At 68.1% G+C, this 112,884-nt stretch carries 104 protein-coding genes, 1 other RNA gene and 1 riboswitch (2 of these 106 only partly in view); of the genes, 60 read left to right on the top strand and 45 right to left on the bottom strand.

The features are described 5' to 3' along the window. The 4 genes in view from C507_RS0107015 to C507_RS0107000 are tightly spaced (at most 49 nt apart) and all read left to right on the top strand, a layout consistent with a single transcriptional unit that may run on beyond the window. A protein-coding gene (locus tag C507_RS0107015) for an ABC transporter ATP-binding protein (protein WP_018698964.1) crosses the window boundary here: on the top strand, nt 1–851 show its 3' portion. The gene continues 1,807 nt to the left of window position 1, outside the view; the window shows 851 of its 2,658 coding nt (coding positions 1,808–2,658); its start codon lies off the left edge, out of view; its stop codon occupies nt 849–851. Further along, nucleotides 848–1,312 (top strand): cyclic nucleotide-binding domain-containing protein, encoded by a 465-nt coding sequence (locus C507_RS0107010; RefSeq protein WP_018698963.1) that lies wholly within the window; start codon nt 848–850, stop codon nt 1,310–1,312. The genes C507_RS0107015 and C507_RS0107010 overlap by 4 nt, the downstream gene beginning before the upstream one ends. Further along, nucleotides 1,309–2,175: an MBL fold metallo-hydrolase gene (locus C507_RS0107005; protein WP_018698962.1), complete on the top strand. Its 867-nt coding sequence runs from the start codon at nt 1,309–1,311 to the stop codon at nt 2,173–2,175. Before C507_RS0107010 ends, C507_RS0107005 begins: the two co-directional genes overlap by 4 nt. 49 nt (nt 2,176–2,224) lie before the next feature. Beyond that, the gene (locus C507_RS0107000) at nt 2,225–2,992 is read left to right on the top strand and encodes an SDR family NAD(P)-dependent oxidoreductase (RefSeq protein ID WP_018698961.1); all 768 of its coding nucleotides are present in this window, start codon (nt 2,225–2,227) and stop codon (nt 2,990–2,992) included. A gap of 162 nt (nt 2,993–3,154) precedes the next feature. On the opposite strand, the gene C507_RS0106995 is transcribed toward C507_RS0107000, so the two are convergent. From C507_RS0106995 to C507_RS0106985, 3 genes are read right to left on the bottom strand one after another with little or no spacing between them, the layout of a single operon-like run. Next, nucleotides 3,155–3,856 carry a retropepsin-like aspartic protease family protein gene (locus C507_RS0106995; protein ID WP_018698960.1) on the bottom strand — a complete coding sequence of 234 codons (702 nt, stop codon included), beginning with the start codon at nt 3,854–3,856 and terminating at the stop codon, nt 3,155–3,157. Between the two features lie 4 nt (nt 3,857–3,860). Continuing rightward, nucleotides 3,861–4,031 carry a DUF1289 domain-containing protein gene (locus tag C507_RS0106990; RefSeq protein ID WP_210162100.1) on the bottom strand — a complete coding sequence of 57 codons (171 nt, stop codon included), beginning with the start codon at nt 4,029–4,031 and terminating at the stop codon, nt 3,861–3,863. Nucleotides 4,032–4,057: 26 nt separating this feature from the next. Further along, nucleotides 4,058–4,879, bottom strand: a complete 822-nt coding sequence (locus tag C507_RS0106985; RefSeq protein WP_018698958.1) for an adenosylcobinamide-GDP ribazoletransferase — start codon at nt 4,877–4,879, stop codon at nt 4,058–4,060. Nucleotides 4,880–5,070: 191 nt separating this feature from the next. Between C507_RS0106985 and cobT the strand changes: the two genes are divergently transcribed. The 3 genes from cobT to C507_RS0106965 all read left to right on the top strand — a co-directional run bounded on the left by cobT (nt 5,071) and on the right by C507_RS0106965 (nt 7,835). Further along, the gene (gene cobT / locus C507_RS0106980) at nt 5,071–6,096 is read left to right on the top strand and encodes a nicotinate-nucleotide--dimethylbenzimidazole phosphoribosyltransferase (protein ID WP_018698957.1); all 1,026 of its coding nucleotides are present in this window, start codon (nt 5,071–5,073) and stop codon (nt 6,094–6,096) included. A 465-nt stretch (nt 6,097–6,561) separates the two neighbouring features. Beyond that, on the top strand, nt 6,562–7,173 hold the full coding sequence (locus C507_RS0106970; RefSeq protein WP_018698955.1) for a glutathione S-transferase family protein: 612 nt from the start codon (nt 6,562–6,564) through the stop codon (nt 7,171–7,173). A gap of 110 nt (nt 7,174–7,283) precedes the next feature. Further along, entirely contained in the window at nt 7,284–7,835 is a 552-nt protein-coding gene (locus C507_RS0106965) for a uracil-DNA glycosylase family protein (RefSeq protein WP_342662892.1), read from the top strand. Between the two features lie 11 nt (nt 7,836–7,846). Here C507_RS0106965 and C507_RS0106960 read toward each other — a convergent pair whose 3' ends face one another. From C507_RS0106960 to C507_RS0106945, 5 genes are all read right to left on the bottom strand, one after another. Further along, the gene (locus C507_RS0106960) at nt 7,847–8,698 is read right to left on the bottom strand and encodes a TIGR00282 family metallophosphoesterase (RefSeq protein ID WP_018698953.1); all 852 of its coding nucleotides are present in this window, start codon (nt 8,696–8,698) and stop codon (nt 7,847–7,849) included. Beyond that, on the bottom strand, nt 8,676–9,257 hold the full coding sequence (locus C507_RS0106955) for a 5-formyltetrahydrofolate cyclo-ligase (RefSeq protein ID WP_018698952.1): 582 nt from the start codon (nt 9,255–9,257) through the stop codon (nt 8,676–8,678). Before C507_RS0106955 ends, C507_RS0106960 begins: the two co-directional genes overlap by 23 nt. Before the next feature lie 185 nt (nt 9,258–9,442). After that, nucleotides 9,443–9,602: non-coding RNA, 6S RNA (gene ssrS / locus C507_RS22740), on the bottom strand. Nucleotides 9,603–9,701: 99 nt separating this feature from the next. Continuing rightward, entirely contained in the window at nt 9,702–10,082 is a 381-nt protein-coding gene (locus C507_RS0106950) for a cell division protein ZapA (protein ID WP_018698951.1), read from the bottom strand. Nucleotides 10,083–10,294: 212 nt separating this feature from the next. Next, nucleotides 10,295–10,576 (bottom strand): DUF4164 domain-containing protein, encoded by a 282-nt coding sequence (locus C507_RS0106945; RefSeq protein WP_018698950.1) that lies wholly within the window; start codon nt 10,574–10,576, stop codon nt 10,295–10,297. 371 nt (nt 10,577–10,947) lie between these two features. Between C507_RS0106945 and tkt the strand changes: the two genes are divergently transcribed. The 10 genes from tkt to C507_RS0106895 all read left to right on the top strand — a co-directional run bounded on the left by tkt (nt 10,948) and on the right by C507_RS0106895 (nt 22,352). Then, entirely contained in the window at nt 10,948–12,939 is a 1,992-nt protein-coding gene (gene tkt, locus C507_RS0106940; RefSeq protein ID WP_040400792.1) for a transketolase, read from the top strand. Nucleotides 12,940–13,046: 107 nt separating this feature from the next. Next, nucleotides 13,047–14,054: a type I glyceraldehyde-3-phosphate dehydrogenase gene (gene gap, locus C507_RS0106935; protein WP_018698948.1), complete on the top strand. Its 1,008-nt coding sequence runs from the start codon at nt 13,047–13,049 to the stop codon at nt 14,052–14,054. Between the two features lie 93 nt (nt 14,055–14,147). After that, nucleotides 14,148–15,341: a phosphoglycerate kinase gene (locus tag C507_RS0106930; protein ID WP_018698947.1), complete on the top strand. Its 1,194-nt coding sequence runs from the start codon at nt 14,148–14,150 to the stop codon at nt 15,339–15,341. Between the two features lie 113 nt (nt 15,342–15,454). Beyond that, nucleotides 15,455–16,483 carry a class I fructose-bisphosphate aldolase gene (locus tag C507_RS0106925; RefSeq protein ID WP_018698946.1) on the top strand — a complete coding sequence of 343 codons (1,029 nt, stop codon included), beginning with the start codon at nt 15,455–15,457 and terminating at the stop codon, nt 16,481–16,483. 76 nt (nt 16,484–16,559) lie between these two features. Beyond that, on the top strand, nt 16,560–17,195 hold the full coding sequence (locus C507_RS0106920) for a thiamine phosphate synthase (protein WP_018698945.1): 636 nt from the start codon (nt 16,560–16,562) through the stop codon (nt 17,193–17,195). Then, on the top strand, nt 17,192–18,628 hold the full coding sequence (locus C507_RS22300) for a tetratricopeptide repeat protein (RefSeq protein ID WP_051089705.1): 1,437 nt from the start codon (nt 17,192–17,194) through the stop codon (nt 18,626–18,628). The genes C507_RS0106920 and C507_RS22300 overlap by 4 nt, the downstream gene beginning before the upstream one ends. Nucleotides 18,629–18,772: 144 nt before the next feature. Beyond that, nucleotides 18,773–19,336 carry an elongation factor P gene (gene efp / locus C507_RS0106910; RefSeq protein WP_026318914.1) on the top strand — a complete coding sequence of 188 codons (564 nt, stop codon included), beginning with the start codon at nt 18,773–18,775 and terminating at the stop codon, nt 19,334–19,336. Between the two features lie 54 nt (nt 19,337–19,390). Then, nucleotides 19,391–20,200, top strand: coding sequence for an inositol monophosphatase family protein (locus tag C507_RS0106905; protein WP_018698943.1), 810 nt, complete (start codon nt 19,391–19,393; stop codon nt 20,198–20,200). A gap of 83 nt (nt 20,201–20,283) precedes the next feature. After that, nucleotides 20,284–21,285 (top strand): flagellar motor protein MotA, encoded by a 1,002-nt coding sequence (locus C507_RS0106900; RefSeq protein WP_026318913.1) that lies wholly within the window; start codon nt 20,284–20,286, stop codon nt 21,283–21,285. A 44-nt stretch (nt 21,286–21,329) separates the two neighbouring features. Then, nucleotides 21,330–22,352 carry a peptidoglycan -binding protein gene (locus C507_RS0106895; RefSeq protein ID WP_018698941.1) on the top strand — a complete coding sequence of 341 codons (1,023 nt, stop codon included), beginning with the start codon at nt 21,330–21,332 and terminating at the stop codon, nt 22,350–22,352. Nucleotides 22,353–22,484: 132 nt separating this feature from the next. On the opposite strand, the gene C507_RS0106890 is transcribed toward C507_RS0106895, so the two are convergent. From C507_RS0106890 to C507_RS20625, 3 genes are all read right to left on the bottom strand, one after another. Then, nucleotides 22,485–23,015 (bottom strand): RES family NAD+ phosphorylase, encoded by a 531-nt coding sequence (locus tag C507_RS0106890; protein ID WP_018698940.1) that lies wholly within the window; start codon nt 23,013–23,015, stop codon nt 22,485–22,487. Next, entirely contained in the window at nt 22,987–23,337 is a 351-nt protein-coding gene (locus C507_RS0106885) for an MbcA/ParS/Xre antitoxin family protein (protein WP_018698939.1), read from the bottom strand. The genes C507_RS0106890 and C507_RS0106885 overlap by 29 nt, the downstream gene beginning before the upstream one ends. Nucleotides 23,338–23,398: 61 nt before the next feature. Next, a complete protein-coding gene (locus tag C507_RS20625) occupies nt 23,399–25,273 on the bottom strand; it encodes an ABC transporter transmembrane domain-containing protein (protein ID WP_018698938.1) in 1,875 nt (624 codons plus the stop codon). 301 nt (nt 25,274–25,574) lie between these two features. Between C507_RS20625 and rpmE the strand changes: the two genes are divergently transcribed. Continuing rightward, complete coding sequence (gene rpmE / locus C507_RS0106875) at nt 25,575–25,799, top strand: 50S ribosomal protein L31 (protein ID WP_018698937.1); 225 nt, start codon at nt 25,575–25,577, stop codon at nt 25,797–25,799. A gap of 296 nt (nt 25,800–26,095) precedes the next feature. Here the strand turns inward: rpmE and C507_RS0106870 are convergent, their stop codons facing one another. The 3 genes from C507_RS0106870 to C507_RS20620 all read right to left on the bottom strand — a co-directional run bounded on the left by C507_RS0106870 (nt 26,096) and on the right by C507_RS20620 (nt 30,708). Then, entirely contained in the window at nt 26,096–27,286 is a 1,191-nt protein-coding gene (locus C507_RS0106870) for an aminotransferase class V-fold PLP-dependent enzyme (RefSeq protein ID WP_018698936.1), read from the bottom strand. After that, the gene (locus tag C507_RS0106865; protein WP_026318911.1) at nt 27,283–28,374 is read right to left on the bottom strand and encodes a tryptophan 2,3-dioxygenase family protein; all 1,092 of its coding nucleotides are present in this window, start codon (nt 28,372–28,374) and stop codon (nt 27,283–27,285) included. Before C507_RS0106865 ends, C507_RS0106870 begins: the two co-directional genes overlap by 4 nt. A 135-nt stretch (nt 28,375–28,509) precedes the next feature. Then, nucleotides 28,510–30,708: an anthranilate synthase component I gene (locus C507_RS20620; protein WP_018698934.1), complete on the bottom strand. Its 2,199-nt coding sequence runs from the start codon at nt 30,706–30,708 to the stop codon at nt 28,510–28,512. 427 nt (nt 30,709–31,135) lie between these two features. Between C507_RS20620 and glpK the strand changes: the two genes are divergently transcribed. The 3 genes from glpK to C507_RS0106845 all read left to right on the top strand — a co-directional run bounded on the left by glpK (nt 31,136) and on the right by C507_RS0106845 (nt 34,917). Then, complete coding sequence (gene glpK, locus C507_RS0106855; RefSeq protein WP_018698933.1) at nt 31,136–32,626, top strand: glycerol kinase GlpK; 1,491 nt, start codon at nt 31,136–31,138, stop codon at nt 32,624–32,626. 244 nt (nt 32,627–32,870) lie between these two features. Further along, complete coding sequence (locus C507_RS0106850) at nt 32,871–34,076, top strand: ABC transporter substrate-binding protein (protein ID WP_210162099.1); 1,206 nt, start codon at nt 32,871–32,873, stop codon at nt 34,074–34,076. Between the two features lie 187 nt (nt 34,077–34,263). Next, nucleotides 34,264–34,917 carry a DUF4136 domain-containing protein gene (locus C507_RS0106845; RefSeq protein WP_018698931.1) on the top strand — a complete coding sequence of 218 codons (654 nt, stop codon included), beginning with the start codon at nt 34,264–34,266 and terminating at the stop codon, nt 34,915–34,917. A gap of 384 nt (nt 34,918–35,301) precedes the next feature. Here the strand turns inward: C507_RS0106845 and C507_RS0106840 are convergent, their stop codons facing one another. The 6 genes from C507_RS0106840 to C507_RS0106815 form a co-directional block, all read right to left on the bottom strand. Continuing rightward, on the bottom strand, nt 35,302–36,681 hold the full coding sequence (locus C507_RS0106840; protein ID WP_018698930.1) for an AmpG family muropeptide MFS transporter: 1,380 nt from the start codon (nt 36,679–36,681) through the stop codon (nt 35,302–35,304). A 132-nt stretch (nt 36,682–36,813) separates the two neighbouring features. Further along, a complete protein-coding gene (locus C507_RS0106835) occupies nt 36,814–37,758 on the bottom strand; it encodes a branched-chain amino acid ABC transporter permease (RefSeq protein WP_018698929.1) in 945 nt (314 codons plus the stop codon). Nucleotides 37,759–37,792: 34 nt separating this feature from the next. Then, a complete protein-coding gene (locus tag C507_RS0106830) occupies nt 37,793–38,653 on the bottom strand; it encodes a branched-chain amino acid ABC transporter permease (protein WP_018698928.1) in 861 nt (286 codons plus the stop codon). 39 nt (nt 38,654–38,692) lie between these two features. Continuing rightward, nucleotides 38,693–39,397 carry an ABC transporter ATP-binding protein gene (locus C507_RS0106825; protein ID WP_018698927.1) on the bottom strand — a complete coding sequence of 235 codons (705 nt, stop codon included), beginning with the start codon at nt 39,395–39,397 and terminating at the stop codon, nt 38,693–38,695. Nucleotides 39,398–39,408: 11 nt separating this feature from the next. Continuing rightward, on the bottom strand, nt 39,409–40,182 hold the full coding sequence (locus tag C507_RS0106820; RefSeq protein ID WP_018698926.1) for an ABC transporter ATP-binding protein: 774 nt from the start codon (nt 40,180–40,182) through the stop codon (nt 39,409–39,411). 253 nt (nt 40,183–40,435) lie between these two features. Beyond that, complete coding sequence (locus C507_RS0106815) at nt 40,436–41,341, bottom strand: hypothetical protein (RefSeq protein WP_018698925.1); 906 nt, start codon at nt 41,339–41,341, stop codon at nt 40,436–40,438. 179 nt (nt 41,342–41,520) lie between these two features. Between C507_RS0106815 and C507_RS0106810 the strand changes: the two genes are divergently transcribed. From C507_RS0106810 to C507_RS20610, 6 genes are all read left to right on the top strand, one after another. Further along, a complete protein-coding gene (locus C507_RS0106810; RefSeq protein WP_026318910.1) occupies nt 41,521–41,898 on the top strand; it encodes a rhodanese-like domain-containing protein in 378 nt (125 codons plus the stop codon). Between the two features lie 154 nt (nt 41,899–42,052). Further along, a complete protein-coding gene (locus tag C507_RS0106805; protein ID WP_018698923.1) occupies nt 42,053–43,597 on the top strand; it encodes an ATPase domain-containing protein in 1,545 nt (514 codons plus the stop codon). Beyond that, the gene (locus tag C507_RS20615) at nt 43,594–43,962 is read left to right on the top strand and encodes a circadian clock KaiB family protein (protein ID WP_018698922.1); all 369 of its coding nucleotides are present in this window, start codon (nt 43,594–43,596) and stop codon (nt 43,960–43,962) included. Before C507_RS0106805 ends, C507_RS20615 begins: the two co-directional genes overlap by 4 nt. After that, nucleotides 43,959–46,280 carry a bifunctional diguanylate cyclase/phosphodiesterase gene (locus tag C507_RS0106795; RefSeq protein ID WP_018698921.1) on the top strand — a complete coding sequence of 774 codons (2,322 nt, stop codon included), beginning with the start codon at nt 43,959–43,961 and terminating at the stop codon, nt 46,278–46,280. Before C507_RS20615 ends, C507_RS0106795 begins: the two co-directional genes overlap by 4 nt. A 275-nt stretch (nt 46,281–46,555) precedes the next feature. Further along, entirely contained in the window at nt 46,556–47,176 is a 621-nt protein-coding gene (locus C507_RS0106790) for an outer membrane protein (RefSeq protein WP_018698920.1), read from the top strand. Nucleotides 47,177–47,463: 287 nt separating this feature from the next. Then, nucleotides 47,464–48,147: an outer membrane protein gene (locus tag C507_RS20610; RefSeq protein ID WP_018698919.1), complete on the top strand. Its 684-nt coding sequence runs from the start codon at nt 47,464–47,466 to the stop codon at nt 48,145–48,147. A 109-nt stretch (nt 48,148–48,256) separates the two neighbouring features. Here the strand turns inward: C507_RS20610 and C507_RS0106780 are convergent, their stop codons facing one another. Then, the gene (locus C507_RS0106780; RefSeq protein ID WP_156829213.1) at nt 48,257–49,822 is read right to left on the bottom strand and encodes a trimethylamine methyltransferase family protein; all 1,566 of its coding nucleotides are present in this window, start codon (nt 49,820–49,822) and stop codon (nt 48,257–48,259) included. 300 nt (nt 49,823–50,122) lie between these two features. On the opposite strand from C507_RS0106780, the gene C507_RS0106775 reads away from it, so the two are divergent. The 7 genes from C507_RS0106775 (at nt 50,123) to C507_RS0106745 (ending at nt 56,476) form a co-directional block, all read left to right on the top strand. Next, on the top strand, nt 50,123–50,827 hold the full coding sequence (locus tag C507_RS0106775) for a corrinoid protein (RefSeq protein ID WP_018698917.1): 705 nt from the start codon (nt 50,123–50,125) through the stop codon (nt 50,825–50,827). A 27-nt stretch (nt 50,828–50,854) separates the two neighbouring features. Next, entirely contained in the window at nt 50,855–51,514 is a 660-nt protein-coding gene (locus C507_RS0106770) for a DUF1638 domain-containing protein (protein ID WP_018698916.1), read from the top strand. A gap of 230 nt (nt 51,515–51,744) precedes the next feature. Continuing rightward, on the top strand, nt 51,745–52,047 hold the full coding sequence (locus C507_RS0106765) for a virulence factor (RefSeq protein WP_018698915.1): 303 nt from the start codon (nt 51,745–51,747) through the stop codon (nt 52,045–52,047). Further along, nucleotides 52,040–52,954, top strand: coding sequence for a methylenetetrahydrofolate reductase (locus tag C507_RS0106760; protein WP_018698914.1), 915 nt, complete (start codon nt 52,040–52,042; stop codon nt 52,952–52,954). Before C507_RS0106765 ends, C507_RS0106760 begins: the two co-directional genes overlap by 8 nt. Then, complete coding sequence (locus C507_RS0106755) at nt 52,951–53,895, top strand: dihydropteroate synthase (protein ID WP_018698913.1); 945 nt, start codon at nt 52,951–52,953, stop codon at nt 53,893–53,895. The genes C507_RS0106760 and C507_RS0106755 overlap by 4 nt, the downstream gene beginning before the upstream one ends. Before the next feature lie 109 nt (nt 53,896–54,004). Then, nucleotides 54,005–54,349: a hypothetical protein gene (locus tag C507_RS0106750; protein ID WP_018698912.1), complete on the top strand. Its 345-nt coding sequence runs from the start codon at nt 54,005–54,007 to the stop codon at nt 54,347–54,349. An 18-nt stretch (nt 54,350–54,367) separates the two neighbouring features. Continuing rightward, nucleotides 54,368–56,476, top strand: coding sequence for an ASKHA domain-containing protein (locus C507_RS0106745; RefSeq protein WP_018698911.1), 2,109 nt, complete (start codon nt 54,368–54,370; stop codon nt 56,474–56,476). A 478-nt stretch (nt 56,477–56,954) separates the two neighbouring features. On the opposite strand, the gene C507_RS20605 is transcribed toward C507_RS0106745, so the two are convergent. From C507_RS20605 to C507_RS0106720, 5 genes are all read right to left on the bottom strand, one after another. Beyond that, a complete protein-coding gene (locus C507_RS20605; RefSeq protein ID WP_018698910.1) occupies nt 56,955–57,596 on the bottom strand; it encodes a sarcosine oxidase subunit gamma in 642 nt (213 codons plus the stop codon). Continuing rightward, a complete protein-coding gene (locus C507_RS0106735) occupies nt 57,589–60,705 on the bottom strand; it encodes a sarcosine oxidase subunit alpha family protein (protein ID WP_018698909.1) in 3,117 nt (1,038 codons plus the stop codon). The genes C507_RS20605 and C507_RS0106735 overlap by 8 nt, the downstream gene beginning before the upstream one ends. Next, nucleotides 60,702–61,073, bottom strand: a complete 372-nt coding sequence (locus C507_RS20600) for a sarcosine oxidase subunit delta (RefSeq protein ID WP_018698908.1) — start codon at nt 61,071–61,073, stop codon at nt 60,702–60,704. The genes C507_RS0106735 and C507_RS20600 overlap by 4 nt, the downstream gene beginning before the upstream one ends. A gap of 80 nt (nt 61,074–61,153) precedes the next feature. Then, complete coding sequence (locus tag C507_RS0106725) at nt 61,154–62,404, bottom strand: sarcosine oxidase subunit beta family protein (RefSeq protein ID WP_018698907.1); 1,251 nt, start codon at nt 62,402–62,404, stop codon at nt 61,154–61,156. A 192-nt stretch (nt 62,405–62,596) separates the two neighbouring features. Further along, nucleotides 62,597–63,079 carry an Lrp/AsnC family transcriptional regulator gene (locus tag C507_RS0106720; RefSeq protein ID WP_018698906.1) on the bottom strand — a complete coding sequence of 161 codons (483 nt, stop codon included), beginning with the start codon at nt 63,077–63,079 and terminating at the stop codon, nt 62,597–62,599. Nucleotides 63,080–63,168: 89 nt separating this feature from the next. On the opposite strand from C507_RS0106720, the gene C507_RS0106715 reads away from it, so the two are divergent. After that, the gene (locus tag C507_RS0106715; RefSeq protein WP_018698905.1) at nt 63,169–64,062 is read left to right on the top strand and encodes an EamA family transporter; all 894 of its coding nucleotides are present in this window, start codon (nt 63,169–63,171) and stop codon (nt 64,060–64,062) included. A gap of 24 nt (nt 64,063–64,086) precedes the next feature. Here the strand turns inward: C507_RS0106715 and C507_RS0106710 are convergent, their stop codons facing one another. Further along, nucleotides 64,087–64,524, bottom strand: coding sequence for a MarR family winged helix-turn-helix transcriptional regulator (locus C507_RS0106710; RefSeq protein ID WP_018698904.1), 438 nt, complete (start codon nt 64,522–64,524; stop codon nt 64,087–64,089). A gap of 82 nt (nt 64,525–64,606) precedes the next feature. On the opposite strand from C507_RS0106710, the gene C507_RS0106705 reads away from it, so the two are divergent. Then, on the top strand, nt 64,607–65,053 hold the full coding sequence (locus C507_RS0106705; RefSeq protein ID WP_018698903.1) for a hypothetical protein: 447 nt from the start codon (nt 64,607–64,609) through the stop codon (nt 65,051–65,053). Nucleotides 65,054–65,079: 26 nt separating this feature from the next. On the opposite strand, the gene C507_RS0106700 is transcribed toward C507_RS0106705, so the two are convergent. Next, complete coding sequence (locus tag C507_RS0106700; protein WP_018698902.1) at nt 65,080–66,753, bottom strand: formate--tetrahydrofolate ligase; 1,674 nt, start codon at nt 66,751–66,753, stop codon at nt 65,080–65,082. 279 nt (nt 66,754–67,032) lie between these two features. On the opposite strand from C507_RS0106700, the gene C507_RS0106695 reads away from it, so the two are divergent. From C507_RS0106695 to C507_RS0106685, 3 genes are all read left to right on the top strand, one after another. Continuing rightward, nucleotides 67,033–68,037 carry a GlxA family transcriptional regulator gene (locus C507_RS0106695; RefSeq protein WP_018698901.1) on the top strand — a complete coding sequence of 335 codons (1,005 nt, stop codon included), beginning with the start codon at nt 67,033–67,035 and terminating at the stop codon, nt 68,035–68,037. Between the two features lie 93 nt (nt 68,038–68,130). Further along, nucleotides 68,131–68,538: a hypothetical protein gene (locus tag C507_RS0106690; RefSeq protein ID WP_018698900.1), complete on the top strand. Its 408-nt coding sequence runs from the start codon at nt 68,131–68,133 to the stop codon at nt 68,536–68,538. A gap of 14 nt (nt 68,539–68,552) precedes the next feature. Further along, a complete protein-coding gene (locus tag C507_RS0106685) occupies nt 68,553–69,029 on the top strand; it encodes a GFA family protein (RefSeq protein WP_018698899.1) in 477 nt (158 codons plus the stop codon). Between the two features lie 37 nt (nt 69,030–69,066). Here C507_RS0106685 and C507_RS0106680 read toward each other — a convergent pair whose 3' ends face one another. Next, complete coding sequence (locus C507_RS0106680) at nt 69,067–69,978, bottom strand: LysR family transcriptional regulator (protein ID WP_018698898.1); 912 nt, start codon at nt 69,976–69,978, stop codon at nt 69,067–69,069. 69 nt (nt 69,979–70,047) lie between these two features. Between C507_RS0106680 and C507_RS0106675 the strand changes: the two genes are divergently transcribed. Further along, on the top strand, nt 70,048–70,974 hold the full coding sequence (locus C507_RS0106675; RefSeq protein ID WP_018698897.1) for a DMT family transporter: 927 nt from the start codon (nt 70,048–70,050) through the stop codon (nt 70,972–70,974). 88 nt (nt 70,975–71,062) lie between these two features. On the opposite strand, the gene C507_RS0106670 is transcribed toward C507_RS0106675, so the two are convergent. Next, nucleotides 71,063–71,866 (bottom strand): DUF1194 domain-containing protein, encoded by an 804-nt coding sequence (locus C507_RS0106670; protein ID WP_018698896.1) that lies wholly within the window; start codon nt 71,864–71,866, stop codon nt 71,063–71,065. A gap of 208 nt (nt 71,867–72,074) precedes the next feature. Then, nucleotides 72,075–74,585: a GcvT family protein gene (locus C507_RS0106665; protein WP_026318905.1), complete on the bottom strand. Its 2,511-nt coding sequence runs from the start codon at nt 74,583–74,585 to the stop codon at nt 72,075–72,077. A gap of 282 nt (nt 74,586–74,867) precedes the next feature. On the opposite strand from C507_RS0106665, the gene C507_RS0106660 reads away from it, so the two are divergent. Next, nucleotides 74,868–75,455, top strand: a complete 588-nt coding sequence (locus C507_RS0106660; protein ID WP_018698894.1) for an NAD(P)H-dependent oxidoreductase — start codon at nt 74,868–74,870, stop codon at nt 75,453–75,455. Nucleotides 75,456–75,506: 51 nt separating this feature from the next. Here C507_RS0106660 and C507_RS22735 read toward each other — a convergent pair whose 3' ends face one another. Both C507_RS22735 and C507_RS0106650 read right to left on the bottom strand, forming a co-directional pair. Next, nucleotides 75,507–75,626 (bottom strand): aa3-type cytochrome c oxidase subunit IV, encoded by a 120-nt coding sequence (locus C507_RS22735; RefSeq protein ID WP_156829212.1) that lies wholly within the window; start codon nt 75,624–75,626, stop codon nt 75,507–75,509. 186 nt (nt 75,627–75,812) lie between these two features. Next, nucleotides 75,813–76,757 carry a LysR family transcriptional regulator gene (locus C507_RS0106650; protein WP_018698892.1) on the bottom strand — a complete coding sequence of 315 codons (945 nt, stop codon included), beginning with the start codon at nt 76,755–76,757 and terminating at the stop codon, nt 75,813–75,815. A gap of 155 nt (nt 76,758–76,912) precedes the next feature. Here C507_RS0106650 and C507_RS0106645 point away from each other — a divergent pair, with 155 nt between their 5' ends. From C507_RS0106645 to C507_RS0106585, 12 genes are all read left to right on the top strand, one after another. Further along, a complete protein-coding gene (locus C507_RS0106645; protein WP_018698891.1) occupies nt 76,913–78,409 on the top strand; it encodes an FAD-linked oxidase C-terminal domain-containing protein in 1,497 nt (498 codons plus the stop codon). 7 nt (nt 78,410–78,416) lie between these two features. Then, nucleotides 78,417–79,628, top strand: coding sequence for a glycolate oxidase subunit GlcE (gene glcE / locus C507_RS0106640; RefSeq protein ID WP_040400649.1), 1,212 nt, complete (start codon nt 78,417–78,419; stop codon nt 79,626–79,628). A gap of 85 nt (nt 79,629–79,713) precedes the next feature. Continuing rightward, nucleotides 79,714–80,094 carry a DUF4870 family protein gene (locus C507_RS0106635; protein ID WP_018698889.1) on the top strand — a complete coding sequence of 127 codons (381 nt, stop codon included), beginning with the start codon at nt 79,714–79,716 and terminating at the stop codon, nt 80,092–80,094. An 82-nt stretch (nt 80,095–80,176) separates the two neighbouring features. After that, nucleotides 80,177–81,565 (top strand): glycolate oxidase subunit GlcF, encoded by a 1,389-nt coding sequence (gene glcF, locus C507_RS0106630; protein WP_018698888.1) that lies wholly within the window; start codon nt 80,177–80,179, stop codon nt 81,563–81,565. A 70-nt stretch (nt 81,566–81,635) separates the two neighbouring features. Continuing rightward, nucleotides 81,636–82,763, top strand: a complete 1,128-nt coding sequence (locus C507_RS20595; protein ID WP_018698887.1) for a lytic transglycosylase domain-containing protein — start codon at nt 81,636–81,638, stop codon at nt 82,761–82,763. A 231-nt stretch (nt 82,764–82,994) separates the two neighbouring features. Then, a complete protein-coding gene (locus tag C507_RS0106620) occupies nt 82,995–84,296 on the top strand; it encodes a M24 family metallopeptidase (RefSeq protein WP_018698886.1) in 1,302 nt (433 codons plus the stop codon). A gap of 33 nt (nt 84,297–84,329) precedes the next feature. Then, nucleotides 84,330–85,367: a thiamine pyrophosphate-dependent dehydrogenase E1 component subunit alpha gene (locus C507_RS0106615; protein ID WP_156829180.1), complete on the top strand. Its 1,038-nt coding sequence runs from the start codon at nt 84,330–84,332 to the stop codon at nt 85,365–85,367. Continuing rightward, a complete protein-coding gene (locus C507_RS0106610) occupies nt 85,355–86,332 on the top strand; it encodes an alpha-ketoacid dehydrogenase subunit beta (protein ID WP_018698884.1) in 978 nt (325 codons plus the stop codon). The genes C507_RS0106615 and C507_RS0106610 overlap by 13 nt, the downstream gene beginning before the upstream one ends. 102 nt (nt 86,333–86,434) lie before the next feature. Next, nucleotides 86,435–87,871, top strand: coding sequence for an NAD-dependent succinate-semialdehyde dehydrogenase (locus C507_RS0106605; protein ID WP_018698883.1), 1,437 nt, complete (start codon nt 86,435–86,437; stop codon nt 87,869–87,871). A gap of 31 nt (nt 87,872–87,902) precedes the next feature. Next, nucleotides 87,903–89,276, top strand: coding sequence for a dihydrolipoamide acetyltransferase family protein (locus tag C507_RS0106600; RefSeq protein WP_018698882.1), 1,374 nt, complete (start codon nt 87,903–87,905; stop codon nt 89,274–89,276). Between the two features lie 12 nt (nt 89,277–89,288). After that, nucleotides 89,289–90,863, top strand: a complete 1,575-nt coding sequence (locus C507_RS0106595) for a phytoene desaturase family protein (protein ID WP_018698881.1) — start codon at nt 89,289–89,291, stop codon at nt 90,861–90,863. A gap of 152 nt (nt 90,864–91,015) precedes the next feature. Beyond that, the gene (locus C507_RS0106585) at nt 91,016–91,453 is read left to right on the top strand and encodes a GFA family protein (RefSeq protein ID WP_018698880.1); all 438 of its coding nucleotides are present in this window, start codon (nt 91,016–91,018) and stop codon (nt 91,451–91,453) included. 6 nt (nt 91,454–91,459) lie between these two features. Here C507_RS0106585 and C507_RS20590 read toward each other — a convergent pair whose 3' ends face one another. Next, on the bottom strand, nt 91,460–92,578 hold the full coding sequence (locus C507_RS20590; RefSeq protein ID WP_083923391.1) for a LacI family DNA-binding transcriptional regulator: 1,119 nt from the start codon (nt 92,576–92,578) through the stop codon (nt 91,460–91,462). A 429-nt stretch (nt 92,579–93,007) separates the two neighbouring features. Between C507_RS20590 and C507_RS0106575 the strand changes: the two genes are divergently transcribed. Further along, entirely contained in the window at nt 93,008–93,982 is a 975-nt protein-coding gene (locus tag C507_RS0106575; protein WP_018698878.1) for an NAD(P)-dependent oxidoreductase, read from the top strand. Between the two features lie 111 nt (nt 93,983–94,093). On the opposite strand, the gene C507_RS0106570 is transcribed toward C507_RS0106575, so the two are convergent. Next, nucleotides 94,094–94,915, bottom strand: a complete 822-nt coding sequence (locus tag C507_RS0106570) for an alpha/beta fold hydrolase (protein WP_018698877.1) — start codon at nt 94,913–94,915, stop codon at nt 94,094–94,096. Nucleotides 94,916–95,169: 254 nt separating this feature from the next. Here C507_RS0106570 and C507_RS0106565 point away from each other — a divergent pair, with 254 nt between their 5' ends. Then, the gene (locus C507_RS0106565) at nt 95,170–95,628 is read left to right on the top strand and encodes a MarR family winged helix-turn-helix transcriptional regulator (RefSeq protein ID WP_018698876.1); all 459 of its coding nucleotides are present in this window, start codon (nt 95,170–95,172) and stop codon (nt 95,626–95,628) included. 46 nt (nt 95,629–95,674) lie between these two features. Here C507_RS0106565 and C507_RS0106560 read toward each other — a convergent pair whose 3' ends face one another. The 6 genes from C507_RS0106560 to C507_RS0106535 all read right to left on the bottom strand — a co-directional run bounded on the left by C507_RS0106560 (nt 95,675) and on the right by C507_RS0106535 (nt 101,326). Continuing rightward, nucleotides 95,675–96,457: a glutathione S-transferase family protein gene (locus tag C507_RS0106560; RefSeq protein ID WP_018698875.1), complete on the bottom strand. Its 783-nt coding sequence runs from the start codon at nt 96,455–96,457 to the stop codon at nt 95,675–95,677. 87 nt (nt 96,458–96,544) lie between these two features. After that, nucleotides 96,545–97,594: a branched-chain amino acid ABC transporter permease gene (locus C507_RS0106555; RefSeq protein WP_018698874.1), complete on the bottom strand. Its 1,050-nt coding sequence runs from the start codon at nt 97,592–97,594 to the stop codon at nt 96,545–96,547. After that, nucleotides 97,587–98,465, bottom strand: a complete 879-nt coding sequence (locus tag C507_RS0106550; RefSeq protein WP_018698873.1) for a branched-chain amino acid ABC transporter permease — start codon at nt 98,463–98,465, stop codon at nt 97,587–97,589. The genes C507_RS0106555 and C507_RS0106550 overlap by 8 nt, the downstream gene beginning before the upstream one ends. A 10-nt stretch (nt 98,466–98,475) precedes the next feature. After that, nucleotides 98,476–99,210 carry an ABC transporter ATP-binding protein gene (locus C507_RS0106545; protein ID WP_018698872.1) on the bottom strand — a complete coding sequence of 245 codons (735 nt, stop codon included), beginning with the start codon at nt 99,208–99,210 and terminating at the stop codon, nt 98,476–98,478. Then, complete coding sequence (locus C507_RS0106540) at nt 99,203–99,925, bottom strand: ABC transporter ATP-binding protein (RefSeq protein ID WP_018698871.1); 723 nt, start codon at nt 99,923–99,925, stop codon at nt 99,203–99,205. Before C507_RS0106540 ends, C507_RS0106545 begins: the two co-directional genes overlap by 8 nt. Nucleotides 99,926–100,051: 126 nt before the next feature. Continuing rightward, entirely contained in the window at nt 100,052–101,326 is a 1,275-nt protein-coding gene (locus tag C507_RS0106535; RefSeq protein WP_018698870.1) for an amino acid ABC transporter substrate-binding protein, read from the bottom strand. Between the two features lie 355 nt (nt 101,327–101,681). On the opposite strand from C507_RS0106535, the gene C507_RS0106530 reads away from it, so the two are divergent. The 3 genes from C507_RS0106530 to C507_RS0106520 all read left to right on the top strand — a co-directional run bounded on the left by C507_RS0106530 (nt 101,682) and on the right by C507_RS0106520 (nt 104,940). After that, nucleotides 101,682–102,749 (top strand): alpha/beta hydrolase family protein, encoded by a 1,068-nt coding sequence (locus C507_RS0106530; protein WP_018698869.1) that lies wholly within the window; start codon nt 101,682–101,684, stop codon nt 102,747–102,749. Continuing rightward, the gene (locus C507_RS0106525; RefSeq protein WP_018698868.1) at nt 102,749–103,813 is read left to right on the top strand and encodes an alpha/beta hydrolase family protein; all 1,065 of its coding nucleotides are present in this window, start codon (nt 102,749–102,751) and stop codon (nt 103,811–103,813) included. The genes C507_RS0106530 and C507_RS0106525 overlap by 1 nt, the downstream gene beginning before the upstream one ends. 55 nt (nt 103,814–103,868) lie before the next feature. Beyond that, a riboswitch (SAM-I-IV-variant riboswitch) is annotated at nt 103,869–103,973 on the top strand. A gap of 37 nt (nt 103,974–104,010) precedes the next feature. Further along, the gene (locus tag C507_RS0106520) at nt 104,011–104,940 is read left to right on the top strand and encodes a homoserine O-succinyltransferase (protein WP_018698867.1); all 930 of its coding nucleotides are present in this window, start codon (nt 104,011–104,013) and stop codon (nt 104,938–104,940) included. A gap of 99 nt (nt 104,941–105,039) precedes the next feature. On the opposite strand, the gene hemA is transcribed toward C507_RS0106520, so the two are convergent. Both hemA and C507_RS0106510 read right to left on the bottom strand, forming a co-directional pair. Further along, a complete protein-coding gene (gene hemA, locus C507_RS0106515; RefSeq protein WP_018698866.1) occupies nt 105,040–106,254 on the bottom strand; it encodes a 5-aminolevulinate synthase in 1,215 nt (404 codons plus the stop codon). A gap of 303 nt (nt 106,255–106,557) precedes the next feature. Further along, nucleotides 106,558–107,340: an enoyl-CoA hydratase-related protein gene (locus C507_RS0106510; RefSeq protein WP_018698865.1), complete on the bottom strand. Its 783-nt coding sequence runs from the start codon at nt 107,338–107,340 to the stop codon at nt 106,558–106,560. Between the two features lie 170 nt (nt 107,341–107,510). On the opposite strand from C507_RS0106510, the gene C507_RS0106505 reads away from it, so the two are divergent. Further along, the gene (locus C507_RS0106505) at nt 107,511–109,031 is read left to right on the top strand and encodes a 3-hydroxyacyl-CoA dehydrogenase (protein WP_018698864.1); all 1,521 of its coding nucleotides are present in this window, start codon (nt 107,511–107,513) and stop codon (nt 109,029–109,031) included. A gap of 45 nt (nt 109,032–109,076) precedes the next feature. On the opposite strand, the gene C507_RS23035 is transcribed toward C507_RS0106505, so the two are convergent. Further along, nucleotides 109,077–110,147 carry a hypothetical protein gene (locus tag C507_RS23035; RefSeq protein ID WP_018698863.1) on the bottom strand — a complete coding sequence of 357 codons (1,071 nt, stop codon included), beginning with the start codon at nt 110,145–110,147 and terminating at the stop codon, nt 109,077–109,079. 104 nt (nt 110,148–110,251) lie between these two features. Here C507_RS23035 and C507_RS20585 point away from each other — a divergent pair, with 104 nt between their 5' ends. Then, on the top strand, nt 110,252–111,562 hold the full coding sequence (locus C507_RS20585) for an adenylate/guanylate cyclase domain-containing protein (protein ID WP_156829179.1): 1,311 nt from the start codon (nt 110,252–110,254) through the stop codon (nt 111,560–111,562). On the opposite strand, the gene C507_RS22295 is transcribed toward C507_RS20585, so the two are convergent. After that, nucleotides 111,478–112,884: the 3' portion of a PP2C family protein-serine/threonine phosphatase gene (locus C507_RS22295; protein WP_018698861.1), read on the bottom strand. It continues 723 nt past the right edge of the window; the window shows 1,407 of its 2,130 coding nt (coding positions 724–2,130); the start codon falls outside the window, past its right edge; it ends in the stop codon at nt 111,478–111,480. The genes C507_RS20585 and C507_RS22295 overlap by 85 nt on opposite strands.

Genomic DNA, 112,884 nt, shown 5'->3' with positions numbered 1-112,884 from the left:
TGCACGACGATCTGGTCGACATCGGCGCCCAGGTTGCCGAAACCATGATCGAGCTGTTCTCCGGGATGGCGGTCGACGACAGCCTGATGGGCGATTTCAGCCTCCTGACCAACGATCAGCTGCCGGCCTTCGAGCCCTATGTCAGGGCCTATCGCACCGGCGGTTACGCGGCACTCAAGCCGGAGCAGGCCAGCGAACTCGTGGGCCTGGCCTTCCGGGTGGTCCCGGCGCGCCACCGTCTCGCGGAGATCGACGACGACCGCGCGGCGCGCTTCGTTTCCGGGCGCGAGATCGTGCGCAAGCGGCTCGAGGCGCTGGGCGGCCGCTTTGCGCTGTTCGATCCGGAACACTACATCAAGCCCCTGAAGGTCGAGGAGAACATCCTGTTCGGCAAGCCCCGGCTGGATCGCCGCGGCGCGTCGGACCGGATCGAGGCCTTTATTCGCAACGCGCTCTCCGAGCTTGGCGTGCGCGACCCACTCGCCAAGGCCGGACTCGACTATCATGTCGGCGTGGCGGGTTCCCGGCTGTCACCGGTGCAGCGGCGGCGGGTCGGGCTGGTGCGGGCCTTGCTCAAGCGGCCGAAGATCACGCTGCTCGACGGCACGGTCGACGAAGAGCCGCGGGTCATCGACGAGATCCGGAAGGCCTGCGGCGACAACACCCTGGTGGTCGGTACGGCCTCGACCCAGGTTGCCCGGCGTTTCGGCCGCATCGTCGTGATGCAGGAGGGGCGCTTGGTGCAGGATGGTGATTACGATAGCGTGGCAAGCGCGATCTCGGAGGATCAGGACGAGGATCATCGCGCGCAGGCCGACGAGGCCGTGGAAGCCGAGGAGGAGACGGCGTGAGCCTGGACACCGAGGTCGACGCTCTGAAGAAGGTGCCGCTGTTTCGAGACGTGGATGACGCCAAGCTGCGTCTCCTCGCCTTCATCAGCGAGCGGATGAGCTTCCGCGCCGGCGAGCACCTGTGCGAGCAGGGCGAGAGCGGCGATGTGGCCTACATCATTCTGGAAGGCTCCGCCGACATTCAGATTTCCACCAACCATGGCCCGGCGACCGTGGCAACGGTGAAGCAGAATGACGTGGTCGGCGAAATCGCGATCCTCATCGACGTGCCCCGCACGGCATCGGTCGTGGCGACGACGGAAATGAAGGTGCTCGCCATCGCCAAGGACAATTTCTTGAAACTGCTCAAGAATTTCCCAGATATGGCGATTGAGGTCATGCGCGTCCTCGCGCAGCGCCTCGAGCGGACCACGCGCGAGGTCGGACGGCTTCGGGCGGGGTCGGCAGGAGCCGAGAAATGACCGTCATCGACCCGCGGGACGATTTGCGTCTGACGTTCTGGGGCGTGCGGGGATCGATCCCGACGCCGGGCGAGCACACCCTGCGCTACGGCGGCGAGACCACCTGTCTGGAAATCCAGGCCGGCCCGCACCTCCTGATCATCGACTGCGGCTCCGGTGCCCGCCGTCTCGGCTGGCACATGGACCAGCGTCGCCAGGTCCAGCCGGCGGACCTGCTGTTCACCCACTTTCACTTGGACCACATCTGCGGACTGCCCTTCTTCTGTCCGGCCTATAGCGAACGCTTCGACATTAAGGTCTGGGCCGGGCATGTGCCGCGCGACGGCTCGCTCGAGGAGATGCTGGCGCGTCTTATGTCGCCGCCGCTGTTCCCGGTGCCGACCACGGCCTTGCGCGGGTGCCAGTTCCGCCGGTTCACTGCCGGTGAAGCGGTGGGCCTGCGCCCCGGCCTGACGGTGAAGACCATTCAGCTCAATCATCCCGGCGGCGCCACCGGCTATCGGATCGAGTGGGGCGGTGGCTCCATCGTCACCGTGACGGACCACGAGCACGGCAATCCGGAAATCGACGCGGCAGTGGCCAGGTTCGTCGAGGGGGCCGATATCATGGTCTACGACGCGACCTACCGGGACGAGGAATATGGCCGCTATGTCGGGTGGGGGCACTCCACCTGGCAGAAGGCCGTCGCACTCGCCGACAAGGCCGGCGTCCGCCACCCGGTGATGTTCCATCACGACCCTTGCCGAACCGACGACGATCTCGACCGGATCGCCGAGCAGGCCCGGGCCCGCCATCCAGGGGCCATCGTCGCCCGCCAGGGGCTGGAGCTCGTGGCCGGTGCGGCGCCGGTCGAGGCCGGCTAGGTCACATTCTTCACACTACGCTCACACGCGATCCGGAGAAGCGTTCGCAATGAAACTCGACAATACCGTTGCCGCCGTCGTTACGGGCGGCGCCTCCGGGCTGGGTGCAGCCACCGCGCGCACGCTTGCCGCGCAGGGCGTTCGTGTGACCATTTTCGATCTGTCCGAAGAGGCGGGTCAGGCGATTGCCGACGAGATCGGTGGCCTGTTCGTCAAGGTGGATGTGACGGACGAGGCGAGCGTCATCGCCGGTTTCGAGGCGGCACGTGGCCGCAATGGCCAGGAGCGGGTTCTGGTCAACTGCGCGGGCATCGCGCCCGCCGCCAAGACGACCTCGCGTGGCGAGCCGCATTCGCTCGGCATGTTCGAGAGCGTCATTGCGGTCAATCTCGTCGGAACCTTCCGGTGTGTCGCTCACGCCGCCACAGGCATGGCGAACCTTGAACCGCTGGGGACGGATGGCGAGCGGGGTGTGATCGTCATGACGGCCTCGGTCGCGGCATTCGACGGCCAGATCGGCCAGGCGGCCTACGCTGCATCCAAGGGCGGCATTGCGTCGCTGACGCTGCCGGTGGCGCGTGACCTCTCCAAGCTGGGCGTTCGCGTCGCGACCATCGCTCCCGGCATCTTCGAGACCCCGATGCTTAGCGCGCTTCCCCAGGACGTGCAGGATTCGCTCGGCACGCAGGTGCCGTTCCCTTCCAGGCTGGGCAAGGGCGAGGAATACGCCGCACTCGCCATGCACATCTGTGAGAACGCGATGCTGAACGGCGAGACCATTCGCCTCGACGGCGCGATCCGGATGGCGCCGAAGTAAAGCAATCCCAGGAAAAGTGGGCACCGGTTTTCCGTCCGGGATTGCGATGAAAGGGTCAATCCCAGGAAAGGTGGGCACCGGTTCTCCGTCCGAGATTGCGGCTTAAAGACTTCCCTCGCACCGCGTTCGCTTCGCCCACCGGCTTTGGGGGCTCCCTGTCCCCTATTTCTGCATGGTTAGCCGGTCGCCGCTGACCTCGAACCGGTAGAGCCTGGAGAGAAAGCTCATTCCGAGCAGGCTTGTGGCGACGGAGCCCGGCGCGGCCACGGCGCCGTCCACATGGGTTTCCTCGACCGATCCGACCGTCACCAGATCCAGCGATACCGGAGCAACCCGTGTCAGGCCGTTGGCGGTCGACACGGGCAGCGTGAAGTCTGCCCGGGTGGGCGCGATGCCGGCCCGCGAGGCGTCTTCCGAGGTCAGCAGCACGGTGCTGGCGCCGGTGTCGAGCAGGAAGGTCACAGGCGCTCCGTTGACTGCGCCCTGAACGCGGAAGTGGCCGTCGGCACTGCGGGTGACCGTGACGCCCTGGTCGGTGGTGACGGCCATCCCCGGCACGACTGCGGACAGCGAGGTCCGACCCACGCGTTCGATCTGGTGGCGGTAGCTGTAGCCGGCGACAAGGATGGCCGCGAGGCCGCCCCAGAGCAGGAGGGCACGGCCGATCTCGCCGACCCTCGGTCCGGAGGCCGCCACGCCGGCACCGATCACCGCCAGGAGCAAGACCAGCGCCAAGGCGCGCGGCCAGGTCGCGTCCAGCCCGGCAACCAGGTCTTCCGTCGTGGTCGGGGTGCCGCCGACCAGCCACAGAACGACCGATCCGCCCACAACGAGTGCGACGACGACGATGGCGAGGCGGCGCATGGCCCTAGCTCTCCCGCTCAGAGGCGAGACGGGCTGGGAGCGTCTCCATGATGGCCAGGCGCTCAGCCTCGGAGAGGCCGCCCCAGCCGGCGATCTCATTCAACGTCCGGCCGCAGCCCATGCACAATCCGCTCGCGCCGTCGATCTGGCAGGTCTTCACGCACGGACTTGTCACGGGGCGCTGCTTTCCTGTCTCGCTGCTCACGTCACAGAGATAGCGATGGTGGCAAGAACCGCAATCTCGGCGACCTGCTGCGTCGCGCCCAACACATCGCCCGTGTGCCCGCCGACAAGCCGGGTGGCCGACGACGTGAGGAGCCAGGCTGCGCCGACCACCGCAAGGGTGGCGGGCAGTACGGCCAGCGGTGCGAAGCCGATGGTCAGAAGCACGAAGATCGCTGCGGCTGTCGCCGCGGCCAGCAGGACGGCCTTCCGGTCCGGGTGGCCCACGAGCCGAGCGAGACCATCGTTGCGGGCGGGCGGGGTCGCCATCCATGGCCACAGCATCGCGGTCCGGCTCGCCGCAGCGGCGGCCATCAGGCCCGCGGCCGCGGCAAGCGGGCCGTCATCCGCCAGTGCCGCCAGCAGACTGGCGCGGACCAGAACCGTCAGGGCGAGGCCCAGCGCGCCGAAGGCGCCGGTGCGGCTGTCGCGCATGATGGTCAGGCGTTGTTCCGGCTCACGGCCGCCGAAGAAGCCATCGCAGACGTCCGCCAACCCGTCCTCATGCAGCGCACCCGTGGTGATCGCCAAAACCGCAAGCGCCACGCCGGCGGAGGCAAGGGGTGGCAAGCCGATCATCGTCAGGACGGCCAGAACGACCGCAGCGGGAAGGGCGATGACGAGACTGGCGACGGGCAGCGCGCGCACCGCACCGACCAGCCGCCGCCGTCCCGCCAGGTCGGACAGGCCACGGGGAAGCGCCAGTGCAAGCCGCGAGAAAAAGCGCAGACAGACGACCACGTCCGCGGCGTAGGCGCCAAGCGGGTCAAGGCTTCGGGATGGGGCGTCCTGGGCGGACATGGGTGTGCTCCTTGCAAGCGGTGCGTCGGCGCGACAGGTGAGGGGGCCGGCGTCGCCGCGCAGGGTAGGAGCGCGGCGGGTTCGTGCCAACAGGCCATCGGGGTCGTGCCGGCGCCGTTGCGTCGGAGCGCGGCGAGACGCTAAGACGCCCCAAACGCCCCTTCCTCCCGGGCGCTCAGGAGAGATCAGCCATGTCCGTTTCAGCCGGTGTCCAGCCGTTCGACGATATTCGCGGCCTCGTCACCACGATGCCCGGGCCCGATGCCGAGGCCATCGCCGCCGTGGCCGAACGCGACGCGGTTCTCACCAAACCGGCGGGTTCGCTCGGCCGGCTCGAGGAGATCGCGGCTTGGGTGGCGGCGTGGCAGCGTCGGGCGGAACCGGAAATCCAGGCCCCGATGGTGGCCGTCTTCGCAGCGAACCACGGCATAACCGAACAGGGCGTCTCGGCCTATCCGGCCAGCGTGACCAGGCAGATGGTGGAGAATTTCCGTCGCAACGGCGCCGCCATCAACCAGATCTGCCTGGCCAACGATATGTCGCTTCGGGTCTTCGAACTGGCGCTTGAGCGGCCGACGAACGACATCCTGCTCGCCGATGCCTTCGACAGCGAACGCGAGTGCGCCGCCACCATCGCCTACGGCATGGAAGCCATCGCCGGCTCGGTGGATCTGTTGTGCCTTGGCGAGATGGGGATCGGCAACACGGCGGTGGCAGCGGCGGTGTTTCATGCGCTCTATGGCGGCTCGGCAGATGCCTGGGTGGGGCGCGGGACCGGCGTGACCGGCGATGCGCTGACCAACAAGGCCGACGTCGTCGGCCGGGCCGTGAAGCGGCTTGATGGCGAGACCGACCCGCTGGTGATCCTGCAGCGCGTCGGTGGCCGCGAGATCGCCGCGATGGTCGGTGCGATCATCGCTGCCCGCCACCAGCAGATCCCGGTGATCGTCGATGGCTTCGTCACCACCGCGGCCGCGGCCGTGCTGCACGCCATGGACCCGAACGCCATCGCGCACTGCCTGTTCGGTCACGTCTCGGCGGAGAAGGCCCATCGCGACGTTCTGGATCGGCTGGGCGTGGAGCCGCTTCTGGACCTGCACATGCGGCTGGGCGAGGGCACCGGCGCGGCGCTGGCCGCCGGCATCGTGCGCTCCGCGATCCAGGTTCACCGCGGCATGGCCACCTTCGCCGACGCGGGGGTGTCGGGCCCGGCCTGACTTGGGCGTTGCGCCCGGGCGCCGGTCAAAAGAAAAGCGCGGCTCCGTGCGGGCCGCGCTTTCCGATACGTCTTGGGTCAGCAATCCCTGGTCGGGCCCGCTTGAGGCGTCTTAGCCCATCCGCGCCCTGATCCAGTCCTGTGTCACGCGCGAGATCCGCGCCCAGCGATTCTCCGAGGCCTCGTCCTGCCGGTATTTCCGCCGACAGTAGACCGAACGACCGAGTAGCAGCTCATTCAGCATCAGTGACCTCCCAACTCACAAGACTGAACGTCATGTACACCGTATATGCACTCTGTACGTCCGCTTGGCAATGAGAAAAGCGCAGTCAGTGCGCTGCATTGCGGTATGGGTCCAAGCCGTGCTTTGTGAACGAACGGTGCCCGGATGGCCGGCCCGGGGCGCGGCATCGGGAATGCCGGCGCGAGGGGAGGGCTTTCGGGCCTCGGGTGGGGAGATAAGCCAGTGAAACTCTACGATACGCCGCGTGCGGCCAACCCGAGGCGGGTGCGCATCTTCCTGGCCGAAAAGGACGTGGTCATCGAAACGGTGCCCGTCGACATCATGGCGGGCGAGCACCTCCAGGAGCCTTTCGCGCGCCTCAATCCACTGAAGCGGCTGCCGGTTCTGGTGCTGGATGATGGCACGGTGATCGCCGAATCAGTCGCCATCTGCCGCTATTTCGAGGAGACGCATCCGGATCCGCCGCTGTTCGGCCGCGACCCGAAGGAAAAGGCGCTGGTGGAGATGTGGCAGCGCCACGTCGAGTTCGGCCTGCTGGTGCCGGCCATGCACGCGTTCCGGCACATCCATCCGGCAATGCGCGAGCTGGAGGTGCCCCAGATCCCCGAATGGGGCGAGGCCAACAAGGAAAAGATCCTGTCCTTCCTGGCCTACCTTGATCAGCAACTCGGCCACGGCGACTACGTGGTCGGCGACAGCTACACGATCGCCGACATCACCGCGCTTGTCGGGATCGACAATCTCAAGCTTGCCAAGGTGCGGGTGCCGGACGAACTGGTGCGGTTGAAGAAATGGTACGATCGCGTGTGCAGCCGTCCGAGCGCGGTGCTCTAAACGAAGCGCGCCGAGAAGGCGGCTGGGTTGGCCTGCCCGATCCGCCGGACAGCGAGCTGGGTGGCCTGGTCGGCCGGATCCGCCGCTGCCGCATCTGCGTGGAACGCCCGTTGGGCCGACCCCTGCCGCACGAGCCGCGACCGGTCATCCGTGCGGCGTCCGGCACCCGCATCGCGGTGTGCGGACAGGCACCCGGCACCCGCGTGCATGCCAGCGGCCAGCCCTTCACCGATCCCTCCGGCGTACGGCTGCGCGACTGGATGGGCGTCGACGAGGCGACCTTCTACGATACCAGCCGCATCTCCGTCGTGCCGATGGGGTTCTGCTTTCCCGGTCAGGATGCCAAGGGCGGCGACCTGCCGCCGCGCCGCGAGTGCGCCCCCGCCTGGCATGACGACGTCTTCCGCGCGCTGCCCGATCTGAAGCTCGTTCTCGCCGTCGGGCTATACGCCCACGCCTATCATCTGCCGCAATGGCGGCGTCGGTCGCTGACGGAGCGGGTGGCGGCCTTCCGCGAAATTATGGCGCAGACGAACCCGGTGGTGGTGCCGCTGCCGCATCCGTCCTGGCGCAACAACGCCTGGATCAGGAAGTATCCATGGTTCTCCGCGGACCTGCTGCCGGTCCTGCGGGCGCGCGTTGCGGCAGCGCTGGAGGGGTAAATCGGAAGGGTTCAGTCGCCTGCGTCGAGGCCGGACGGCATCTCGCCCAGGAACGATGGCCACGCCGGTGCGAGATCGCCGCCGATGCGTAGCGGTTCGATCGCGGTCGCCAGTCCCGTCGCCTCGTCCAGCTCCACCGCAACGCCGGACAGTGTCGCCGGGCCGGCGGCGGCGGAGAAGCGCGTCTGCGGGATCTTGCGCAGAAACCGGCTGATCGGTTCCTCCTTGTCCATGCCGATGACGGAATCGTAGGCGCCGCACATGCCGATGTCGGTCATGAAGCCGGTGCCGCCGGGCAGCACCCGGTGGTCGGCGGTCGGGACGTGGGTATGGGTTCCGACGACGAGGCTGGCACGGCCATCGACATAGTGGGCCAGGCCCTGCTTCTCCGACGTCGCTTCGGCGTGCACGTCGATGATGATCGCGTCCACGTCGCGTCCCAGCGTCAGCCCGTCGAGAATGCGGTCGATGGACGCGAACGGGTCGTCCAGCGGATCCATGAAGATCCGCCCCATCAGGTTGCAGACCAGCACGCGCGCGCCGTTCGCCGCCGTAAAGATGTCGGCCCCGCGCCCGGGTGTTCCCGCCGGGTAGTTTGCCGGCCGGATCAGCCGAGGCTGGCGCTCGATGAAGACGAGAGCCTCGCGCTGATCCCATGAATGGTTGCCCAGGGTGACAGCATCGGCGCCGGCGTCCAGCAGGTCCTGGCAGATGGCTTCGGTGATGCCGAAGCCGCCGGCGGCGTTCTCGCCGTTGATGGCGACGAAGTCGAGCCGTCCTTCGGCGACGATCGCGGGCAGCATGTCCTCGACCGCCGTGCGGCCGGCACGCCCGACCACGTCACCCAGGAACAGAACGCGCATCGACATCTCCGGAAAGGGGGGTGAACCGCAGAAGGCCGGCTTCGGTCAGCACGGCGTCGAGGCGGCGGTCGTGCGCCTCGACGGGAACCTCGTCCACCTCCTGGGTGGCGAAGGCAACGCCCACCGTCTGGACCGGGCCGAGAGCGGAAAGCCGTTCAATGGCGCCGTCATAGTGACCCTTGCCATAGCCCAGACGTCGGCCCTCCCGGTCGAAGGCGAGAAGCGGAACAAGCAGGATGGGGGGATCGCACACGGCGGCATCCGGACCCGGTTCCGACGTGCCGAACGGCGCGGGAACGAGTGTCTCACCGTCTTCCCATTCGCGAAAGGTCAGGCCGTCCTTTCCGACGACCGGCAGCGCGATACGGTGCCCGCCGGCTCTCAGCGCGGCCATTAGCGGACGGATGTCGATCTCGTCGCGGATGGGCCAGAAGCCGGCGACCAGGCTCGGGGGGCGGGGAAAGTCGAGGTCCGGGATCTGGTCGATCAGCGTGTTGGCGGCGGCTTCCCGTTCGGCGGGGGAGAGGGCCGCGCGCCGCGCGGCGACTTCGGCGCGCATCGCGGACTTCCGACGGACGGTCTCGTTCGGCGAAGAGAGGGAGGGCACGGGGGAGGTGTCTCGCGGGTCTGCGGTGGGGCGGCGCCCTCGCGGCCGCCGGTGCGGCGGGGCAAACCTGCGAGCGGCGTCGCGCGAAGAACCGAAGGCGGCGCGCATCGGCCGCCCAGGCGGGACGAAAATCGGTGGGCGAACCGCATCGGCCGTCGGAGGAATCGATCCCGGGAAACCTACAGCGGTAGGTGGGCGCCGTTTTGTCCCAGCCCACGGGCCGGGACAGGGACAGCTCCCGTTAGGATCGATAAGGCCCCGGGGATACGTGTCTCCGGTCGAACCGCGCAGTGTCGCCTGAAGGCCAATATAGGATGCTGCCCGCGCCGCGCGAAGGGGGCATGCGATCTATTTCGCAGGGCTGCCCGCCGACGATGCGCCGACGCGTCGAACGGGTCAGGATTCGCGGTCGGTGCGAACGCTGTCGTTGAGGCTCCGGGCAAAGCCGTCGATGGAATCGGCCGCTTCTCCGACCCGGGCCGCAATCTCGACTTCCCGGTCGTACTGATGCTGGACCACGGCGTCGCGCGCTTCCTTCAGGCTCTGATTCTCGGCGGTCAGCGCGACAATGCGGCGCTCGGCCTCCATGAGCGAATCGGTGATGCGAATTCCGGCCATCACGGTGAGCCGCTGATCCCCGATCTCGCCGAAGGCACCGCGCAGCTCCTCGATGGCGCCGTCGAAGCGCTCGGCCAGGGCGGACAGCCGCTCTTCCTCGCCGTCGTCGCATGCCATGCGGTAATTGCGGCCGTTGATGGTCACGGTGATGTGGGACATGGGCAGTCCTTCTTGCGGCCCGCGATGCGGGCGGTCTCGGGCCGCGGAGTGTCCCCGGCGGCCCGGCAAAGCGCCAAGCGATTGGCGTGACGCAGCTTTTCCTCGCCGTTAGGTAAGGCGTGCGGGCGCAGAGATAAAGGGGAGTCCCGGAAAACGGGCATTTCTTCGGAAATCGGATGCCGCGCAGGATCCGCGTCGATCGCCGTGAGCGATCAGCCGTCGTGCTTGTCGAGGACCGTCCGCACGGTTTCCATCACCGTCACGAGCCGCCGGGAGACCTCGCGGTTGGTGTCTTCGAGCCGGGTGGCGCGGGCTTCCGCCCGGTCCAGCGACCCGGCGAGATCGGAGCGGTCCTCCGTCAGACGCTGGACCTCGTCCTCCAGCGTGCCAAGATCGCGATCGGCATCAACGCGCCGGTTCACGGCCGCTTCCAGCCGGTCCAGCGCGGTCAGCAACCTGTCGAAAGCCTCATCAACGGCCGGCCGTTCCGCCATGGCGGGTGAAGGTCCTGAACGATCCCGATTCGATAGCCATATCAGCCGCTTTCGCTTCGCGCATCCAGTTCTGCACGAAGCCGCTGGCGGACGGCGTGCTGTCCTCGCATCGCTTCGACAGAAGATCAAGCCGCGCGCCGCTTGTGTCCACCGGCGGTGCCGGACCATGGTGCGCTGCGAAGCCGCGGCGAGGGGCGGTGCGTTGACTCGTGTCCGCGACTTGGTATTGAACGGCGCCGTTCCGAAGACTGCGACCGGTGCGCTCGGGCGGCCTGGTGTCCAGCCGAGCGGCAGTTTCACGTTCCCACAGACCAAAGCGTAGGTGCCCGGCCACTCGTGATTGAGGGTTCAGGGACGCGGCGGAGTTCATGATGATCGACCTCGACAAACACACTGCGATGGCCAATGCGATCCGCGTCCTTGCGATCGACGCCGTCGAGGCGGCGAAGTCCGGCCACCCCGGCATGCCGATGGGCGCGGCTGACGTCGCGACCGTGCTGTTCTCGTCCGTCATCAAGGTCGATCCCAGCCAGCCCGACTGGCCCGATCGCGACCGCTTCGTGCTGTCCGCCGGTCACGGCTCGATGCTGCTCTACTCGGTCCTGCATCTTCTCGGCTACGAGGATTTCCCCACCGAGGAGCTGAAGCGCTTCCGTCAGCTCGGATCGCGCGCCGCGGGCCATCCGGAGTTCGGCCACGGTGCCGGTATCGAAACCACCACCGGCCCGCTCGGTCAGGGGCTCTCCACCGCCGTCGGCATGGCGCTGGCCGAGCGCCTGATGAATGCCCGGTTCGGCGACGAGCTTGTCGATCACTTCACCTACGTTCTGGCGTCCGACGGCGACCTCATGGAGGGCATCAGCCACGAGGCCATCTCCATCGCCGGTCACCTGAAGCTCAACAAGCTGATCGTCCTGTACGACGACAACGGCATCTCCATCGACGGCAAGCTGGACCTCTCGGAGTCTGGCGACGCGCTGAAGCGGTTCGAGGCCGCCGGCTGGGCTGCGGTCCGGATCGATGGCCACAGCCCGGAGGACGTCCAGGCCGCTCTCGTCGCCGCCCAGGCGAGCGATCGGCCGACCCTGATCGCGTGCCGGACGGTCATCGGCTTCGGATCGCCCAACAAGGCCGGAACCTCAGCCTCCCACGGGTCGCCGCTGGGCGCAGCCGAAGCTGCCGCGACGCGCGACGGATTCGACTGGAAGGCCGAGCCCTTCGATATTCCGGCGGACGTGCGCGACGCGTGGCGGATTGCCGGCCTGCGCTCCGGCAGCGCCCGCAAGGAGTGGGAAAAGCACTACCAGGCCCTCGACCCGGAACTGCGCGCCGACTTCGACCGTCGCATTCGCGGCGATCTTCCGGCCGGCTTCTCCGAGGCCATGAGCGCCCTGCGCGCCACCATCGCCAGCGACCGGCCGACCATGGCCACGCGCAAGGCGTCCGAGATGGTGCTGGAGACGGTCAACGCCGAGGTGCCGGAGACGGTCGGCGGCTCGGCCGACCTCACCGGTTCCAACAACACCAAGACCAAGTCCATGGGCGTGATCTCGGCCGGTCATTTTGGCGGTCGGTACGTTCACTGGGGTGTGCGTGAACACGGCATGGCCGCGGCCATGAATGGCATGGCGCTGCACGGCGGCGTCATTCCCTACGGTGGCACCTTCCTGGTCTTCTCCGACTACTGCCGCCCGGCGATCCGGCTCGCCGCCCTCATGGGTGTGCGCTCCATCTACGTGATGACGCACGATTCCATCGGTCTCGGCGAAGACGGCCCGACCCACCAGCCGGTGGAGCACCTGGCCGCACTGCGCGCGATCCCGAACCTGGTCGTGCTTCGCCCGGCCGACGCCATGGAGACCGCGGAAGCCTGGGAAATCGCCCTGGAGCGGTCATCCGGTCCGACGCTTCTGGCCCTCACCCGCCAGAACTGCGAGCCGCTGCGGCTGGAAGACACCCACGGCAACCTGTCGAAGCGCGGGGCCTACGAGATGGCCGAGGCCAACGGCGAGGCCGCCGTCTCGCTGTTCGCGACCGGCTCGGAAGTGGGCATTGCCGTGCGCGCCAAGAGCCTGCTCGACATGGAAGGCATCGCGACCCGCGTGGTGTCCGTGCCATCGTTCGAGCTGTTCGAGCGCCAGTCGGCCGACTACCGGCAGGAAACGATCGGAACGGCTCCGGTCAAGGTCGGCATCGAGGCTGCCGTGCGCATGGGCTGGGACCGGCTGATCGGGTCGGACGGCGCCTTCATCGGCATGTCCGGCTTCGGTGCCAGCGCTCCGTACGAGGAACTCTATCAGCACTTCGGCATCACCGCGGAAGCGGTCGTGGCGGAGGTCAAGGCCCGTCTGGGCGCCGAGTAGGGACCTTTTGAGCAAGTTTTGACTTTCCCTCTCGCGAAATCGGATGCATCACAGCCCCACGAAAGCATCCGGTGTTATTTGACAAGAAGACGAGGTGAGAAGACGTCATGACCGTACGCGTCGCCATCAACGGGTTCGGCCGCATCGGCCGCAACGTGCTGCGCGCCATCATTGAGTCGGGGCGCACCGACATCGAGGTCGTCGCCGTGAACGATCTCGGGCCGGTGGAAACCAATGCCCACCTTCTGCGCCACGATTCCGTGCACGGTAAGTTCCCGGCGACCGTTAAGGTCGACGGCGACACGATCGACGTCGGCAAGGGCCCGATCAAGGTGACGGCCGAGCGCGATCCGAAGGCGCTGCCGTGGGGCGATCTCGGCGTCGACGTGGCGCTCGAGTGCACCGGCATCTTCACCGCCCGCGACAAGGCCGCGATCCACCTGGAGAACGGCTCCAAGCGCGTGCTGGTCTCCGCACCGTCCTCCGGCGCCGACAAGACCATCGTCTACGGCGTCAATCACGAGACGCTGACCAAGGACGATCTCGTCGTCTCCAACGCGTCCTGCACCACCAACTGCCTGGCGCCCGTCGCCGCCGTCATGCACGAGACCATCGGCATCGACAAAGGCTTCATGACGACGATCCACTCCTACACCGGCGACCAGCCGACGCTGGACACCATGCACAAGGACCTCTACCGGGCCCGTGCCGCCGCGATGTCGATGATCCCGACCTCCACCGGTGCCGCGAAGGCCGTCGGTCTCGTGCTGCCGGACCTGAACGGCAAGCTCGACGGCGTGTCGATCCGCGTGCCGACGCCGAACGTCTCGGTGATCGATTTCAAGTTCGTCGCCAAGCGCGCCACGACCGTCGAGGAGGTCAACGAGGCCTTCCGTGCGGCCGCCGGCGGCAAGCTTGCCAACATCCTCTGCGTTACCGACGAGCCGCTGGTCTCCATCGACTTCAACCACGACCCGGCGTCGTCGACGGTGCATCTGTCCGACACCAAGGTCATGGACGGTACCCTGGTGCGCGTGATGAGCTGGTACGACAACGAGTGGGGCTTCTCCAACCGGATGAGCGACACCGCTGTCGCCATGGCGAAGCTGATCTAGGGCTTCGCCTGGCCTGACGACCCGAGCCCGCTTCGGCGGCGCCTCAAGGGGCGCCGCCGGGCCCATCAAGAAGACCGATCACATCGAGCCAGAATGACCGACATCAGGACCCTCGACGACGCCGAAATTTCCGAGAAGCGGGTTCTGACCCGCGTCGATTTCAACGTTCCCGTCCGGGACGGCAGCGTCACCGACACAAGCCGCATCGAGGGCGCCGCGCCGACGATCGCCGAGCTGTCGGAGAAGGGCGCCAAGGTCATTGTGCTGGCGCACTTCGGCCGGCCCAAGGGCAAGCGCGTCGAGACGGAGTCCCTCAAGCCCATCGTCGAGACGGCGGCGCGGGTGCTCGGCAAGCCGGTCGGCTTCGTCGACGACTGCATCGGAGCCGACGTGAAGGCGGCCATCGACAACATGGTCCCCGGCGAGATCCTGCTCCTGGAAAACACCCGCTTCCACGCCGGCGAGGAGACGAACGACCCCGCCTTCGTGGACGCGCTCGCCGAGAACGGCGACGTGTTCGTCAACGACGCCTTCTCCGCCGCTCACCGCGCCCATGCCTCCACCGAGGGCCTCGCCCGCAAGTTGCCGAGCTATGCCGGCCGCGCCATGGAGGCGGAGATCGCCGCGCTGACCAAGGCGCTGGAGAAGCCGCAGCGTCCGGTGGTCGCCATTGTGGGCGGCGCCAAGGTGTCGACCAAGATCGCGCTCCTGGAAAATCTCTGCGAGAAGATGGACGCGATCGTCATCGGCGGCGCCATGGCCAACACCTTCGTGGCGGCTCACGGTGGCGATGTCGGCCGCTCGCTCTACGAGCCGGAACAGGCCGATCTCGCCCGGCGCATCGTGCTGCGCGGCGAGGAGACGGGCTGCGCCATCGTGCTGCCGAAGGACGCGACCGTGGCGCGCGAGTTCAAGGACGGTGCCGAGAGCTGGGCCGTCGGCCTCGACGCCATGGACGAGGACGCCATGATCCTCGATCTCGGCCCGCACTCCGTCGATACCGTTAAGGCCGAGATCGGAACCGCCAAGACGCTCCTGTGGAACGGCCCGCTTGGCGCCTTCGAGGTGTCGCCGTTCGACCGCGCCACCGTCGAGGTCGCGCAGCATGCCGCCGAACTGACCCAGGCGGGCAAGCTCACCTCGATCGCCGGCGGCGGCGACACCCTGTCGGCCTTGCACCATGCCGGCGTCGCCGAGAAAATGACCTACGTGTCGATGGCCGGCGGCGCCTTCCTGGAGTGGCTGGAAGGCAAGGCGCTTCCCGGTGTCGAAGCGTTGAAGAAGTAAGCCCCGCGCAGCGGACCGAGGCACACTGGATTTTGGCCCGGCGCGGAACCGTCGCCGGGCTCCCGAGGCGCGAGGCGCGCCCGACCCGTGAACAGACGATGGAGGATGGACCGATGAGCGAACGTCTCGAGGATATTGCGGCTGCGATGATGCGTGACGGGCAGGGGATCCTGGCCGCCGACGAGAGCTCCGGCACGATCAAGAAGCGCTTCGACACCATCGGCCTGACCTCGACTGAAGATGCCCGCCGCGATTATCGCGAGCTCCTCTTCCGGTCGACCGAGGCAATGGAGAACTATATCTCCGGCGTCATCCTTTATGATGAGACCATTCGCCAGAAGGCTGCCGACGGCACGCCGCTCGTCGATCTCCTCAAGGCCGCCGGCTCGGTCCCCGGCATCAAGGTCGACATGGGCGCCAAGCCGATGGCGCTCTCGAGCGAAAAGGTGACCGAGGGCCTCGACGGCCTCCGCGAGCGTCTCAACGAGTATTATGAGCTCGGCGCGCGCTTCGCCAAGTGGCGCGCCGTCATCGAGATCTCCGACACGACGCCGACCTGGAACGCGATCCACGCCAACGCTCACGCGCTGGCCCGCTACGCCGCCCTCTGTCAGGAAGCAGGCATCGTTCCGATCGTCGAGCCGGAAGTCATCATGGATGGCCCGGAGGCCAATCACACGATCGACCGCTGCTACGACGTCACCCAGTGGGCGCTCAATACGCTCTTCGACGAGCTCTACACGGCGAACGTCTCGCTCGAGGGCACGATTTTGAAGCCGAACATGGTGATCGCCGGCCAGCAGTGCCCGACCCAGGCGTCGGCCGAAGAGGTGGCCGAGAAGACCGTGAAGGTGCTGAAGGCCTGCGTGCCGTCGGCAGTCGCGGGCATCGCCTTCCTGTCGGGTGGCCAGTCGGACGAGGACGCCACGAAGCACCTGTCGCTGATGAACGCCATGGGCGGTCTGCCGTGGAAGCTGACCTTCTCCTACGGTCGAGCCCTCCAGGCTGCGGCGATCAAGGCGTGGGGCGGCAAGCCGGAAAACGTTGCGGCCGCGCAGCGCGCCTTCACGCACCGCGCCAAGATGAACTCCCTCGCCGCTCGTGGCACCTGGTCCGCCGACCAGGAAAAGTCCGCCGCGTAAGCAAAATTAGGCCTGCGGCGATCCGATCCGGGGCGCCGCCACCACCTCGCCATGAATGTCGAGGAAGGAACGGTCCATGGATCGCACCCGCCTCGTCCTCTTCGTGCCCGCGCTCGGCCCTGATGCGGTCGACGCCGCACGCCTCGACGCCGCCCTGACCGGCGGCGACGTTGCCGCGGTGGTCATCGATGCCGATGGCGTCGAGCCCGGCGACGTTCAGGCCTCCGTTTCGGCTCTCGTTGCAAGTGCCCAGAAGGCCGGCGCGGCCGCTCTGGTGCGTGGCGACAGCCGTCTGGTGGGCCGCGCTCATGCCGATGGCGTCCACGTGGACGGTGGTCTCGACGATGTCGAGGCGGCCATGGAGCGCTTTTCGCCCAACGGCATCGTCGGTGCCGGCGGGGCGGCGACGCGCCACGATGCAATGGTAATTGGCGAAACCGGCCCCGACTACATCTTCTTCGGGCGCCTCGACCGGCCGGACGATGGTCCCACCGAACCTGCCGCCTTCGACATGGCCACTTGGTGGGCGCAGGTCTTCGAGATCCCGGCCGTGGTGCTGGTCGGCACCGAGATGGCCGACATATCCGACCTTGCTGCCTCCGGCGTGGAGTTCGTTGCCCTGCGCGATGCCGTCTGGCGCGATCCGGACGGGCCCGCCGCGGTGGTGGCGCGCGCCAATGCCCTCATCGACCAGGGTCTTGCGACGGCATGAGGCCGATCCTTCCTTCTCTCCTCCTTGTCGCACTGGCGTGGGCCGTCCCTGCCTCCGCCCAGACGGCGGCGCCCGGTTCCATTGGGCCCGGCAAACAGGTCCCGCTCACCGACCTGCTCGGCGGCCCCGCCATTCCGTTCGCCGCACCGTCGGAGGCGGTGGAAGGGCGCGACCTGACCCTGGACGTGGGTCCCCAGAGCAACCGCCGGACCCTGCCGAGTGCCATTGCCTTCCCGCCGCGCATGCCGCCGCGCGACCGCCCCGGCCTGGTGACCGTCGGTCCCTATATGAAGGCGCTGGAGGAGGCGGTCGTTCCCGCCGCCGATGAGGAGCAGACGGACGTCGGAGACGAAGCGGCGGATACCGACGAAACGGCTGGTCTGTCCGACCGGGACGATCAGTCCGGCGCCGAAGCCGAGGCATCGTCCGAGCCCGGGACGGCCCCCGACGAAGCCGCGGCGGACGCCGAGCCGGAGACCGAAGCCGCGGAAGGCGAGGGTCTTTCGGAGAACGGTGACGACCCAGCACAGAATGGTGGCGCGGAAGAACTGGCGCCCCTCGAGGGCGAGCCGGTCTCGGCCGTGAGGCTCGCGGCGGAGCCCGGCGTCGACCGCGCCTTCGGGGCCTACCAGCGCGGCTTCTTTCTGACGTCCCTGTCCTACGCCCTGTACCGGGCCGAAGCCGGAGAACCCACGGCACAGACGCTGATGGGCGTCCTCATGGAGGATGGCCGGGCGATCGGGCGGGACTACGCAGCGGCGGCTGACTGGTTTCGTCTGGCCTCCGATCAGGGCGACACGGCGGCCAGCTACCGGCTTGCCCTTCTCTACCTGGCTGGCGACGGCGTGGAACAGGACAAGGCGGAGGCGGCGAAGCTGTTCCGGATGGCCGCCGACGCCGGCAATCCCGATGCGGCCTACAATCTGGCGATCCTGACACTGGAAGGCAGCGGCGGGCTCGAACGCGACGCGCAGGCCGCTGCTAAGCTGCTGCAGACCTCCTCGGACGCGCGCAACGCCGATGCCACCTATGCGCTGGCGCTCCTCTACGACGCGGGCGAGGGTGTCGTCCCGGACGACCGGCGGGCGACGGCCCTGCTGCTGGAGGCGGCCGAGGGCGGGAATGTGCCGGCCCAGGTCGAGTACGCCATTCGCCTCTTCAAGGGTGTCGGGACGCTCGCCAACGAGCGGGTCGCGGCCGCGTGGTTCGAGCGCGCCGCCCATTCGGGCAACCCCGTCGCCATGAACCGGCTGGCGCGCCTCTACGCCAACGGGCGGGGTGTCGAACTCGACAAGATCGAGGCCATCAAGTGGCACCTGATCGCTCGCTCGCGCGGCCTCTCCGATATCTGGCTGGACAGCTACATGGAAGCCCAGCCGGACGAGGACCGGGCCGAGGCCCGCCGGCGCGCGCGCACCTGGTGGAACGGCTGAAACCGGCGGGCTGCGCCGCCGTTTACCCTTGAATTGGCGAGAGCTTTGTGGTCCAGAGGCCACGGCTTCTGCTTTCTTCGCGCGTCCGACGCCGCCTCATCGACGGGCGATGGCGCGCATTTCATCTTCGACAAGGCTCACTGCATGAAGATCAACGGCAACGAAATCCGCCCCGGTAACGTGATCGAGCACCAGAGTTCTCTCTGGGCGGCGGTCAAGGTGCAGCACGTGAAGCCCGGCAAGGGCGGCGCCTTCGCCCAGGTGGAACTCAAGAACCTTCTCGATGGCCGCAAGCTCAACGAGCGGTTCCGCTCTGCCGACACGATCGAGCGGGTGCGCCTGGAGCAGAAGGATTTCCAGTATCTCTATGCCGAGGGCGACAACCTCGTCTTCATGGACACCGATACCTACGAGCAGATCGAGCTTTCCACCGACTTCGTCGGAGAGCGCACCGCCTTCCTGCAGGACGGCATGACGGTGACGGTGGAGATGTACGAGGAGAAGCCGATCGGCATCACGCTGCCGCAGCACGTGACGCTGGAGATCGCCGAGGCTGATGCCGTGGTGAAGGGACAGACGGCCTCGTCGTCCTACAAGCCGGCGGTGATGGAAAACGGCATCAAGGTCATGGTGCCGCCGTTCATCGAAGCTGGCGAGCGGATCATCGTCGACACCGGCGAGATCACCTACGTTCGTCGCGCCGACTGACCGGCCGCGCAAATCACCCCGCAGTTTAGCCAAAGAGACAACAGGTAGACCGCGATGGCCCGCTCGGCGATCCTCAACGTCATGGTGTCGGCCGCAATGAAGGCTGGCCGCGCGCTCGCGCGCGATTTCGGCGAGGTCGAAAACCTTCAGGTGTCGCGCAAGGGGCCCGGCGATTTCGTCTCCGCCGCCGATCGCCGAGCCGAGGACATCATCCGGACCGAGCTGGAAAAGGCTCGGCCGGGCTACGGCTTCCTGATGGAGGAATCCGGTGCCCATCCCGGCTCCGACGACCAGCACCGCTGGATCGTCGATCCGCTCGATGGCACCACCAATTTCCTGCACTCCATACCGCTGTTCGCGATCTCCATCGCGCTGGAGCGCCAGGGGCAGATCATGGCCGGCGTGATCCTCAATCCGGTGACCGACGAGCTTTTCGTCGCCGAGAAGGGGCGGGGCGCGTTCGTCAACGACCGGCGACTGCGGGTCTCCGCGCGCCGCGACATTCACGACGCGGTCATCGCCACCGGCGTGCCGCATCTGGGCCGCGGCGATCACGCGGGCTTCCTCGCCGAGCTCAAGTCGGTGATGGGGGAGGTCTCCGGTATCCGCCGTGCCGGCGCCGCCTCCCTGGATCTCGCCTGGACCGCTGCCGGCCGCTACGACGCCTACTGGGAGAGCGATCTTTCGCCGTGGGACATGGCGGCGGGCATCTTGATGGTGAAGGAAGCCGGCGGCTTCGTCTCCGATCTCGACGGGCGGGATCGCATTTTCGACACCGGCACGATCGTCGCCGGCAACGAGATGATCCAGCGCGATCTACTCGCGCTGGTGCGCAAGGCGCGACCGAACTCAGTCGGAAGATGAAGCCGGGGACGGTCGAAATCACAGGTTCGTTTTCGGCGGCAAACCGTCTATTCCTGACGGTTGCAGTGCAAGGCAGCTGATTGATGGCGCGAAACCGAGACCCGTATCGACTGTCGAGCCCGCACGTCTATCTCGTGCGGATGGTCATCTTCCTCCTGATTGCGGCATTCGTCGGCCTGATCCTGTATCGGCCGATTGCAACCGCCTTCATGAGCAATCCCGGCCTCAACGGTCTGATCATCGGCGTGGGCGTGATCGGCATCGCGCTGACCTTCCGCCAGGTGATCCGGCTTTACCCGGAAGCAAACTGGGTCAACCACTACCGCGTCGGCCGGGCCGACGAGCGCCGTGCGCCGGCGCTGCTTGCCCCGATGGCGGCGCTTCTGACGGGGCGGGAGGAAGACGAGTATCTCAGCCCCACCGCCACGCGCTCCATCCTCGATACGATCGGAACGCGTCTGGACGAGGCCCGCGAAATCAGCCGCTACCTGACCGGTCTTCTCGTTTTTCTCGGTCTGCTCGGCACCTTTTGGGGCCTTCTGCAGACGGTGAGCTCCGTCGGCGGCACGATCCAGAATCTCGACGTCGGTTCGGGTGATGCCGCCGTCGTCTTCCAGGATCTCAAGGCCGGGCTCGAAGCGCCTCTCTCCGGCATGGGCACGGCCTTTTCCTCGTCGCTCTTCGGTCTGACCGGGTCGCTGATTCTCGGCTTTCTCGACCTGCAGGCGGGCCAGGCACAGAATCGCTTCTACACGGGTCTTGAGGACTGGCTGTCCTCCGTCACGGAGATCGACGTCGCTCGGACCAGTGACGGCAGCCCTGCGCCTGCAGCCGTACAGACCCAGGCTCTGCAGCAGGCCATCGAGCGCCTTAACAGGACGGTGAAGGAGAGCGGTGCCTCCGCTTCGCCGCCGGCCAGTCAGGCGATGACCAACCTTGCCGATGGCATTCAGGGGCTGGTGAACCATCTGCGAAGCGAACAGAAGCTGATGCGCGAGTGGGCGGAAGCCCAGTCGGAGCAGAATGCCCGCATCGAGAAGCTCCTGCAGCGCCTCAACACGGCGCTTGAACAGGAAGAGCGCTGAGTCTGGGCGCCCCCGTCGACCGCCAACAGCGAGGATCGTGACCGATGCCGCTCAGTGCCGCCCGCCGCCGCCCGCAGAGGCCGGACTACTGGCCGGGCTTCGTCGACGCGATGGCGACGCTCCTGCTCGTCATCATCTTTCTCTTGTCCATCTTCATGCTGGCCCAGTTCTTTCTCAGCCAGCAGATTTCCGGCAAGGACACCGCGCTCACCCGTCTGAATGCCCAGATCGCCGAGCTCACCAACCTGCTCGCGCTCGAGCGCGCCAACACCGGCGGGCTCGAGGACCAGCTTGCCGTTCTGCAGGCCTCCCTGGAGGACGTGGAGCAGGAGCGCGACACGCTTTCCGGTCGCATCGCGTCGCTCAGGGCAGATGGCGAGGGGCTCGGCGTCAGCGACCTCCAGTCCCAGCTCGCCGACGAGCAACAGCTCAGCCAGCAGGCACTTGCCCGGGTGGAGCTTCTCAACCAGCAGCTCACGGCACTGCGCCGCCAGATCGCGGCGCTGGAAAACGCGCTCGCGGCGTCTGAAAGCCGCGATCAGGAAAGCCAAACGAAGATCGCCGACCTCGGTCGACGCCTCAACGTCGCGCTTGCCCAGCGTGTGCAGGAACTGTCGCGCTACCGGTCCGATTTCTTCGGCCGGCTGCGGCAGCTTCTGTCCGACCGCTCCAACATCAAGGTTGTCGGGGACCGTTTCGTCTTCCAGTCCGAGGTGCTCTTCCCCACCGCCTCCGACGAGCTTGCGCCGGAAGGTCAGGCGGAGCTCGATACGCTGGCCGCACAGTTGATCGAGCTCGGCAGCGAGATTCCCGACGATATCGACTGGGTGCTCCGGGTCGACGGCCACACCGACGCGCGACCCGTGACCGGTGGCCGCTTCGCCTCCAACTGGGAGCTGTCGGCCGCACGCGCCATCTCCGTGGTGAAGTATCTGATCTCGCAGGGCGTTTCTCCCGACCGGCTGGTGGCGGCCGGCTTCGGTGAGTTCCAGCCACTGGTGGACGGCAACACGCCGGAAGCCTACGACCAGAACCGCCGCATCGAGCTCAAGCTGACCGAGCGTTAGAGCAATCGCAGGAAAAGTGCTCTTGCGGTTTTCCGTCCGCGATTGCGGTTTAAGAAGCCAATCGCAGGAAAAGTGCTCTTGCGGTTTTCCGTCCGGGATTTGCGAGGAGTCGTCTTCGCGGGGGCGGTGTGTCTACCGCGACAGGCGGCCCTCGTCGTCGACCGCCTCAAGCCGATCATCGTCTCCGGTATTCCAACGCAGAAGCACGAGATTAACGGCCTCAGGTGCGGCTCCGCGCGCGTAGCTTGGGACGACGAGCCCCGCAAATCCGGCCGTGGCGAGCGCTGCCGCGAACTCCTGTGTCGGCACGGGCTGTTGGGTCGCCATGCGCTCGCGCCAGCCGGGATCGGCGAGGTCCGATGGAGTGAGCGACCAAGCGGCCAGCGACCGGACCGACGTGGCATCGAAGACCGCACCGATCTCGGCACGGTAGGCGACGAGCGTCGTGGGCTGCAGGGTTCCGACCTGATTGGCCTCGCGAATGGCGCCTTCCGGCGACAGCGATGTGTAAAGAGCAGCGGTCCCGCGCCGATTGAACCGGCCGCCATGGAGAGCCGCGCCCCGGCCGGAAAGCGGGTCCCGCGCATAGATCGGGTTCAGATTGCGATAGAGAAGGCCCCGGAAGGATACGCGCTCAGGCGAAGACACCGGCGTCCACGGCATCGATGACCGCCATTACCTCGTCGGCCCGGCCATCGCGAACGAGCTGCATCGGGGTCTGGCCGCCGAATCCGGGCAGGGGCTCCGAACGGTACCAGGCATAGGCGACAAGGGCTGACCCGAAGCGCGGCTCGACCCTGTTCAGGATTTCCAGCATTTCCCGCAGGCGGCGCTGGGTTCGCGGTGCCTCGACCCGGCTGGAGCGCTGCAGGGCATCCCTGCTGAGACCCAAGGTCCGCGCCACCTCGTCGGCGGAGGTGCGCAATTGCACTGCCACCTTGCGCGGCGCGAAAATTCCGTTCTCCGAATAGTCGGCCAGGTTCATTCCGGGCCTCCCTGCCAGTTTCTTTGACGGAATATGGCGTCAGAATCTCTGGCGCGCAACTCTACCCCGCCGCCGGATCGGCGGTGGCGGTCGGGCCCTCGGTAATGTCCATCGCCGCCCGCGACGTGTCGAACTGGAGCCGCGCGAGGCGGGCGTAGAGGCCGTTCTCGGCCACCAGGCTCGCATGGTCGCCTTCCTCGACGATGCGGCCACCATCCAGCACGAGGATCCGGTCGGCAGCCAGCACGGTGGCGAGCCTGTGTGCGATCACCAGCGTCGTGCGGCCCTCCATCAGCCGCTCCAGCGCGGCCTGCACGAAGGTCTCGCTCTCGGCGTCGAGCGCGCTGGTGGCCTCGTCGAGGAGCAGGATCGGCGCATCCTTCAGGATGGCCCGGGCGATGGCGATGCGCTGGCGCTGCCCGCCCGAAAGCGTCACGCCGCGCTCGCCGACCTGGGTGGCATAGCCCTCCGGCAGCTCGCGCACGAAGACGTCCACCCGAGCGGCCTCGGCGGCGGCGACGATCTCGGTTTCGCTGGCATCGGGACGGCCGAAGCGGATGTTCTCCAGGATCGACGTTGCGAACACGGTCGGGTCCTGCGGGACGATGGCGATGCGGTCGCGCACGGCCGCCGGGTCGACGGTGCGGACGTCGGTGCCGTCCACCAGGATGCGGCCGGACAGCGGATCGTAGAAGCGCAGCAGAAGGTGGAAGAGGGTGGACTTGCCGGCGCCCGAGGGACCGACGATGGCGACGGTGGAGCCCGGCTCGATGGTGGTGGAAAAGCCGTCGAGGACCGAAAGAGCCGTGCCGGAAGGATAGGTGAAGCCGACCTCCTCGAAGCGGACTGCGCCCAGCGGCAGACGGGGCAGCGCGGCAGGTGCCGCCGGTGCGGCGATCTCGGCGCGCTCGGCGAGAAGGGCGGCCAGGCGCTCCGCCGCGCCTGAAGCCTGCGCGACCTCGCCCCACACCTGGCTGAGCTGGCCCAGCGCGCTGGAGGCGAGCACGGCATACAGCACGAACTGGCCCAGGGTACCGCCGGACATGGTGCCATCCAGCACCTCCTGCGCGCCCACCCAGAGAACCGCCACCACGCTGGCAGAGATCAGGAAGATCGCCACGCCGGTCAGGAGCGCGCGCGAGGCGGTGGCGGCGCGGGCGTTGCGGAAGGCGCTCTCCACCTCGGCCTCGTAGCGCCGGGAGGCAGCTGCTTCTGCGACATAGGCCTGCAGCGTGCGCACCGCGCCAATGGCCTCCGTCGCAAAGGCGGAGGCCGCGGCAAGCGTGTCCTGGGCGAGCCTGGAGCGCCGGCGCACCGAGCGGCCGAAGGCCACCAGCGGCAGGACGATGAACGGGATCGCCACCAGCACCAGCGCCGAGAGCCCCGGGCTGGTGAACACCATCATCGCGGCCGCGCCGACGAACAGGAAGAAATTGCGCAGCGCGATGGAGGCGCTGGCGCCGACGGCGGCCTTGATCTGGGTGGTGTCGGCGGTCAGCCGCGAGACGATTTCGCCGGAAAGGGTTCGGTCGAAGAAAGCGGGTGACAGCCGCGTCACGTGGGCAAAAACGTCGGCTCGCACGTCCGCAACGACGCGCTCGCCGATCCACGTGACGAAGTAGTAGCGCAGCGCGCTGGCAACGGCGAGCACGGCCACGATCACCAGCAGCATCATGAAATATTTGTCGATGAAGGCGGAATCGGCGCGGTCGAAGCCGTGATCGATCATCCGGCGTACCGCGAGCGGCAGGGCCAGTGTGGCGGCGGAGGCAGCGACGAGCGCGACAAGCGCCGCGGCGACGTGTCCGCGATGGCGCATGGCATAGGGAAGAAGTATCCGCAGCGGTTTCAAGCGCGGCCGCGCGCGCGTGGTCGCCCGATCCGTGTCGGCCGTGTCCCCGGCCGCCCGTTTGTCGTTGTGTCCCACGTCGTTCAACTTTTCCGTCCGCACCGCGTTCAGGCCTGTCGCGAAGGTGTTGCGCCGGGCCTTTGGTGCTTGTCAACGCAGATGCCGGGTCCGATCGTCCGCTGGCCCTTGCGCGGGCAGGCCTGGCGGGCTATATCGGCCCCCTTGTGGCGCAGCGTCGCGGGCGTGGATCATCCCCGCTGAGGCTGAGGCCATTCCGAAATCCCAAGCGACGTTGGAGCTGAGGGCCGCAAGGTCTGCTCTCGTCGGCGTCCGGGCGGCAGCGGCCGGTTCGGATGAAGGCCCTTTGCGCGATCAGGCGAAGCGAACGATGAAGAAAGACATCCATCCCGACTATCATCGGGTCAAGGTCGTGATGACCGACGGCACCGAGTTCTGGACCCGCTCCACGTTCGGTGCGGAAGGCGACGAGATCCGCCTCGATATCGACCCGACCACGCACCCGGCGTGGACCGGCGGCGAGACCCGCCTGCTCGACCGCGGTGGCCGCGTGTCGCGCTTCAAGAACAAGTACAAGGGCATCCTCGGCAACTGATCGGGCCGGCCGGGCTCCGGCCGGGACGACTGCACGAGAGCCGGCTGATGGGCGCGATCGGATCCTCCGACCGCGCCTTTTCGCGTTGGCGATGCTGAACGGGTATGCCGACGCCCCTTGTCCGACCGGTCCGCGCGCGCTGCGGACAAAAAAAGAGCCGCCTACTGTGGGCGGCTCTGAAGTCGGTATAGGAGGCGTCAAACGGAGTGGAAATCCACTCGGATCCAGCGGGCTGGATGATCCGTTCAATAGTTTGGAAACCTTAACACAGGGTTAACGGGCGCCTCGGCGCCCGCTCACGTCGCGTCGGCCGGAGCGAGCAAGGTGGCGATGGCGGCCACCGCCCCGTCGATCCCGGCCTGGGTATGGTAACAGCCGAAGCCGAAGCGCAGCCGCTCGCCACGCACGTCGGTCACGATGCCCGCCTCCAGCAGCCGCTCGAAGAGGGCCGGTGCCTCGGGCGTCTCGAAGGTCAGGAAATGGCCGCGTTCCACGCCCGCGCCGACGGGTGTGACCAGCCGGGCGTCGGTCAGCGACGTCACGCCGGCTTCTGCGATCCCCGCCAGGAAGCGCTCCTGCAGCGCCATGACGTGGGCGTGGATCGTCGGCACCGAGAGGCCGATCCCGTCCATCCAGTCGAACACGGCGGCCATCCGGTAGAGCCCGCTCGGATCGAAGGTGGAGCCGAGGAAGCGGTCGCTGTCGAGAGAGTAGGGGACGCCTCCGTCCGAGCGCTCCAGGGCTGAAAAAGCGGCGTACCAGCCTGTGTCGCGCGGCCGTTCGCCGTAGCCGGGCGGGCAGTGCATGAAGCAGCAGCCCTCGCCGCTCATGGCGTACTTGTAGCCACCCGCAACGTAGAAGATCCGGTCAGCCACCGCCGAAAGGTCCGTCGGGACCGCCATGAAGCCGTGATAGCCATCGACCACGATGAAGGTTTTCTGATCGGGAACGGCCGCGACAAGGCCCTCGATGTCCGGCCCGATGGCACCGGACGAAAAGAAGACCTGGCTCACGAACACCATGTCGTGGCCACCGGCCGCTGCGGCGGCCGCCAGGCGTTCGCCGAAGTCGTCGAAGGGTTCCGCCGCGATTCGCTCCACCTCGACCAGCCCGTCCTCTTCCAGCCTGGCCATTTGCCGGGTGAAGGAGTGGAACTCCGCGTCGGAGGCGAGGATGCGCACCGGCCGGTCGGCCGGGAAGCAGGAGAGAAGCCGCTTGCCGAACTCGTGGGTGTTGGGCGCAAACGCGATTGATCCCGGATCGGGCAGGCCGAGGCGGTTGGCGATGCCGCGGCGCACCGCCGGCACGATGTCTCCGTACACCCGGTCCCATTTGCGATCGGCGTAGAGGGCGGCGTCGCTCCAGGCCCGCTGCTGTCCGTCCTCGCTGGCGTCCGGCCAGAAATGATGGCTGTGGGCGGCCAGGTGGATCCGCTCCGGAGCGGCATCCAGAAAGCGGCTGAAGTGGGCGGTCAGGTCGAGGCTCACTCCGTCGGCTCCTCGGAATAGACGAACTGCATCATCCGCTCGACCTCGCGCGGCAGCGTCGGCAGGGCGGACCGCGGAATGAGATAGGTGGAGAGCTGGAACAGGTCGGAGAAGATCCGGTGCTTCTCCGCCGTCTGCCTCAGATAGTCGTGGCCGGAGGATCCGCCGGTGCCGATCTTCACGCCGATCATCCGCTGTACCATCAGCGCGTGCCGGTAGCGCCAGAGGGTCATGGTTTCATCGATGTCCATGAGCGTCTGGAAGATGCGGCTCGGCACGTGCAGCACCGGCCGGTCGTTGTAGACGGTGATGAAGAGGGCCGCCTGCACTGCCTCCGGCGACATCCGCCAGGCGCCCTGGTGCGCGTCGGGTTCAAACAGCGCCTTGAAAGATTCCTGCGCCTTCTCCAGCGCCTTGGCCTCCGCTTCGCGCTGTTCCTCGTCGAGGCCGCGGTGGGCGCGCAGGGTCCGGATGTCCTTGGTGAGGAAGTCCAGCACCGCCTTGCGGTAGGCCTCGGAGAAGGCGAAGCTGCCGGCCTTCACGAACGGGGTGCGCGACAGCCAGGCATCCAGCTGATGGATCAGCGATGCACGGCCCTCCGCCTCCGAAAGGGCCGCGCTTTCCGCCGACTTCAGCCGGCTGTGCACGCCGGTGCCGTCGTAGAGAAGCCGGTGCTCCGGGCCGAGGCCGAGCCGGGTTTCCACCAGCCGGAACTGCAGCGACTGGAAGCCCGAGCCTGACGTCAGGAGATCGCGGAACTCCAGGAAGTCCTGGGGCGTCATGGTCTCCAGGACGTCGATCTGGTGGACCAGCAGCTTCATGATCTCGTTCACCCGCAGGAGCGAGTGCAGGATCTGGCCCATCCGCCAGTCGTCGACGGTCTCGTGGGAGAAGTTGTCCTGGACCCGGTCGAGCTCGTGCAGGATCTGCTTGAACCAGAGCTCGTAGGCCTGGTGGATGATGATGAAGAGCATCTCGTCGTGGGCTTCGCGCCCGACCTTGGTGCTCTGCAGGTCCTGAGCGTTCAGGATCTTGTCGAGGCTCAGATAGTCGGCATAGCCGATCTCGGTTCCGGTTGAGGACGCCATGATGCTCACCTGGGTTCGGACTGTCTTCGCAGCCTATCCGACCTGAGGAAAAGCTTTAAGCTTAAAATGTTTGCGGGTCCGGCTGCCCGGCTGGGCATGGGGGCAGCGAGCGGGCGCCCCATGTGCGCTCCCGCGTCAGCGTCCTTCGGCCGCTTCCAGCACGGATCCGGACTGTCCGCTCGCCTCGGCCAGGCGCAGCGCATTGCGGACGATCCGGATGCCCGTGTCCTGGGCCAGTGTCATGATCGATTCCGGATGGAACTGGACGGCGGCGACCGGTGCGTGGACGTGCTCGATCGCCATGATCGTTCCGTCTTCGCTGACAGCGGTGATGGCCAGCTCCGGCGGCAGGCTTGCGGTGTCGGCTGCGAGCGAATGGTAGCGGCCGACGGCGAAGCTCTCCGGCAGGCCGGCAAAAAGCGGTGAGGCCCCGGTTTGCGTCACCTGGGAGCTCTTGCCGTGGACCGGCACGGACAGCTGATTGAGGGATCCTCCAAAGGCCTCGACGAGCGCCTGCAGGCCGAGACAGACGCCGAAGAGCGGCAGGCCGCAGGACCGCGCGGCCCGGATCGTTGCGGCGCAGTCGAAGTCGGCGGGCCGGCCGGGCCCGGGCGACAGCACCACCAATTCCGGGTCGAGCCGACGCAGGGTCGCCTCGTCGATGGGCCCGCGCAGGGTCGTGACCTTGGCGCCCGCCTGGCGGAAATAGTTCGCCAGCGTGTGCACGAAGGAATCCTCGTGGTCCACCAGCAGGACCCGGCGCGAGGGAACGGCTTCGGTCTCGGCCGGCTCGGTCTCCGGCCCGGCGTTGGTACCGGCGGTTCGGATCGCGGCAATCATCGCGGAGGCCTTGAGCTCGGTCTCCTTCTCCTCCGCATCTGCCTCGGAATCGGCGAGAACCGTTGCGCCGGCGCGCACCTCCGCGATGCCGTCCTTGATGCGCACGGTCCTGAGCGTCAGTCCGGTGTTCATGTCGCCGTTGAAGTTGAGGAGGCCGACGGCGCCGCCATACCAGAAGCGCGGCGAACGCTCGTGTTCCTCGATGAAGCGCATGGCCCAGCGCTTCGGCGCGCCGGTCACCGTCACCGCCCAGGCATGCGACAGGAAGGCATCCAGCGCATCGCGCTCCTCCAGCAGCGCGCCTTCGATATGGTCGACGGTGTGGATCAGCCTTGAATACATCTCGATCTGGCGGCGCCCGAGAACGCGCACGCTGCCGGGGACGCAGACGCGGCTCTTGTCGTTCCGGTCCACGTCGGAGCACATGGTGAGCTCCGTCTCGTCCTTCTCCGAATTGAGCAGCCGGCGGATCTGGGCCTCGTCCTCGATGGCGTCGCGGCCGCGCGGAATGGTGCCGGAGATCGGGCAGGTTTCCACGCGTTTGCCGGTCACCCGGACGAACATTTCCGGCGACGCGCCGACGAGGTACTCGCCTTCGCCAAGATTGATGAGAAAGCCGTAGGGGCTGGGGTTGATCTCGGTCAGTCGGCGGCTGACGGCCGCCGGTGACGCGGTGCAAGCTTCCCGGAACACCTGGCTCGGAACCACCTCGAAGAGTTCGCCGCGGGCGAAGCGGTCGAACGCCTTCTCCACGGTTCGGGCATATTCGCCGGGCCGGTGATCGCCCTCCGCGCTGGCATCGAGATCCGGCACGTAGGGCCGCACCTCGCCGTCGCGCGGCAGGTCGTGGGTGGCATGGCCGTCCACAGTGAAGTCGTAGGAATAGGTTGTGGCGGAGCGGCCGTAGTGGTCGACCACGAGGATCTCGTCGGGAAAGTAGAGAACCAGGTCGCGCTGGCCGGGCTCACGTGTCACCCGTTTTTCGATCGGCTCGAACTGGTAGACGAGGTCGTAGCCGAAGGCGCCGGCGAGGCCGAGCTTGTCGTCCTCGTGGCTCTCGAAATGGGCGATGATCGCGCGCACGACCGAGAAGACCGACGGCTGACGGCTGCGCTCCTCCTCCGGAAAGACCTCGTCGGAGGGCATCACGCGCAGCGCGATCCGGTCGCCGTCGGCAACCATGTCGCCGATGAAGGGCAGGTCGGCCACCGCAGCGGAGAACGCGGGCAGCAGCACCCGACCGCGCTCGTTGAGCGCCGAGATCGTCACGTCATAGCCGCTGGCCTCGATGGACACGGGCGGGTTGACGAGCGCGAAGTCCCAGCGCGTGTAACGGCCGGGATACTCGTAGGTGGACGAGAAAACGCAGCCGCGTTCGGCATCGAGCCTTGCGATGTAGGAGCCCGTCGCGTCGCCGTAGGCGAGCTCGTGGCTGATCCGCCTGACGGCAATGCCGCCGGCCGTCTCGTAGAGGGTTTCTGCAGTCGTCCGCATCGTCAAAGCTCCCGGTCAGGGGACGATCGGAGACAGTTTGACTTCTGTGCCGCCGGTCGGTCCCGGGCGGCACGGTCAATCGGGCAAGTCTTCCCTACCGCACCGCCAATGAAGCGGTGCGCCACCAGCGCGCGGTGAGGAAGGTCCCGTTCGTCATCATGGGCAATAGCGTTACGCAACCTTGGCAAAGGTTGCAACTGAGGATGTGAGGGGGGGCGTTCCGGCCTGGAGAGCAGCCCGACCGCGCACGCAGGCGACCGCGCAAAAACGCGCAACCAGAACGCTGCGCAGACGTGCGCAATCCTGCGCGATTCTGCGCAGAGGGTCGGCACGCGTCGGCGCCTTGCGCGGTGGCTCTGGCGCGCCGGCGTCTGCCTGATAGGTTCTGCCTCGAACACGAGCGCACACGAGCGACGGGAGGCGCGCCATGGCGGACCTGATCCTGGCCATCGACCAGGGGACCACTTCCAGCCGGACGATGATCTTTGCGAGCCCGACCCGGGTCGCGGCCGTCGCCCAGGAGGAGTTCGACCAGTCCTATCCCCGTTCGGGCTGGGTGGAGCACGATCCCGAGGCGATCTGGGACACCACGCTCCGCACCGCCCGCGACGCCCTCACCAAGGCCCGGGCCGAGGCGGAGGACATCGCGGCCATCGGCATCACCAACCAGCGTGAGACCACCATCGTCTGGGACCGGGAGACCGGACGGGCCATCGCGCCGGCCATCGTCTGGCAGGACCGGCGCACCCACGAAATCTGCGAAAAACTGCGGGCCGAGGGCGCCGAACCGCTGGTGACCGAGCGCACCGGCCTGCTGCTCGACCCGTATTTCTCCGCCACCAAGATCGCCTGGATCCTGGAGAACGTGGACGGCGCCCGGGAGGCGGCGGAGGCCGGAAAGCTCGCCTTCGGCACCGTGGACTGCTGGATCATCTGGCGGCTGACCGGCGGAAAGGTGCACGCCACCGACGCCACAAACGCCTCGCGCACGCTGCTCTACGACATCCACAAGAACCAGTGGGACGACGAGCTCTGTGCGCTGTTCGGCGTGCCGCGCTCCATGCTGCCGGAGGTGCTGGACTGCGACGGCGACTTCGGCACCAGCGAGCCAAATCTCCTGGGTGCGGCGATCCCGATCCGCGGCGTCGCCGGCGACCAGCAGGCGGCGACCATCGGCCAGGCCTGCTTCAAGCCGGGCATGATGAAGGCGACCTACGGCACCGGCGCCTTCGTGCTTTTGGTCACGGGCGACGAGCCGGTGACCTCCACCAGCCGGCTGCTGACCACCATCGCCGCGCGCCAGGGCGGCCGCACCCGCTATGCGCTCGAAGGCGCGATCTTCGTGGCCGGGGCGGCGGTCCAGTGGCTGCGGGACGGGCTCGGCATTGTGGGCTCCGCCTCCGAGACGGGGCCGCTCGCGGCCCGCGCCGACGAGCATCAGGAGGTCTACCTGGTGCCGGCTTTCACCGGGCTCGGGGCGCCGTGGTGGGATGCGGAGGCGCGCGGTGCGATCTACGGCCTGACCCGGGGCACCGGACCGGCCGAGCTTGCCCGCGCGGCGCTGGAATCGGTCTGCTACCAGACCGGCGACCTCTACGCCGCGATGCTGGAGGACTACACCGGCGGCAAGGCGACGGTGCTGCGGGTCGACGGCGGCATGGCGGTGAGCGACTGGACCATGCAACGCCTCGCCGATCTGCTCGCCGCGCCCGTCGACCGGCCGAAGATCCCGGAAACGACGGCGCTGGGGGCCGCCTGGCTTGCCGGCCATGCGGCCGGTGTCTGGCCCGACGAGGAAGGGTTTTCGCGCATGTGGGCGCGCGACCGCCGCTTCGAACCGAAGATGAAGGCGGCGGAGCGCGACCGCCGTGTCGCGGGCTGGCGGGAGGCCGTGCAGCGAACGCTGAGCGGACGGTAGAACGCAAGGTTGCGTGGGCCGCGCGCGCAAACGGACCGGCGGCGCGAGGCGGCCGCGAAAGCGACGGCCGCAAGGCGCGTTAACGCCAACCCGGGAACCGGGTCGGGCGCCGCCGGATACCCTTTCGGAGTGTCCCGCGATCCGCTAGAAATGGCTCACACCCGGTCGGGACCCCTGCAACCGCATAAGGGGCTGCTCAAGGCTTGCGGTCACGCAACCCGGCCACATCAGGAGGGAGTGTTAGATGGCAATCAATCGTTGGATGACGGCCGTGTCCGTTGCCGCCGTGACGGCGGTCGCGTTCGCCGGGCCGGCGCTGGCCCAGGACCTGAAGATCGGCGCGCTGATGCCGATGACGGGCGACCTGTCGGCCTATGGTGAGGCCGACCTCAGCGGCATCCAGCTCGCCGCCGAAGAGATCAACGCCGCCGGCGGCAACGTCGAGGTGATCGTCGCCGATACCCAGACCAACCCGCAGGCCGGCGTCGACGCCGCCCAGAAGCTCGTGAACGTCGAGGGCGTGCACGGCATCGTGGGTGCGCTCTCCTCCGGCGTGACGATCCCGGTGGCCACCTCGGTGACCAGCCGCGAGGGCGTGGTCCAGATCTCCGGCGCGTCCACCTCGCCGACGATCACCACGCTGAAGGACAACGACTTCCTGTTCCGCACGGTGCCGTCCGACGCCTTCCAGGGCATCGCGCTGGCCAAGCTCGTGAAGGACAACGGCGTCAACGCCGTCTCCACGATCTACGTGAACAACGCCTACGGCCAGGGCCTGGCCGACGCCTTCGCCAGCGCCTTCGAGGAAGCCGGCGGCACGGTGGCGGAGTCGATCCCGTTCGAGCAGGGTCAGGCGTCCTATCGCGGTGAGCTGCAGCGCGCCAAGTCGGGCGACGCCGAGGCGCTGCTCCTCGTTGCCTACCCGGAAAACGGCACGGTCATCCTGAAGCAGTCGCTCGAGGGCGGTTACTTCGACAAGTTCATCTTCACCGACGGCATGAAGGCGCCCGAGGTGATCGAGCAGATCGGCGCCGACTACATGAACGGCTCCTACGGCACGGTCCCGGCTTCGCCGGAGAGCGCCGGCCTGAAGGCGTTCCAGGAGGCTTACAAGGCGAAGCACGGCGATCTGCCGCCGCTGCCCTACATCGACACCGCCTATGACGCGACCATGCTGATCGCGCTCGCCGCGGTGAAGGCGGGCTCCAACGACCGCACCGCGATCCGCGATGCGCTTCGCGACGTGGCCAGCGCTCCGGGCGAGGTCGTCGGCCCGGGCGAGTACGCCAAGGCGGTCGAGCTCCTGAAGGCCGGCACCGACATCAACTACGAAGGGGCCGCCGGATCCCAGGACTTCGACGAGAACGGCGACGTGCCGGGCACGATCGGCCAGTGGTCGTTCCAGGACGGCAAGATCGTCGACGGCGACATGATCGACACCAGCAAGTAAGCGCCATCCGGCGGGCCACAAACCCGCCGGGTTCGCATGGTCTTGGGGAAGGCGCGGCCGGCGACGGTTCGCGCCTTTTCCTTGTGCGCCCTTGCGATGGACAGCGCGGCCACGGCGCGGCGGGACGCGGGCCGGCAGACGGCCGGGCAGGGCAAACGCGGTGCGGCAATCTCGGGACGAAGCGACGATGAGCGTTTTCAGGGTTCTGGTTCTGGTGGCGGCGCTTGCCGCCCTGGCGGGTTGCCAGCAGGTACAGACCCAGGTCGATGCCTATTCCGCGATCTCGGCGACGATCGTGCCGAAGACGGTCTATATCGCCCCCTACAAGGGGATGGGCGGCGACACGCTGCCCTGGCAGACCAACGCGGCGACGCTCGCCGGCGTGCTGGCGGAAAAGGGCTTTACCCGGGTCTCAAGCCGCAAGCAGGCGCGGCTTGTCGCCTTCTTCGGCTTCGCCGTCGATGAGGGTGAGCGCGTCACCACACAATATCTCGTTCCGCAATGGGGCTACGTCTACGGCCCCGGCTTCGGCACCGGTTACTACGGCGGCGGCTGGTACGGGCCCGGCCCCTACGGCGGCTATGGCTGGGGCTTCGGGCCGCGCTTCGGCGTGGTCGGCTACTCCGCCGGCATTCGCACCGAGACGATCTTCACCCGCTCCGCCTCCATCGACATGATCGACACCAGGACCGGCAAGAAGGTCTTTGAAGGCAAGGCCGTCAGCCAGGGCACCTGCGGCGTGTTCGCGCCGGTGGCCATGCCGATGATCCGGGCGCTGCTGTCCAACTTCCCGCAGGGGCGCACCGGCACCGTGACGCTGCCGCAGACGGATCAGTGCTGAGGGGGGCCTCACCAATATCTCCGCTCATTCCAGCGAAGGCTGGAATCTCGTTGCCGAGTCGGCTGGTTTTGGCCGGGTGAGATGAGGCCCGTTGCCGATGGCTGCGCCCATACACTCACCCTTCCAGGCTGCTCTGATGCCCGAACTGGATTCCGGCCTTCTCCGGAATGAGCGGAGTGTGGGGTAAGGCCTGAGCCAGCCAAATCCTCCGCTCATCCCGACGAAAGTCGGGAGGTGGGTTCACATTCGGAGCGCAACAGGCGTTTGAGGAAGACCTCGGCGGGGGTAGCCGATCCGTACAACCCATCACTCCGCCCGAGCCTGCCGAGAGGCCCTATGGACTCCCGCTTTCGCGGGAGTGAGCGGAAGTCGACTGCGCGTGCCTCATTCCCCGGCAGGTCTGGGCGCGCTCCGGAAATGCCCCCTGCCGCCGAGCCACCACAGGAGCGCCAGGCCGGGAAGGGCGGCGAGTGCGGTGAGCCCGAAGAAGAACACCCAGCCGATGGCTTCCGCGGCGTAGCCGGCTGTGGCGGCGAGCACGGTACGGCCGACGGCGGCGAGGGCGGCCAGCAGCGCGTACTGGGTGGCGGTGTGGCGCGCGTCGGTGCACAGGCTGGAGATGTAGGCGACAAAGACCACGGTCCCCAGGCCGCCGGTGAAGTTCTCCACGGCGATGGTGACGGACAGCGCCCAGAGTTCCGGCCCGACCATCGCCTGCCAGGAGAAGACGATGTTGGACGCCATCTGCAGCAGGCCGGCGATCCACAGCGCCCGGTACATGGGCATGGCCTTGGCCATGGCGCCGCCGGCAAAACCGCCGACCAGAACGGCGGCGAAACCGACCCCTTTCACGATGCCGGCATAGGCGGCCTTGGAGAAGCCGATGTCGAGCACGAACGGCGCGGTCATCACGCCGGCGAAGGCGTCGCAGAACTTGTAGAGCACCACGAACAGGAGGATGACGACGGCATCCTTGCGGGTCAGGAATTCGTGGAAGGCCTCGTAGGCGGTGACGGCAACGCGCATCACCGGGTTGGCGCGGCGGTCGTGGATCTCGCCGAGGTGCTCCTCGCCCGGCGTGTGGGCGTGGTCCGGTTCGGTGGCCAGCAGCGTCGTGACCATGCCGACGAGCACCAGCGCGGCCATGCCGGCATAGGCCCAGCCCCAGGCATCGGCGAGCTCGAACCCGCGCACCTGCAGGGCGGTGACCAGCAGGGCCGCGCCGGCGGTGGAGGCCAGCATGCCAACCCGGTAGGCGGAGACGAACCAGGCCATGCCGGCGGCCTGTTCCTCGTCCGGCAGGCTTTCCACCCGGAAGGCGTCGATGACGATGTCCTGGGTGGCGGACGCGATGGCAACCAGCACCGCCCCGAGTGCAACGGCCCAGGGCGTGAGCGTCGGATCCAGCCAGCCGAGATAGAGGATCGCGGCGATCAGCAGGAGCTGGGAGAGGATCAGCCAGCCGCGCCGGCGCCCCAGCAGGCGCGACAGAACCGGCACCCGGGTCGCGTCGACGATGGGCGCCCAGAGGAACTTGATGGTGTAGGGGATGCCGACCAGCGAGAAGAGGCCGATGGTGGACAGGTCGACGCCCTGGTCGGCCATCCTGAGCGCCAGGGTGGACCCGGACAGCGCCAGTGGCAGGCCGGAGGCAAAGCCCAGGAACAGGATGATCAGCACCTGCGGCTGCAGGAACACCGCGATGGCGGCGCGCAGGCGCTGGGCGCGGGAGAGGTCAGCCTTCGAGAGGTCGCCGGTGGTCATGCCTGGTCTCCGCCGGGATCAGCGCGGTGCGCGCCCGGCCCGAAGGGGGCCGGAACACGCGACCGTAGCCGATTCGATGGCGCGAGAGAGGCTGACGCCGAAATCGCCGGAGCGGCGGGCGGGAGCGCGCGGTCAGTCCTTGCGCCGCGCGATCGGCCTCGGCCGTTCTTCCGGCAGCATCCCCTGGGGACGCAGCAGCAGCACCAGTTCCAGAAGCACGCCGACCAGGAGCACGCGCGCGGCGCTGGCCTGGGTGGCGTATTCCGGCGGCAGCCGGGCGGCCAGCGTTTCGGTCCCCGACCAGACCAGCCAGACGACGATGGCGCCGAGGATGGCCCCCTTGTTGTTGCCCGAGCCGCCGGCGATCAGCATCGCCCAGACGATGAAGGTGGCGAACACCGGCTCGAAGGCGTCCGGCGAGATAAAGCCGATGAAGTGGGCGTAGAGGGCCCCGGCGAAGCCCATGATGGCGGAACCGAAGACGAAGGCCTGCAGGCGGAACAGGCGGACATTCTTGCCGGCGGCCTCGGTGGCGTCCTCGTTGTCGCGGATGGCGCGCAGGACGCGGCCCCAGGGGGCGAGGCGGGCGCGCTCGACCAGGAAGTAGACGACCGCCACGCAAGCGAGCACCAGCGCCAGGAAGACATAGCCGGAGCCCTGGCCGTCGTGGAACGGGCGGGGAATGTCGGAGATGCCGCGCACGCCGTGCGACAGCCACTGCTCGTTCTGGAAGACGAAGCGGATGATCTCGGCGATGCCGATGGTGGCGATGGCCAGATAGTCGGACCTGAGATTGACCGTGATCATGCCGATCAGCACGGCGATCAGTCCCGAGGTCACGATGGCCGCGGCCGCGCCCACCACGAAGGGGAATTCGAAGCCGCCGACGTGGGCAGCGTTGGGCCCGGCGGTGAGGATCGCGGTGGTGTAAGCGCCGACGGCGAAGAAGCCGGCGATGCCGATGTTGATCTGTCCGGTCAGGCCCCACTGGACGTTCAGACCAAGCGCCAGGATGGCGTAGATCGAAACCGTCGACAGGAAGAAGACGAGGTAGCCGAAAAGGCCGCTCAGCTCCATGGCGCGTCTCCGGTCTGAAGGGGATGAGGGCGGGTCACAGCGAGGTCCCCCGGAACAGGCCGGTGGGCCGGATGATGAGCATCAGCACCAGGAGCGCGAATGCGACGGCGTGCTTGTAGCCCGGGTCGATCACCATGGTGGAGAGCTCCATGGAGATGCCGATGATGAAGCCGCCGGCGATGGCGCCGTAGGGCCGGCCGATGCCGCCGAGGATGGCGGCGGCGAACACCGGCAGCAGCAGGCGCCAGCCCATCACCGGGTGCAGGCGGGTGTCCATGCCGAGGAACACGCCGGCGACGGCGGCGAGCGCGGCCGCGATGACCCAGGTGATGAGGATCATCCGGTAGGCCGGGATGCCGGAGATGCGGGCGAGGTCCATGTTGTCGGACATGGCCCGCATGGCCTTGCCGAACTTGGAGCGCGACAGGAACAGGTGCAGCGCCACGATGATGAGGATGGTGCCGCCGACGATCCAGAAATGGTCGGGCCGGATGACGATCTCGCCGAACCGGTAGGGGATCTGGATGCCCGACTTGAAGACCTGCGGGGCCGGGCCGGCGACGAGCTGGATCGCGCTCCTGAGGATCAGCGCGTAGCCGAACGAGGAGATCAGCAGGATCACCGGATGGCTGGAGCGTAGCGGCCGGTAGAGGCAGAACTCCGCCACCAGCACCGCGACCACGGCGAACAGGATGGCCACAGGGATCGCCACCATCGGCGTGACGCCGATGAGCGTGACGCCGACCAGCGCGCCGTAGGCGCCGACGGTCATCACGTCGCCATGGGCGAAGTGGGCGAAGCGCAGGATGGAGAAGACGAGGGACACGCCGATCGCGCCAAGCGCAACGATCGAGCCGGTCACGATGCCGTAGACGACGAGCTGCAGGACTTCCATTAGCGGCGCCGCTCCATCGCAGGGGTCGTCAGGGTTGCCTCAGCCGCCAAGGAACATCTCCGCGATCTCCTTGTTGGCCAGCATGCCGCGGCCGGTGTCCTCGAAGCGGTTCTGACCGCTGGAGAAGACGTAGCCGCGGTCGGCGATGGCCAGCGCCTGCTTGGCGTTCTGCTCGACCATGAGAATGCCGACGCCGAGCGCGTTGACGCGCTTCACCTGACGGAAGGTCTCGTCGATGAACTTGGGCGACAGGCCGGCGGTGGGCTCGTCGAGCAGCAGCAGCTTGGGCTCCAGCATCAGGGCGCGGCCCATGGCCACCATCTGGCGCTCGCCGCCGGACATCTGGCCGACCGGCTGCTTCTTGCGTTCCGCCAGCCGCGGAAACAGCTCGTAGATCTTCTCCATCTGCGGGCGCCAGTCGTCCTTGCGGATGAAGGCACCCATTTCCAGGTTTTCCTGGACGCTCATGGAGGGGAAGACGTTGCGCTCCTGCGGCACGTAGCAGATGCCGCGGGCGACGATGTCCTCCGGCTTGTTGTTGGTGATGTCGCGTCCGTCATAGACGATGGAGCCGGCGCGCACGTTCACCAGACCGAACACGGCCTTCATGAAGGTGGACTTGCCGGCGCCGTTCGGCCCGACGATGACGACGACTTCGTCGCGGGACAGGGTGAGGTTGAGCCCGCAGAGGATGTCGGCGCCGCCGTAGCCGCCGGTCACGTCCGTGGCGTCGAGGAGAGCCATTGTTGGTCTTCTTACTCCGCTTCGGCGGTCTCGGGATGGCCGAGATAGGCCTCCCGGACAGCGGGATTGGCGCGAATGTCGGCCATGGTGCCCCTGGTCAGGACGCTGCCCTGCGCCATCACGATGATCGGGTCGCAGAGCTCGGCGATGACGTCCATGTCGTGCTCGATGAGGCAGAAGGTGTAGCCGCGCTCCTCGTTGAGGCGCCGGATCGCGGTGGTGATGGCGCCGAGCAGCGTGCGGTTGACGCCGGCGCCGGGCTCGTCGAGGAGCACCATGCGCGCGTCGGTCATCATCGTGCGGCCGAGGTCGAGGAGCTTCTTCTGGCCGCCCGACAGGTTGCCGGCCAGCTCGTCGGCCACGTGGGCGATGTTGAGGAAGGCCAAGACCTCGTCGACCTTGTCGGCGATCTCGGCGTCCTGGCGGCGCACCTGGCCCCAGCGGAACCAGGAGGAGAACAGGTTCTCGCCGGTCTGCTCGGGCGGCACGATCATCAGGTTCTCGCGCACGGTCATCCGGTAGAATTCGTGCGGGATCTGGAAGGTGCGCACCAGGCCGCGATGGAACAGCGCGTGCGGCGGCAGGCCGGTGATGGTCTCGCCGTCGAAGACGATGCGGCCGCTGTCGGGCTTGAGGACGCCGGCGACGATGTTGAAGAGGGTCGACTTTCCGGCGCCGTTGGGGCCGATGAGACCGGTGATGGACCCTTCCGCCACCTCGAAGGAGCAGCCGTCGACGGCGCGGATTCCACCGAAGGAAAGCGATACGTCCTCGATCCGGATCAAGCGGGTCTCCCTGGAGGCGACAAGGCGATGCGCGGGCAGCGTGTCGGAGTCCGGTCGGCAAGTCCAGCCCGCGTGCATTCCGTGCCTCTCGCCGCGCGGGCGACGGGCCGGAACGGCGAGGGGGGTACGCAATTTCCCGGCGAATGACAAGCGCGGGGACTAGACGGTTCCCAGCTTTTCCTCCGATTGAGGAAAACCTTTCGTAGAAAGTGTTTCGCGGGATCAGGTTTCCTGAGACGCCGGCCTCCCGGAATTATTCTCCCAGCTCCTTCATGACGATATCGAGCATCCGGCGCTGGGTGTCGGCGTCGCCGTCGGCGACCTCAATGTTGAGGTAGGGCCGGATGCCGGCGAGGGCGGCGTAGTGCGAGAGGGAGCAGTCGGTGCTTCGGGCCGAGGTGGTTTCCACCATCACGTTGACGCCGCGCGCGGTCAGGCGCTCGACCAGGGGAGCAGCTCGGGCCTCGTCGCCCTTGAGAACGGCGGTGATGACGAGGGAATCCTCGCTCGCCAAACGGCCGCTGGCGCCGGTGCCGGGATAGGCGGTGGCGTCGCGCCCGGGCGCGCGGATGGAGACGGAGCCGCCGCCGTGGCGGCCGCCGATGCCGGGCGCGTTGGTGTGCAGCGCAATCACCGGCGCGCCCCAGCGGCGCTGGGACAGGATCGCGGCGACGTAGCGCGTCGCAGGCGTGCCGGAGGTGCAGCGGGACCGGCCGGCATCGAAGGCGCGATTGGGGTCGGTGCCGCGGTTGGTCCGCCGGCCGCCGGTCTCCACCAGAACGGCCGTGCCGCCGTATTCTTCGAGCGCGTAGGCGAGCGTCTCCACGGCCGCCTGCTCGTCGTCGTGGGGCAGGACCCAGAGCGGCCCGGACCGGGCGGTGTTGCGGATCGTCTGGACGGTCCAGGTGCGACCGCGCTCCTCGAATGTCTGCTCGGTGACGCAGCGGTTCGGGCCGGCGAGCGAGGGATGGCGGCGGATATCGCCGTCGCCGTCGCGAAGCTGATCCGCCGTCAGGCAGCCGCCGGCATTGGGAAAGAGCCGGCTCTTGCCGCCACCGGACGACGACGGGGGCACGCACGCGGCAAGCGCAAGGCCGCTGCACACCAGGGCGACGAGGGCGGAGGAGCGCCTGGGAAGCGCACGGATCTGAGACGGCATGGGGACCGGTTCTTGCATTCGGGGTGGCCGCCGCAGGACGCGCGGCGTGGAGACGGTGCCCCCTGAATTATGGCGGGCTAAGGATCGTCAGGGGTCCTGAGGCGTTAGAGTGGAACGGTCTGTCGGTTTCCATCACCCTGACCGGGGATGTGTTCGATGTGAAGAAGGAGTGCACGGCCATGGCGAAGACGGAAACGATCGGCGAAGCAACGCTGGAGATCCTGACGCCCGAAGAGGTGGCGGAACGGTTCGACCGCAACGAGATCGTGCTGGTGGATGTGCGCACGCCGGCAGAGTTCGCGTTCGAGCACATCAAGGGCGCGCTCCTGCTGCCGCTGTCCTCCTTCGATGCCGAAAAGCTGCCGGGCCAGTCGGACAAGGCACTGGTGTTTCACTGCGGGTCCGGCATTCGCTCGCGCAAGGTGGCCGAGGCGTGCGCGGCGGCGGGCATCACGCAGCTGGCCCACATGGACGGCGGCTTCGGCGCGTGGAAGAGTGCCGGGCTTGCCTATCTCGCCGTCGATCCGGCGACAGGGTCGATGGTCGCCAAGCCCTGACCGCCACGCTTCGGCAGGTTTACGCTCTGGAAAGCGTTGACCGCCCACAACCGGACCACCGACCTTGGACGGACGTGGCCCGAAACAGACGGATCCTGAACCGGGTGGATATTCGGCTCGGGAGGCGAAGGAGGCAAAGTCGATCGTGGATGGCATGCCGCAGAAGGTTTCGGTGGGAACCGCGGGACTGGATGCCATCCTGGCAGGCGGGGTGCCGGCCGGTGCCGCGACGCTGATCACCGGCGGCCCAGGTGTCGGCAAGACGGTGCTGGCCAGCCAGATCGCCACGCACTGGGCAGGGCACGACGGGCCGACACTATTCGTGGCGTTCGAGGAAAGCCCGGCCTCCATCGTTGCCAACACGCGCTCCTTCGACTGGGCGAACGAGGCCCTGGTCGGCAAGCGCCTTCATTTTCTCGACGCACAGTCCACCACCCGGGCCGCCTTCGCAGGCAGCTTCAGCCTCGACGGATTGATGGCCTCGCTGAGCGCGATGATCACGGAATACGGCGTCCGCTTCGTCGTCTTCGACGGTATCGACCAGCTTCTGGACCTGCTGCCGAGTCCGCTCGCCCGTCGCCGCCAGTTCCTTCACCTGCTCGATACGCTGTCCGACCTGTCGCTTACCGCCCTCATCACGGTGAAGCGGCGCGACGGACCGCGCGACCCCGACTATGTCTTCATGCAGTACGCGATGCAGTGCGTGCTGCAGTTGGAGAACGGCGGTGGCCCCCTGCGCGGCCGCCGGTCGGCGACGGTCATCAAGTATCGGGGCACCCAGGCCCGGCCTGGCCTGCATCCATTCGTCATCGATCGGGCAGGATTCTCCATCGCGGACGCCGTGACCATCGACGACGAGGCGCTTCCCGATCTCGGCGAGCGGATCTCAACCGGGGTGGCCGACCTGGATCACCGACTGTGCGGGGGGGTGTTTCGCGGCACGGCGCTGCTGGTCTCCGGTGCGCCGGGCACGGCCAAGACGTCGCTGGCCTCAGCCTTTCTCGTGGCCGGGGCCGAGCAGGGCGAGAAGGGGCTCTGCATCTCCTTCGAGGAACCGTTCGAGCGCATCGCCGCGAACGTCGCCTCGGTGGGGATCGACCTGGAGACGCCGGCGCGCAACGGCCTGATCCGTTCGTTGAGCCTGATGCCGCGAACGGCCCAGCCGGAAGAGATCTATCTCGCGGTGCTGCGCGAAGTGGAGGCCTTCCGGCCGCGCCGGGTTGTCGTCGATCCCATCTCCGCGCTGGTGAAGGCGGGCAGTGACGACCCGGACGCGGACCAGCTTCTCGAGCGCCTCTTCCGGCTGCTCAAGAGCCAGCGATCGACGGTGGTGGTCACCAGCCTGCTCGATCCTGGCGCCCACGACGGCCAGCAGAGCCTCAGCGGCATATCCGCGATCGCCGATACCTGGATCGAGCTCAGCTATGCCGGTGTCGGTGGCGAACGGGTCCGCGAGCTGTCCATCGTCAAGGCGCGCGGGACAGCGCATTCCAGCGAGGTCAGCGCGCTCGTGCTCGGCGACGCCGGGATCTCACTCGCCTCGTTGGCAAGAGGCGAGGGGCTGCGCGGCGACCAGGCGGCGATCCGCAGCCGGTGGCAGCGCCTGCGCGACGAGATCAGCGAGATCGAGCGCGATCCGCTGTTTCGCGGAGAGCAGGGTGCGCCGGATCAGAACGACAAGGCCGGGGAAGCGCCATGACCGACAACCGTAGTGGTCCGGGGCGCGAGGCTGGCGGGGTTCACCTGACCCTGTTCGTGGGTGGATCGCACCCCGCCTCCATCCGCGCGAAGGGGACGCTCGAGGCCGCGCTGTCGGACCACGTTACGCTGGCGGGACGGCTGAGGGTGGTGGACGTGTTCGAAGACCCCCGCGCCGCGCTGGCATCCGGCGTGGTCGCGACACCGTCCCTGCTCGCATCCGATCGCGAGCGGCGTCTCTGGCTGATCGGCGATCTGGAAGACAGGGACGAACTCGACCTCTTCCTGAAGAGTTTCGCCGACGGGCTCGTCGGGTCCGGGGTGCCATCCAAGACATCGGCTGCGCCGGCGGGCGGCAAGCCATGACACCCTTCCACCGGACCAGGCCCTGCCTTCTCGCCGCATCGCTGCTGATTGTTCTGACAGCTCTCGGCGTGCTGGCCTGGTACCTGGCCTTCCTCCGCACGCGATCGGATCCGCTGACCGGACTTCTGGGCAGCGCCCTGGAGCTGGTCTGGATCGTCGTGCTGCCGCTTCTGGCCGTCGGGCTGCTGCTGGTCGGGGCACTGCGGTCGGCAACCGCCACGGAGAGGGATCTCGCCCGGGCCACGGCCGCCGGCCGCATCGGCACCTGGACCTACGATCCCACGACTGAGCTGGTCTATGTGGGTGCATCGGAACTCGTGCTCCTCGGGCGCGACAGCAGGGTCAATCCTGGCTGGTATCCGGCGTTCACCCATTTCCATCCCGACGATGTCGAGCGGGCGAAATCGACGCTGGCCCAGTGCATCGAGAACGGCGCTCCGGACTGCCGCAACGTGTACCGGGTCAAGAAGGCGGACGGACGCTATATCAGTGTCGAGGCCAGGGGTTTCATCGAACGCGACGCTGCCGGGAAGGCGGTGCTGGTGCACGGCGTTCATCTCGACATCACCGGCCGCTTCATCGATACGGTCGAGGAGGGCGGAGCCTTCCTGCCGAGCCTGAAGGAACAGGCGCTCAACTCGATCCGCGAGGGGGTGCTCGTGGTGGACATGACCGTCGGTACGCAGCCGGTCATCTACGTGAACGAGGGTTTCCTGCGCCTGTCGGGCTATGACGAGAACGAGGTGCTCGGTCGGAACTGCCGGTTCCTGCAGGCCTCGGATCGCAATCAGCCGGCGGTGGGACTGGTGCGCGATGCCATCGCCCAGGAGCGGGCCGTGCGCGTCACCCTGCGCAACTACCGCAAGAACGGAACGATGTTCTGGAACGAGCTGTCGCTGACCCCGATTCACGGGCACGACGGCATCCTGACCCACTATGCCGGCGTTGCCCACGACGTAACGGAGGCGGTGGAAGGGCTGAACAAGATGCGCGAGGCCGCCTACCAGGATGGTCTCACCGGAATCCGCAACCGGCTTGGCCTCGAACGCGACCTGGAAGGGGTGCTGTTCGAGCGCGGCGCACACCTGGTGGCGGTTGTGCTCCTCAATGTGCGCGGGATGGGGGCGCTGAACGAGAGCTACGGCATGGACACGGGCGACCGGCTCCTGTCGTCCATCGCTCGCCGCCTGCGGGCGGAGCCGGACCTGAACCGGCTGTCGGCGCGCACCGGCGGCAACGAGTTCGCCTACGCCTTCACGGCGGCCACGATCACGGAGTGCGAGGCGGAGGTGGACCGGCTGCGTGCTCTTCTGGCCGAGCCGTTCAACGTGGCGGGTGGACGGACCATCATCGGCTTCTCGATGGGGTGGGCCTCCTCCATCCACAGCCATGAGCCGGCGGTCCTGCTGCGCAATGCGGAAATCGCGCTTAGCGACGCGCGGCGCTCCGCCGCCGGGACTGTCCGCCGCTTCGAGCCGGCGATGGCCATCGCGACCCAGCAGCGGGCTCGTCTGGTGGCCGGCATGCGCGACGCCATCGCCCGCGACGAGCTGACATTCCAGTACCAGCCCATCGTCGACCTTCATTCCGGCCGGATCGTGCAAGTGGAGGCGCTGATGCGCTGGAACCACGCCACCTACGGCCCGCAATCGCCGGCGATCTTCATTCCGCTCGCCGAGGAATCGGGCCTCATCGGCGGACTGGGGGACTGGGGCATCGACCGCGCCGCGCATTTCGCATCGGAACTGGCAGAACGGACCGTGGATCCGATCCCGATTTCGGTGAACGTCTCCGGCGCGCAGTTCTCCACCACGCCGGTGTTGCAGCAGCTGCTCGACGCCACGCAACGCTACGCGATCTCGCCGAACCGGCTGGTGGTGGAATTGACGGAATCGGTGCTCGCCGACGAAAGCAAGCTGATCGCCCAGCTCGCCGAAATCCGCGCGGCCGGCTTCAACATCGCCATCGATGACTTCGGCACGGGCTACTCGTCGCTGAGCTACCTGCAGAACTACCCGCTGCACGAGATCAAGGTCGACAAGGGCTTCATCCGCAACATCGAGACCGACAGCTACAGCGTGAAGATCGTCGAGATGTGCGTGGAACTCGCGCGCGAGATCGGCTGCTCCGTGGTCGCCGAAGGCGTGGAGACGGAAGCGCAGTGCGACATCCTGCGCGGCATCGGGTGCGACTTCGCCCAAGGCTACTTCTTCGCCCGCCCGATGGAAGAGCACCAGCTCAAGGCGTTGCTCGACCAGTGGCCGCACGGGCCACGCCGGCGGCCGTCTCCCCCCGCACACGGCGGCGCGGCACGCTGAAGGGCCGGGTCGCACCGGCGACCCTGATGCAGCTTTGCAACGCTTAAGGCTTTGTTGACCCTGATACCCGGTCAAAGCTTCTTCGCCGCAATCTCGTCACCAGATAGCGAAACGAAAGCCAGATTGCAGCGTTCAGTTAGCGCGCAAGCCGGCAGTCCACGGACGATCGATCCGGCGAGGGTGACAGAAGAGCACCCCTTCAAAAAACCTGTGTCAGCAAGGTGGTTACAATGATGGTATTGCGTCGATTTGCTCTCGCTGGAGCGGGCCTGTGCATGGTCGCGGCTCCGGCTCTCGCGGCAGATCTCCCCCAGGAGACCTACAGCGCTCCGATCCAGCCGGCACCGGTTCAGGTCTACGACTGGACGGGCATCTACCTCGGTCTGCATGCGGGCTGGATCGGTGGTGACGTCGATCCGGACTTCACCGGCACCGACGGCGCTGACGGCAGCGCCTTCACCGGCGGCTTCCACGCCGGCGCCAACTACATGGTCACGCCGCAGTTCCTCGTCGGTATCGAGGGTGACGTCGACGGCACGTCGTTCGACCAGGACGGCACGTTCCAGCCGGGTGTGGCGGGCAACGCCAACATCAACTGGACGTCCAGCATCCGCGGTCGCGCCGGCTTCGCCTTCGACCGGTTCCTCGCCTACGGTACCGGTGGTGTCGCGTTCGCCGACGTGGACGTGACCAGCGGCGCCTTCAAGGAGTCCAACACCCACACCGGCTGGACCGTGGGTGCCGGTCTCGAAGGCATGATCACGCCGAACGTCACGGCGCGTCTGGAGTACCTGTATGCCGACTACGGCAGCCAGGACTACACCTTCGGCGGCACGACCACCGACATCGACGTGACGTCGAACGTCGTCCGCGCCGGTATCTCCTACAAGTTCTAATCCGGCTCCGGCGCCGTGGCGATGACGCCGCGGTGCCCTCCGGCCAGGCTGCGAAGAAGGCGCCCCTCGGGGCGCCTTTTTTGTTTGCCACAATTATGGTTTACAGCGCTTAACGTTAATTTCCTTAAGGTAAACAGCGCATCAACCTTAATTTTATAATTATCGGCGAAAACATTCCTGACCACGCGATCGGTCTCATCACTCGATTCGTCTTTCCGGAGTAAGCGGACGGCAGGGTGATCGGCGGTCGCGGGGGCCATATCGAGACGATCAGGGATGTATCGAGTATGATTGCTTCTCGCCTTTTCTCGGCCGCAGCCATCGCGGTAGCGATGACGACGGCCGCCTCCGCCGCAGATCTTCCGGACGTCGTGTTCGCCGAGCCGGTGCCGCTGCCCGAGCCGACCCGTTTCGACTGGAGCGGTGTCTATGTCGGCGGCCATGCCGGCGTGACGGCCGCGTCCGTCGACCCGGGCTATGCCGGCCAGAAGGCGCTCTACGAGAACGCGTTCACCGGCGGTATCCATGCCGGTGTCTCCACGATGATCACGCCGATGTTCGTGGTCGGCCTGGAAGCGGACCTCGACGCCACCACCTTCGACGAGACCCGTTCCTATGGCGGCCAGTCCATCAACGGCAGCATCGACTGGACGGGCTCCGCGCGCGGCCGGATCGGCGTGGCCTTCGGCCAGTTTCCGATGCTGGCGAGCGTCCAGCCCTACCTGACCGGCGGTATTGCCTTCGCCCGAATGCGGGCCCAGACGCCGGGCTACACCGACGCGGCGAACCACACCGGCTACACGGTAGGCGGCGGCGTCGAAGCGGCGGTGACGCCGAATGTCGTGGTCAGGGCGGAGTATCTCTTCACCGAATACTCCAACGAGCTCTACGCGCTGGGGCCGACGGTCGGCACCATCGACATGGATGCCCGCACCAACGTCGTGCGCGGCGGCGTCAGCTACTTCTTCTGACGCCTCGCCCGATCCCGACCGTCTCGATCAGGAAGGCCCGTCCCGGGCCTTCCGTCGAGCCGGTCCGGCCACTCAGGGCCAGGCCTGCCCGCGGTTTTGCCGCGCCGGTTCACACGAAGGCGTCCGGCATCTCGTCCTTGCGCCGGGCGACGAACGCCTTCACGGCCTCGTCGACGCCGGGATCGATGGCCGGGGCCTCGTAGTCCGCCAGCCACTTCTTCCAGAGCGTGTTGGCGCGCTGGTCGGCGGTGAGGCTGCCATCGGCCTCCCATTGCTCGAACGAGTTGTTGTCAGCCAGCGGCGAGCGATAGAACGCGGTCTTGAAGTTCGCCTGGGTGTGGTCGCAGCCGAGATAGTGGCTGCCGGGCCCGACCTCGCGGATGGCGTCCATCGCCTGACCGTTCTCCGACATGTCCACGCCGCCCAGAAAGCGCTGCATCATGGCCAGCTGGTCGCAGTCGAGCACGAACTTCTCGTAGCCGGCAACGAGGCCGCCCTCCAGCCAGCCGGCGGAGTGGAGGACGAAGTTGGTGCCGGCCATGACGGTGGGCAGCAGCGTGTTGGCGCTCTCGTAGGCGGCCTGCGCATCCGCGACTTTCGACCCCGCCAGCGATCCGCCGGAGCGGAACGGTACCCCGAGGCGCCGGGCGAGCTGTGCCGCGCCGTAGAGCACCAGCGCCGGTTCCGGCGTGCCGAAGGTGGGGGCGCCCGACTGCATGGAGATGGACGAGGCGAAGGTGCCGAACACCACCGGCGCGCCCGGCCGGCAGAGCTGGGCGAAGGCCATGCCGGCCATCGCCTCGGCAAGCACCTGGGTCAGGGTGCCGGCGACGGTCACCGGCGACATGGCGCCGGCCAGGATGAAGGGCGACACCACGCAGGCCTGGTTGGCCCGGGCGTAGACCTTGAGCGCGCCGACCATCGTCGCGTCGAAGACCATCGGCGAGTTGGCGTTGATCAGGTTGATGAGAACGCAGTTGGCGTCGACGAATTCCGCGCCGAAGACGAGTTTCGCCATCTCCACTGAATCGGCGGCCCGCGAGGGATCGGTCACCGACCCCATGAAGGGTTTGTCGGACCAGCGGATGTGGGAATAGACCATGTCGAGGTGGCGCTTGTTCACCGGCACGTCCACCGGCTCGCACACGGTGCCGCCGGAATGGTGCAGCGCCGGCGCCATGTAGGCCAGCTTCACGAAATTCTCGAAGTCGGCGAGCGTGGCGTAGCGCCGGCCGCCGTCGAGATCGCGCACGAAGGGCGGGCCGTAGACCGGCGCGAACACCGTCGACGGGCCGCCGATCTCCACCGAGCGCGCCGGGTTGCGGGCGTGCTGGGTGAAGCGCGCCGGCGCGGTGGCAAGCAGCGCCCGGCAGAGGCCGCGGGGGAAGCGGACCCGCTCGCCCTGGACGTCGGCGCCGGCATCCGTCCACATGGCGAGCGCCTCGGGATCGTCACGGAACTCGATGCCGACCTCTTCCAGGAGCGTGTCGGCGTTGGTCTCGATGAGGGACAGGGCCTCCTCGTCGAGAACCTCGAACACCGGCAGCCTGCGGGTGATGTAGCCGAGCTGCTCGGTGCCGGAGCTTCGCCCGGCCCGGCGCGCGGCCGAACCGCCGCCGCCGCGACGACGCGTGGGGGTGGTGCCGCCGTCCGCGGCCCGGGTGTCGTCGATCATCTCGTTCATGGCCAGCTCCCCTGGTGCGCAGCCGAAATCCGGTTCGGGCGAATGCCAGAATGAGCCCGGCGGGGGCGGTGGGCGTGTTCCGTTGCGTCATCGTTCCGACGCCAACGGAACAGCCGCGGGCTTCATCGCCGGCTCGGCCGTGTCTGGCGGGCGTCGCCGCGTCGCATTCGCCGGGGCGCGGTGTCGCTTTTCGAACCGGGGGGCGGGCTTGCCGGGTGCTAATTCTGGGTCCGTGATCCGGTGCTTCCGGACGGTCGATGCGTGGTCCTGGCGGGATGAGGAGCTTTTGCCATGGCGGACGACGACGAACTGGACCTGGCCGCCCTCTCCGACGAGGAGCTCGTCGAGCAGATGCATGCCGATCTCTATGACGGCATGAAGGAGGAGATCGAGGAAGGCGTCCGGATCCTTCTGGAGCGCGGCTGGCAGCCCTACAGGGTGCTGACGGAGGCGCTCGTCGAGGGCATGCGCATCGTCGGCATCGATTTCCGCGACGGCATCCTGTTCGTGCCCGAGGTGCTCCTGTCGGCCAATGCCATGAAGGCGGGCATGACGATCCTGCGCCCGCGGCTGGCCGAGACCAACGCGCCGAAGGTCGGCAAGATCGTCATCGGCACCGTGAAGGGCGACATCCACGACATCGGCAAGAACCTCGTCGGCATGATGCTCGAGGGCGCCGGGTTCGAGGTCATCGACATCGGCATCAACAACCCGGTGGAGAACTATCTGGCGGCGCTCGAGGAGCACAAGCCGGACATCCTCGGCATGTCGGCGCTGCTCACCACCACGATGCCCTACATGAAAGTCGTCATCGACACGATGAAGGAAAAGGGCATCCGCGACGACTACCTGGTGCTGGTCGGCGGCGCCCCGCTCAACGAGGAGTTCGGCATGGCGGTGGGGGCGGACGGCTACTGCCGCGACGCGGCCATTGCCGTGGAAATGGCGAAGGACATGATGGCGCGCCGCCACAACGTCCGCGCCGCGGCGGTCTGAGACGACCGGAAAGAGGGGGTCGGGGCCATGCTCGATCTGCTCGAACCCGATGTTATCGACGGCCCGGACGGCTTCGCGCCGGAGCCCGCGCAGACGGATGCCGCCGGCGTGACGGTGGTGGCCTGCGGCGCGCTTGCCCGGGAAATCCTCGCGGTGAAGGCGGCGAACCGGCTCGACCATCTCCGCCTCGCCTGCCTGCCCGCGACGCTGCACAACCACCCTGATCGCATCCCCGAGGCAGTGCGCGGCGCGATCCGCAAGGCGCGTGCCGGCGGCACCGCCCACGTCGTCGTCGCCTATGGCGACTGCGGCACCGGCGGCCTGCTCGACCGGGTGCTGGAGGAGGAGGGGGCGGAACGCATCGCCGGACCGCACTGCTACGCCATGTTCATGGAGGGCTTCGCCGGGCCGCAGCCCACCGAGGACGCCGACATGACGGCGTTCTTCCTCACCGACTTCCTGGTGCGCCAGTTCGAGACGCTGGTGATCCGGCCGCTCGGCCTCGATCGTCATCCGGAGCTGCGTGACCTCTATTTCGGCCACTACGACCGCGTCGTGTATCTGGCCCAGACCGAGGATGCGGTCCTCGATGAACGGGCGCGCGCCGCCGCCGACCGGCTGGGCCTCGCCTACGAGCGACGCGCCACGGGCTACGGCGCGCTCGCCGACTTCGTCGCCGCCCTCTGAAGACGCCCTCCGAATCGGATCGCCGACCGCTGCCCGCGCCATGAGCCGGGCCGGACCGGCGCGTGTGCGCCTGCGGCAACCGCTTCATCTGTCAGCCTTTCCGGGCATTCGACAGCCTTGCGACAGCTCCGCGTCGTTTGGTGTCGCAAACCAGTTTCGCGGCGTCGCAAGCGCGGCATCCCGCGCCCCGGATCGCGCGCATCGTTCAAGACAGAGGATAGGAGCGGGCCATGGCAGATCGGGTCGTCGTCTTCTGGCGGGACATCCCCGCACAGGTCATCGTCAAGTCGGGACGGCGGCAGGCCAAGCGCCTCCTTCCCGATCGGTTCGCGGTCGCCATCGACCGCTGCGCGATGGCGAGCGAAGCGACCGGCGAAGACCCCTACCTGGCCGACTGGCGACGCGGCGAGCCCGAGCCTTGCGGCGACGATCTCGACGCCGAAGCCGATGCCGCTTCCGATCTTCTCAACGCGGCCTATCCGATCGAGCGGCTGACGGCCCTCATTGAGACCCGGGGATACGATCATGGCTGACCCTGTCCGGATTGCCCTGCCGACCGCCGCCGCCTCCATCGAGGCCTCCCCAAAGCAGGTGCTGGAACTGGCCGATCTCGACCGGCTGTTTCCCGCTGGAACCCGGGTCTACCTGACCGATACGGGAACCGCGCCGGCGGCCGCCCAGGTCGAGGCGGCGCGCAGGTTGAGCCGCGCCGGCTACGTTCCGGTGCCGCACATCCCGGTGCGGCGGATCGAAAGCCGCGAGGAGCTGGCCAGCCGGCTGCACCGCCTGGCGCTGGACGGTGGCGCCACCAATGCCCTGGTCATCGCCGGTGGCGTGCCGAGGCCGGCCGGCCCGTTCGCGTCCTCGATGGATGCGCTGGCCACCGGCCTGTTCGGCGGGCATGGCTTCACCTCGCTGGCCGTGGCGGGTCATCCGGAGGGCAGCCCCGACATTTCCGAGGATGAAATCCGCAAGGCGCTCGCCTGGAAGAACAATTTCGCTGCGAAGACCGGCACCGACGTGCGGATCGTCACCCAGTTCTCCTTCGATCCGCGGCTGGTGATCGCCTGGTCGCGGCGCCTGGCGCGCTCCGGCAACCAGCTGCCGATCCACGTGGGGCTCGCCGGGCCGGCGAAGATCACCACGCTGGTGAAGTACGCGGCACTCTGCGGCGTCGGCGCGTCGATGTCGTTCCTGCGCTCCAAGGGGTCGAGCCTCGCCGTGCTGGCGACCTCGTACAGCCCCGAGGGCGTGCTCGGCCCGATCGAGGCGCATCTCGCCGAAGAGCCGAGATCCGCCATTGCCCAGGTGCACGTCTATCCGTTCGGCGGACTGCGCCGCACGGCCGAATGGCTGACGGAACGCGGCACGTGGTTTGCCGCCGCAGCCGCCGAATCCGAAGTCGAGACCGAAACCATCGCCGCGGAGGCCGGACTATGAGCCGTACCGTTCTTTCGTCCGCCACCCGCGAGGTCGCGATCGGCTTCGACGAGCCGTTCTGCGTGATCGGCGAGCGCATCAACCCGACCGGGCGCAAGAAGCTGTCGGAGGCGATGAGCCAGGGCGACTATTCCATGGTCGTTTCCGATGCGCTGGCCCAGGTGGCGGCCGGTGCGACGGTGCTCGACGTCAACGCCGGCATTCCGCTGGCCGACGAGCCGCGCATCCTGGCGGAGTGCGTGAAGCTGGTGCAGTCGCTTGTCGACACGCCGCTGTCGATCGATTCCTCCATCATCGACGCGCTGGAAGCCGGGCTCGGGGCCTACGAGGGCAAGCCGCTGGTCAACTCGGTGACCGGCGAGGACGAGTCGCTGGAACGGGTGCTGCCGCTTGTGCGCCGTCACGGCGCGGCGGTGGTCGCCATCTCCAATGACGAGAGCGGCATCTCGCCGGACCCGGACGTGCGTTTCGAGGTGGCGAAGAAGATCGTCGAGCGCGCCGCCGATCACGGAATTTCCCGCGAGGACGTGGTGGTCGACCCGCTGGTGATGCCCATCGGCGCGGTCAACGACGCCGGCCGGCAGGTCTTCCGGCTGGTGCGGCGGCTGCGCGAGGAACTCGGCGTCAACACCACCTGCGGCGCGTCCAACATCTCCTTCGGCCTGCCGAACCGGCGGGTGATGAACGGCCACTTCCTGTCGATGGCCGCGGTCGCAGGGATGACCTCGGCGATCATGAACCCGCTGCACGCGGAGGACATGAACGCCATCCGCGCGGCGAACGCGCTGCTCGGCTTCGATCCGGATTGCCGCGGCTGGCTGACCGCCAACCGGCCGGAGGCCGAGGCGCGCCCGGCCACCGGCGGCCTGGCCACGCCGGAAGGGGGCGAGGCGCCGCGCCAGCGCCGCGAGAACCGGCGGCGGGCGCGGGCGAGCGCCTGAAGCGTTTCGTCCCGCGCCGGCCGGAACCGACACGGGGCGACAGGGTTGAGGACGCGGTTCGTGCGCGCGGCGCGCGGACCAGACCCTCATCCAATACAGGACGCGACCGATGACCCGCATGCAACGCGATGCCTTCAGTCTCTGGTTCGAAGCCCCGATGGTGATCGCCATGCGCTGCCAGGCGATGGGCCTGGCGCTGGCCGCCGGCAAGCCGCAGGACAGCGTCGAGATCGGCCGGATGGTTCAGGAGAAGATCGCGGCCACCGCCGAGGCGGCCGTCGCCGTGCAGACCGAGGTGGCGCGCCAGGGCATCGCCGCCTTCTGGGAGATGGCGGCAGGCGGATCGCCTTCGATGACCATGGCCAAGATGAACCGGATTTCCGCAGGGGCGGCTGCGCCCTACGCCAAGCGGGTGCGCGGCAACACGCGCCGGCTGTCGAAGCCGAAGAGATGACGTTCGAGGGAGCTGCTGATGGATGAGAGAAGCGACGCGCTCGTCGTGTTCCAGCCGTCGGGCCGGCGCGGCCGCTTTCCCCTCGGAACGCCGCTTCTGGACGCGGCACGCTCCCTCGGCGTCTACGTGGAATCGGTCTGCGGCGGCCGCGGCCTGTGCGGCCGTTGCCAGGTGTCGGTGGAGGAGGGCGCCTTCTCCAAGCACCAGATCGTGTCCTCGGTGGACAACCTGACACCGTTTTCCGAGACCGAGGCGCGCTACCGGCGTCTGCGCTCGCTCCCCGCGGATCGCAGGCTGTCGTGCTCGGCGAAGGTGATGGGCGATCTCGTCGTCGACGTGCCCCAGGATGTGGCGAGCCACCGGGCGCTGGTGCGCAAGCGCGCCGAGGGCCGGCCCATCGCAGTCGATCCCTCCACCCACCTGGTGACGGTCACCGTCGAGGAGCCCTCGATGGAGACGCCGCGCGGCGACGCCGACCGGCTCATCGACGCGCTGGTCGGGGCGGAGCAGATGGTCGGGCTTTCCATCGACATGCCGCTGCTGGCGCAGGTCCAGAAGACGCTGCGCGCCGGCCACTGGCGGGTGACGGCGGCGATCCATTCCGCTGGTGACAGCCATACGGTGATCGGCCTGTGGCCGGGGGAGAAGGCGCGGCTCTTCGGGCTCGCCGTCGATATCGGCTCCACCACCATCGCCGCTCATCTCTGCGATCTGGGCAGCGGGCGGACGGTTGCCTCGGCCGGCACCTCGAACCCGCAGGTCCGCTTCGGCGAGGACCTGATGTCGCGGGTGTCCTACATCCTGATGAATCCCGATGCGGTGGAGAAGCTAACCGAGGCGGTGCGCGGCGCCGTCGGCGTCCTGATCGAGAAGGTGGCGGCGGAAGCGGGCATCGCGGCCGACGAGATCGTCGAGGCGGTGTTCGTCGGCAACCCGATCATGCATCACCTGTTCCTGGGGATCGACCCGACCGAGCTCGGCGGCGCGCCGTTCGCCATGGCGGTGTCGGGCAGCGTGTCCGCGAGCGCCCGCGACCTGGGGCTTGCCATCAATCCGTGCGCGCGGGTCTACGTCCCGCCGCTGGTGGCCGGCCACGTGGGCGCCGACGCTGCCGCCGCGACGCTGGCCGAGGGGCCGGGCCGGGTGCCGCCGGGCGACGGGGCGGCGGCGGAGGCGGTGACGCTGCTGGTCGACATCGGCACCAACGCGGAGATCGTGCTCGGCCGGGGCGAACGGGTGATCGCCTGCTCGTCGCCGACCGGGCCCGCCTTCGAGGGGGCCGAGATCAGCTCCGGCCAGCGCGCGGCTCCCGGCGCCATCGAACGGGTGCGCATCGATCCGGCGACGCTCGAGCCGAAATTCAAGGTGATCGGCTGCGATCTCTGGTCGGACGAGGAGGGCTTCGAGGAGGCGGTGGCGGGCGTCGGCATCACCGGCGTCTGCGGCTCCGGCATCGTCGAGGCCATCGGCGAGATGTTCCTGGCCGGCATCCTCACCGAGGACGGGGTGATCGACGGGCGGCTCGTGGCGCAGTCGGATCGGATCGTGCCCTCGGAGCGGACCTTCGCCTACGTGCTGCATGCGGGTCTTGTGGATTTGCGGGTGACCCAGGGCGACGTGCGGGCGATCCAGCTCGCCAAGGCGGCGCTCTATGCCGGCATCAAGCTGCTGATGACGCGGCTCGAGGTGGAGGCCGTCGACCGGATCCGGCTGGCTGGCGCGTTCGGCTCCTACATCGATCCGAAATACGCCATGGTCATCGGCCTGATCCCGGATTGTCCGCTGGAGCAGGTGTCGGCGGTGGGCAACGCGGCCGGCACTGGCGCGCGCATGGTGCTGCTCAACAAGACGCACCGGGCCGAGATCGAGGATCTGGTCGGCCGCATCGAGAAGGTGGAGACGGCGCTGGAGCCGGCCTTCCAGGGCCATTTCGTCTCGGCCATGGCGCTGCCCAACAAGGTCGACCGGTTCCCGAACCTGTCCGCCTCCGTGCCGCTGCCTTTGCCACGCACCACGGCGCGGGGCGAGACGACCGGTGACGAAGGCGCCGATGCGAGGGCCAGCGGCCGGCCGCGCTCGCGGCGCGGGGCGCGGAAGGCCGCGCCTTCGGACGAGGCGGCGGAGTAGGGGGGCATTATCCCCTCGCGCCGAGTTCGCTCCGCTCACCGGCACAGCAAAGCCAGGCGAAGTGGGAACCGGTTCGCCGTCCGGCTTTGCGATCTAAAGGAATCCCCTCGCGCCGAGTTCGCTTCGCTCACCGGCTCCGGGTGGGCGGCGCAGGGGCGCCGGCGCGCGGTCGCGCGCTGGTGGGTGCAGTCCGGCGCGGCCGAGTTTGGTTTGCTGCGATTGGGGTGGATCCCGGAGTAACCCATCATTCCGCATGCACCTGCCGACAGGCCCTATGGACCCCCGCCTGCGCGGGGGTGAGCGGAGATTGGGGAGATACGGGAGCAGACCTCACCGCATCGCGCCCACCAGCGGACGACTGTCCGCCGCCGAGCAAAGCCAGGCGAAGTGGGAACCGGTTCGCCGTCCGGCTTTGCGACTCAGAAGACCAGGCCGCGCCCGCGCAGCGGTGAGCGAAGCGAACTCGCGCGAGCGGAGACTAGGCCACGTCCTCCAGCGCGCCGCGCAGGCGTTCGCCGCCGCGCGGCTCCTGGGCCGGGCAGCCGAAGGCGCGGCCCGCTTCCGCCATGAGGCACCAGACATGGTCCGCCATCGAAGCGCGGACGATGACGTCGAAGACCGGGCCGGCCGCGTCGCTCTCGTCGCGCAGCCACACGAGCAGGTTCACCGCACCGGCCAGCGTGCCGACGACCCGGCCTTTTGCGAAATGGCGCGGATGCAGGTCGATGGTGACGAGCCGGGCCAGCACGTCGCGGCCGCGCGCGCCGGTGAGCGTGATGACCGTGTAGTAGTCGGAGACGTCCACCACCTGGGTGTGCGGGCCGGTGAGGGCGGCTCGAAGGTCGGTTTCGAGCGCCGCCGCCTCGCCGTCCGGGGCGACGAGCATCCACTCGTCGGGCCCGAGCCAGAGGAGCGAGCGTTCGCCGGCGGTGGCGCTGGTGCAGGCGGTGGTTGGCAGGGCGACACCGGTGACGGCCTCCACGGCGGTGGCATCGCGGCCGGCCTGACAGCGCACGATCAGCTTGGACAGGAACGGCCACTCGGCGAGGCTGACGGCGCCGCTGGCGGCGCGGATCGGCATGCGATGGGCGAGCGGCGAGCGGCGGCGCGGATCAAGCATGGCCGGCGTCCTTCAGGGAGAGGAAGTCGACTTCGGTGACGGTGACCGGGATCGGCGTGCCGCCGCCGGGCCGGGTCACGTGCAGCGTTTCGTCCATGCGCCCGCCGCCGCCCTTGACCACGGCCAGGGCGATGGAGCGGCCGAGCGTCGGCGAGAAGTAGCTGGAGGTGACGTGGCCGAGCATCGGCACCGGCGGCGCCGGCTCCTCGGCGGTCGCGATGACGTGGGCGCCTTCGACCAGCACGGTGGCCGGATCGTCCGTCAGCAGGCCGACCAGCTGGCGGCGATCGGTGCGGGCGGTGTCGGGCCGCGACAGGGAGCGCTTGCCGATGAAGTCGCCCTTGGCCTGGGAGACCATCTTGTCCATGCGCAGGTCGATCGGGGTCATGGTGCCGTCGGTGTCCTGGCCGACGATGATGAAGCCCGCCTCGGCGCGCAGCAGATGCATGGCCTCGGTGCCGTAGGGCGTGATGCCGAACGGCGCGCCGGCCGCCATGATCTTCTCCCACAGCCACGCGCTGTAGCTCGCCGCCACGTTGATCTCGTAGGAAACGCCGCCGGTGAAGGAAATGCGGAAGACGCGCACCGGCACGCCGTCGATATGGGCCGGCTTCCACGCCATGAACGGGAAGCTCTCCGGGTCCGGATCGAGATCGTCGAGGAGCGCGGCCATCAGCTCCGGCGTCTTCGGGCCGGACAGCGAGGCGACCGCCCACTGCTCGGTGACGGTGGTGAGCCGCACGTCGAGATCGGGCCATTCGGTCTGCAGATAGTCCTCCAGCCAGGCCAGCACGCTGGCCGCCCCGCCGGTGGTGGTGGTCATGTGGAAATGGTCGTCGGCGATGCAGGTGGTCACGCCGTCGTCCATGACCATGCCGTCCTCGTTGAGCATCAGCCCGTAGCGGCAGCGGCCGGGGGCGAGTTTCGACCAGGCGTTGGTGTAGACGCGGTTGAGGAAGGTGCGGGCGTCGGCGCCCTGGATGTCGATCTTGCCAAGCGTCGACGCATCGAGCATGCCGATCGCCTCGCGGGCGGCGCGGGTCTCCCGCTGGACGGCCTCCTCCGGCGTCTCGCCGGGGCGGGGATAGGTCCAGGCGCGCAGCCAGTCGCCCGAGGTCTCGAAGATGGCGCCGTTGGCGACCTGCCAGTCGTGCATCGGCGTGGTGCGGCGCGGCTGGAAGTGGGCGCCGGTGTGGGCGCCGGCCATGACGCCGAAGGTGACCGGCTTGTAGGGCTGGCGGAAGGTGGTGGTGCCGACCGCGGGAAGCTTCAGCGCCTGTTTGTCGGCAAGCACGGCGAAGGCGTTGATGTTGACCGTCTTGCCCTGGTCGGTGCCCATGCCGGTGGTGGTGTAGCGCTTGGCGTGCTCGACGGAGGAATAGCCCTCCTGCACGGCAAGCCGCAGGTCCTTCACCGTCACGTCGTTCTGGACGTCAATGAAGGTGCGACCGGCCCGGGCGGCAGGCAGCACCACGCGCGGATCGAGCCGGCCGGCCAACAGGGCGCTGTCTTCGACGGAAGGGGCGGACCCTGCCTCGCCGGCAAAGCCCGCGGCCAATGCCGCCTCGAGGCCGGCCTTCGCTCCTTCGGCGAGACACGCGCCAAGGTCGAAGGTGCCTGCGGAGGCGCCGGCGGACCGCTCGCGCTGGACCGAATGGCCCGGCACGAAGGCGCCGATGGCCTCGTCGTAGCGCAACTGGCCGCGCGACTGGGAAAACAGCGCGACGTTGGGCGAGTAGCCGCCGGCAACGGCCAGCGCATCGCAGGCGAGCGTCTCGGGGCTGCCGGTGGGGCCGCCATCGGCCCCGAGCGCACGGACGGTGATCCGGGCAATCCGCTTGCGCCCGGACGTGGACACGATGGCGGCGCCGTGACGCACCGAAATGCCGGCGGCGCTGGCCCGTTCGGCTGCGCCGATACCGGCCGCCTCGCGCTGGTCGATGACGGAGACGATGTCGGCACCCGCCGCCTTGAGCCGGCAGGCGGCGTCGTAGCCGGCGTCGTTGTTGGTGGCGACCGCGATGCGGTGGCCGACGAGCACGCCGTAGCGCTCGGCGAAGGTGAGCGCCGCGGAGGCGGTGACGATGCCCGGCCGGTCGTTGCCGGGAAACAGCAAAGGCCGCTCCAGCGCGCCGGTCGCCAGCACCACCTCGCGCGCCCGGACGCGCCAGTTGCGCTGGCGCGGCAGGGCGGGGTCGCGGTCGGCGGGCAACTGGTGGTCTGAGAGCTTTTCCCAGAGGTTCACCTGGTTCTCGGCATAGTAGCCGTAGGCGCAGGTGCGGGTGAGGATGTGCACGTCATCAAAGGCGCGCAGGTCCGCTTCCGCGGCCGCGATCCATTCGGCCGGCGACAGGCCATCGATGCGGGTGGCCGGGTCGGCGGAGAGAAGCCAGCCGCCGAGCTCGGCGGTCTCCTCGCAAAGAACCACGCGGGCGCCGGTGCGCGCGGCGGCAAGGGCCGCGGACAGTCCGGCGGGGCCACCGCCCACCACCAGGACCTCGCAATGATGGTTGACGTGTTCGTAGCGGTCCGGATCGGGCGCCTTCGGTGCGCGGCCGAGGCCGGCCGCGGCGCGGATGATCTTCTCGAACCCCATCCAGGAACCCGGAGGGCCCATGAAGGTCTTGTAGTAGAAGCCGGACGGCAGGAAGCGGTGAAAGACGTCGTTGAGGACCCCGACATCGAAGGCCAGGGACGGCCAGGCGTTCTGGCTGAACACCTCCAGGCCCGGATAGATCTCCTGTTCGGTGGCGCGGGTGTTGGGGTCGGTCAGAGCATCGTGGGAGCCCACCTGGACGAGGCCGGCGGGATCGTCGGAGCCGGCGGTCAGGATGCCGCGCGGGCGGTGATACTTGAAGCCGCGGGCGACGAAATGGACGCCGTTGGCGATGAGTGCGGAGGCCACCGTGTCGCCGGCATAGCCGGAGACGGGCTTGCCGTCGAAGGTGAAGTGGACGGGTTTCGAGCGGTCGATGCGGCCGCCGGATGCGCGCCGGTAGGGCTGGCGCGATGCCGCGCGCAGGGCCGTCCGGTCGCCGGGTTCATGGGCGGAGCCATCGGTGCGGAAGGCGAGGGACCGGTCCTCGGGCGCGCTGTCGGACAGGGTCATGGCCGGGTCCCTTCGTCTGCCGTCTTGACCAGCTTGACCGCGTCGTTGCCGGAGCCGACGACTTCGCCGGAGGGTGTCGCCGGGCCGTCACCCTCGATGGCCGGCGGCGGCGTGCCGATCTCGTAGGCGGCGTAGATGCGGTCGGAGGCAGTGGAGCGCAGCACGTTGAACCAGCGCCGGCAGCCGGACGCGTGGTTCCAGCGCTCGGCGAACAGGCCCTTCGGATTGTCGCGGAAGAACACGAACTCGGCCCACTCGGCATCGGAGAGGGAGGCCGGGTCCTCCGGTCGGGCCACGTGGGCCTGGCCGCCATAGGCGAACTCGGACTGGTCGCGGGTGCCGCAATAGGGGCAGGGAATGAGGAACATTGCCGGCGCCTCTCCTGGATCAGCTCTCAGTGGAGCGGGGTGCGGGCGGAAAACCGGTATCCACTTTTCCTCACCCCGCTCTAGTGCGCCACGGCGGCCGCGCCGTGCTCGGCGACGAGGGCGCCGGAGACGAAGCGGTCGAGGGCGAAGGGGGCGGCGATCCGGTTCGGTTCGCCGTTGGCCACGAGATCGGCGAAGGCGTGGCCGGAGCCGGGCGTCGCCTTCCAGCCGCCGGTGCCCCAGCCGCCGTTGAGGAAGAAGCCCTTCACCGGCGTCGCCGTGATGATCGGGCTGGCGTCCGGGCAGACGTCGACGATGCCGCCCCACTGGCGCAGCATGCGGAGCCGGGAGAAGATCGGGAAGACCTCCTTGATGGCCCCGAGCTGGTGCTCGATCATGCCGATCTGGCCGCGCTGGGTGTAGGAGTTGTGGTGGTCGATGCCGGCCCCGATGACCAGCTCGCCTTTGTCGGACTGGCTGCAGTAGGCGTGGACGGCGTTGGACATCACCACGCAGTCGAGCACCGGCTTGATTGGCTCGGAGACCAGCGCTTGCAGCGGGTGGCTCTGGATCGGCAGGCGCACGCCCACCATGCCGGCAATGACCGAGGAATGGCCGGCAACGACGGAGGCGACTTTCGGGGTGCGGACCGTGCCGCGCGAGGTCTCCACCGCGGTAACGGCGCCGGCCTCCACCCGGATGTCGGTGACTTCCGTCTGCTCGACGATGTCGACGCCGAGATCGCTGGCGGCGCGCGCGAACCCCCAGACCACGGCGTCATGGCGGTTGACGCCGCCGGAGCGCTGCAGGCTGGCACCGATCACCGGGTAGCGGGCGCTGGGCGACATGTTGATGACGGGGCAGAACTCGGCGACCTGGCGCGCGTCCAGCCACTCCGCCTCGACGCCGTTCAGCCGGTTGGCCTCGACGCGGCGCTTGACCTGGCGGGCCTCGTGCTCGTCGTGGGCGAGGTTGAGCACGCCGCGGTGGCTCATCATGATGTTGAAGTTCAGCTCGCGGCCGAGCGTCTTCCAAAGGCTCAGGGCGTGGTCGTAGATCGCGGCGGATTCGTCGTTGAGATAGTTGGAGCGGATGATGGTGGTGTTGCGCCCGGCATTGCCGCCGCCGATCCAGCCCTTCTCGATGACCGCGATGTCGGTCATGCCGTGGACCGATGCGAGATAGTAGGCGGTCGCCAGGCCGTGGCCGCCGCCGCCGATGATGACGGCGTCGTAGCGGTCCTTGAGCGTCGCCTTGCGCCAGGCCGGATCCCAGCCGGTGTGACCGGCCAGGCCCTCGCGGACCAGACGGAGGAGGGAGTAGCGCTTCATCGTCCGCAGCCCCTAGAGCGTTTCCAGGCGAAGTGGGGACCGGTTCGCCGTCCGGAAACGCGTCGAAACACGTGCTCAGATCCGCCCGGTCGTCCATGGGTCACGGCAGAGTATCGCGCAGGGGGCGCTGCGTCGCCGTCCCAACAGCGCCGCACGATGTCGCATCGGATCAAGGCGGGGGGTGCCCCGACGTCACCCGTCGCGCGTTGTGTCGGGCAGGGCGGGTGGACGCGGCGGCACCGGCGACGACTGGATGATCGACGTGTTGGTGGTGGAGTAGGGGATCAGCGTGTCGATGAGCGCCTCCAGGTCGGCGATGGAGGGCACGCAGACCTTGGCGATGAAGCAGTCCTCGCCCGTGATCCGGTCGCACTGAACGACGCTCTCGCAGGCCTGGATGATGCCGGCGACGCGGACCAGCTCGCCCGGCAGCGGCCGCACCCTCAGCCAGGCCGAAATGGGCAGGCCCAGCGCCGCCGGGTCGAGGGTGGCCGAATAGCCAGTGACGATGCCGGCCTCTTCCAGCCGTCGCAACCGCTCGCCGACGCTTGGGGCGGACAGTCCCACCTCCCGGGCGAGGCTTGCCGTGGTGATGCGGGCGTTGTCCACCAGGAGCGCGAGGAGGCGCAGATCGACGCCATCGACGGGCCCGTTTTCGAAGCGAAGGCGTTTCATGGTGTCTGGCCTTTGAAACAGTGGCAGTTTCGGCCGATCAGGCCATAAACGACCATAGACCAAAGGCGCGCGCTTGCCACAATGAAGGCATGACACATGCCGATCCCGCTCCGCCATCCTCGCGCCTCGATGCCGTCACCCGGTCCGTGCCGCCGCACGCCTGGTTCGCCACCAGCGCGGTCTTTCATTATCTCGGGCCGTCCTTCGCCGTGCTCCTGTTCCCGTCGGTGGGGGTGCTGGGCGTGGCCTGGTTCCGGATCGCCTCGGCCGCCCTGGTCTTCGCGCCGCTCACCCGGCCGTGGCGGACATTCCGCACCGCCGATTCGCGCATGCGGCTGCTGCTTGTCGGGCTGGGGCTCTGCCTGGCGGTGATGAACACGTCCTTCTACCTGGCGCTGGAGCGGCTGCCGATGAGCCTGGTGGCGGCGATGGAGTTCGTCGGAACGGTGGGGCTGGCGCTTTACGGGATGCGAACCCGGCGCAACGTCCTTGCGCTGGCGGCGACGGTGGCCGGGGTCGTGCTGCTCATCGACGTGAAACTGGCCGGAGACCTGGTCGGACTGGCCTGGTCGGCCCTCAACGCCGCGCTGTTCGTCGGCTACGTGGTGCTCGGCCACCGGGCGGCGGAGAGCGGCGCGGGGGCGGGCATTGAACGCCTCGGCTGCGCCATGGCGATCGCTCTGGTCGCGCTGATGCCGGTGGGCGTGGTGCAGGCGATGGCGGTTCTGTCGGAGCCGATGCTGGTGCTGGCCGGCTTCGGCGTCGGCGTGTCGTCGTCGGTGGTGCCCTATGTCTGCGACCAGTTCGCCATGGCGCGGCTGCCACGGGCGAGCTTCGCACTGATGCTGGCGCTACTGCCGGCCGTGGCGACGGTGGTTGCGGCGCTGGTGCTGGCGCAGATCCCGTCGATGCGCGACCTGGCCGGCATTGCGCTGGTGATGGCCGGGGTGGCGGTCCATCGGCCGGCGCGAACGGGTGGCTGACGCCACCGCGCGGGACGGACGGGCTCAGGCGCTGGTGCGGCGGGAGTGGGCGATCACCTTGTTGAGGAGTGTCACGAAGCGGTCGCGCTCGGCCGCGGTGAGGCCGCCGAGCCGGTCGGCGTTCTCCGCCTCGGCCGCCGCGATGGCCGCGTCACGCAGGGCACGGGACGTGTCGGTCAGGTAGACGCGCTGCACGCGCCCGTCGGAAGGATCCTTCTCGCGCCGGATGAGGCCGTCACGCTCCATCCGGGAAAGCGTGTTGGCCATGGTCGCCTGCTCGATGTCGAGGCGTTCCACCAGCTGCTTCTGGGTGAGGCCCTCGCGCTCCCAGAGCTCCAGCAGCGCCGGGAAGGCGCCGGTGGTGAGGCCGAGCGGGCGGATGCGCGCCGACAGGCCGCGCTCGAAGATGCGCGCCACCTGGTTCACGAGATAGCCCGCCGAGCGATCCTTCCAGTCGACCATGGTTCGTGGATAGCACTTGAATAGCAAACTATGCAATTATATATAGCTTGCTATTCAACTTCACCATGAAAGGATATCCACCATGATCCGGATCGTTCACCCGATCGCGGGCGGACTGGCGCTGGCGATGATCACGGGTTTCTGGACCGCGAGCGTCGGAGTGGAGCTGTTCGGCGGCCCGGCGGCCATTGCCGCGGTGAAGGGCGCCATTCCCTTCGGCTTCCTGGTGCTGATCCCGACGCTGGCCATCGCGGGACTGTCCGGAATGCGGCTCGGCCGGGGACATCGCGGGCCGCTCGTCGCGGCGAAACGCCGGCGCATGCCGATCATTGCCGCAAACGGCATTCTCGTGCTGGTGCCGTCGGCGCTGTTCCTGGCGGCCCGGGCGCAGGCGGGCGAGCTGGACACGGTCTTCTATGCCGTCCAGGCGCTGGAATTGGTCGCGGGAGGCGTCAACATTGCGCTCCTCGGTCTCAGCCTGCGCGACGGCCTGCGGCTTTCGCGCGGTCGCAGGCGCCGCCCGGCGTGAGGAACGGGGATGGGCAAGCCGGAGGGCTAGAACAGCCCCTCGATCCAGCCCTCGTCGGAGAGGCCGATCTTCTCCGCCGCCGGATGCCGGGGCAGGCCGGGCATGGTCATGATCTCGCCGGTGAGCGCCACCACGAAGCCTGCGCCGGCGGACAGCCGCACCTCGCGCACCGGAATGGTGAAGCCCTCCGGTGCGCCGCGCGCCGCCGGGTCGGTGGAGAAGGAGTACTGGGTCTTGGCCATGCACACCGGCAGGTCGCCGTAGCCGGCGTCCTCCCACGCGGCGAGCTGGGCGAGGATCCGCTTCTCCGCCGCCGCGTCGCGGGCGTGGTAGATCGTCTTGGAGACGGTGCGGATCTTCTCCCAGAGCGGCATGGCGTCCGGATAGATGGGCGCGAAGTCGGCGGTGCCGCCATCGGCCAGCTCGACGACCTTGCGGGCGAGCGCCTCGGTGCCTTCGGAGCCCTTTGCCCAGTGCTCGCAGAGGACGGCGTCGGCGCCCATCGCCGCGCAGGCGGCCTTCACGGCGGCGATCTCGGCGTCGGTGTCGGAGAGGAAGCGGTTGACGGCGACCACGACCGGCACGCCGTAGCCCTTCACGTTCTCCACGTGGCGGGCGAGGTTGGCCGCGCCGCGGGTGACGGCGTCGGCATTCTCCTGGGCGAGACTGGTCCGGTCTACGCCGCCGTGCATCTTCAGGGCGCGGATGGTGGCAACGACGACGGCCGCGGACGGCTTCAGGTCGCCCTTGCGGCACTTGATGTCGAAGAATTTTTCCGCCCCGAGATCGGCGCCGAAGCCGGCCTCCGTCACCACGTAGTCGGCGAGCTTCAGCGCCGTCTTGGTGGCGATCATGGAGTTGCAGCCGTGGGCGATGTTGGCGAACGGCCCGCCGTGCACGAAGGCGGGGTTGTTCTCCACCGTCTGCACCAGGTTGGGGGCGAACGCCTGGCGCAGCAGCACCGTCATGGCGCCGTCGGCCTTCAGGTCGCGCGCGGTGACGGCGGTGCCGTCGGTGCGGTAGGCGACGACGATGGCGCCCAGCCGGCGCTCCAGGTCGGCGAGGTCGCTGGCCAGGCAGAAGATCGCCATCACCTCGGAGGCGACGGTGATGTCGAAGCCGGTCTCCCGGGTGAAGCCGTTGGAGGCGCCGAGCCCGGCCACGATCTGCCGCAGCGCCCGGTCGTTCATGTCCATGGCGCGCTTCCAGACCACCCGGCGCGGATCGATGTCGAGCGCGTTGCCCCAGTAGAGGTGGTTGTCCACCATGGCGGAAAGCAGGTTGTGGGCGGTGGTGATGGCGTGCAGGTCGCCGGTGAAGTGGAGGTTGATGTCCTCCATCGGCACGACCTGGGCATAGCCGCCGCCGGCGGCACCCCCCTTCATGCCGAAGCAGGGGCCGAGCGAGGGCTCGCGCAGGCAGATGGCGGCGCGCTTGCCGATCCGGTTGAGACCGTCGCCCAGACCCACGGTGGTGGTCGTCTTGCCCTCGCCGGCGGGCGTCGGGCTGATCGCGGTGACCAGAATCAGCTTGCCGTCCGGCCGGTCGGACAGCGAGGCGATGTAGTCGAGCGAGATCTTCGCCTTGTCGTGACCGAACGGGACCAGGTTCTCGTAGGGAACGTCGAGCTTCGCCGCGATCTCGGCGATCGGCTTCAGCGTGGCGGCCCGGGCGATCTCGAGGTCTGATTTCGGCGTCATCGGGTCCCTGGGAGCATGAGTGAAGAGCAAGGCGAACGCATTTCTAGGCGGAGGCGAACGGCAACCACAACCCCGGGCGCGATCGGGCGAGGGAAGCATACCGCCCGCGTTGGCGGCGCCAGTGCCGCAGATTCGCACCGGATCGGCCATCTGATAGGCACAGACTGCCTCTAATCCGAGATTGCGGGAATCAGGGCGGGCGACTAGTCTCGACCGATTACAGATGAGCTCTTGGATGTCCGGCAGGGGGCGGCGTTCAACGGCGGAACGGCGGCGTAGATGACCCACCAGTCGCGTCAGTCACGGACGATCGTCTTCCTTCTCCTGCCGAACTTCTCGATGATCGCGTTCGCCACCGCGATCGAGCCCCTGCGGCTGGCCAATCGCCATCTGGGCAAGCCCTACTACAAGTGGCGCATCGCGTCGGAGAGCGGCGCGCCGGAAACCGCGAGCAATGGCTGCACCATCGCGGTGAACGGCTCGCTGGCGGAGGAGCGCCGGTTCACCGGCCCCGACAGGCCGGATCTGGTGCTGGTGTGTACCGGCATCGGCGTGGAGGTTCTCGACACGCGGCACGTGCGGCCGTGGCTGCGCCAGCTCCACACTGCCGGGGTCAAGATCGGCGGCCTGTGCACCGCGGCCTGGGTGCTGGCCGACGCCGGACTGCTCGACGGCAAGCGCTGCGCCATCCACTGGGAGAGCCTGCCGTCCTTCTCCGAGAAGTTTCCCGAGGCGAACGTTTTTGCCGACCTGTTCGAGGTGGATCAAGGGATCTACACCTGCGCCGGCGGCACCGCGGCGCTGGACATGATGTTCTCGCTGATCAACGAGGACCACGGCGAGAGCGTCGTGAACCGGATCTGCGAGCAGTGCCTGGCCGACCGGGTGCGCAATCCGCACGACCGGCAGCGGCTGCCGCTACGAGCGCGTCTCGGCGTCCACAACACCAAGCTGCTGTTCATCATCGAGCTGATGGAAGCCAACATCGACGATCCGCTCTCGCTGGTGGACATCGCCGGCTATGTCGGCCTGTCGCGCCGGCAGATCGAGCGGCTGTTCCGGACCGGGCTCGGCATGTCGCCGGCGCGCTACTACCTGGAGATCCGCCTCGATCGGGCCCGGCACCTGCTCCTGCAGTCCAACATGGCCATCGTCGATGTGGCGATCGCCTGCGGCTTCGTCTCCGCCTCCCACTTCTCCAAGTGCTTCCGGGAAATGTACGGCATGTCGCCGCTGGCAGCCCGGATGGAGCGCGACGCGGCGCAGATGGCGGCGGCCGAATAGGCGGCCGGGACGACTCGCCTTTGCCTCAGCGATCCCGTTAAGATGTCCTTAACCATGTTTGTCCGCGGGGCGGACAGGGGCGGAGGGCGAGTGATGACGGGCGTTTGGCGTGCGGCGGGGGCCGCGATCCTGGCGGCGGGGCTGGCTTCCACGGCAGCCGAGGCGCGGCAGTTCTACGTGGACGACAGCAATCCCGCGGAGCGCAAGTGCTACGTGAAGACGTTCGTGCCGGCCAAGGTGCGGGTCAACACGGAGGGACAACTCGTCCGGCCGGCGAAGAAGACGTGGGTGGTTACGAAGGTCGGCGCGCAAGAGCAGTGGACGCTGGTGTCCGAGCCGGCGGTCTACATCGAGACGCGCGAGGTGGTCGAGGCCGCGCACTACACGCTGCGCCGGGTCTCCTGCGACAGCGCCCCGGTCGCCCAGGCGGCGCAGAAGCCGAAGCAGAACTGCTACAGGAGCGGCGGCGACAGGGTCATCTGCGAACCGGTCTGGAACTGAGGCTGGACGCTGGGATGAGAGACGCCTTTGAGGCCGTCGTCGGCACGTGCCGGTGCGGCCGCACGCGCTTTGAGATGAGCGCGCCGCCGCTGATGACGGCGGCGTGCCACTGTCGCGGCTGCCAGAAGATGAGCGCCAGCGCCTTCTCGCTGACCGCGATGGTGCCCGCGGACGCCTTCAAGGTGCTGGAGGGAGACCCGGTTCCCGCCGGCGTTCAGGGCAACGGGCTCGCCCATTTCTGCTGTTCGCACTGCAAGTCCTGGATGTTCACGCGCATCGACGGCGTGGAGGCGTTCGTCAACGTGCGGCCCGCCCTGTTCGACGATCCCGCCTGGTGCACGCCGTTCATGGAGACGATGACGTCCGAGCGGCTGCCGTGGGCTCAGACGCCGGCCAGCCACAGCTATGAGGGCTTTCCCTCCATGGAGGAATTGCCGGGCCTGATCCAGGCCTTCGCCGACCATCTGCAGGCGAACGGCGGGGTGCCCTAGCAGGCTGGCGATGAGCCTGGCCGGTGGCCCGGATCCATCATTCGGGGTGGAGCGTCGTCAGTTCGGTTTGCAGCCAGGCGAGCAGGGCATCGGTTTCCGCGTGGTGTCCCCTGCGGCTGCCGCGGAAGACCGAAATCTCGGTCGGCCGGAAGACGGCCTCGGCGCAGACCCGCTCCAGCTTGCCGTCGGCAATCAGCCCATCCACGGTCTTGCGCCAGCCAAGCGCGATGCCGTGTCCGGCGATGGCTGCCTGAAGGACCAGCGGGAAGCTGTCGAACCCCTTGACGCGACCTCTGCCTGGGCCGCCGCACCCGACCGCGGCGAACCAATCGGGCCAGTCCATCCAGTCCTGCGGCAGGACCTGGTGCGACAGGAGCGGGTAGCGCACCAACGCCTCTACCGGCAGGGGCAGGGCCTCGGCCGGAACCATGCCGGGCGCGGCCACGGGAAAGATCTCGTCCGGGGCGGTGAACGCCAGACGCGCCGAGCCGGAGGGGCGACCGGTGGTCTGCAGCGCCACGTCGAAGGGATCGGCGGCAGCGGTCAGCGGAGCGAGGGCGCTGACCACCCGGACCTCGATACCCGGATGCTGCTCGTGAAAGCGCGAGAGGCGCGGCATCAGCCAGTAGAAGGCCTCGCAGAGCTGGCAGTGCAGGATCAGGCCGCCGGCCGCCGGTTCACCGCGCAGTCGCGCGGTCTCCGCAGAGATGTCCGCGAGCGCCGTGCCCACGACGCGCCCGAAGGCGCGGCCCGCATCGGTCAGGAACACCGACCGGTTGCGCCGCTCGAACAGAGCGACGCCGAGGTCCGCTTCCAACGCGGCGATCTGCTTGGTGATGGCAGTCTGGGTGAGTCCCAGCTCGTCGGCGGCCGCGGTAAAGCTCTCGTGGCGTGCGGCTGCCTCGAAGGCCGGCAGGCGGGAGAGAGGCGGAAGGGATCGGCTATCCATTCCATTTTCTCATGGATTTGGGTTCGGTAGTCATTTTATGCGCGCCCTTTCCGATGCTTTCCAGTGTCCATGGAATGGGTGTTTGGAAACAGGCCAGCGGTTGGAGCGCGCGAGCAAGGCATCGCCGCGATCCTTGTGGCGGTCTTCCTGCTTTCGTTGGGCGACAGCCTGGTCAAGCTGAGTGGCGATCGGTTCGGACTGGCGCAACTGATTCTGGTGCGCTCGGCGGTGGCTGGGTTTTTCCTGGCGACCTGGCTGCTCGCCGCACATGGGCGGTCCGCTCTCGCGCCTGTGAAGACCGGATGGGTGTGGGCGCGCAGCCTGTGCCTTGCAGCCATGTGGCTCAGCTATTACGCGGCGCTTCCCTCCATGTCCTTCGCGCTGGCAGCGGCCTGCTACTACACCTCACCGGTCTGGATGGCGCTGATGGCGCGCTTTCTTCTGGGTGCGTCCATCGGTGGAGCCGGCTGGACGGCGATCGGCCTGTCGCTGGCGGGCGTCGTCGTGGCGGTGGCGCCGTCGCCCGAAACCCTGACGCCGGTTCTGCTGCTGCCACTGGCCGCCGCCGGTTTCTACGCGCTGTCCGGAATCATCACCTGGAGCCGCTGCCGGGAAGAGACGGCGGGCGCGATGGCCTTCACGCTCAATCTCTGTCTGTGCGCCGTGGCGGCTCTGGGCATCGTCGGGCTGGCGATTGCCGGTCCGGCCGCCGGGGAGGGGTTCGTGGTGGCCGTCTGGCCGGCGCTCGACGCCACGGACTGGGGGCTGGCCATCGTTCTCGGTGGCTTACTGGCGATCATCGCGACGGCGGTCGCCTTTGCCTACCGGCGGGCGCCGACGCCGGTCGTCGGGGTCTTCGACACCGCCTATCTTCCCTTCGCTGCGCTCTGGGGTGCGCTGCTGTTCGCCGAGATGCCCACCCCGCGTGAAGCCCTGGGCATTGCCATGATCGCAGCCGGCGGGATCATCATGAGCTGCCTCTCGCGACTTCGGTGAGCGAAAACCGCAAAAGCACTTTTCCTGCGATTGCTTTCTCTTTCGCGGAGCCGGACGGAAAGCGGGTGTCCGCTTTTCCTGGTTTCGCTCAGGGCCCGCCGCGCCAGCGCTGCCAGAGCTTCTCGCCGATCAGGCAGTCGATGCGCGGCTCGCGCGAAAGCAGCTGGGTCGGCACGACGCTCGGCTGGGCGCCAGCGATCTCCAGGATCAGCTTGCGCCGGATCGCCTCGGCGAACTCGCCCGGGTCGGTGACCACCACCACGAAGGCACCGAAGCCGCCGATGACGCAATCCTCGTAATAGACGTCGAGATTGCTGATCTGGAAAAACGGATCATAGGAGGAGCGGCGGATCATGATCGGCAGGCCGTTCACCGTTACGCCCGCCTCGATCAGCTTGTCGCGCTCGTGGGTGACCGGGGCGCCCATGTTGTTGGGACCATCGCCGGACATGTCGATGACCCGGCGGAACCCCTCGTAGCCGTTGCGCTCGAACAGCGTGCCGGAGAAGGCGAGGGCGCTGGAGATGGAGGTGCGCCGCAACCGGGCAAGCGGGGCGGCGGCGAGCCGGGCGGCGAACGCCTCGGCGCTCTCGCGCCCGTCCACCAGCGTCCACGGGACCTGGACCTGCTGCAGGCCGGAGCCGGCCCACTCCACGTAGGTGACCGCTATGCGCCCCCAGTCGCCGCCCTCGATGGCGGAAATGACGTCTGGGTGGAGGAAGGCGGCAACGTAGCCCTGGCGCTGGAGGATCTGCTCGTCGTGGTCCATCGACCAGGACACGTCCACGGCCAGCACCAGCTCGATGTCGACCACGTCGTCCACCGGCGCGGCGGCCGCGTGGGCGGGCAGGGCGGCGATCAGAGCTGCCGCGGCCCGAAGGATCCATTGCATGGGCACCCTCCTTGCGAACCGACCCCCTTCGGATCATCGGCCCGACGCGGGGCCACGCTTCCTCCCTCCCCATAAGGGTAGGGCGGGGCAGGGGGGCTGGCGAGGTCAAAGTGTGCGCATTGTGCGCTTCTCGAATGGGCGGAGGCTGGAACGAAAAAAGGCGCCGCCCGGGGGCGACGCCTTCGCGCATTCAGGAGGAACCGGGCGGTCAGGCCCGGAGACGCTCGTTGTCGGCATCGAACGGCGATTCCGGCACCACCGTGGCCATGTGGCGCTTGCCGAGGATGGAGATCTCCAGCTCGGTGCCGAATTCCGCGTAGTCGGGCCGGACCATGCCCAGGGCGAGGCTCTTGTCGGTGCGCCAGCCGAAGCCGCCGGAGGTGGCACGCCCGATCAGCTGGTCGCCGACATAGATCGGCTCATTGCCGCGCGCGTCGGCATCCGAGACATCGTGAACGTCGAGAGTGGCGAACGCCCAGTCGAAGCCCACCTGCTGCTTCTCAACCAGCGCCTCGCGGCCGATGAAGCTCGCCTTGTTGAGGTGGACGAACCGGTCGAGCCCGGACTCCAGCGCCGCGTACTCGATGGAGAGCTCGCGCGGGATCAGCCGGTAGGACTTCTCGATCCTGAGAGCGTCCATGGCGCGGATGCCGAACGGCTTCAGGTCGTGGGCGCGACCCGCCTCCATCAAGAGGTCGAAGATGGTGGTCTGCATCTCGATCGGGTGATGCAGCTCCCAGCCGAGCTCGCCGACGAAGTTGACGCGCAGAGCCCTGGCGGTGGCGTGGCCGACATTGATCGTCTTGCCGGTGAGCCACGGGAAGGCCGGCGTCGACAGGTCCGCGTCGGTGAGCGACTGCAGGATGGCGCGCGACTGCGGGCCGGCCAGCACCAGAACGCCGTACTGGGTCGTGACCTTCTGCAGCATCACCGAGCCGTCGGGCGGCAGCAGCTTCTGCAGGGTGTCGAAGTCGTGCCGCTCGTAGGCGCCGGCCGAAACCAGATAGAAGCGCTGCGGGCCCTCGCGGTAGATGGTGAACTCCGAACGCACGCCGCCGGCCTTGGTGAGCAGGTGGGCGAGGCCGATGCGGCCGATTTTCTTCGGAATGCGGTTGGCGACCAGGCTGTCGAGCCAGGCCTCGGCACCCGGGCCCCAGACCTCGAACTTGGAGAAGGCGGACATGTCGAGGAGGCCGGCGGCCTCGTGGACGTGGCGCGCCTCGCGGCCAACCTGCTCGAAATAGTTGGACCGGCGGAACGACCAGAGCTCCTTCACCTTGCCGTCGGCGGCGGCGGGCGGGTGGTTGTGGTTGAGCAGAACGTCGGGCTTGTCGAGGGCCCTTTCCTCAACGCCGAAGCCCTCCGGCGCGAACCAGTTGGGCCGCTCCCAGCCGTAGACCGAGCCGAACACGGCGCCGAGCGCCTTCATCCGGTCGTAGCAGGGGGCGCGCTTGAGGGGGCGGCCGGCCAGGCGCTCCTCGTCCGGATAATGGACAGTGAAGACGTTGGCGTAGGCCTCCTCGTTCTTCTCCCGCAGATAGCCGCGGGTGGCGTAAGGGCCGAAGCGGCGCGGATCGACGCCCATCATGTCGATGGTGGGCTCGCCCTCGACGATCCATTCGGCCAACTGCCAGCCGGCGCCGCCGGCCGCCGTCACGCCGAAGGAGTGGCCCTCGTTGAGCCAGAAATTCTTCAGGTCCCAGGCCGGGCCGACGATGGGCGAACCGTCCGGAGTGTAGGCGATGGCGCCGTTGTAGACCTTCTTGATGCCCACTTCGCCGAAGGCCGGGACGCGCGCGATGGCCGTTTCGATGTAGGGCATCAGCCGGTCGAGATCCTCCTGGAAGAGCTCGTATTCCGACTGGTCGGAAGGGGCGTCGACATAGCAGACCGGCGCGCCGACCTCGTAGGGGCCGAGCAGCAGGCCGCCGGCCTCCTCGCGCATGTACCAGGACGAATCCGCCTCGCGCAGGACACCCATCTCCGGCAGGCCCTGGGCCTTGCGCTCCTTGATGGCCGGATGCGCCTCGGTGACGATGTACTGGTGCTCGACGGGGATGACGGGGATGTCGAGGCCGACCATTTCGCCGGTCTTGCGGGCGAAGTTGCCGGTCGCCGAGATCACGTGCTCGGCCGTGATGTCGCCCTTGTCGGTCTTCACCAGCCACTCGCCGGAGGCGAGCTGCTCGATGCCCAGGACCGTTGTGTAGCGGTAAATCTCGGCGCCGCGGGCGCGGGCCCCCTTGGCGTAGGCCTGGGTGAGGTCGGCGGGCTGCACGTAGCCGTCGTCGACGTGCTGGATCGCGCCGAGGAGCCCCTCGGTTTCGCAGAGCGGCCAGATCTCCTGCACCTGTTCGGGCGTCAGGATCTTCACATTGACGCCGATCGTCTCGGCGATGCCGGAGTAGTACAGGAACTCGTCCCACCGGTCGCGGGTGCGGGCGAGCCGGATGTTGGAGACCTTGCGCAGGCCGACATCCTGGCCGGTTTCCTCCTGCAGGCTCTCGTACGTCGCCACGGAATATTTGTGCAGCTGGCCCACGGAGTAGGAGACGTTGAAGAGCGGCAGCAGGCCCGCCGCGTGCCAGGTCGAGCCGGAGGTCAGCTCCTTGCGCTCGATCAGGCAGACATCGTCCCAGCCCTTCTTCGCCAGGTGATAGAGGGTGGAGACGCCGACCACGCCGCCTCCGATGACCACCGCGCGCGCATGGGTTCTCATGGCGACCACTCCCCTTCGGGCCCGCATCCTGGCGGGCGTTCAGCCGGACCCGCCCTGACTGGCGGGTGAGGATGGGCAGCGGCGTCGGCGGGCGCGTGCGGCCGGGTCCGAACCGGAACTGTCCATCCCCGACTATGCGCCCGGAGGTTCGGGGCCGATTTCGCAGATGCGACAGGTCAGGTGTCGTGCGGCGACACGACCGGGCGCATGATCGCGCTCAATGCCGGTGCGGGCGGGACGTGGAAGGCTTGCGTCCGTCATGCGGCGAGGGAGGATGCGGACATGCCGACGTCGATCGTTCTGATCCAGGGGCACCCGGATCCCGATCCCGAGCATCTCTGCCGGGCGCTCGCGACAGCCTATGCGGAGGGCGCGCGTGCCGCGGGACATGCGGTGACGTTGGTCGACGTCGCCGGGCTGGATTTCCCGATCCTGCGGCGCCCGTCCGCCTTCGACGAGGAGCCGGTGCCGGAGACGCTGGTGCCGGCCCGGGATGCGCTGCTGGCCGCCGACCACATCGTCGTGGTCTTCCCGCTCTGGCTCGGCACCCTGCCGGCGTTGACCAAGGGCTTCTTCGAGCAGGTGCTGCACCGGCGCGACGCGTTCGAGGACGCGGACGGATCGCTGGTGCCGAAAGGACGGCTCAAGGGGAAATCGGCCCGGATCGTCGCAACGATGGGCATGCCCGCGCTGGCCTTTCGGCTCTGGTTCCGGGGGCACGGAACCAAGTCGTTCGAGCGCGGTGTGCTGGCCATCGCCGGCGTCTCGCCTATTCGCGAGACGCTGTTCGGCGGCGTCGAAGCTGCCGGGGAAGCCAAGCGGCAGTCATGGATCGCCCGGATGCGCCGGCTTGGCGAGCGGGCGGCCTGAGCGCGGGCGTGACCGGTCGTCGGCCGATGGCGGAGGACCGGGCAGGCGGCGTCAGGTGAGGAAGATGGCCATGAGCGCGACGATGATGACCACCGTGGCGATGCCCCACTTGGTCACCTTGATGAAGCCGGCATAGGTACGCTCGTGCTCGGCATAATCCATCGCGGGCATGTGACCCTCGTCGTCGAGATTCGGCGTGGCGGCGGAATGATTGGCCATGGTCTGTCCTCGGGCGCGTACGTCGCTGTTCGCCGCTTTGTAACCGCGGATCGGGCGCGGGGCAACGCGATCCGGCCCGCATTGAGGTCGCATGCCACAAGGGCCTTCAAGCCGGCGGTCGCGTACCGTGCTTTTGCCTCAGCGCCGCGGCCGATCGGAGCCGATGGCGGGCAGGACCCGGTCCAGCCCCTCGTCCCAGTAGGGAGTCGGCGCGTAGAGGTCGGCCAGGAAATCGATGAACAGGCGGACCTTGGCAGGCAGAAACCGGCGCGTCGGGTAGATGGCGTAGACGCCGACCCGGTCGGAGGCCTGATAGGCCGGCATCACCACCCTGAGCCGGCCGGAGGCGAGGTCGGGACCGACATCCCAGGTGGAGCGCAGGGCGATCCCCATCCCGGACATCACCGCCTCGCGGACCACCTCGTTGGAGTTGGTGGCAAGCGGCGCGGCCGGGCGCACGGTCACGGAGCCCTCCGGGCCTTCCAGCCGCCAGGGAATCTGCTGCTGGGCCGCCAGGCAAACGTGATCGGCAAGCTGCTCGACCGATTGCGGCTCTCCGTGACGTTTCAGATAGGCGGGCGCGGCGCACAGCACCCGGTAGACCGGGGCGAGCCGCCGGGCGACCAGGCTCGAATCGGTCAGTTCGGCAATCCGGATGGCGACGTCGTAGCCTTCCGCCACCACGTCCACGAACTCGTCGCTCAGCGTGCAGTTGATCTGCAGGTCGCCGTGAGCCTCGATGAAGCGGCCAAGATAGGGCGCGATGTGCATCCGTCCGAAGGAGGTGGGTGCGCTGACCTTCAGCGTGCCGCGCGCCAGGGTGGAGCGGCGGGTGACGAAGCTCTCCGCTTCCTCGATGGAGGCGAGGATCGCCAGCACGCGCTCGTAGAAGCCCTGGCCAGCCTCTGTCAGGGCGAGTTGCCGGGTGGTGCGCTGCAGGAGCCGCGTGCCGAGTCTTGTTTCCAGCCGGCGGATGCGCTTGGAGATGACGGCGGGAGACAGGCCCATCTCGCGCCCGGCGGCAGACATCGAGCCCGCTCCGACGACGCGGGCGAAGATCTCCATGTCGGCAATGTCGGTCATCGGGCGCCCACCCTGTTCCGGCGCGGCCCGCGACAAAGCGGGGAGGCGGTACCCGGCCAGCAGTGTGTGATAAAGAACCGACGCCTTCTGCCGTCATGTTGTGGCAGGATCGGCCGAGACGGGCCCGAGCGAAGGCGGCCCGCAGGGAGGACCGGATGAGCGGTGTGGCCATGCCTCGCCCGAGCGAGGAGACGCTGGAGCGGCGCGCGGCGATCGTGGCGGCGCTCCGCGCGATCGTTCCGAACGAGGGCGTGATCGCAGACGATCTCGAGATGCGCGCCTACGAATCCGACGGGCTGACCGCCTATCGTCAGCTGCCGCTGGTGGTGGTGTTGCCGGAAACGGTCGACCAGGTGAGCCGCATCCTGGCCTACTGCCACGCCAACGACGTCAAGGTCGTGCCGCGGGGGGCCGGGACGTCGCTGTCGGGCGGGGCGTTGCCGCTTGCCGATGGCGTGCTCCTGTCGATGATGAAGTTCAACCGGGTGCTGGACATCGACTACGACAACCGCACGGCCACCGTGCAGCCCGGCGTCACCAATCTGGCCGTCACTCAGGCGGTCCAGCACCGCGGCTTCTACTATGCGCCCGATCCGTCCTCGCAGATCGCCTGCTCCATCGGTGGCAACGTGGCGGAAAATTCCGGCGGGGTGCACTGCCTCAAGTACGGCCTCACCACCAACAACGTGCTGGGCATCGAGATGGTGCTGATGACCGGCGAGGTGGTGCGCTTCGGCGGCCAGCATCTCGACAGCGGCGGCTACGACATGCTGGCGCTGGCGGTCGGCTCGGAGGGACTGCTCGGGGTGGTAACCGAGGTGACGGTGCGCATCCTGAAGGCGCCGGAAACGGCGCGCGCCCTGCTGATCGGATTTCATTCCAGCGAGGAGGCCGGGGCCTGCGTGGCGGAGGTGATCGGCGCCGGCATCATTCCGGCGGGCATGGAAATGATGGACCGGCCCGCCATCCTGGCGGCGGAGGATTTCGTGCAGGCCGGCTATCCGCGCGACGCCGAGGCGCTGCTCATCGTGGAGCTCGACGGACCGGCAATCGAAGTCGATCATCTGATCTCTGACATTGAAGGCCGGGCCCGCAACAACGGAGCGTTCCACATCCGCATATCCACGTCGGAAGAGGAACGCGCAAAGTTCTGGGCAGGCAGAAAGGCAGCCTTTCCGGCCGTCGGTCGCATCTCGCCCGACTACTATTGTATGGACGGTACAATTCCCCGCAAGTCGCTTCCGCTGGTCCTGCGAAGGATGCGGGAATTGTCCGAACACTACGGGCTGCGGGTGGCGAATGTGTTTCATGCCGGCGACGGGAACCTTCATCCCCTCATTCTCTACGATGCCAACAAGGACGGTGAGCTGCAGCGCGCGGAGGACTTCGGCTCCGACATCCTCCGCCTCTGCGTGGAGGTGGGCGGCTGCCTGACCGGCGAGCACGGCGTCGGGGTGGAGAAGCGCGACCTGATGCCCTCCATGTTCGACGAGGACGACCTGAAGCAGCAGCAGCGGGTGAAGTGCGCCTTCGACGACAAGCATCTCCTGAACCCCGGGAAGGTGTTCCCGGTGCTGCATCGCTGCGCCGAGCTTGGCCGCATGCACGTTCACGCCGGGGCGCTGCCGTTCCCAGACATTCCCCGTTTCTGAGCCGCTCATGAGTGACAGGTTGACCCCCACCACCGCCGACGAGGTGCGCGACTGCGTCGCCTGGGCGGTGTCCGCGAACCAGCCGCTGGAGGTGGTCGGGCTGGGCAGCAAGCGCGGTATCGGCCGGCCGGTGCAGGCAAGCCGGATGCTCGACCTGTCGGGCGTGTCCGGCATCGTTGCCTACGAGCCGGAGGAGCTGGTCCTGACGGTGCGGGCCGGCACGTCCCTGGCGGAGGTGTCCGACGCCCTGTCGCAGGCCGGGCAGGAGTTCGCCTTCGAGCCGATGGACCACTCGGTGCTGCTTGGGTCCGAAGGCGGGGCGGGCACCGTTGGGGGCCTGCTGGCCGCTAACCTGGCGGGTCCGCGCCGCATCAAGGCAGGCGCCGCGCGCGACCATGTCCTCGGCATCGCGGCCGTCTCCGGACGCGGCGAGATCTTCAAGGCCGGCGGGCGGGTGGTGAAGAACGTCACCGGCTACGACCTGGCGCGGGGGCTCGCCGGATCCTGGGGCACGCTCGCGGTTTCCACCGAAATGACGTTCAAGGTGCTGCCGGCGGGCGAGACGACGACGACGGTCGTCGTGCACGGCCTCGACGACGAGACGGCGGTGCGGGCGATGGCGGCAGCGCTCGGCTCGTCGGCCGACGTTTCCGGCGCGGCGCACCTGCCGGCCGAGACGGCCGGATCGGCGGGGCCGGTGGCGGGGCCCGCGACGCTTCTGCGCCTTGAAGGCTTCGCGCCCTCGGTGCTGGCGCGCACGCAAGCGCTGACGACCCTGCTCGAGGTGTTCGGCGAGATCGACACGCTGGACGCCGACCGCTCGGCCGCGCTGTGGCGCGACATTCGCGACTGCCGGCCCTTCGCCGGCAGCACGAGCGACCCGGTCTGGCGCGTATCGGTGGCGCCGACATCCGGGCCGCCGGTGCTGCGCGACATGATCGGCCGTCGGCCGGCGCGCGGCTTCTACGACTGGGGCGGCGGGCTCGTCTGGATCGCCACCGGGCCGGAGGACGATGCGGGAGCGGCGGAGCTGCGCCGGTCGATCGCGGCGCACGGCGGCGGCCACGCCACGCTGGTGCGCGGCAGCGATGCACTCAGGACTTCCGTGCCGGTGTTCGAGCCCGAACCGGGTCCGCTGGCGGCGCTCTCGGCCCGGCTGAAGGCGCAGTTCGATCCGACCGGTATCCTCAACCCAGGGCGGATGCGCGCCGGACTATGAACCGGCCGCGAGATAGGCGATGGTCCCCGCGGAACCGGGAAACCGGGCATGGCCGCGAAACGGAAACGGAAGCACGGAGCAAGGCATGAGTGAGAGCAATCCCACCCCGGTGCAGTCCCAGGACGACGCCGGGCTGTTCAATACCGGACGGTCCAACATCCAGCTGATCTACGCCCTCTACCTGGTCAGCTTCATCACCGGCCTGACCGCGATCGTCGGGATCATCTTCGCCCATCTCAACCGCGAGAAGGCCACCGGCTGGGCCGAAAGCCACTATGTCTACGCGATCCGCACCTTCTGGATCGGGCTTCTGTACGGTGTCATCAGCTTCGTGCTGTCGTTCGTGCTGATCGGCTTCGTGACCGGTGTCCTGGCGGTCATCTGGTTTGCGGTGCGCTGCATCAAGGGCCTGATCGCGGCCGGCAACCGCGAGCCGATCGCCAAGCCGGAAACCTGGCTCATCTAGGTCGGACGCAGACCGACCGGAGCCGAACGAGAGGGATTACCCGGGCCGGCCGCTGGCCCGGGCGGGGCGCGGAGGAGGCGCAATGCAGACCCATTTTTCGCCGGCGCAGCTCCAGGACCCGGCCATTGCCCATTCGGAGCAGATCCTGCGCACGTGCGTGCATTGCGGCTTCTGCACGGCGACCTGTCCGACCTTCGTGCTTCTGGGCGACGAACTCGACAGCCCGCGCGGGCGCATCTACCTGATCAAGGACATGCTGGAGGCCGGCCGACCGGCCACCGAGCAGGTGGTGAAGCATATCGACCGCTGCCTGTCGTGCCTCTCCTGCATGACCACCTGTCCGTCGAGCGTGAACTACATGCACCTGGTCGACCATGCCCGGGCGCACATCGAGGAAACCTACCGGCGGCCGCTTCACGACCGGGCGCTGCGCCGGCTCCTCACGCTGATCCTTCCCTATCCGGGCCGGTTCCGGCTGGCGATGCGGTTCGCCGCACTCGGCCGGCCGTTCGCGGGCCTGTTCCGGACGGGGCCGGCGGCGCGGTTGGGCGCCATGCTGCGGCTGGCGCCGACGTCGCTGCCCGCCGCCGAGCGCACGCCGCGCCCTCACGTGATCGCGGCCGAGGGCCCGGTCCGCAAGCGCGTGGCGCTGATGACGGGCTGCGTGCAGTCGGTGATCGCGCCGGACATCAACGCGGCGGCGGTCAGGCTCTTGTCGAAGGCGGGCGTCGAGGTGGTGATGCCTGCGGGGGAGGGGTGCTGCGGCGCGCTCGTCCATCACATGGGACGGGAGGCCGATTCGCTCGCCGCCGCGCGCGCCAATGTCGATGCCTGGTGGCACGAGATCGAGCGCGGCGGGCTGGATGCCATCGCCATCACCGCCTCCGGCTGCGGGACCACGGTCAAGGACTACGCGCACATGCTGTCCGGCGATCCGCAATACGCGGACCGGGCGCGAGAGATCGCCGAGCGGGCGAAGGACATCTCCGAGGTGCTCGCCGACTGCGATCTCGGCGCTCCGGTGCGCGCGGCCGAGGCGGCGGTCGCCTACCATTCGGCCTGCTCGATGCAGCACGGCCAGAAGATCAAGACGGAACCCCGGGCGCTCCTGACCGGTGCGGGCTTTCGCGTGGTGGAGGTGCCGGAGGGCCACCTCTGTTGCGGCTCGGCGGGCGTCTACAACATCCTCCAGCCTGAGATCGCGGAGAGGCTGAAGGCGCGCAAGGTCGGCAACATCGAGCGGACCGGCGCGGACATCGTCGCCACCGGCAACATCGGCTGCATCACGCAAATCGGATCGGGGAGCGAGCGGCCGATCGTGCATACGGTGGAACTGCTCGACTGGGCGCATGGCGGACCGGTGCCGCGCGGCCTTGCCGGGCGCGAGGATCTGCTGAGGGAGCGGCCTGTGGGCCCCATCGACGGTGCGGAAACGAGCCGGCAGGGTGTCGACGTCATCGTCACGCCCTGAACCGCCGTCAAGGTGATGACCCGGCGGGAAGCGGCGTACCGGGTCGGTCCCGGGCAGCAGGCGGTCTTTCATGCGGGTCATCGGCGCAGCGCTTTTCCTTCTCCTCGTCGCGGTTGCGCCGGCCCGCGCCGATGCAGCTCAGCTGGCGGAAGAACCGGGCCACCTGGTGCGGGCCGACGACGGGTTCACCGCGGAAGCTGGAGATGAGGCGACCGCCGAAACCGGGACGCAGCCAGACCCCAAGCCCGAGATCGCCCGCCTGTGCGGGCTCCTCACGGCCGCGGCCGAGGCGAACGCGGTACCGGAGGAGTTCTTCATCCGGCTGATCTGGGCGGAGAGCCGGTTCGATCCGAACGCGGTCAGCCCGGTCGGAGCCCAGGGCATCGCCCAGTTCATGCCGTACACGGCGAAGGAGCGGGGGCTCGACGCGCCGTTCGAGCCGGAGCAGGCGCTGCCGGCGTCGGCCTCGTTCCTCAAGACGCTGCACGACCGGTTCGGTCACTGGGGGCTGGCGGCGATGGCCTACAACGCCGGGCCGAACCGGGTGGACGGGTTTCTCGGGGGTGGGTTCCTGCCCTCCGAAACGCGCAACTATGTCTACGCCATCACCGGCCGGTCGGCGGAGTTCTGGCGGGCCCGGCGGCGGCAGGCCATCGAGGACGCCGCGCTGGAGCTGACCCTCAACCCGCATCCGCCGCTGGTGCTGCCCGAGCCTCCCGTGACGAAGCCGGGCGATCCGCAGCCGATCGTTGCCGGCACCGTGTCGGCCGCGGCCGGAGGCGTGGTGCCGCATCCGGGAGCCGCGGGCGAGGCGGACGGTGCACGTGCGGCGGTGCCAAAGGCCCGCCCCGCCGATCTGCCGGTGCCACCGGTGGACTGCGCCACGCTGGTGGCGGAGCTCGGCAGGGGGCGGGCATCGCCACGTCCGCCGGAAAGTGGCGGGTGGACGCCCTGGGGCGCGCAGCTCGCCGGCCACGCCAACCCATCCATCGCCATGCGGCAGTTCTCCCGCGCCCAGGCCCGGCTCCCCGGCGACCTGAGCGGCCGGCCGCCGGTGGTCATCGCGAGGCGGGTGCCGGGAATGGGACGCCGCGCCATCCACGCGGTGCAGCTCGGTGCGCCGTCGCGCACGGAAGCGCGCGCGCTGTGCAAGCGCATCGGATCGGCCGGGCTGCCCTGCGTCGTGGTGCGGAACTGAGGCCGGCGACCGGCGACTGCGGGCGGCCCGCGATGCTGTGTCCCAAGCGGAATGACCGTCCCGGCATTGACACCCGCGGCGCGCCCAAGTAACCATCTATGCAATCGATTGCATTCTGGTCGCGCATTTATCGAGATTGGATATACGCGACCTTGCGCCGTCCGCCCCCGTGGACGGAAACTCGGAACATCGGGCCGGATTGAAGAGCCCAAGCTCGTGGGAGGAGAGAGCATGACCAACATCATCACGCCGGGTGGCCCGGTGGCCGGCGCCTCTCTGGATCCGAACTGGAACTGGAAGCGCGCGATCCCGTCCTACGGGCACACCAGCGTCGACTTCGAGCGCCGCGTGGATCACGACCGGCTGCGTGCCTACCGGCTGGGCCGGGCGCGTCAGGCGCTGAAGAATTCCGGATGCGGCGCGCTGCTGCTCTTCGACGTCAACAACATCCGCTACGTCTCCGGCACGAAGATCGGCGAGTGGGAGCGCGACAAGCTCTGCCGCTTCACGCTGCTGGCCGGCGACAACGACCCGGTGGTCTGGGACTTCGGCTCCGCCGCCGTCCACCACAAGCTCTATTGCGACTGGTTCCCGGAAGACAACTGGCGCGCCGGCGTGCTCGGCATGCGGGGCACGATCCCGCCGTCCTTCGGGCTGATGAAGATGCACTCGGAGGAGATCATGGATCTCCTGCGCCAGGCCGGCGTCGCCGATCAGCCGGTGGGCATCGATCTCGCCGAGACGGCGATGATGTTCGAGCTGCAGAAGGCCGGCATGACCGTCGTCGACGGCCAGCAGATCATGCTCGACGCCCGCGAGATCAAGAATATCGACGAGATCGTGCTGCTGAACCAGGCCGCCGCCATGGTTGATGGCGTCTACCACATGATCTACGAGGAGCTGAAGCCGGGCGTCCGCGAGAACGACATCGTCGCGATGGCCAACAAGATGCTCTACGAGATGGGCTCCGACGACGTCGAGGCGATCAACGCGATCTCCGGCGAGCGCTGCAACCCGCACCCGCACAACTTCACCGACCGGCTGCTGCGCCCGGGCGACCAGGCCTTCTTCGACATCCTCCAGTCGTACCAGGGCTATCGCACCTGCTACTACCGGACCTTCAACATCGGCAAGGCGACGGACGTCCAGACCGACGCCTACAAGCAGTGCCGCGAGTGGCTCGACAAGGCCATCGCCATGATCAAGCCGGGCGTGTCCACCGACAAGGTCGCCGCCGTCTGGCCGAAGGCGGAGGAGTTCGGCTTCCCGAGCGAGCTGGCCGCGTTCGGCCTGCAGTTCGGCCACGGGCTTGGCCTGGCGCTGCACGAGCGGCCGATCATCTCCCGTCTCGTCTCCCTCGACAATCCGATGGAGATCAAGACCGGCATGGTCTTCGCGCTGGAGACCTACTGCCCGGCCACCGACGGCTACTCCGCCGCCCGGATCGAGGAGGAGGTCGTGGTCACCGACACCGGTTGCCAGGTGATCACCCACTTCCCCTCCGAAGAGCTGCCGATCGCCAACCGCTACTGAGCGGGTCCACCTTTAGAAGAGGGAGGCTCCGTGGTGAACGCACGGACCAAACGTTCGGCCAAGTCCGCGTCGGCGGCGGCCCGGAACGACGATATCGGCGAGGACGTCCGACTCGCGCTGTATCGCAGCCAGGTCGAGATCCGCGACTGCGAGCAGCGCGCCTACGACCTGTTCCTGCAGAACCTGGTGAAGGGGACGAGCCATCTCGCCCTCGGACAGGAGGCCATCGCCGCCGGCTTCGGCGTTGCGATGAAGCCGGGTGACAAGAGCTTCTGCACCTATCGCGGCCATCACCACACGCTGGCCCGCGGTGTCTCCATGGAGAAGGTGCTGGGCGAGCTGATGCAGCGCGACAACGGGCTGATGCGCGGCAAGGGCGGCTCCATGCACCTGGCGTCGTCGGAGCACGGCGTGCTCGGCTCCTACGCCATCATCGGCGCCCACCTGCCGCTCGCCTGCGGCTCGGCGCTGCGCGCCCAGTACATGGGCGACGACGACGTCACCGTCTGCTTCTTCGGTGACGGCACCACCAACATCGGCGCCTTCCACGAGGCGCTGAACTTCGCCGCGGTCTACAAGCTGCCGGTGGTCTTCGTGTGCGAGAACAATCTCTACATGGAGTACACGCCGATCGGCGAGGTGACGGCGGTCGAGCATCCCGCCGCCGACCGCGCAGGCGCCTACGGCCTGCCGTCGATCATCGTCGACGGCAACGACGCGGACGCGGTCTACCGCGCCGCCCAGGAGGCCTTTGCCAAGGCGCGGGCCGGCGACGGCCCTTCGCTCATCGAGTGCAAGACCTACCGGCACTCGGGCCACTCCCGCGCCGACCCGGGCAAGTACCGTCCGGAAGGCGAGCTTGAGAAGTGGAAGGAGCGCGATCCGCTCAAGATCTACCGCCAGAGGCTCGCCGAGTTCGGCGTGTCGGAGGACCAGATCAAGGCGATCGAAGAGGCTTCCAAGACGAAGGTCGACGAGGCAACGGAGGCCTGCAAGGCAGCGCCGCCGACGCCCGAGGATCTCCTGTTCACCGACGTCTATGCGGATGGAAAGTGGTCATGGCGGAACTGACCTATCGCGACGCGGTCGCGCGCGGCATCGCCCAGGAACTGAAGAACGACGAACGCGTCATCTTCCTCGGCGAGGACGTCGCCAAGGCGGGCGGCGTGTTCAAGGCGACCGTCGGCCTCTACGAGGAGTTCGGGCCGACCCGCGTCCGCGACTGCCCGATCTCCGAGCAGGCGATCCTGGGCGCGGCCATGGGCGCGGCGATGACCGGCATGCGGCCGATCGCCGAGATCATGTTCTCCGACTTCCTGGCGGTTTGCTTCGACTACGTGGCGAACGAGTTCCCGAAGGCGCGCTACATGTCGGCGGGCCAGCTGGAGTGCCCGCTGGTGGTGCGCACCGCGAACGGGGCGGGCTCGCGTTTCGGTGCCCAGCACTCCCAGTCCATCGAGAACTGGGCGATGATGATCCCCGGCCTGAAGGTGGTGGCACCCTCGACCCCGGCCGACGTGGTGGGGCTGCTCGCGGCGGCTGTGCGCGATCCGGACCCGGTGATCTTCTTCGAGCACAAGTCGCTCTACGCGACGAAGGGCGAGGTGCCGGACGGCGAGATCGTCGACACGCTCGGCACCGCCAAGGTGCTGCGTGAGGGCAAGGACGCCACCATCTGCGCGCTGGCGTTGATGGTGCCGCGCGCCCTGCAGGCGGCGGAGGAGCTGTCGCGGGAGCACGGCATCGAGGCCGAGGTCATCGACCTGCGCTCGCTGGTTCCCCTCGACACCCAGACCATCCTCGGCTCGGTCGGCAAGACCGGCCGGCTGTTCACGGTGGAGGAGAATCCCCGGCTCTGCGGCTGGGGCGCGGAAATCGCGTCCATCGTGGCGGATGAGGCCTTCTGGGATCTCGACGGCCCCGTGGTGCGCATCACCACGCCGCACATTCCGCTGCCGGCAGCCGACAATCTGGAGGACATCGTGCTGCCCACGGTGCCCCGTATCGTCGAAACCGTGCGGACCTCGCTCGGCTGAGGCCGGGCGGGCAACAAAGTCGAAGCCAACGGGCCGAGGCGCGACGGAAAGCCGTCGCTGCCGCCCGCCAGCAGGGAGGACTTCCCCGTGGACAATAACGCAATGGTGGACGCGCCGACCGATCTCTATATCGGTGGCGCCTGGCGCGAGGCCTCCGACGGCGGCCGCTTCGACGTGTTCGACCCGGCTCGGGAAACGGTGATCGCCTCGGTGGCGAGCGGCACCGTGGACGATGCGCTCGCGGCGGTGGATGCCGCCGACGCGGCGTTCGCCGACTGGGCCGGGCGCAAGCCGCGCGAGCGCGCCGAGATCCTGCGCAAGGCCTACGATCTCATCATGGCCGACAAGGACCGGCTGGCCCGGCTGATCACGCTGGAGAACGGCAAGGCGCTGCCGGATTCCCAGAGCGAGATCGCCTATGCCGCGGAGTTCTTCCGGTGGTACGCCGAGGAGGCGGTGCGCAACATCGGCGAGGTCATGCGCTCGCCGACCACCGGCGCCCGGATCCTGGTGCATCACAAGCCGGCCGGAATCGGTCTCCTGGTGACGCCGTGGAACTATCCGGCCGCGATGGGCACCCGGAAGATCGGCCCGGCACTGGCGGCCGGCTGCCCGGTGATCATCAAGCCGGCGTCGGAAACGCCGCTGACCATGCTGGCACTGATGCCGCTCCTGGAAGAGGCGGGCGTGCCGAAGGGAGTGGTCAACGTCCTGCCGTCGCGCCGCTCGGGCGCCGTCGCCGATGCCATGCTCGGCGATCCGCGCGTCCGGGTGGTGTCCTTCACCGGCTCCACAGAGGTGGGGCGGACGCTCTTGCAGAGCGCGGCCCGCAACATCGTCAACCCGGCCATGGAGCTCGGCGGCAACGCGCCGTTCATCGTGCGCGAGGATGCCGACCTGGATGCGGCCACCGACGGGGCGATCCTGGCCAAGATGCGCAATCTCGGCGAAGCCTGCACGGCGGCGAACCGGTTCTTCATCCACGACGCCGTCTACGACGCCTTCGCGGAGAAGCTGACGGCCAAGATGGCGGCCATGAAGATGGGCTACGGCCTCGACGAGGGCGTCACCGTCGGATCGCTGGTCAACAAGTCGACCCGTGAGAAGGTGGTTTCGCTGGTGGAGGACGCCACCTCCAAGGGCGCCAAGGTGACCACTGGCGGCACGCTGCCGGAGGGGCCGGGCTTCTTCTATCCGCCGACGGTGCTCACCGATGTCAGCGACAACGCGGAGCTGATGAACGAGGAGATCTTCGGTCCGGTGGCGGCGCTGCTGCGCTATTCCGACGACGAGGAGCTGGTGCGCCGCGCCAACGACACCGAGTACGGCCTCGTCGCCTACCTCTACACGCAGGATGTGCCGAAGGGGCTGGCGCTCGCCGAGCGCCTCGATTTCGGCATGGTCGGCCTCAATCGCGGCCTTGTCTCCGATCCGGCGGCGCCGTTCGGCGGCATGAAGCAGTCCGGCATCGGCCGCGAGGGCGGCCACGAAGGCCTGATGGAGTTCCTCGAGACCCAGTACGTCTCGGTGGAATGGTGAGCCGAACACAATAAGCGACGGGGAGGCCGCCATGGATGTTCTGATGCCGCAGATCGGCGAGACGGTGACCGAGGGCACCGTGTCGACGTGGTTCAAGTCGGTGGGCGATGCAGTCGCACCGGGCGACAATCTGTTCGAGATCGAGACCGACAAGGTCGCGATGGAGGTGCAGGCGACCGAGGGCGGCGTGCTACTCGCGGTCCATGTCGGGTCCGGCGAGACCGCCCCCGTGGGGGCCGTGGTGGCGGTGATCGGCGAGGCGGGCACCAAGGTTGAGGCGCCGGCGAAGACGCCTGCCCCCGCCAAGGCGGAGACACCGGCCGAAGCCAAGCCCGAGGCGCCGGCGCCGAAGCCCGCCGCGAAGGCCGGCAACGGGGCCGCCGCGCCGGCAAAGCGTGCACCGACCGGCCCGGCCGAGGAGCGGCTCGACCCGTTCCGCCCGGTGCAGGCACCGGAGGGCTCCTTCGGCCCGGCGGAGGGACCGGAGGGCGTCAGGCTGACGCCGCTCGCGCGCCGGCTGATCAAGCAGAACGGCATCGATCTGTCCGCGCTTGCGGCGCGCGCCCCGGGCAAGCGCATCTCCAAGAAGGACGTGATCGCGGCGATGGAGCAGGGCGTGGGGCAGGCCGGGGGTGCCGCGTCCGCTGGCCGGTCGCTGGCGCCGGTGCAGGCTCCGCCCGTGTCGCACCAGCCTGGCGACGAGGTGGTTGCGTTCAACCGGATCCGGCGGACCACCGCCAAGGCGCTGGGTGGGGTGTGGCAGGCCATGCCGCACGTCAGCCAGGGCATGGAGATCGACTTCGCCGCCGTCGACAGGGCGCGGCGTGGCGCCAAGGAGGCGTTCCGGGAGCGCCACGGCGTGTCGCTGACCTTCCTGCCCTTCGTGGCCCGGGCCGTGGCGATTGCGCTGGCCGAGTTCCCGAAGGTCAATTCGGCCTATTCGGAGGACGGGCTGGTCGTCCGCAAGGCGATCAATCTCGGCATCGCCATCGATCTCTCCCATGACGGGCTGGTGGTGCCGGTCCTCAAGAATGTCGACGACCTGTCGCTCTCCGGGATCGCCAAGCAGATCGACCGGCTGGTGAAGCGAGCGCGCAACGGCGAGCTCGGCCCGGACGATTTCGAGGGCGCCACCTACGCCATCACCAACAACGGCTCGTTCGGCACGACCTTCACCACTCCGATCATCAATCCCGGCAACGCCGCGATCCTGTCCATGGACGCGATCATCAAGAAGCCGGTGGTGATCGACGTGGATGGCTCCGACGTCATCGTGCCGCGCCCGGTGGGCATGCTGGTCCAGAGCTTCGACCACCGGGCCTTCGACGGCGCCTACTCGGCCGCCTACCTGTCGCGGCTGAAGGAGCTCCTGGAGCGGCGCGACTGGCAGGCCGAGATCGGCTAGGGCGAGGGCGACATGGCCGACACCGCAGAGTTCGACATCGTCGTTGCGGGGGGTGGCCACAACAGCCTCATCACCGCGGCCTACCTGGCCAAGGCCGGCCTGTCCTGCCTGGTGCTGGAAGGCCAAAAGGCGGTGGGCGGCAACACCGCCACCGACGAGGTGACGCTGCCGGGCTTCCGGCACGACACCTGTTCCACCGCGCACAACCTGATCCAGGCGAGCCCCATCCTGAGGGATGGCGAGCTGCCGCTCGGCGACTACGGGCTCGACTACATCCTGCCGGATCCCGTGGTGCACATGCCGTTTGACGACGGCACATCCATCACCCAGTGGCGCGACATCGAGCGCACCGCGGCGGAGTTCGCCCGGTTCTCCGAGAGCGACGCCGCTTCCTACAAACGCTTCATCGCGGAGTACCAGGCCGTCGCGCCGATCTTCTCGGCGGCGAGCTACACGCCGATCGGCTTCGGCCCGTCGCTGGCCGAACGGCTCGCCGAGCATCCCGACGGTGCGATCTGGCAGAAACGCATCGCCCTGTCGGCCTGGGACATCATCCGCGGCACCTTCGAGCACGAGCGGGTGCGCGCCTTCCTGCTGTGGATGGCCATGATGACCATGGTGCCGCCGGAACAGGCCATGTCCGGCCGGCTCGCCTATTCGCTGGTGGCTGGACGGCAGAGATGGAGCTGGACGCTGCCGCGCGGCGGCTCGGCCGCGCTGCCCGACGCGCTCACCGGCTACATCGAGGCGAACGGCGGCGCGATCCGCACCAATTCCTGGGTGAAGCGTCTCATCGTGGAGAACGGCCGCTGCGTCGGCGTCGAATGCGCCGACGGCTCGGTGCATCGCGCCCGCAGGGCGGTGGTCTCGACGATCCACGTGAAGGACCTCCTGGGCATGGCGTCCGACGAGGCCTGGCCCGGCGCCTTCCGGGAGGCCGTCGACAGCTGGCAGAGCGGCATCGCCATGTTCGCCGCGCACTACGCCTCGACCGTTCCGCTCGAATTCGAGGTGGGCGGCGAGACCCTGCGGCCCTCGGCGGTCGGCGTCATGCCGAGCGTCGACCGGGCGCTACAGGTGGGCTCGGACGTGGCGCGCGGCCGGGTCAACACGGACGATCCGCCGCTCCTGGTCATGTGCTCGACAAGTGCCGATCCGTCGCGCGCGCCGGACGGCTGCCACACGGTGAAGGTGGTCGGCTTCCATCCCTACGACCTCGCCGAGGGCGCGGACCGGTGGGACGCCCTCAAGGAGGACGTGGCGTTGGCCAATTTGCGCCAGTTGCAGCGCTTCTCGCCGGCGCTGACCGACGAGACGATCCTGGGCCGCCACGTGAAGAGCCCGCTCGACCTGGAGCGGCTCAATCCGCACAACTGGCACGGCTCCTGTCATGGCGGCGCGCAGATCCCGGCCCAGGCCGGGGGGCTGCGGCCGGTCGCCGGCTGGGCCCAGCACCGGATGCCCATCGAAGGGCTTTACCAGACCGGGGCAACGACCCATCCCGGCGGCTCGGTGTCCGGCGGACCCGGCCGCAACGCTGCCATGGTGCTGCTTTCCGACCTCGGGATGCCGTTTCCCGCCGGATAGGCGGGCCGGCTCAGCGCCAATGGCGCAGTGCGAAAAACCCGCGCGCTTTTTCCCGATGCGTTCGCTACGATGTCGGATGGCCGCTCGCACCTGACGTGGGCGGCGATGACCGCCGAAGCCAATGGCCGGGCGGTTCGGGAGATCGAATCGACATGAACGAAGGCTTCAGCGGCGGGTGCGCCTGTGGTGCGGTGCGGTACGAATGCACCGATCCGCCCCGCCTCGTCGCGCATTGCCATTGCGAGGACTGCCGCCGGTCCAGCGGCACCGGACACACGACGCATGTGGTGGTGGATGAGGCCGCCTTTCACCTGACAGGCTCGGTCACGACCTTCCGCAGGGTCGGCGAAACCGGTCTTTCGGTCGAGCGCAGCTTCTGCCCGACGTGCGGGTCGCACATCGTGGCGCGCTATGCGGTGCGGGCGGGCAGCGTGCACATCCGCGCCTCCAGCCTAGACGATCCCAACGCGCTGTCGCCGAACCTGATCATCTATGCCAGCCGGGCGCTGGACTGGACGAGCATGGATCCCGCGCTGCCGGCCTTTCCGGAAATGGCGGTGGACTCGGCGCGCGCGCTCCTGGAGCAGTAGCGGGGTTCAGCGGTCCGTTTCAGACGCCGCAATGTCCGCGCTGCGGCCGGCGGAGGGGGTATCCCCGCGCGGGCCGAAGATCGTCTCGTTGATCGTGGCCGGAACCGGTCCGGTGGTCTGCCGGGGAACCATCTCGACCTCGAGAACCTCGTGGACGGCGGGCAGGGTGCCGCGCTCGGCGCCGAGCCGCTCCAGGATGATCTCCGCGGCGCGCCGGCCCGCCTCGTAGGTCTGGATGCGGACGGTGGTCAGCGGCGGAGTGGTCATGTCGGCAAATGGCATGTCGTTGTAGCCGGTGACCGAGACTTCCTCCGGCACCTTGATGCCCCGTATGGAGAGGGCCTGCAGCGCGCCGATGGCGAGCCGGTCGTTGGCGGTAATCAGGGCGGTGAACGGAATGCCCCTGTCGAGCAGCTCCAGGCAGCCCTCGCGGCCACTCTCCTCGTTGAAAGCACCGGCGAAGCCGATCAGGTCGCGCCATTTGCGCAGGCGGTGCTTCTTCGCTGCCCGGCAGAAGCCGTAGTAGCGAAACAGGCCGGTGGAGAGGCGCTGCGGCCCGGCGAGGTGGGCGACGGTGCGGTGCCCGAGCTCGACGATGTGGTCGACCGCCAGGGCGAGGCCGCCGGTCTCGTTGTTGATGACGTAGGACACCCGCTCATCGTCGATCATCCGGTTCACGGTGACGACCGGGATGCCGTCCTCCATGGCCTGGACGATGGCGGCATCCTGGCGCTGGGCGCTGGCGAGGATCAGTCCGTCGACGCCGCGGGCGCGCATGATGTCCATCAGCGTCCGCTCCTTCACCGGGTCGGAGTCGGTGTTGGCGATGATCGGCACGTAACCCTGCTGGGCGAGCGTGTCCTCGATACCGCGCAGGATCGGCGGAAAGATCATGTTGGTGATGTCGGGGACCAGCACGCCGATGGTCATCGACTGCTGGGTCCTCAGGCTGGAGGCGATGGAGTTCGGCCTGTACTGAAGCTCGCTGGCGATCCGGGTGATGCGCTCGGCGAGGGAGTCCGTGATCAGGTGCCGGGTCTTGGGGTCGAGCGCCCGCGACACGGTGGACGCATGCACACCCGCTGCCGCCGCGACATCCTTAAGCTTTACCCGGCCCTTAGCCATTCTCGTCCTCGTCGCCGCCCGGGCGGCCCATCTCGTCTGATCATACTGGCATAACACGCCGATTCGCGGGCGAAAACGGCATGGGCGGTGTTTCGGCGTGCGCGGAAAACCAAAAGCGCGGGCAAGGGGCGGTTGCAATCGGGCCCACGATATGGCACCGATATGCAAACGATTGCATAAGCGGCTGACGCGGCCTCCATGCCGGAGGGGCGCGAGGCGGCAAGAAGGTTCGGCGCGCGCGAGGAAATGCGGGTCGCGCCGTGCAGCGAGGGAGGGCCGGAATGAGGTTCGAAGCAGTGGCGTCCTGCGCCATTCGGCGATCGACCGTTCAGCGACGGGACCGATGGCGGCTGCGGCCGGCCGGGTGCCGTGCCGCGTTCCCGCACTCCTGACATCCACACCAAACACTTCCTGCGAAAGGACCCGCTCATGTTGGACAACAGGCATACGATCGGCTGGATCGGAATGGGCCGTATGGGCTACCCGATGGCGGAGCGGCTGGTGAAGGCCGGCAACTCGGTGCAGATCTGGAACCGCACCCGTGCCAAGGCCGAGCCGCTTGCCGAGAAGGGCGCGACCCTTGTCGACAGCCCGACGGATCTCGCCGGTGTCGACGTGCTCTTCACCATGGTGTCCACCGGAGCGGATCTGGAGAAGGTCTATTTCGGCGAGAACGGCGTGTTGTCCGGCGCCAACGGCAGCGTGCCGAAGATCTTCGTGGATTGCTCGTCGATCTCGGTCGAGGAGTCGGAGGCTATCCGCGGCCGTCTTGCCGAACGGGGCGCGGCGTTCGTGGCCGCCCCGGTGTCCGGCAACGGCAAGTGCGTGAAGGCGGGCAAGCTGAGCGTCGTCGCGTCGGGGCCGGAGGACGCCTTCACGACGGTCCGGCCCTATATCGACACCATTGCCGGCCGTGGCGTCTCCTATGTCGGCGAGGGCGAGCTCGCCCGCATCTGCAAGATCGCTCACAACGTCATGCTCGGCGTGGTGACCCAGAACATGATCGAGATCACGCTGCTGGCGGAGAAGGCCGGTGTGCCACGCCACGCCTTCCTCGACTTCATGAACAACTCGGTGATGGGGTCGATCTTCACCCGCTACAAGTCCAACGCGATGGTGAACCTCGACTGGACCACCACCTTCACGCCCTACCTGCTGCGCAAGGACCTGGACCTCGGTCTCGCCGCTGGCCGCGAGCTGGGCGTGCCGATGCCGTCCACGGTCGCCACCCGCGAGGCGCTGCAGAACCATTTCGGCATGGCCAACCTGCACGGCGATGCCGAAGAGTACCTGGCGAAGGACTTCCTGACGCTGATGGAAACCCATGCCCAGTATTCCGACATGACGCTGGAACCGGAGAACGTCCCGGTGCCCACCGGTCTGGAGGTTGAGGAGAAGGGCTGAGCCCCTTCGCGCTTGTGACTTCCCGAATGACAAGGCAGCCGGGGCATGACGACGTGCCCCGGCCGTTCTGCGTCGTGGCCCCTGCCAGCGGCCGATCTTGCCTGCCGCGGATCAGCCGCGGATGAAGGCCAGCACGTCGGCGTTGAATCGCTTCGGCTCGGTCTGTGCGAGGCCGTGCGAGCCACCCTCGTAGATCTTCAGCTCCGCGCCGGCGACGATCGCCGCGGCTTTCCTGGCGGAGGCGTCGATGGGCACGATCTGGTCGTCGTCGCCATGAATGATCAGGGTCGGGCGGTCGATGGCCTTGAGGTCCTCCGTGTAATCGACCTCGGAGAACTCGTGGATGCACTCGTACTGACCCTTGATGCCGCCCTGCATGCCCATCAGCCAGAAGCCGTGACGCAGACCGTCATTCTGCTCCACGCCATCGCGGTTGAAGCCGTAGAAGGGCGTCGTCAGACCGAGATAGAAGTTTGAGCGGTCGGTGGCCGTGCCCTGCCGAATGCCGTTGAAGGCGTCGATCGGCGTGCCTTCCGGGTTGGCCGCGGTCTTCAGCATCAGCGGAGGAACCGCCCCCACCAGGACGACCTTGGCGACACGGCTCGTGCCGTGACGGCCGATATAGCGGGACACCTCGCCGCCACCGGTGGAATGGCCGATCATCACCATGTCCGTCAGATCGAGATGCTCGATCAGCTCGGCCAGATCGTCGGCATAGCGGTCCATCGAGTTGCCGTCGAAAGGCTGGGCCGAGCGTCCGTGGCCACGGCGATCGTGGGCGATCACCCGGAAGCTGTTCTGGGAAAAGAACAGCATCTGCGCGTCCCAGGCATCGCCGCTCAGCGGCCAGCCGTGGGAAAAGACGATCGGCTGACCCGATCCCCAGTCCTTGTAGAAGATGTCGGTGCCGTCGCTGGTCGTGAAAGTCGCCATCACACAATCTCCATGCTGGCCGCAGCCGAACCCATGCCGGCTGGCCGGTTGATCGAAAGGGGATCTGCGCTGCTCGCCGGCATCGGCGCCTTTGGGGGCCGGGTCGGGGCCGCGTTCTCGTCACGCATCCCGTAGTTAAATCGTGCGCGATTAAATCGCGTAAGAGTCATATGTGATGCCCGGGTCGGGAGTCAAGCGCTTGCGATCCAATCGTGCGCGATTTAAATGAAGCTGGTAAGAATGAGGTTATGCGTATGAAACAGACGACCGACGCGCCGCAGGGTGGCGACGTTGCGGAAATGCTCTGCTTTGCGATCTACTCCGCCCAGCACGCCTTCAATCAGTTCTACCGCCCGCTGCTGGACCGGTTCGGACTGACCTATCCCCAATATCTGGTCATGGTCGCGCTCTGGGCGAGCGACGGGCGAACCGTCAAGCAGCTGGGCGCGGCGCTGCGGCTTGAATCCAACACGCTGACGCCGGTGCTGAAGCGCCTGGAGGCGCAGGGGTACGTGACGCGACAGCGCGATCCTGAGGACGAGCGCCAGGTGCGGGTGCGCCTGACGGAGGCGGGGAGGGCGATCCGCGAGGAGGCGAGCGCCGTGCCCCAGTGCGTCACCGACACGCTCGGCCTGGGCGACGCCGAAATGCGCGATCTCGTCCAGAAGCTCGCAGCGGTCCGTGACAGGCTGGCCGGCGCAACGCGCGGGTAGCGACGTCTCGCGGCCGCGCCGGTCCGGCGTAGCCGGGTAACCCGGGTCAGGCGTTGTGAGCGCGCTCCTCGCGCAGCTTCGCGAGGTGGGGATATTTCTCGGTGAGCAGCGAGCCGGTGTAGTAGGTCGGCTCGAACGCCGGATGGGCGCGCACGGCCGCAAGCCACGCGGCGACGCGCGGCCGGTCGGCCCACATGGTGTGGAGGTTGATGTCGTCCATCCGCACCATCACCGGCATCACCATGATGTCGGCGAGCGTGATCTGCGCGCCGAGCAGGAACGGCCCGCCGCTCTCCGCTATCCAGTCGTCCATGCGCGCCACCGACCGCGCCAGCCGGCCCAGGGCCTCGTCCATCTCGGCCTGCGGAAAGCCGGTGCGGCCCATCTTCAGAAGGAATTCCTTGCGCAGCGGCTTGGAGTCGGCGAGCGCCAGGAACTCCTCCTCGCTCATGGTCTGGAAGTGGGGGAGAAAGGCGAGGTTGTAGGAAGGGATGCGGATCGCCGGGGCCGGGACTTCGTCGATATAGCGCATCATGGAGCGCATCCGGCCGCGCTCAACCGGATCGGCGGGGGTGAAGGCGCCCAGCTCCGGCACGACCTCGTCGAGATATTCCATGATTACCGAGGAATCGATCACCACGCGTCCGTCATGGACGATGCTCGGCACCACGCCGTTGGGATTGATCCGAAGATAGTCGGACTTGAGCTGGTCGCCGGAGAACAGGTCGAGCTTGTGCTCCTCGTAAACGGTACCCTTGGCATTGAGGACGAAGCGCACCCGCTGGCTGCAGGTCGACTGCGGGGCGTTGTAGAGTACGAAATCAGGCATCGGGCGGTCCCACTGGCGGGTTAAATGACGGATGCCGCGACGTTGGCGCGTCGCGGCATCCGGAGGATATTCGGGGGCTGCTGCGGGTCAGTCCCAGTCGAGGAAGCGAGGCAGACGCCCCTTCTGGGCGAGGGTGCCCACAACTCCGAGCGGGAAATACAGCAGCACCAGCACCATGATCAGGCCGGTGGCGAGGATGTTGATCTCGCTGGCCCCCAGCGTTGCCGCGAAGAACTCGTTGAAGGCCACAATCAGGATGGCGCCGACGATCGGCCCCGTCACGGTTCCCTTGCCGCCGATGATGCACATCAGGACCATGTAGGCGGCGACCAGGATGATCAGGAAGATGTTCGGCCGCAGGTAGGTCAGGTACTCGCCCCAGATGGCGCCGGTCATGCCGACGAAGAAGGCGGAGACAGCAAAGGCGGCGACCTTGTAAGTGGCCGTGTCGATGCCGGCGCTTTCCGCCTTCACCTCGTCCTGGGAGATGGCTCGCAGGCCGAGTCCGAACTTGGAGTGCTTGATCCGGTAGCTGGCGACCACGGCGAGAAGCGCGATGACGAGCATGGCGTAATAGTAGGGGATCTTCGCCCAGCGCACGTCGAGATCGGTGACCGGAAGCGTCACGCCGTTGGCGCCGCCGACATAGCCCCAATTGTCGAACAGGATGCGCACGATCATCAGCAGCGCGATGGAGGAGATGATGAAGGTCGGCCCCCGCATCCTCAGCGTGATGGTGCCGACGCCAACGCCGACCGCGGCGGCCACCAGACCGGCCAGCGGCGCGGTGATGAGCGTGCTCACCCCCATCTTGGCGAGGATCATGCCGGAGACGTAGCCGCCGATGCAGAAGAACACGTTGTGGCCCAGTGACACGTAGCCGGTGTAGCCGCCAAGGATGTTCCAGCTCGACGCCATCGCCACGTACATGAGCGTGTAGAGCGCCATGTGGAGGGCATAGTTGTAATTGCCGACGAACTGGAGGGCCGGCAGGGCGATCAGCAGAATGAGGACGATGGCCGCGACCGTCCACGACCGGCCCCGCGCGCCGGACCGTGCCAGTCCGGCATTGTAGGCTTCGCGGGCCGACAGGACGTCGGCGACGGCGTCCGGGTTCTGGGTGGACGTATCAGACATGTTCGGGCTTCTCTCCGAAGAGACCTTGCGGCCGGACCAGAAGAATGACGAAGAGGGCGACGAAGAAGGTCATCGTCGACCAGGTCGCACCGGCGTATGCGCCGACGAAGGCGGAGATCACCGCGAGCAGGAAGGCGCCGATCACGGTGCCCTGCACCGAGCCCATGCCACCCAGCACCACCAGCGACATCAGGATCGCGATCCACTCCCAGTGCTTTGCCGGGAAGAAGGAGAAGACGAAGGAGACCAGCGACCCGGCCGCGCCGGCGAGGCCGACGCCGATGCCGAAGGAGATCAGCGACACGAAGTTGACGTTGACGCCGAGGAGCTCGGCGGCCGCCCGGTTCTGCGAGGTGGCGCGGATGGCGTAGCCGAGCCGCGTGTAGCGCAGGAAGGCGACGAGGCCGATGATGATCGCGATGGAGATCAGCCCGGCATAGAGCTGCCCCTTCGGCAGGAAGATGGTCCCGAAGAAGAAGGCATCCGTGGCGTAGTCGGGCGACGTCACGCGCTGGGTGTTGGAAAACATCGCGCCCAGCGCCCCATCCACCACCATCGCGACGGCGAAGGTGAGGAGCACGGTCATCTCGGAGTATTTGGCGCTGCGGGCCTCCTTCTCGAAGACCAGCTTGTAGAGGATCAGGCCGATCACGAAGAGGATGGCGGCCGAGATCGGCAGCGACAGGATCGGGTCGATGCCGAACAGCGTGAAGCACCAGTAGGAGATGAAGGCACCGGCGATGATCAGCGACGGGTGCGCCAGATTGACGATGCGCATCACTCCGAAGACGAGCGACAGGCCGCAGGCCATCAGCGCATAGACGCCGCCGAGGCACAGGCCGAGGATCAGGATCTGAAGGGTGTGTCCCATAACGGTCTCCTCAGGCCGCCGCCGACGAGCGGCCGCCCAGGTAAAGCTCCTGGATGCGGGGATCTGAAAGGATCTCCTTGGCGGGCCCCTCGAACAGGGTCCGGCCGAGATCGAGGACCACGCCCCAGTCGGAATTCTTCAACCCCATCATGGCGTTCTGCTCGACGAGAAGGATCGTCGCTCCCTCGTCGCGCAGCATCTTCATGATGTCGAACATGTCCTGGACGATCTTCGGCGCGAGGCCGAGCGAGGGTTCGTCCAGCATCACGATCTTCGGCCGAAGCAGCATGGCGCGCGCCATGGACAGCGTCTGCTGCTGGCCGCCCGACATGGTCCCGGCGAGCTGGTCCGCGCGCTCCTTGAGCACGGGGAAGCGCTCCAGCACCTCGTCGATGCGCCGCTGCAGTTCCACCCGGTCGTCGAGGACGAAGCCGCCCATGCGCAGGTTTTCGCGCACGCTCATCTTGGGGAAGAGGGCGCGCTCCTGGGGCACGAAGGCGATGCCCCGGCGCAGCACCTGGTCCGGCCGCATGCCGTTCAGCCGCTCGCCCTCGAACACCACCTCGCCCTCGCGGGGCTTGAGGATGCCGACGATGGCCTTGAGGAGCGTCGACTTGCCGGCGCCGTTGGGGCCGATGATGCAGTGGATCTTGCCCGGCTCCACCGTCAGGTCGGAGCCGTTGAGGATGGCCGGACCGGATCCGTAGCCGGCGACGACGCCGGAAACCCGGAGCAACTCAGACATGGGCCGCCTCCGCGTCACTGGTCTCCTCGGCGGCCGTCGAGGCACCGAGATAGGCCTCCAACACTTCCGGGTTGGCCTTGATGGCGTCGGGCGGACCGTCGGCGATGACGCGCCCCTGGGCCATCACCACGATGTGCTCGCAGAGGCTCATCACCAGCTCCATGTTGTGCTCGACGATGAGCACGGTGAGGCCGCGGGCATGCAGCGCGCGGATGTGCTCGACGATGTCGTCGAGCAGGCGCGGATTGACGCCGCCGGCCGGCTCGTCGAGCAGGATGATCTTCGGGTCGGACATCAGCAGCGCCGCGAAGTCCATGAGCTTGCGCTGCCCATAGGACAGGTTGCGCGCCTGCTCGTAGGCGAGGCGGGAAATGCCCAGGAAGTCGAGGATTTCCTCGGCCTTGGCGCGCTCCTCCTCGCTGATGGAGGGACCGACCAGCCGGGCGAATCCGTGGCTGGTGGCCTGAACGCAGAGATTTTCAAGGACGGTCAGGTCTTCCAGGCTGCGGGTGATCTGGAAGGTGCGCGACAGGCCGAGACGGGTGACCTTGTGCGGCTTGAGATGATCGATGCGCTTGCCGTCCAGCCAGACCTTGCCGGCGGTCGGCTCCATGGTGCGGCTGATGCAGTTGAAAGCGGTGGTCTTGCCGGCCCCGTTCGGGCCGATGAGTGCGGAGATCGAGCCCTTGGCGATCTCGAACGAACACTGATCCACGGCGCGAATGCCGCCGAAGTGCTTACACAGTCCCTCTACCCGTAACACGGTCGCGTCTCCAGGAGGCCAAATCGATGCGGTCTCGCAGGCTGCGGGACGGGCCTGAGCCCGCCCCGCCGGTTTGCCTCACCACTCGGGCTTGGGGTGCACGAGATCGGACACGCCCTCGAATTCGTCTGTCGGGTAGACGAACTTGAGCTGGCCATTCTGCCACTGGGCGATCAGGAAGGGGCGGTCGACCGGCAGTCCGACATCGTTCCAGGAGAACGGGCCGAGCACGGTGCGTGCCGGGTCTTCCTTGGTGCGGGCGTAGAGCCACTCACCCATCTTGGCGTTGTCGGTGCTGTTGGCGCCGATGACGGCCTGCTCCATGCCCTGGCAGACCGCGAACGGGATCGCGGAATCCTCGTCCGGCTTGTTGCCGTACTTCGCCTCGAAGGCTTCCTGGAAGTCCTGGTTGCTGAAGTCCTCGCCGGCCAGCTGGCCGACGAACGGTACGGCCTCGTGCCACGAGGTGTGGACGAGGGTGCCCTGCGCGGCATCGGCGCCGACGCCTTCCAGATACTCCGCCTGGGTGCCCTGGCTGAGATAGAGCATCTTCGGGTTGGCCCGGACCGTCTTCAGGGCGCGGGTCAGCTGCACGGCCTCTTCCGCAGACGCGGTCAGGCCGACCACGAGGTCAGCGCCGGAGTTCTTGATGGAGTTGGCGAGGTTGAGCCAGTCGGAGAAGCCCTCTTCCGGCCACTTCTCGGTGTAGACGACCTCCATGCCGGCATCGGCCAGATAGCCGGGCGACAGGTCCGCAACCTCACCGCCGCCGGGATCGGTCACCTTCTGGCCGAGCAGGCCGGCGGCGATGGCGTTGGCGAAGAAGTCGTCGGCGTGGACCAGCGCCGCCTTCGACGGCCGCTCGCCCTCGTCGACGAGGTTCTTCAGCACGCCCTCGACGCTGGAGCCGATATACTCGGCGGCGTTCTGCTGGAAATAGAAGATGTTGTCGTGACCCTGGGTGTAGATGCGCAGGGCGCCGCCGGCGGGAATCGGATGAACCATGCCGTTCTTGGCGAGAACCGCCGAGATCGGGAAGGTAAGCTTCGACGAGAAGGTGCCGAACACCAGATCGACGTCATCGACGTTGATGAAGCGCTCGTACTGGCTGAGCGCCGTGCCGATATCGGACCGGTTGTCGGAAATGATCAGGTCGAGCTCACGGCCGAGCAGGCCGCCCTTCTCGTTGATCAGGTCGACGCAAAGCTGGTAGCCCTTCTCATGCTTCTCGCCGCTGACCGAGAAGTTGCCGGTCAACGGCAGCGAGGCGCCGATCTTGATCGGATCGGCCGCATGGGCCCCGGCCGACAGGCCGAGCGCCGCAACCGCGCATAGCGTGATGGTACGGATCACTGGACGTTCCTCCCCTCTGGTAATGGTGACGTTGATCGCCACGCAATCGATTGCATGAATGCTGCGACGTTCTCCCCCGGTCGTCAAGAGGAGATGCGTCGAGGGGTGAATTTTAGCAACCCAACCATGGAATTGGTTCAGATTTCAGCCCACGGTCGTCGTTTGGCCTGTCAGGCCGAGTTCATTCGGGCCGTGCTTGACGGAATGCGGCGGCTCGAATAACCGATGGGATAGCTGTAAATGCAATCGTTTGCACATCCGTTTGCATATATAAATGGATGGGGGCACGTTGCGGGTCGGCGACCAGGGAAACCGGGCCTCGCGGCCAATGCGGGGGTGAATAGGAGGGCGGAGAGTGAAGCGCGATCCCGTCGTGCAGTCGGCAATCGACCACTGGGCGCCGCGCTTCGTGGCGAACGGAGTGCCGCTTCCGGACTTCGAGGAGGTTGCATCCACCGTCACACGCTGGGATGACTGGTGCGCCCTGTGGAGCGCCCGCGGTGACGTTCATGCCGGTCTTGGCGGGACGGCGCTTGGCGAGGGACGGTTGCTCTCGGCAGGCGAGCATTTCTCCACGGCGGCGGCCTGCTACCATTTTGGCAAGTTTCTGTTTGTGCATCGCCCCGAGGAGATGCGGGCGGCGCACGACAAGGCGGTATCCTGCCGGACCCGTGCCCTGCCGCTCCTGATGCCGCCCGGCGAACGGGTGGAGATCGCCTTCGAGGGTGGCGTGCTCGCCGGCAACCTGCGTCGGCCCGCAGGGGTGGACCGCCCGCCGCTGGTGCTGATGGCAATGGGGCTGGATTCGGCCAAGGAAGAGATGGACACCAACGAGGCCGTGCTGCTCGATCGCGGCATGGCGACCTTCGCCTTCGACGGGCCGGGACAGGGAGAGGCGGAGTACGACCTGCCGATCTGTCCGGAGTACGAGCGGCCGGTGAGCGCCATCCTGGATGTGCTGGTGGGGCGCCCGGACATCGATGCCCGGCGGATCGGGATCTGGGGGGTCAGTTTCGGGGGCTACTACGCGCCGCGCGCCGCCGCCTTCGACGATCGCATCCGCGCCTGCATAGCGCTGTCCGGCCCGTTCGATTTCGGCGCCATCTTCGAAACCATTCCCGGTCTCACGCGTCGTGCCTTCATCGCCCGGGCGCACGCGGCGGACGAGGCTGCGGCCAGGGCCGTCGCGGACCGGGTGACCCTGGCAGAAGCCGCGCCACGGCTCGCCTGTCCGCTCTACATTGTCGTTGGCGGAAAGGACCGCATCATTCCGCCGGAGCACGGCGAACGCCTTGCCTCGCTGGTGCCCGGCGAGGTCACGCTCAACCGCATCGAAGACGGCAATCATGTCGCCAACAACCGCGCCTATGCCTACCGCACGCAAGCGGCGGACTGGATGGCGCACAGACTGGGGAACGCCTGATGGCTGAACAATCCGGACGTCTCGCTGAAGTCACCGGCCACTGGCTGCCGCGCATGGAGGCGGCAGGCATTCCCTCGGCCACCGCGAAGGCGGTCACCGAGCGCACCGGCACCTGGGAGCGCTGGTGCGCGACGTGGTCGGCCGAAGCGGAGCGTCACATTGAGCTCGGCGAGGCGGCGGAGGCCGCCGGGCACGCGATCACGGCCGGCGAGCACTATGCCCGAGCGTCGCTGTTCTACCACTTCGCCAACTTCATGTTCTTCGACGACCTGGACCAGAAGACCCGGGCCAACGAGGCGAAGATCGCGGTCTACCGCCGTGCGGCGCCGCTCCTGTCGCCGCCGGCGGCCCGTGCCGAAGTCCCGTTCGAGGGCGGTCATCTGCGCGGCTATCTCCGCCGTCCGGGCATCGGAGAGGTGGGGGCGGTGCTTCTGATACCGGGCTCCGATTCCACCAAGGAGGAGTTCCCGGCGCTGGAGGAGGTCTTCCTGAAGCGGGGGCTTGCGACCTTCTCCCTGGACGGCCCCGGCCAGGGCGAAGGGCGATCGGCCGGCCCCCTGCGCGCCGACATTTCCACGGCGGTCGAGGCGGCGCTCGCCTATCTCGAGGCGCACGGGATCGCGCGCCGGACCGTCGTGCTGGTCGGGATGGCGTTCGGCGGGCACCTGGCGCTGCGGGCCGGCGCCACCGTGGGCGGTCTCGCCGGTATCGCCTCGATCAATGGTTTTCACGACCTGGGCGCCATCGTCGACCAGTTTCCGCCGGTCTATCGCGACAACATGGGGTTCGCGCTGGGCGGCGACAGCGCCGAGGACACGGTGGACCGCGCCCGCGCCTTCACGCTTGCCGGCACGCCGGCGCCGGACTGCCCGATCCTGGTTTTCCACGGGGCCCACGACAAGATCTTTCCCCCCAGCGAGGCGGAACACACCGCCGTCTGGGCGGAGGGACGGGCCGACCTGAGGATTCTCCCGGACGGCAACCACGTGTGCAACAACGTGCCCTGGGCCTATCGCCCGGCCACCGCGGACTGGGCCCGGGACGCGATCCTCTCGCAGAGGTGAGCAGCGACGCGGCGCGTGGCCCATTGCCAAGCGCGCCGCGTCCCCATAGATAGACAATCGACATCAAGAGTTGGGGGACGCCCAACGCCAACCTGCCGATCCGGGCAAGGTGGCACCCTGAAAGGGGGATGTGGCCGCGCTGGCAACCAAGCGGATCGGGCCATGAGCGTCGTCCCTCCAAGGAGAAGCGACGCACGGTGCCGATCAAGATCCCCGACACGCTGCCCGCCAGGTCGACCCTCGAGAACGAGGGCGTGATGGTGATGAGCGAGGCCGACGCCATCCGTCAGGACATCCGTCCGATGCGCATCGGCCTGCTCAACCTGATGCCCAACAAGGTCTCCACCGAGACCCAGCTCGCCCGCCTGCTCGGGGCGACGCCGCTGCAGATCGAGCTGACGCTGGTACGCATGACGGACCACGTGGCCCGCAACACGCCCGCCGATCACATGGATGCCTTCTACCGGCCGTGGGCGGAGCTTGCCGAGGAGCGCTTCGACGGCTTCGTAATGACCGGCGCGCCGGTGGAGCGGCTTCCCTTCGAGGCGGTGGGCTACTGGCGGGAGCTGCAGCAGATCTTCGAGTGGACCCAGAGCAACGTGCACCGGACGCTGACCATCTGCTGGTCGGCCCAGGCGGCGCTTCACCATTTCTACGGGGTGCCGAAGCACGAGCTGGAGGAGAAGGCTTTCGGTATCTTCCGGCAGCGCAATCTCGAACCGTCCTCGCCGTTCCTGCGCGGCTTCTCCGACGATTTCGCGATTCCCGTGTCGCGCTGGACGGAGGTGCGGCGGGAAGACCTGCCGCAAGACGAGGGGCTGAGGGTCCTTGCCGACAGCTTCGCCACCGGACTTTGCCTGGTGGAGGACCCGGCCCACCGCGCCCTGCACATGTTCAACCACGTCGAATACGACACGCGCACGCTCGCCGACGAGTTCGAACGCGACGGAAAGGGCGCGCTGCCCATCGACTATTTCCCCGGCGACGATCCGGAGCGGCCGCCGGAGAACCGCTGGCGCAGCCACGCCCATCTCCTGTTCGGCAACTGGGTGAACGAGATCTACCAGACAACGCCGTTCGACACCGCGCGCATCGGCACGGCAGACCGGTTCGGGCCGCACGACTGACACGCAGGCCCCGGCCTCACGCCCGCGCAACGAGAAAGGCCGCGCCTCCCGTCGGGAAGCGCGGCCTTTCTGCTGAAGGGGAAGCGGCGGAGCGCCGCGTCAGGCGACGGCGCGGGCGAGCGCGCAGCGCGACCAGAGATTTTCCAGCGCGGAGACCAGATGGTCGATGTCCGCATCGGTGTGCAGCGGCGAGGGCGTAATGCGCAGCCGCTCGGTGCCCTTGGGCACGGTCGGATAGTTGATCGGCTGCACATAGACGCCGAAGCTGTCGAGCAGGATGTCGCTGATCCACTTGCACTTCACCGGGTCGCCCACCATCACCGGCACGATGTGGCTCGGGTTCGGCATGTAAGGGATGCCGATGGCGTCGAGCCGGGCGCGGACCTTGCGGACATTTTCCTGATGCCGGGCGCGCTCGACCTGGCTGGTCTTCAGGTGCCGGATGGAAGCGGCGGCACCGGCGGCCACGTGCGGCGGCAGAGCTGTTGTGAAGATGAAGCCGGAGGCGAAGGAGCGCACGAAATCGCAGAGCGCGGTGGACGCCGCGATGTAGCCGCCGACCACGCCGAAGGCCTTGCCAAGGGTGCCCTCGATGACGGTCAGCCGATCCATCAGGCCACGGGCCTCGGCGATGCCGCCGCCGCGCGGGCCGTAGAGGCCGACGGCGTGAACCTCGTCCAGATAGGTCATCGCGCCGTGGGCGTCGGCCACGTCGCAGAGTTCCTCGATCGGGGCGATGTCGCCGTCCATGGAGTAAACGGATTCGAAGGCGACGAGCTTCGGTCGGCCGGGCTCGATGAGCGACAGGCGGCGGTCGAGATCCTCGGGACTGTTGTGCTTGAAGATCTGGCGCTCGGCGCGGCTGTGGCGGATGCCCTCGATCATCGAGGCATGGTTCATCTCGTCGGAGAGCACCACGCAGCCGGGAAGCTTGGAGGCGAGCGTCGTCAGGCTCGCCCAGTTGGACACGTAGCCGGAGGTGAACAGGAGCGCCGATTCCTTGCCGTGCAGGTCGGCGAGTTCGCGCTCCAGGAGCACGTGATAATGGTTGGTGCCGGAGATGTTCCGGGTGCCGCCAGCGCCGGCGCCGCAGCGCTCGATCGCCTCGTGCATGGCGGCCAGGACGGACGGGTTCTGGCCCATGCCCAAATAGTCGTTGGAACACCAGACGGTGACTTCCGAAGTGCCCTCGCCGCCATGCCGTGTGGCACGGGGGAAACTGCCGCGGTGACGCTCAAGGTCGGCGAACACGCGGTAGTTGCCCTCACCCATCAGGGCGTCGAGCTGGTCCCGGAAGTAGCCTTCGTAATCCATCTTCACCTCGGTCGGCCGGCCCGGCGGATCAATGCCGGTCCGTAGCGCGCAGTGCGGCCCTGTCGCCCTCTGTCTATCGGGAGGCCGATGCCACCCGCAATTTCGGCAAAACCCCATCCGTAATGTTCCTGATGTGGAATTGTTCAGGAACCTGGACGCGCGAATACCGTCATGCCGGCGGTGGCAGGCCGCCAACGCCGGTCATGCACCTTATACTTAGAAGGAATCCAGCCCTAATTTGCAAATCGTATTGCCGCTGCGTCGGTTGGACACAGCTCGCACGCACGTCGGGGGGAGGGAGCCCTATTCGCCGGTGAAGTCGGGCCGGCGCTTCTCGAAGAAGGCGGCCATACCCTCGTGCTTGTCCTTGCTGGCGAACAGCACCTGCAATGCCTTGCGCTCCAGCGTCAGACCGGCCTCCAGCGAGGAGTTCTCCGAGTGCAGGATCGCCTCCTTGGTGGCCGTGACCGCGAGCGGTGGCAGGCCGGCGATCGACTTCGCCATTCCGAGCGCGGTTTCGAACACTTCCGCGTCGGCCACCACCTGGCTCACCAGCCCGATCTGGTAGGCCTCCGGGGCGGAGATCGGCTTGCCAAGCAGGCAGATGCGCATTGCGTGGAACTTGCCGACGGCGCGGGTGAGGCGCTGGGTTCCACCGGCTCCGGGCATGATCCCGACCCGCACCTCGGGCTGGCCGAGCTGGGCGCTTTCGCCGGCCACGATGATATCGGCCATCATGGCGAGCTCCAGCCCGCCGCCGAGTGCGAAGCCGTTCACCGCGGCGATCACCGGCTGCGGCGTGTTGGCGACGGCAGCCCACAGGCGCTCCACCCGGCGGCGCGCGACCTCGACAGGATCGGCGTCGATGAATTCCTTGAGATCCGCGCCAGCCGCGAAGGACTCCTCGTTGCCGGTGAGCACGATGGCGCGCACGCCCGGATCGTCGGAGAGCGTGGTGAAGGCTTCCGCCAGGCCGCGGCGGGTTGCCATGTTGAGCGCGTTGCGGGCCTTCGGTCGGTTCAGGCGCACCACGGCCACGCCGTCCATCGGGCGTTCGATCAGAACCGGGGTCTCGGCATCGCTCATGGCGGTCTCCTTCGCATGCGACTTTACTCAGGCGCGCGAAGCTACCCGGTTTGGCGGCGCGGTCCAGCCCGAAGGTGCGAGAAGGCGCTGTTCGGCCTTGGCGCTCTACACGCGGGGGGAAAATCGGATAGGAAGTCGGCCGAGAGTTTCAACGAGGCGAGGGTTTGAGAATGCGCGACGTGACGGACCCCGACTACACGGTCGGCATCGTCGGAGCCGGCGTGATGGGCCAGGGCATCGCCCAGGTGACGCTTGCCGGCGGCATGCGGGCGATCATCTTCGATGCCAAGGACGGCGCGGCGGCAGCCGGCCAGGCCGAGGTCTTCAAGCGCATCGACAGGCTGGTGGAGAAGGACCGGCTGTCGGCCGCCGATGCCGACACGCAGAAGGCCCGGCTGTCGGTGGCGGCAAGCCTCGCCGATTTCGCCGGCTGCGACACGGTCGTCGAGGCGGTCGTGGAGAAGCTCGAGGTCAAGCGCCAGATCTTCGGCGACCTGGAAGACATCGTCGCCGAGAACGCGATCCTCGCCACCAACACCTCGTCGCTGCCGATCGCCTCGATCGCCCGGACCTGCCGGGTGCCGGGGCGCGTCGCCGGCATGCACTTCTTCAATCCGGTTCCGCTGATGCGGCTGGTGGAGATCATCGAGGGACCGGCCACCGACCCGGCCGTTGCCGCGCAGCTCTCCGAGCTCGGCAAGCGCATGGGCCGCACACCGGTGTCGGTAAAGGATTCGCCTGGCTTCCTCGTCAATCTCGGCGGCCGCGCCTACTACACCGAGGCGCTGCGGCTGCTCGACGAGGGGGTGGCGACGCCGTCCCAGATCGACGCCATCCTCACCGACTGCTGCGGCTTCCGGATGGGGCCGTTCGCGCTCATGGACCTCACCGGCATGGACGTGAACTATCCCGTCTCCATGATCGTCTACGAGGGCTTCCTCAACGACCGGCGGCTCGCGACCACGCCGCGCCACAAGCTGCTCTACGAGGCGGGTCGCCTGGGTCGCAAGACGAAGGCCGGGCATTTCGACTACGACGAGGCCGGCAAGAACGTCACGCCGAGCGACGCCGACTACGCGCCCTCCGGTGCGCCGGCGAGCAAGGTCGTCTGCGCCGAGGCGCCCGACGAGCCGGACGCGCTGTTCGCGCTCTGCCAGGCGGTGGGGCTGGAAATCCTCGAGGACGACGACGGCACCAGCCCGATCATCGGCTATCCGGTGGGCGACGACGCGACCAGCTACGCGCTGGAGCTGGGGATCGATCCCAAGCGCCTCGTCGCGGTGGACGTCTCGGCGGACACGGCGAAGCGCGTGACCCTGATGACGGCTCCCGGCGCCGACCCGGCACACCTGGACGCGGTGGCGGCGGCAATCGTGGCATCCGGCCGCGCGGTGACGGCCATCAAGGATTCGCCGGGTTTCGTCGCCCTGCGCATGCGGGCGGCCATCGCCAATCTCGGCTGCGCCATCGCCGAGGCGGGCCTCGCCACGCCCTCCGACATCGACCTCGCCCTGAAGCTCGGCCTCAACTACCCGATGGGCCCGCTGGAAATGGCGGGAGAGCTCGGGCTGGAAACCACGCTGGTGGTGATGGAGCTCCTGCAGGAGATTACCGGCGACGACCGCTACCGCCCGGCGCTGTGGCTGCGCCGCCGAGCGCTGCTCGGGCTGCCGATCCACACGCCGTCCTGAGGAGGCCGGCCCGGCCCGGGAGAGCGGCCGGGCGAAGCCGGATGGTCAGGCGGTCGCGGCACGGGCGTCCCGTGCCGCGACCAGGTCCAGCAGGCAGTCGGCCGCCTCGTCCGCTCCGGTAAGAGCGGGTGGGGCGGGCGGCGTCTCGGCCATGAGCCGGCGGATCAGGGTCTCCGCTTCGTCCGGCGAGGCATGCGGGGGAAGCTCGGCGGCGCGGCCGTGGCGGTTGGCCCAGGCCGTGAGTGCCGGCGTCTCTGGCCAGCCCTCGCGAGGCGTGTGCAGCAACCGGGCCCGGTTCGCGACCGTCTCCACGAAGGTACCGTAACCCGGCTTGGCGATCACGATTGCCGACGAGGCCATCAGGTCGATGTGGGTCATGCCGGCCTGGAGCAGCGGCTCCGGATCGGTGATCCAGTCGATCTCGTCCGGCAAGCCACTCAGGAAGTCCGCGGCCACGCCGGTCGTCCATCCGCCCCACGAAACGAGGCCGATGGGCTTGTCGGAGGAACCGCCGATGAGGGCGCGGATCTCGGCCTGCCGGTTCCGTCCGATCCTCCCGATGGGGCCGATCGTCCGGCTGTTGCCGAGCGAGGGCATGGCCATCGACGGTTCCGGCATCAGAAACACGTCCGCGGCGGCATAGGCGGTGTCGAAACACCGGATCGCAGCTTCGTCGACGGCGCCCTGCGGCAGGGTCGCTCGCAGCACGTCGGCCCAGTTGAGCGAACACAGCGCCAGGGCCGGGATACCGGCGCGGCGGGCGGCGACGAGGCCCGGCGCGGCGATGTCGGCGAAGACCGCGTCGGGCCGGAGGCGGGCGATGACCGCGTCGCTCTCGCGCACGGCGGCCTCGAACCGGGCGGCAAAGTCGCGATAGAGCGCCGCCGTCGCGTCCACGTCGACGGTGTCCGGTGCCGACATTGCCAGCGACGGATCGAAGGGGCCGGGCAACAGCGTCGCCCCGGCAGTCCAGAAGCGCCGAACCGCCCGTTCGGGAACGTCGGTGCGCAGCGTCACCTGGAGGTCCGGGACGCGGGCGGCGAGCGCGTCCAGCACACAGGTCGTCTGCATCATATGACCGAAGCCGTGGGCGGAGACGTCGGCGAGAAGACGCATGCGGCGGTCCTGTTTGGGGATGGGGGACGCGCGCCCCCTTCTTATCGTGGTCCCGATCGGATAAGCCTTCGAGACGGAAAGGCCAACAAGAAGGCGGTATCCCCTTGAGCTTGGACGACCAGCGCCGGGACCAGCTCATCTCCGAGCGCATCCTGGAAAGCATGCGCGACGGGGTCGTGACCATCGATCTGACCGGGCGGATCATCACCTTCAATTCCGCCGCCGGTCGCATCCTGCAGAAGAGCCCCGCCGAGGTCGTCGGCAAGTCGTTCGGCGAGATCTTCCTCACCGAGGAGAGCTTCGACGACTTCAACGAAGTCGTGTTCAAGGCGGTCTACGAGGCGGAGACCACCCACACCACCGAACTTGCGCTGATCGTCGACGACAACAAGGTCAACCTGTTCGTCTCCTCCAGCTTCCTGATGATCGAGGACGACAAGGGCGAGGACGAGCGCTACGGCGTCGTCGTCGTGTTCTCCGACATCACGGAGGAGCGCAAGCGGCGCAAGATCAAGCGGCTCTTCGGCGAATATATCGACCCGCGCATCGTCGACCGCATTCTGGCGCGCGGGGAGGTCGACCAGACCAGCCGGCGCGAATGCATGACAATCTCCTTCGTCGACATGCGCGACTTCACCGGCTGGAGCGAGCGCCTGCCGCCGGACTGGCTGATCGATCTGCTGAACCGCTTTCTCGCTGCCATGGCGCAGCCCATCGCCGGCGCCGGCGGCATCACCGACAAATATATCGGCGATGCGGTGATGGCCTGCTGGGGGCCACCCTTCACCGATGCCGAGACCCAGGCGGTGGATGCCTGCACGGCGGCGCTCGGCCAGATCGCGGCCCTCCAAGGCCTGCGCCGCGACCTTGCGGAGGCCGGCTTCTCCACGCCGGAACGGATCAACGCTGTCGTGGGCGTCGCCACGGGCGAGGTGATCGCCGGCGACGTGGGACCGGAAGCGAGCCGCAACTACACCGTCATCGGCAATGCCGTGAACCTGGCGGCGCGGCTGCAGGAGGCCGCGAAGTTCCTCGGTCACCCGATCATCGTCTCCCAGGAGACGGCGCGGCGTGCCAGCGAGACCTTCGTGTTTCGCGAACTGGAGCGGATCGTGCCGCGCGGCAGCCACAGCGCGGAAAGCGTTTACGCGCTGCTGGGGCGCGCCGACGAGGTTGCCGATGACGTGCGCGAGGCGGCCGCCCTGCACGAAAAGGGGCTCGAGGCGATGTACGCCCGGGACTGGACGGGCGCGGCGCGGCTCTTTGCCGAGTGTCTGGCGCGCGATCCCGACGATGCCTCCGCCGCGCTGCAGGCGAAACGCGTCGCCTACTATGCCGACTGCCCGCCGCCGGCCGACTGGGACGGGGTCTGGAGGGAGCCGGGGCTCGTCGCTTCCGCCGCCGCGCCGAAGTAGCGCAGCGTCAGGCAGGTGATGTCGTCGGCCTGGTCGGCGCCGCGCTCGAAGTCGCGCAGCGAGGCCAGGACCGCGCGTCCGAGCCCGTCCACCGGCGTGGCGCTGGCCTGCGCCTCGAGCAGCTTTTCCAGTCGGTCCTCGCCGTAGGCTTCGCCGTCGATGTCGAAGGCCTCGGTCACGCCGTCGGTGAACATGAACACCGTGTCGCCCGGCTCCAGGGTGATCGAGGCATCCCGGTAGACATGGTCCTCCACCACTGCCAGCGCCGGATCGCCCGTGCGCGCCAGCGGCGTCAGGCCGCCGCGCTTGCGGTGGATGACGTAGGGCGGGTTGTGGCCGCAGTTGGTGTAGGTGAAGACGCCGGTCTCGCAGTCCAGGATGCCGTAGAACAGCGTCACGAACATCATCTGGTCGTTGTCCGCGGCCATGAACTGGTTGACCTGCGTGACCGACGCGGCCGGTGAGCTGGTGAACAGCGCCGTCGCCTTCACCAGCGTGCGGGTGATGGCCATGAACAGCGCGGCCGGCACGCCCTTGCCCGACACGTCGGCAACGGCGATGCCGAGATGCCGGTCGTCGATCAGGAAGTAATCGTAGAAATCGCCGCCAACCTCCTTCGCGGTCTCCATCAGCCCATCGATGGCGAACGCCTTGTGCGGGGGCAACGGGTGCGGCAGGAAGGACTGCTGCAGCTCGCGCGCGATCTCCAGCTCCTGCTCCAGACCCGCGAGCCGGGCCCGGGTGACGATGGCTTCCTGCAACTCCTTGACCAGGCCGGTCAGGCGAGAGTGCTGGTCGGAGATCCGCGCCGACATGCGCTGCAGGACCGTCGAAAGCACGTTGAGCTGATCGTCGGTGCTCTGCCGGGCACCGGTGCGGGTCGGGTCCTGCTTGCGCCGAACGATGGCCTGAAGGTCGTCGACGATCTCCGCGCGTCCGTCCGCTTCCAGCGTTTCGGCAAGGCGTTCCAGCTGGCGGCGGATGATGCGCTCCTGCCGCCGACGCTGACGCTCGACCTGCTGCTGCTGGTCCTGAAGCGCGATGGTGTTGCGCCGGAAGACGGATACGGCCTCGGAAATCTTGCGGATCTCGCCGCTGCCGGCGTCGTCGAGCGTCTCGTTGACGTTGCCCTTCGACAATCCGTCCAGCACGGAAATCGCGTGCTCCAGCGGCTTGAAGGCGTGGCGCATGTAGAAATAGAGGGCGAGGATCACGATGACGCTGAACGTGGCCACGGCGATCAGGCCGGAGCGCTGCAGCATCTCACCGGTTTCGAGAATTTCGGTCGAATCGCGGAGCGTCACCAGGGTCCCGATGGTGCC

The organism is Amorphus coralli DSM 19760 (assembly GCF_000374525.1).
In the GTDB taxonomy this organism is placed as follows: Bacteria; Pseudomonadota; Alphaproteobacteria; order Rhizobiales; family Amorphaceae; genus Amorphus; species Amorphus coralli.
The sequence above is the reverse complement of the archived record's forward strand: the minus strand, read 5'-3'. Positions and strand labels throughout refer to the sequence as shown.

Excerpts from the sequence above, each read along its gene's own strand:
- C507_RS0106770 (WP_018698916.1), top strand. The coding sequence starts at position 50,855 with ATGCTCGATCTGCTCGAACCCGATGTTATCGACGGCCCGGACGGCTTC.
- C507_RS0106890 (WP_018698940.1), bottom strand. The coding sequence starts at position 23,015 with ATGCCGTGGACGCCGGTGTCTTCGCCTGAGCGCGTATCCTTCCGGGGC.
- C507_RS0106735 (WP_018698909.1), bottom strand. The coding sequence starts at position 60,705 with ATGACCCTGTCCGACAGCGCGCCCGAGGACCGGTCCCTCGCCTTCCGC.
- C507_RS0106760 (WP_018698914.1), top strand. The coding sequence starts at position 52,040 with ATGGCTGACCCTGTCCGGATTGCCCTGCCGACCGCCGCCGCCTCCATC.
- C507_RS20620 (WP_018698934.1), bottom strand. The coding sequence starts at position 30,708 with ATGCGGACGACTGCAGAAACCCTCTACGAGACGGCCGGCGGCATTGCC.
- C507_RS0106755 (WP_018698913.1), top strand. The coding sequence starts at position 52,951 with ATGAGCCGTACCGTTCTTTCGTCCGCCACCCGCGAGGTCGCGATCGGC.
- C507_RS0106675 (WP_018698897.1), top strand. The coding sequence starts at position 70,048 with ATGGAATGGGTGTTTGGAAACAGGCCAGCGGTTGGAGCGCGCGAGCAA.
- C507_RS0106900 (WP_026318913.1), top strand. The coding sequence starts at position 20,284 with ATGGCGCGAAACCGAGACCCGTATCGACTGTCGAGCCCGCACGTCTAT.
- C507_RS0106545 (WP_018698872.1), bottom strand. The coding sequence starts at position 99,210 with ATGTCTGAGTTGCTCCGGGTTTCCGGCGTCGTCGCCGGCTACGGATCC.
- C507_RS20610 (WP_018698919.1), top strand. The coding sequence starts at position 47,464 with ATGATTGCTTCTCGCCTTTTCTCGGCCGCAGCCATCGCGGTAGCGATG.
- C507_RS0106510 (WP_018698865.1), bottom strand. The coding sequence starts at position 107,340 with ATGAGCGATGCCGAGACCCCGGTTCTGATCGAACGCCCGATGGACGGC.
- C507_RS0106575 (WP_018698878.1), top strand. The coding sequence starts at position 93,008 with ATGTTGGACAACAGGCATACGATCGGCTGGATCGGAATGGGCCGTATG.
- C507_RS0106955 (WP_018698952.1), bottom strand. The coding sequence starts at position 9,257 with ATGCGCGCCGAAGTCGCCGCGCGGCGCGCGGCCCTCTCCCCCGCCGAA.
- C507_RS0106865 (WP_026318911.1), bottom strand. The coding sequence starts at position 28,374 with ATGGCGTCCTCAACCGGAACCGAGATCGGCTATGCCGACTATCTGAGC.
- C507_RS0106560 (WP_018698875.1), bottom strand. The coding sequence starts at position 96,457 with ATGCCTGATTTCGTACTCTACAACGCCCCGCAGTCGACCTGCAGCCAG.
- glcE (WP_040400649.1), top strand. The coding sequence starts at position 78,417 with ATGAGTGACAGGTTGACCCCCACCACCGCCGACGAGGTGCGCGACTGC.
- C507_RS0106825 (WP_018698927.1), bottom strand. The coding sequence starts at position 39,397 with ATGGCTCTCCTCGACGCCACGGACGTGACCGGCGGCTACGGCGGCGCC.
- C507_RS0106960 (WP_018698953.1), bottom strand. The coding sequence starts at position 8,698 with ATGCGCGTTCTGTTCCTGGGTGACGTGGTCGGGCGTGCCGGCCGCACG.
- C507_RS0106715 (WP_018698905.1), top strand. The coding sequence starts at position 63,169 with ATGACACATGCCGATCCCGCTCCGCCATCCTCGCGCCTCGATGCCGTC.
- C507_RS0106550 (WP_018698873.1), bottom strand. The coding sequence starts at position 98,465 with ATGGGACACACCCTTCAGATCCTGATCCTCGGCCTGTGCCTCGGCGGC.
- C507_RS0106600 (WP_018698882.1), top strand. The coding sequence starts at position 87,903 with ATGGATGTTCTGATGCCGCAGATCGGCGAGACGGTGACCGAGGGCACC.
- C507_RS0106905 (WP_018698943.1), top strand. The coding sequence starts at position 19,391 with ATGGCCCGCTCGGCGATCCTCAACGTCATGGTGTCGGCCGCAATGAAG.
- C507_RS23035 (WP_018698863.1), bottom strand. The coding sequence starts at position 110,147 with ATGCGTCTTCTCGCCGACGTCTCCGCCCACGGCTTCGGTCATATGATG.
- C507_RS0106690 (WP_018698900.1), top strand. The coding sequence starts at position 68,131 with ATGACGGGCGTTTGGCGTGCGGCGGGGGCCGCGATCCTGGCGGCGGGG.
- C507_RS0106695 (WP_018698901.1), top strand. The coding sequence starts at position 67,033 with ATGACCCACCAGTCGCGTCAGTCACGGACGATCGTCTTCCTTCTCCTG.
- C507_RS0106920 (WP_018698945.1), top strand. The coding sequence starts at position 16,560 with ATGGATCGCACCCGCCTCGTCCTCTTCGTGCCCGCGCTCGGCCCTGAT.
- C507_RS0106670 (WP_018698896.1), bottom strand. The coding sequence starts at position 71,866 with ATGCAATGGATCCTTCGGGCCGCGGCAGCTCTGATCGCCGCCCTGCCC.
- C507_RS0106795 (WP_018698921.1), top strand. The coding sequence starts at position 43,959 with ATGACACCCTTCCACCGGACCAGGCCCTGCCTTCTCGCCGCATCGCTG.
- C507_RS0106765 (WP_018698915.1), top strand. The coding sequence starts at position 51,745 with ATGGCAGATCGGGTCGTCGTCTTCTGGCGGGACATCCCCGCACAGGTC.
- C507_RS0106660 (WP_018698894.1), top strand. The coding sequence starts at position 74,868 with ATGCCGACGTCGATCGTTCTGATCCAGGGGCACCCGGATCCCGATCCC.
- C507_RS0106680 (WP_018698898.1), bottom strand. The coding sequence starts at position 69,978 with ATGGATAGCCGATCCCTTCCGCCTCTCTCCCGCCTGCCGGCCTTCGAG.
- C507_RS22735 (WP_156829212.1), bottom strand. The coding sequence starts at position 75,626 with ATGCCCGCGATGGATTATGCCGAGCACGAGCGTACCTATGCCGGCTTC.
- C507_RS0106895 (WP_018698941.1), top strand. The coding sequence starts at position 21,330 with ATGCCGCTCAGTGCCGCCCGCCGCCGCCCGCAGAGGCCGGACTACTGG.
- glcF (WP_018698888.1), top strand. The coding sequence starts at position 80,177 with ATGCAGACCCATTTTTCGCCGGCGCAGCTCCAGGACCCGGCCATTGCC.
- C507_RS0106620 (WP_018698886.1), top strand. The coding sequence starts at position 82,995 with ATGACCAACATCATCACGCCGGGTGGCCCGGTGGCCGGCGCCTCTCTG.
- C507_RS0106665 (WP_026318905.1), bottom strand. The coding sequence starts at position 74,585 with ATGAGAACCCATGCGCGCGCGGTGGTCATCGGAGGCGGCGTGGTCGGC.
- efp (WP_026318914.1), top strand. The coding sequence starts at position 18,773 with ATGAAGATCAACGGCAACGAAATCCGCCCCGGTAACGTGATCGAGCAC.
- C507_RS0106635 (WP_018698889.1), top strand. The coding sequence starts at position 79,714 with ATGAGTGAGAGCAATCCCACCCCGGTGCAGTCCCAGGACGACGCCGGG.
- C507_RS0106810 (WP_026318910.1), top strand. The coding sequence starts at position 41,521 with ATGGCGAAGACGGAAACGATCGGCGAAGCAACGCTGGAGATCCTGACG.
- C507_RS0106930 (WP_018698947.1), top strand. The coding sequence starts at position 14,148 with ATGACCGACATCAGGACCCTCGACGACGCCGAAATTTCCGAGAAGCGG.
- C507_RS0106925 (WP_018698946.1), top strand. The coding sequence starts at position 15,455 with ATGAGCGAACGTCTCGAGGATATTGCGGCTGCGATGATGCGTGACGGG.
- gap (WP_018698948.1), top strand. The coding sequence starts at position 13,047 with ATGACCGTACGCGTCGCCATCAACGGGTTCGGCCGCATCGGCCGCAAC.
- C507_RS0106780 (WP_156829213.1), bottom strand. The coding sequence starts at position 49,822 with ATGATCGACGACACCCGGGCCGCGGACGGCGGCACCACCCCCACGCGT.
- C507_RS0106845 (WP_018698931.1), top strand. The coding sequence starts at position 34,264 with ATGAGCGTTTTCAGGGTTCTGGTTCTGGTGGCGGCGCTTGCCGCCCTG.
- C507_RS0106985 (WP_018698958.1), bottom strand. The coding sequence starts at position 4,879 with ATGTCCGCCCAGGACGCCCCATCCCGAAGCCTTGACCCGCTTGGCGCC.
- C507_RS20590 (WP_083923391.1), bottom strand. The coding sequence starts at position 92,578 with ATGGCTAAGGGCCGGGTAAAGCTTAAGGATGTCGCGGCGGCAGCGGGT.
- C507_RS0106790 (WP_018698920.1), top strand. The coding sequence starts at position 46,556 with ATGGTCGCGGCTCCGGCTCTCGCGGCAGATCTCCCCCAGGAGACCTAC.
- C507_RS20605 (WP_018698910.1), bottom strand. The coding sequence starts at position 57,596 with ATGCTTGATCCGCGCCGCCGCTCGCCGCTCGCCCATCGCATGCCGATC.
- C507_RS0106565 (WP_018698876.1), top strand. The coding sequence starts at position 95,170 with ATGAAACAGACGACCGACGCGCCGCAGGGTGGCGACGTTGCGGAAATG.
- C507_RS20600 (WP_018698908.1), bottom strand. The coding sequence starts at position 61,073 with ATGTTCCTCATTCCCTGCCCCTATTGCGGCACCCGCGACCAGTCCGAG.
- C507_RS0106705 (WP_018698903.1), top strand. The coding sequence starts at position 64,607 with ATGATCCGGATCGTTCACCCGATCGCGGGCGGACTGGCGCTGGCGATG.
- cobT (WP_018698957.1), top strand. The coding sequence starts at position 5,071 with ATGTCCGTTTCAGCCGGTGTCCAGCCGTTCGACGATATTCGCGGCCTC.
- glpK (WP_018698933.1), top strand. The coding sequence starts at position 31,136 with ATGGCGGACCTGATCCTGGCCATCGACCAGGGGACCACTTCCAGCCGG.
- C507_RS0106720 (WP_018698906.1), bottom strand. The coding sequence starts at position 63,079 with ATGAAACGCCTTCGCTTCGAAAACGGGCCCGTCGATGGCGTCGATCTG.
- C507_RS0106685 (WP_018698899.1), top strand. The coding sequence starts at position 68,553 with ATGAGAGACGCCTTTGAGGCCGTCGTCGGCACGTGCCGGTGCGGCCGC.
- C507_RS22300 (WP_051089705.1), top strand. The coding sequence starts at position 17,192 with ATGAGGCCGATCCTTCCTTCTCTCCTCCTTGTCGCACTGGCGTGGGCC.
- C507_RS0106750 (WP_018698912.1), top strand. The coding sequence starts at position 54,005 with ATGACCCGCATGCAACGCGATGCCTTCAGTCTCTGGTTCGAAGCCCCG.
- C507_RS0106610 (WP_018698884.1), top strand. The coding sequence starts at position 85,355 with ATGGCGGAACTGACCTATCGCGACGCGGTCGCGCGCGGCATCGCCCAG.
- C507_RS20615 (WP_018698922.1), top strand. The coding sequence starts at position 43,594 with ATGACCGACAACCGTAGTGGTCCGGGGCGCGAGGCTGGCGGGGTTCAC.
- C507_RS0106805 (WP_018698923.1), top strand. The coding sequence starts at position 42,053 with ATGCCGCAGAAGGTTTCGGTGGGAACCGCGGGACTGGATGCCATCCTG.
- C507_RS0106650 (WP_018698892.1), bottom strand. The coding sequence starts at position 76,757 with ATGACCGACATTGCCGACATGGAGATCTTCGCCCGCGTCGTCGGAGCG.
- C507_RS0106700 (WP_018698902.1), bottom strand. The coding sequence starts at position 66,753 with ATGACGCCGAAATCAGACCTCGAGATCGCCCGGGCCGCCACGCTGAAG.
- tkt (WP_040400792.1), top strand. The coding sequence starts at position 10,948 with ATGATCGACCTCGACAAACACACTGCGATGGCCAATGCGATCCGCGTC.
- C507_RS0106995 (WP_018698960.1), bottom strand. The coding sequence starts at position 3,856 with ATGCGCCGCCTCGCCATCGTCGTCGTCGCACTCGTTGTGGGCGGATCG.
- C507_RS0106525 (WP_018698868.1), top strand. The coding sequence starts at position 102,749 with ATGGCTGAACAATCCGGACGTCTCGCTGAAGTCACCGGCCACTGGCTG.
- C507_RS0106595 (WP_018698881.1), top strand. The coding sequence starts at position 89,289 with ATGGCCGACACCGCAGAGTTCGACATCGTCGTTGCGGGGGGTGGCCAC.
- C507_RS0106815 (WP_018698925.1), bottom strand. The coding sequence starts at position 41,341 with ATGCCGTCTCAGATCCGTGCGCTTCCCAGGCGCTCCTCCGCCCTCGTC.
- C507_RS0106585 (WP_018698880.1), top strand. The coding sequence starts at position 91,016 with ATGAACGAAGGCTTCAGCGGCGGGTGCGCCTGTGGTGCGGTGCGGTAC.
- C507_RS0106775 (WP_018698917.1), top strand. The coding sequence starts at position 50,123 with ATGGCGGACGACGACGAACTGGACCTGGCCGCCCTCTCCGACGAGGAG.
- C507_RS0106725 (WP_018698907.1), bottom strand. The coding sequence starts at position 62,404 with ATGAAGCGCTACTCCCTCCTCCGTCTGGTCCGCGAGGGCCTGGCCGGT.
- C507_RS0106555 (WP_018698874.1), bottom strand. The coding sequence starts at position 97,594 with ATGTCTGATACGTCCACCCAGAACCCGGACGCCGTCGCCGACGTCCTG.
- C507_RS0107000 (WP_018698961.1), top strand. The coding sequence starts at position 2,225 with ATGAAACTCGACAATACCGTTGCCGCCGTCGTTACGGGCGGCGCCTCC.
- C507_RS0106835 (WP_018698929.1), bottom strand. The coding sequence starts at position 37,758 with ATGGAGCTGAGCGGCCTTTTCGGCTACCTCGTCTTCTTCCTGTCGACG.
- C507_RS0106570 (WP_018698877.1), bottom strand. The coding sequence starts at position 94,915 with ATGGCGACTTTCACGACCAGCGACGGCACCGACATCTTCTACAAGGAC.
- C507_RS0106505 (WP_018698864.1), top strand. The coding sequence starts at position 107,511 with ATGCGCGACGTGACGGACCCCGACTACACGGTCGGCATCGTCGGAGCC.
- C507_RS20595 (WP_018698887.1), top strand. The coding sequence starts at position 81,636 with ATGCGGGTCATCGGCGCAGCGCTTTTCCTTCTCCTCGTCGCGGTTGCG.
- rpmE (WP_018698937.1), top strand. The coding sequence starts at position 25,575 with ATGAAGAAAGACATCCATCCCGACTATCATCGGGTCAAGGTCGTGATG.
- C507_RS0106850 (WP_210162099.1), top strand. The coding sequence starts at position 32,871 with ATGGCAATCAATCGTTGGATGACGGCCGTGTCCGTTGCCGCCGTGACG.
- C507_RS0107005 (WP_018698962.1), top strand. The coding sequence starts at position 1,309 with ATGACCGTCATCGACCCGCGGGACGATTTGCGTCTGACGTTCTGGGGC.
- C507_RS0106645 (WP_018698891.1), top strand. The coding sequence starts at position 76,913 with ATGAGCGGTGTGGCCATGCCTCGCCCGAGCGAGGAGACGCTGGAGCGG.
- C507_RS0106945 (WP_018698950.1), bottom strand. The coding sequence starts at position 10,576 with ATGGCGGAACGGCCGGCCGTTGATGAGGCTTTCGACAGGTTGCTGACC.
- C507_RS0106605 (WP_018698883.1), top strand. The coding sequence starts at position 86,435 with ATGGTGGACGCGCCGACCGATCTCTATATCGGTGGCGCCTGGCGCGAG.
- C507_RS0106950 (WP_018698951.1), bottom strand. The coding sequence starts at position 10,082 with ATGTCCCACATCACCGTGACCATCAACGGCCGCAATTACCGCATGGCA.
- C507_RS0106885 (WP_018698939.1), bottom strand. The coding sequence starts at position 23,337 with ATGAACCTGGCCGACTATTCGGAGAACGGAATTTTCGCGCCGCGCAAG.
- C507_RS0106710 (WP_018698904.1), bottom strand. The coding sequence starts at position 64,524 with ATGGTCGACTGGAAGGATCGCTCGGCGGGCTATCTCGTGAACCAGGTG.
- C507_RS0106745 (WP_018698911.1), top strand. The coding sequence starts at position 54,368 with ATGGATGAGAGAAGCGACGCGCTCGTCGTGTTCCAGCCGTCGGGCCGG.
- C507_RS0106830 (WP_018698928.1), bottom strand. The coding sequence starts at position 38,653 with ATGGAAGTCCTGCAGCTCGTCGTCTACGGCATCGTGACCGGCTCGATC.
- hemA (WP_018698866.1), bottom strand. The coding sequence starts at position 106,254 with ATGGATTACGAAGGCTACTTCCGGGACCAGCTCGACGCCCTGATGGGT.
- C507_RS0106840 (WP_018698930.1), bottom strand. The coding sequence starts at position 36,681 with ATGACCACCGGCGACCTCTCGAAGGCTGACCTCTCCCGCGCCCAGCGC.